This is a genomic window from Glutamicibacter sp., from assembly GCF_035257265.1.
GTDB lineage: Bacteria > Actinomycetota > Actinomycetes > Actinomycetales > Micrococcaceae > Glutamicibacter.
This window is the reverse complement of sequence record NZ_DATEXC010000038.1, coordinates 173,014-286,000: the sequence shown is the minus strand read 5'-3', so window position 1 is coordinate 286,000 and position 112,987 is coordinate 173,014. Positions and strand designations below refer to the sequence as shown.

The 112,987-nt window shown below is 55.9% G+C and carries 121 protein-coding genes, 4 tRNA genes and 1 riboswitch (1 of these 126 cut by a window edge); of the genes, 85 read left to right on the top strand and 40 right to left on the bottom strand.

The features are described from left to right. Positions 1-204: 204 nt before the first annotated feature. A complete protein-coding gene (locus VJ369_RS10155; RefSeq protein WP_324091947.1) occupies positions 205-597 on the bottom strand; it encodes a hypothetical protein in 393 nt (130 codons plus the stop codon). Between the two features lie 309 nt (positions 598-906). On the opposite strand from VJ369_RS10155, the gene VJ369_RS10150 reads away from it, so the two are divergent. Continuing rightward, a complete protein-coding gene (locus VJ369_RS10150) occupies positions 907-1,158 on the top strand; it encodes a GNAT family N-acetyltransferase (protein ID WP_324092101.1) in 252 nt (83 codons plus the stop codon). Positions 1,159-1,224: 66 nt separating this feature from the next. On the opposite strand, the gene VJ369_RS10145 is transcribed toward VJ369_RS10150, so the two are convergent. Further along, positions 1,225-1,869 (bottom strand): VOC family protein, encoded by a 645-nt coding sequence (locus VJ369_RS10145; protein WP_105678712.1) that lies wholly within the window; start codon positions 1,867-1,869, stop codon positions 1,225-1,227. A gap of 174 nt (positions 1,870-2,043) precedes the next feature. Next, a riboswitch (SAM riboswitch) is annotated at positions 2,044-2,159 on the top strand. A gap of 92 nt (positions 2,160-2,251) precedes the next feature. Between VJ369_RS10145 and VJ369_RS10140 the strand changes: the two genes are divergently transcribed. Both VJ369_RS10140 and metX read left to right on the top strand, forming a co-directional pair. After that, positions 2,252-3,595, top strand: coding sequence for a bifunctional o-acetylhomoserine/o-acetylserine sulfhydrylase (locus VJ369_RS10140; protein ID WP_324091946.1), 1,344 nt, complete (start codon positions 2,252-2,254; stop codon positions 3,593-3,595). Between the two features lie 2 nt (positions 3,596-3,597). Next, positions 3,598-4,743, top strand: coding sequence for a homoserine O-acetyltransferase MetX (gene metX / locus VJ369_RS10135; protein ID WP_324091945.1), 1,146 nt, complete (start codon positions 3,598-3,600; stop codon positions 4,741-4,743). A gap of 92 nt (positions 4,744-4,835) precedes the next feature. Here metX and VJ369_RS10130 read toward each other — a convergent pair whose 3' ends face one another. Both VJ369_RS10130 and VJ369_RS10125 read right to left on the bottom strand, forming a co-directional pair. After that, positions 4,836-5,705 (bottom strand): SGNH/GDSL hydrolase family protein, encoded by an 870-nt coding sequence (locus VJ369_RS10130; protein ID WP_324091944.1) that lies wholly within the window; start codon positions 5,703-5,705, stop codon positions 4,836-4,838. Positions 5,706-5,750: 45 nt separating this feature from the next. Beyond that, positions 5,751-6,125: an SHOCT domain-containing protein gene (locus tag VJ369_RS10125; protein WP_324091943.1), complete on the bottom strand. Its 375-nt coding sequence runs from the start codon at positions 6,123-6,125 to the stop codon at positions 5,751-5,753. 217 nt (positions 6,126-6,342) lie between these two features. On the opposite strand from VJ369_RS10125, the gene VJ369_RS10120 reads away from it, so the two are divergent. From VJ369_RS10120 to VJ369_RS10110, 3 genes are all read left to right on the top strand, one after another. Continuing rightward, complete coding sequence (locus VJ369_RS10120; protein WP_324091942.1) at positions 6,343-6,999, top strand: dienelactone hydrolase family protein; 657 nt, start codon at positions 6,343-6,345, stop codon at positions 6,997-6,999. A gap of 166 nt (positions 7,000-7,165) precedes the next feature. Beyond that, the gene (locus tag VJ369_RS10115; RefSeq protein WP_324091941.1) at positions 7,166-8,230 is read left to right on the top strand and encodes a hypothetical protein; all 1,065 of its coding nucleotides are present in this window, start codon (positions 7,166-7,168) and stop codon (positions 8,228-8,230) included. Beyond that, a complete protein-coding gene (locus VJ369_RS10110) occupies positions 8,227-8,577 on the top strand; it encodes a GntR family transcriptional regulator (protein ID WP_324091940.1) in 351 nt (116 codons plus the stop codon). The genes VJ369_RS10115 and VJ369_RS10110 overlap by 4 nt, the downstream gene beginning before the upstream one ends. 27 nt (positions 8,578-8,604) lie before the next feature. Here VJ369_RS10110 and VJ369_RS10105 read toward each other — a convergent pair whose 3' ends face one another. Further along, positions 8,605-8,832 carry an RNA-binding S4 domain-containing protein gene (locus VJ369_RS10105; RefSeq protein WP_105678708.1) on the bottom strand — a complete coding sequence of 76 codons (228 nt, stop codon included), beginning with the start codon at positions 8,830-8,832 and terminating at the stop codon, positions 8,605-8,607. Between the two features lie 201 nt (positions 8,833-9,033). On the opposite strand from VJ369_RS10105, the gene VJ369_RS10100 reads away from it, so the two are divergent. The 3 genes from VJ369_RS10100 to VJ369_RS10090 all read left to right on the top strand — a co-directional run bounded on the left by VJ369_RS10100 (position 9,034) and on the right by VJ369_RS10090 (position 12,433). Further along, positions 9,034-10,419: a glycine--tRNA ligase gene (locus tag VJ369_RS10100; protein ID WP_096256719.1), complete on the top strand. Its 1,386-nt coding sequence runs from the start codon at positions 9,034-9,036 to the stop codon at positions 10,417-10,419. A 5-nt stretch (positions 10,420-10,424) separates the two neighbouring features. Next, positions 10,425-11,351 (top strand): GNAT family N-acetyltransferase, encoded by a 927-nt coding sequence (locus VJ369_RS10095; RefSeq protein WP_324091939.1) that lies wholly within the window; start codon positions 10,425-10,427, stop codon positions 11,349-11,351. Positions 11,352-11,446: 95 nt separating this feature from the next. Further along, positions 11,447-12,433 carry a DMT family transporter gene (locus VJ369_RS10090; RefSeq protein ID WP_324091938.1) on the top strand — a complete coding sequence of 329 codons (987 nt, stop codon included), beginning with the start codon at positions 11,447-11,449 and terminating at the stop codon, positions 12,431-12,433. Positions 12,434-12,626: 193 nt separating this feature from the next. On the opposite strand, the gene VJ369_RS10085 is transcribed toward VJ369_RS10090, so the two are convergent. The 6 genes from VJ369_RS10085 to VJ369_RS10060 all read right to left on the bottom strand — a co-directional run bounded on the left by VJ369_RS10085 (position 12,627) and on the right by VJ369_RS10060 (position 19,305). Continuing rightward, entirely contained in the window at positions 12,627-13,616 is a 990-nt protein-coding gene (locus VJ369_RS10085) for an ABC transporter substrate-binding protein (RefSeq protein WP_324091937.1), read from the bottom strand. Positions 13,617-13,694: 78 nt separating this feature from the next. Continuing rightward, positions 13,695-14,480: an ABC transporter ATP-binding protein gene (locus VJ369_RS10080; protein WP_414652643.1), complete on the bottom strand. Its 786-nt coding sequence runs from the start codon at positions 14,478-14,480 to the stop codon at positions 13,695-13,697. Between the two features lie 98 nt (positions 14,481-14,578). Further along, entirely contained in the window at positions 14,579-15,661 is a 1,083-nt protein-coding gene (locus VJ369_RS10075; RefSeq protein ID WP_324091936.1) for a FecCD family ABC transporter permease, read from the bottom strand. Then, positions 15,658-16,803, bottom strand: coding sequence for an iron chelate uptake ABC transporter family permease subunit (locus VJ369_RS10070; protein WP_324091935.1), 1,146 nt, complete (start codon positions 16,801-16,803; stop codon positions 15,658-15,660). Before VJ369_RS10070 ends, VJ369_RS10075 begins: the two co-directional genes overlap by 4 nt. Positions 16,804-17,170: 367 nt before the next feature. Then, on the bottom strand, positions 17,171-18,835 hold the full coding sequence (locus VJ369_RS10065; protein WP_324091934.1) for a DUF5671 domain-containing protein: 1,665 nt from the start codon (positions 18,833-18,835) through the stop codon (positions 17,171-17,173). A gap of 2 nt (positions 18,836-18,837) precedes the next feature. Then, entirely contained in the window at positions 18,838-19,305 is a 468-nt protein-coding gene (locus tag VJ369_RS10060; RefSeq protein WP_324091933.1) for a hypothetical protein, read from the bottom strand. Positions 19,306-19,407: 102 nt separating this feature from the next. Here VJ369_RS10060 and dusB point away from each other — a divergent pair, with 102 nt between their 5' ends. From dusB to VJ369_RS10040, 4 genes are all read left to right on the top strand, one after another. Then, positions 19,408-20,604 (top strand): tRNA dihydrouridine synthase DusB, encoded by a 1,197-nt coding sequence (gene dusB, locus VJ369_RS10055; protein ID WP_324091932.1) that lies wholly within the window; start codon positions 19,408-19,410, stop codon positions 20,602-20,604. Between the two features lie 37 nt (positions 20,605-20,641). Further along, positions 20,642-21,925, top strand: coding sequence for a deoxyguanosinetriphosphate triphosphohydrolase (locus tag VJ369_RS10050; RefSeq protein ID WP_324091931.1), 1,284 nt, complete (start codon positions 20,642-20,644; stop codon positions 21,923-21,925). 68 nt (positions 21,926-21,993) lie between these two features. Next, positions 21,994-23,874 (top strand): DNA primase, encoded by a 1,881-nt coding sequence (dnaG, locus tag VJ369_RS10045; protein WP_324091930.1) that lies wholly within the window; start codon positions 21,994-21,996, stop codon positions 23,872-23,874. 54 nt (positions 23,875-23,928) lie between these two features. Next, positions 23,929-24,001, top strand: a tRNA-Asn gene (locus VJ369_RS10040). Between the two features lie 118 nt (positions 24,002-24,119). On the opposite strand, the gene VJ369_RS10035 is transcribed toward VJ369_RS10040, so the two are convergent. Both VJ369_RS10035 and VJ369_RS10030 read right to left on the bottom strand, forming a co-directional pair. Continuing rightward, positions 24,120-25,274 (bottom strand): IS1249 family transposase, encoded by a 1,155-nt coding sequence (locus VJ369_RS10035; RefSeq protein WP_324091929.1) that lies wholly within the window; start codon positions 25,272-25,274, stop codon positions 24,120-24,122. A 95-nt stretch (positions 25,275-25,369) separates the two neighbouring features. Further along, on the bottom strand, positions 25,370-26,218 hold the full coding sequence (locus VJ369_RS10030) for a hypothetical protein (protein ID WP_324091928.1): 849 nt from the start codon (positions 26,216-26,218) through the stop codon (positions 25,370-25,372). Positions 26,219-26,394: 176 nt separating this feature from the next. On the opposite strand from VJ369_RS10030, the gene VJ369_RS10025 reads away from it, so the two are divergent. Both VJ369_RS10025 and VJ369_RS10020 read left to right on the top strand, forming a co-directional pair. Further along, complete coding sequence (locus VJ369_RS10025) at positions 26,395-26,712, top strand: thioredoxin family protein (protein ID WP_324091927.1); 318 nt, start codon at positions 26,395-26,397, stop codon at positions 26,710-26,712. A 327-nt stretch (positions 26,713-27,039) separates the two neighbouring features. Beyond that, positions 27,040-27,849, top strand: coding sequence for a DUF4352 domain-containing protein (locus VJ369_RS10020; RefSeq protein ID WP_324091926.1), 810 nt, complete (start codon positions 27,040-27,042; stop codon positions 27,847-27,849). A 75-nt stretch (positions 27,850-27,924) separates the two neighbouring features. Here VJ369_RS10020 and VJ369_RS10015 read toward each other — a convergent pair whose 3' ends face one another. Together VJ369_RS10015 and VJ369_RS10010 are read right to left on the bottom strand one after the other, a co-directional pair. Continuing rightward, on the bottom strand, positions 27,925-28,479 hold the full coding sequence (locus VJ369_RS10015; protein ID WP_324091925.1) for a TetR/AcrR family transcriptional regulator: 555 nt from the start codon (positions 28,477-28,479) through the stop codon (positions 27,925-27,927). Continuing rightward, positions 28,476-30,389 (bottom strand): MFS transporter, encoded by a 1,914-nt coding sequence (locus VJ369_RS10010; protein WP_324091924.1) that lies wholly within the window; start codon positions 30,387-30,389, stop codon positions 28,476-28,478. Before VJ369_RS10010 ends, VJ369_RS10015 begins: the two co-directional genes overlap by 4 nt. A gap of 290 nt (positions 30,390-30,679) precedes the next feature. On the opposite strand from VJ369_RS10010, the gene VJ369_RS10005 reads away from it, so the two are divergent. Continuing rightward, positions 30,680-31,036, top strand: a complete 357-nt coding sequence (locus VJ369_RS10005; protein WP_324091923.1) for a hypothetical protein — start codon at positions 30,680-30,682, stop codon at positions 31,034-31,036. 70 nt (positions 31,037-31,106) lie between these two features. On the opposite strand, the gene VJ369_RS10000 is transcribed toward VJ369_RS10005, so the two are convergent. From VJ369_RS10000 to VJ369_RS09975, 6 genes are all read right to left on the bottom strand, one after another. Beyond that, the gene (locus tag VJ369_RS10000) at positions 31,107-31,544 is read right to left on the bottom strand and encodes a 6,7-dimethyl-8-ribityllumazine synthase (protein WP_324091922.1); all 438 of its coding nucleotides are present in this window, start codon (positions 31,542-31,544) and stop codon (positions 31,107-31,109) included. A gap of 150 nt (positions 31,545-31,694) precedes the next feature. Then, positions 31,695-32,717: an LLM class flavin-dependent oxidoreductase gene (locus tag VJ369_RS09995; protein ID WP_324091921.1), complete on the bottom strand. Its 1,023-nt coding sequence runs from the start codon at positions 32,715-32,717 to the stop codon at positions 31,695-31,697. 168 nt (positions 32,718-32,885) lie between these two features. Beyond that, positions 32,886-34,088, bottom strand: coding sequence for a biotin synthase BioB (bioB, locus tag VJ369_RS09990; protein ID WP_324092099.1), 1,203 nt, complete (start codon positions 34,086-34,088; stop codon positions 32,886-32,888). A gap of 169 nt (positions 34,089-34,257) precedes the next feature. After that, complete coding sequence (locus VJ369_RS09985; RefSeq protein ID WP_324091920.1) at positions 34,258-36,603, bottom strand: GNAT family N-acetyltransferase; 2,346 nt, start codon at positions 36,601-36,603, stop codon at positions 34,258-34,260. A 13-nt stretch (positions 36,604-36,616) separates the two neighbouring features. Further along, the gene (locus VJ369_RS09980) at positions 36,617-37,969 is read right to left on the bottom strand and encodes a lysine N(6)-hydroxylase/L-ornithine N(5)-oxygenase family protein (protein ID WP_324091919.1); all 1,353 of its coding nucleotides are present in this window, start codon (positions 37,967-37,969) and stop codon (positions 36,617-36,619) included. After that, the gene (locus tag VJ369_RS09975; protein WP_324091918.1) at positions 37,966-39,486 is read right to left on the bottom strand and encodes an aspartate aminotransferase family protein; all 1,521 of its coding nucleotides are present in this window, start codon (positions 39,484-39,486) and stop codon (positions 37,966-37,968) included. The genes VJ369_RS09980 and VJ369_RS09975 overlap by 4 nt, the downstream gene beginning before the upstream one ends. Positions 39,487-39,813: 327 nt before the next feature. On the opposite strand from VJ369_RS09975, the gene VJ369_RS09970 reads away from it, so the two are divergent. From VJ369_RS09970 to VJ369_RS09960, 3 genes are all read left to right on the top strand, one after another. Next, entirely contained in the window at positions 39,814-41,073 is a 1,260-nt protein-coding gene (locus VJ369_RS09970; protein ID WP_324091917.1) for an MFS transporter, read from the top strand. A 47-nt stretch (positions 41,074-41,120) separates the two neighbouring features. Next, positions 41,121-42,206: a glycosyltransferase family 1 protein gene (locus tag VJ369_RS09965; protein ID WP_324091916.1), complete on the top strand. Its 1,086-nt coding sequence runs from the start codon at positions 41,121-41,123 to the stop codon at positions 42,204-42,206. A gap of 82 nt (positions 42,207-42,288) precedes the next feature. Then, positions 42,289-42,361 (top strand) — tRNA-Asn (locus tag VJ369_RS09960). A gap of 53 nt (positions 42,362-42,414) precedes the next feature. Here the strand turns inward: VJ369_RS09960 and VJ369_RS09955 are convergent. Then, entirely contained in the window at positions 42,415-43,383 is a 969-nt protein-coding gene (locus VJ369_RS09955; RefSeq protein ID WP_324091915.1) for an isoprenylcysteine carboxylmethyltransferase family protein, read from the bottom strand. 225 nt (positions 43,384-43,608) lie between these two features. Here VJ369_RS09955 and VJ369_RS09950 point away from each other — a divergent pair. The 5 genes from VJ369_RS09950 to VJ369_RS09930 all read left to right on the top strand — a co-directional run bounded on the left by VJ369_RS09950 (position 43,609) and on the right by VJ369_RS09930 (position 47,468). Next, positions 43,609-43,681, top strand: a tRNA-Asn gene (locus tag VJ369_RS09950). Positions 43,682-44,213: 532 nt separating this feature from the next. Further along, positions 44,214-45,053: a phage holin family protein gene (locus VJ369_RS09945; protein ID WP_324091914.1), complete on the top strand. Its 840-nt coding sequence runs from the start codon at positions 44,214-44,216 to the stop codon at positions 45,051-45,053. Between the two features lie 92 nt (positions 45,054-45,145). Continuing rightward, positions 45,146-46,060, top strand: a complete 915-nt coding sequence (locus tag VJ369_RS09940; protein ID WP_324091913.1) for a DMT family transporter — start codon at positions 45,146-45,148, stop codon at positions 46,058-46,060. A gap of 53 nt (positions 46,061-46,113) precedes the next feature. Then, the gene (locus VJ369_RS09935; RefSeq protein WP_414652642.1) at positions 46,114-47,295 is read left to right on the top strand and encodes a glycosyltransferase; all 1,182 of its coding nucleotides are present in this window, start codon (positions 46,114-46,116) and stop codon (positions 47,293-47,295) included. Positions 47,296-47,394: 99 nt separating this feature from the next. Next, positions 47,395-47,468 (top strand) — tRNA-Ile (locus VJ369_RS09930). Positions 47,469-47,570: 102 nt separating this feature from the next. Here the strand turns inward: VJ369_RS09930 and VJ369_RS09925 are convergent. The 5 genes from VJ369_RS09925 to VJ369_RS09905 form a co-directional block, all read right to left on the bottom strand. Beyond that, positions 47,571-48,902, bottom strand: a complete 1,332-nt coding sequence (locus VJ369_RS09925; RefSeq protein WP_324091911.1) for a site-specific integrase — start codon at positions 48,900-48,902, stop codon at positions 47,571-47,573. 78 nt (positions 48,903-48,980) lie between these two features. Further along, a complete protein-coding gene (locus tag VJ369_RS09920; protein WP_324091910.1) occupies positions 48,981-49,382 on the bottom strand; it encodes an ImmA/IrrE family metallo-endopeptidase in 402 nt (133 codons plus the stop codon). 89 nt (positions 49,383-49,471) lie between these two features. Beyond that, the gene (locus tag VJ369_RS09915; protein WP_324091909.1) at positions 49,472-50,404 is read right to left on the bottom strand and encodes a hypothetical protein; all 933 of its coding nucleotides are present in this window, start codon (positions 50,402-50,404) and stop codon (positions 49,472-49,474) included. Continuing rightward, positions 50,388-50,951 carry a DUF6932 family protein gene (locus VJ369_RS09910; protein ID WP_324091908.1) on the bottom strand — a complete coding sequence of 188 codons (564 nt, stop codon included), beginning with the start codon at positions 50,949-50,951 and terminating at the stop codon, positions 50,388-50,390. Before VJ369_RS09910 ends, VJ369_RS09915 begins: the two co-directional genes overlap by 17 nt. Then, on the bottom strand, positions 50,948-51,475 hold the full coding sequence (locus tag VJ369_RS09905) for a hypothetical protein (protein WP_324091907.1): 528 nt from the start codon (positions 51,473-51,475) through the stop codon (positions 50,948-50,950). Before VJ369_RS09905 ends, VJ369_RS09910 begins: the two co-directional genes overlap by 4 nt. A gap of 354 nt (positions 51,476-51,829) precedes the next feature. On the opposite strand from VJ369_RS09905, the gene VJ369_RS19175 reads away from it, so the two are divergent. After that, positions 51,830-52,084 (top strand): helix-turn-helix domain-containing protein, encoded by a 255-nt coding sequence (locus VJ369_RS19175; RefSeq protein WP_414652641.1) that lies wholly within the window; start codon positions 51,830-51,832, stop codon positions 52,082-52,084. A gap of 401 nt (positions 52,085-52,485) precedes the next feature. Here the strand turns inward: VJ369_RS19175 and VJ369_RS09900 are convergent, their stop codons facing one another. Further along, on the bottom strand, positions 52,486-53,037 hold the full coding sequence (locus tag VJ369_RS09900; RefSeq protein ID WP_324091906.1) for a hypothetical protein: 552 nt from the start codon (positions 53,035-53,037) through the stop codon (positions 52,486-52,488). A 155-nt stretch (positions 53,038-53,192) separates the two neighbouring features. On the opposite strand from VJ369_RS09900, the gene VJ369_RS09895 reads away from it, so the two are divergent. From VJ369_RS09895 to VJ369_RS09725, 35 genes are all read left to right on the top strand, one after another. Further along, entirely contained in the window at positions 53,193-53,480 is a 288-nt protein-coding gene (locus VJ369_RS09895; RefSeq protein ID WP_324091905.1) for a helix-turn-helix domain-containing protein, read from the top strand. 31 nt (positions 53,481-53,511) lie between these two features. Further along, positions 53,512-53,826, top strand: a complete 315-nt coding sequence (locus VJ369_RS09890; protein ID WP_324091904.1) for a hypothetical protein — start codon at positions 53,512-53,514, stop codon at positions 53,824-53,826. Further along, the gene (locus tag VJ369_RS09885; RefSeq protein WP_324091903.1) at positions 53,823-54,032 is read left to right on the top strand and encodes a hypothetical protein; all 210 of its coding nucleotides are present in this window, start codon (positions 53,823-53,825) and stop codon (positions 54,030-54,032) included. The genes VJ369_RS09890 and VJ369_RS09885 overlap by 4 nt, the downstream gene beginning before the upstream one ends. A gap of 61 nt (positions 54,033-54,093) precedes the next feature. Further along, the gene (locus VJ369_RS09880) at positions 54,094-55,599 is read left to right on the top strand and encodes a ParB/RepB/Spo0J family partition protein (protein WP_324091902.1); all 1,506 of its coding nucleotides are present in this window, start codon (positions 54,094-54,096) and stop codon (positions 55,597-55,599) included. Then, complete coding sequence (locus tag VJ369_RS09875) at positions 55,596-56,057, top strand: hypothetical protein (protein WP_324091901.1); 462 nt, start codon at positions 55,596-55,598, stop codon at positions 56,055-56,057. The genes VJ369_RS09880 and VJ369_RS09875 overlap by 4 nt, the downstream gene beginning before the upstream one ends. A 17-nt stretch (positions 56,058-56,074) precedes the next feature. Continuing rightward, positions 56,075-56,398 (top strand): WhiB family transcriptional regulator, encoded by a 324-nt coding sequence (locus tag VJ369_RS09870; RefSeq protein ID WP_324091900.1) that lies wholly within the window; start codon positions 56,075-56,077, stop codon positions 56,396-56,398. Beyond that, on the top strand, positions 56,395-57,483 hold the full coding sequence (locus VJ369_RS09865; protein ID WP_324091899.1) for a DNA translocase FtsK: 1,089 nt from the start codon (positions 56,395-56,397) through the stop codon (positions 57,481-57,483). Before VJ369_RS09870 ends, VJ369_RS09865 begins: the two co-directional genes overlap by 4 nt. Before the next feature lie 55 nt (positions 57,484-57,538). Then, positions 57,539-57,985 (top strand): hypothetical protein, encoded by a 447-nt coding sequence (locus VJ369_RS09860; RefSeq protein ID WP_324091898.1) that lies wholly within the window; start codon positions 57,539-57,541, stop codon positions 57,983-57,985. Continuing rightward, on the top strand, positions 57,982-58,275 hold the full coding sequence (locus VJ369_RS09855) for a hypothetical protein (protein WP_324091897.1): 294 nt from the start codon (positions 57,982-57,984) through the stop codon (positions 58,273-58,275). The genes VJ369_RS09860 and VJ369_RS09855 overlap by 4 nt, the downstream gene beginning before the upstream one ends. After that, positions 58,272-58,502, top strand: a complete 231-nt coding sequence (locus VJ369_RS09850) for a hypothetical protein (protein ID WP_324091896.1) — start codon at positions 58,272-58,274, stop codon at positions 58,500-58,502. Before VJ369_RS09855 ends, VJ369_RS09850 begins: the two co-directional genes overlap by 4 nt. Continuing rightward, positions 58,495-58,746, top strand: a complete 252-nt coding sequence (locus tag VJ369_RS09845; protein ID WP_324091895.1) for a hypothetical protein — start codon at positions 58,495-58,497, stop codon at positions 58,744-58,746. The genes VJ369_RS09850 and VJ369_RS09845 overlap by 8 nt, the downstream gene beginning before the upstream one ends. After that, entirely contained in the window at positions 58,739-59,176 is a 438-nt protein-coding gene (locus tag VJ369_RS09840; RefSeq protein WP_324091894.1) for a hypothetical protein, read from the top strand. The genes VJ369_RS09845 and VJ369_RS09840 overlap by 8 nt, the downstream gene beginning before the upstream one ends. Further along, positions 59,173-59,463 (top strand): hypothetical protein, encoded by a 291-nt coding sequence (locus VJ369_RS09835; protein WP_324091893.1) that lies wholly within the window; start codon positions 59,173-59,175, stop codon positions 59,461-59,463. The genes VJ369_RS09840 and VJ369_RS09835 overlap by 4 nt, the downstream gene beginning before the upstream one ends. Before the next feature lie 183 nt (positions 59,464-59,646). Next, positions 59,647-60,897, top strand: coding sequence for a hypothetical protein (locus VJ369_RS09830; RefSeq protein ID WP_324091892.1), 1,251 nt, complete (start codon positions 59,647-59,649; stop codon positions 60,895-60,897). Continuing rightward, entirely contained in the window at positions 60,897-61,241 is a 345-nt protein-coding gene (locus VJ369_RS09825) for a VRR-NUC domain-containing protein (protein WP_324091891.1), read from the top strand. Before VJ369_RS09830 ends, VJ369_RS09825 begins: the two co-directional genes overlap by 1 nt. Continuing rightward, positions 61,228-61,992 (top strand): hypothetical protein, encoded by a 765-nt coding sequence (locus tag VJ369_RS09820; protein ID WP_324091890.1) that lies wholly within the window; start codon positions 61,228-61,230, stop codon positions 61,990-61,992. The genes VJ369_RS09825 and VJ369_RS09820 overlap by 14 nt, the downstream gene beginning before the upstream one ends. A gap of 639 nt (positions 61,993-62,631) precedes the next feature. Continuing rightward, positions 62,632-63,234 (top strand): P27 family phage terminase small subunit, encoded by a 603-nt coding sequence (locus tag VJ369_RS09815; RefSeq protein ID WP_324091889.1) that lies wholly within the window; start codon positions 62,632-62,634, stop codon positions 63,232-63,234. Between the two features lie 43 nt (positions 63,235-63,277). Then, positions 63,278-65,014: a terminase large subunit gene (locus tag VJ369_RS09810; protein ID WP_324091888.1), complete on the top strand. Its 1,737-nt coding sequence runs from the start codon at positions 63,278-63,280 to the stop codon at positions 65,012-65,014. Further along, positions 65,014-66,429 (top strand): phage portal protein, encoded by a 1,416-nt coding sequence (locus VJ369_RS09805; RefSeq protein ID WP_324091887.1) that lies wholly within the window; start codon positions 65,014-65,016, stop codon positions 66,427-66,429. Before VJ369_RS09810 ends, VJ369_RS09805 begins: the two co-directional genes overlap by 1 nt. Further along, positions 66,430-67,548: a hypothetical protein gene (locus VJ369_RS09800; RefSeq protein ID WP_324091886.1), complete on the top strand. Its 1,119-nt coding sequence runs from the start codon at positions 66,430-66,432 to the stop codon at positions 67,546-67,548. An 11-nt stretch (positions 67,549-67,559) separates the two neighbouring features. Continuing rightward, positions 67,560-68,300 (top strand): hypothetical protein, encoded by a 741-nt coding sequence (locus tag VJ369_RS09795; RefSeq protein ID WP_324091885.1) that lies wholly within the window; start codon positions 67,560-67,562, stop codon positions 68,298-68,300. Positions 68,301-68,317: 17 nt separating this feature from the next. After that, complete coding sequence (locus tag VJ369_RS09790; RefSeq protein WP_324091884.1) at positions 68,318-69,148, top strand: P22 phage major capsid protein family protein; 831 nt, start codon at positions 68,318-68,320, stop codon at positions 69,146-69,148. Further along, positions 69,148-69,594 (top strand): hypothetical protein, encoded by a 447-nt coding sequence (locus VJ369_RS09785; RefSeq protein ID WP_324091883.1) that lies wholly within the window; start codon positions 69,148-69,150, stop codon positions 69,592-69,594. Before VJ369_RS09790 ends, VJ369_RS09785 begins: the two co-directional genes overlap by 1 nt. A 12-nt stretch (positions 69,595-69,606) precedes the next feature. After that, positions 69,607-70,206 carry a hypothetical protein gene (locus tag VJ369_RS09780; RefSeq protein WP_324091882.1) on the top strand — a complete coding sequence of 200 codons (600 nt, stop codon included), beginning with the start codon at positions 69,607-69,609 and terminating at the stop codon, positions 70,204-70,206. 2 nt (positions 70,207-70,208) lie between these two features. Continuing rightward, entirely contained in the window at positions 70,209-70,601 is a 393-nt protein-coding gene (locus tag VJ369_RS09775) for a DUF6093 family protein (RefSeq protein WP_324092098.1), read from the top strand. After that, entirely contained in the window at positions 70,598-70,993 is a 396-nt protein-coding gene (locus tag VJ369_RS09770) for a hypothetical protein (protein WP_324091881.1), read from the top strand. Before VJ369_RS09775 ends, VJ369_RS09770 begins: the two co-directional genes overlap by 4 nt. Then, a complete protein-coding gene (locus VJ369_RS09765) occupies positions 70,990-71,415 on the top strand; it encodes a hypothetical protein (RefSeq protein WP_324091880.1) in 426 nt (141 codons plus the stop codon). The genes VJ369_RS09770 and VJ369_RS09765 overlap by 4 nt, the downstream gene beginning before the upstream one ends. Positions 71,416-71,432: 17 nt before the next feature. Continuing rightward, positions 71,433-71,615, top strand: a complete 183-nt coding sequence (locus VJ369_RS09760) for a hypothetical protein (RefSeq protein ID WP_324091879.1) — start codon at positions 71,433-71,435, stop codon at positions 71,613-71,615. Beyond that, positions 71,612-72,124: a hypothetical protein gene (locus VJ369_RS09755; RefSeq protein WP_324091878.1), complete on the top strand. Its 513-nt coding sequence runs from the start codon at positions 71,612-71,614 to the stop codon at positions 72,122-72,124. Before VJ369_RS09760 ends, VJ369_RS09755 begins: the two co-directional genes overlap by 4 nt. Positions 72,125-72,231: 107 nt before the next feature. Then, a complete protein-coding gene (locus VJ369_RS09750; protein ID WP_324091877.1) occupies positions 72,232-72,816 on the top strand; it encodes a hypothetical protein in 585 nt (194 codons plus the stop codon). Between the two features lie 41 nt (positions 72,817-72,857). After that, positions 72,858-73,148, top strand: a complete 291-nt coding sequence (locus tag VJ369_RS09745; RefSeq protein WP_324091876.1) for a hypothetical protein — start codon at positions 72,858-72,860, stop codon at positions 73,146-73,148. Positions 73,149-73,166: 18 nt separating this feature from the next. After that, on the top strand, positions 73,167-76,244 hold the full coding sequence (locus tag VJ369_RS09740; protein WP_324091875.1) for a phage tail tape measure protein: 3,078 nt from the start codon (positions 73,167-73,169) through the stop codon (positions 76,242-76,244). Positions 76,245-76,253: 9 nt separating this feature from the next. Further along, on the top strand, positions 76,254-77,003 hold the full coding sequence (locus VJ369_RS09735) for a hypothetical protein (protein ID WP_324091874.1): 750 nt from the start codon (positions 76,254-76,256) through the stop codon (positions 77,001-77,003). 9 nt (positions 77,004-77,012) lie between these two features. Then, on the top strand, positions 77,013-78,074 hold the full coding sequence (locus VJ369_RS09730) for a hypothetical protein (protein WP_324091873.1): 1,062 nt from the start codon (positions 77,013-77,015) through the stop codon (positions 78,072-78,074). Between the two features lie 8 nt (positions 78,075-78,082). Next, on the top strand, positions 78,083-78,973 hold the full coding sequence (locus VJ369_RS09725; protein ID WP_324091872.1) for a hypothetical protein: 891 nt from the start codon (positions 78,083-78,085) through the stop codon (positions 78,971-78,973). Here VJ369_RS09725 and VJ369_RS09720 read toward each other — a convergent pair. Beyond that, positions 78,970-79,371 carry a hypothetical protein gene (locus VJ369_RS09720; RefSeq protein ID WP_324091871.1) on the bottom strand — a complete coding sequence of 134 codons (402 nt, stop codon included), beginning with the start codon at positions 79,369-79,371 and terminating at the stop codon, positions 78,970-78,972. The two genes, VJ369_RS09725 and VJ369_RS09720, sit on opposite strands and share 4 nt — an antisense overlap. 30 nt (positions 79,372-79,401) lie before the next feature. Here VJ369_RS09720 and VJ369_RS09715 point away from each other — a divergent pair, with 30 nt between their 5' ends. Genes VJ369_RS09715 through VJ369_RS09700 form a run of 4 tightly spaced genes read left to right on the top strand, consistent with a single transcriptional unit; the run spans position 79,402 to position 82,672 of the window. After that, positions 79,402-79,611 carry a hypothetical protein gene (locus VJ369_RS09715; protein WP_324091870.1) on the top strand — a complete coding sequence of 70 codons (210 nt, stop codon included), beginning with the start codon at positions 79,402-79,404 and terminating at the stop codon, positions 79,609-79,611. Positions 79,612-79,642: 31 nt separating this feature from the next. Beyond that, the gene (locus VJ369_RS09710) at positions 79,643-80,146 is read left to right on the top strand and encodes a hypothetical protein (protein WP_324091869.1); all 504 of its coding nucleotides are present in this window, start codon (positions 79,643-79,645) and stop codon (positions 80,144-80,146) included. Between the two features lie 3 nt (positions 80,147-80,149). Further along, positions 80,150-82,480: a GDSL-type esterase/lipase family protein gene (locus tag VJ369_RS09705; RefSeq protein WP_324091868.1), complete on the top strand. Its 2,331-nt coding sequence runs from the start codon at positions 80,150-80,152 to the stop codon at positions 82,478-82,480. Between the two features lie 9 nt (positions 82,481-82,489). After that, positions 82,490-82,672, top strand: a complete 183-nt coding sequence (locus VJ369_RS09700) for a hypothetical protein (protein WP_324091867.1) — start codon at positions 82,490-82,492, stop codon at positions 82,670-82,672. Positions 82,673-82,745: 73 nt separating this feature from the next. Here the strand turns inward: VJ369_RS09700 and VJ369_RS09695 are convergent, their stop codons facing one another. Further along, a complete protein-coding gene (locus VJ369_RS09695) occupies positions 82,746-82,967 on the bottom strand; it encodes a hypothetical protein (protein ID WP_324091866.1) in 222 nt (73 codons plus the stop codon). Positions 82,968-83,180: 213 nt separating this feature from the next. Between VJ369_RS09695 and VJ369_RS09690 the strand changes: the two genes are divergently transcribed. From VJ369_RS09690 to VJ369_RS09675, 4 genes are all read left to right on the top strand, one after another. Next, positions 83,181-83,609, top strand: a complete 429-nt coding sequence (locus tag VJ369_RS09690; RefSeq protein WP_324091865.1) for a hypothetical protein — start codon at positions 83,181-83,183, stop codon at positions 83,607-83,609. A gap of 74 nt (positions 83,610-83,683) precedes the next feature. Further along, positions 83,684-83,818 carry a hypothetical protein gene (locus VJ369_RS09685; protein ID WP_324091864.1) on the top strand — a complete coding sequence of 45 codons (135 nt, stop codon included), beginning with the start codon at positions 83,684-83,686 and terminating at the stop codon, positions 83,816-83,818. 2 nt (positions 83,819-83,820) lie between these two features. Beyond that, positions 83,821-84,759: a hypothetical protein gene (locus VJ369_RS09680; protein WP_324091863.1), complete on the top strand. Its 939-nt coding sequence runs from the start codon at positions 83,821-83,823 to the stop codon at positions 84,757-84,759. A gap of 10 nt (positions 84,760-84,769) precedes the next feature. Beyond that, the gene (locus VJ369_RS09675; RefSeq protein WP_324091862.1) at positions 84,770-85,012 is read left to right on the top strand and encodes a hypothetical protein; all 243 of its coding nucleotides are present in this window, start codon (positions 84,770-84,772) and stop codon (positions 85,010-85,012) included. Between the two features lie 47 nt (positions 85,013-85,059). Here the strand turns inward: VJ369_RS09675 and VJ369_RS09670 are convergent, their stop codons facing one another. After that, positions 85,060-85,245 (bottom strand): hypothetical protein, encoded by a 186-nt coding sequence (locus tag VJ369_RS09670; protein ID WP_324091861.1) that lies wholly within the window; start codon positions 85,243-85,245, stop codon positions 85,060-85,062. Positions 85,246-85,314: 69 nt separating this feature from the next. On the opposite strand from VJ369_RS09670, the gene VJ369_RS09665 reads away from it, so the two are divergent. Continuing rightward, a complete protein-coding gene (locus VJ369_RS09665; RefSeq protein WP_324091860.1) occupies positions 85,315-86,304 on the top strand; it encodes a hypothetical protein in 990 nt (329 codons plus the stop codon). Positions 86,305-86,590: 286 nt separating this feature from the next. Here VJ369_RS09665 and VJ369_RS09660 read toward each other — a convergent pair whose 3' ends face one another. Next, positions 86,591-86,824 carry a hypothetical protein gene (locus VJ369_RS09660; protein WP_324091859.1) on the bottom strand — a complete coding sequence of 78 codons (234 nt, stop codon included), beginning with the start codon at positions 86,822-86,824 and terminating at the stop codon, positions 86,591-86,593. Between the two features lie 439 nt (positions 86,825-87,263). Further along, on the bottom strand, positions 87,264-87,785 hold the full coding sequence (locus tag VJ369_RS09655; RefSeq protein ID WP_324091858.1) for a M23 family metallopeptidase: 522 nt from the start codon (positions 87,783-87,785) through the stop codon (positions 87,264-87,266). A 407-nt stretch (positions 87,786-88,192) separates the two neighbouring features. Between VJ369_RS09655 and rpsB the strand changes: the two genes are divergently transcribed. The 6 genes from rpsB to VJ369_RS09625 all read left to right on the top strand — a co-directional run bounded on the left by rpsB (position 88,193) and on the right by VJ369_RS09625 (position 93,823). Further along, complete coding sequence (gene rpsB, locus VJ369_RS09650; RefSeq protein WP_324091857.1) at positions 88,193-89,047, top strand: 30S ribosomal protein S2; 855 nt, start codon at positions 88,193-88,195, stop codon at positions 89,045-89,047. Between the two features lie 142 nt (positions 89,048-89,189). Then, positions 89,190-90,026, top strand: a complete 837-nt coding sequence (gene tsf / locus VJ369_RS09645; RefSeq protein ID WP_324091856.1) for a translation elongation factor Ts — start codon at positions 89,190-89,192, stop codon at positions 90,024-90,026. A gap of 169 nt (positions 90,027-90,195) precedes the next feature. Then, a complete protein-coding gene (pyrH, locus tag VJ369_RS09640; RefSeq protein ID WP_105678687.1) occupies positions 90,196-90,918 on the top strand; it encodes a UMP kinase in 723 nt (240 codons plus the stop codon). A 114-nt stretch (positions 90,919-91,032) separates the two neighbouring features. Beyond that, positions 91,033-91,590, top strand: coding sequence for a ribosome recycling factor (frr, locus tag VJ369_RS09635; protein ID WP_096256744.1), 558 nt, complete (start codon positions 91,033-91,035; stop codon positions 91,588-91,590). Beyond that, positions 91,590-93,107 carry a phosphatidate cytidylyltransferase gene (locus VJ369_RS09630; protein WP_324091855.1) on the top strand — a complete coding sequence of 506 codons (1,518 nt, stop codon included), beginning with the start codon at positions 91,590-91,592 and terminating at the stop codon, positions 93,105-93,107. Before frr ends, VJ369_RS09630 begins: the two co-directional genes overlap by 1 nt. A gap of 143 nt (positions 93,108-93,250) precedes the next feature. After that, complete coding sequence (locus VJ369_RS09625; RefSeq protein WP_414652640.1) at positions 93,251-93,823, top strand: DivIVA domain-containing protein; 573 nt, start codon at positions 93,251-93,253, stop codon at positions 93,821-93,823. A gap of 4 nt (positions 93,824-93,827) precedes the next feature. On the opposite strand, the gene VJ369_RS09620 is transcribed toward VJ369_RS09625, so the two are convergent. The 5 genes from VJ369_RS09620 to VJ369_RS09600 form a co-directional block, all read right to left on the bottom strand. Continuing rightward, positions 93,828-94,322: a hypothetical protein gene (locus VJ369_RS09620; protein ID WP_324091854.1), complete on the bottom strand. Its 495-nt coding sequence runs from the start codon at positions 94,320-94,322 to the stop codon at positions 93,828-93,830. A gap of 648 nt (positions 94,323-94,970) precedes the next feature. Next, entirely contained in the window at positions 94,971-96,440 is a 1,470-nt protein-coding gene (locus tag VJ369_RS09615; RefSeq protein ID WP_324091853.1) for a cation acetate symporter, read from the bottom strand. Further along, positions 96,437-96,808 carry a hypothetical protein gene (locus VJ369_RS09610; RefSeq protein WP_324091852.1) on the bottom strand — a complete coding sequence of 124 codons (372 nt, stop codon included), beginning with the start codon at positions 96,806-96,808 and terminating at the stop codon, positions 96,437-96,439. The genes VJ369_RS09615 and VJ369_RS09610 overlap by 4 nt, the downstream gene beginning before the upstream one ends. Further along, positions 96,805-97,521, bottom strand: a complete 717-nt coding sequence (locus VJ369_RS09605; protein ID WP_096256749.1) for a LytR/AlgR family response regulator transcription factor — start codon at positions 97,519-97,521, stop codon at positions 96,805-96,807. The genes VJ369_RS09610 and VJ369_RS09605 overlap by 4 nt, the downstream gene beginning before the upstream one ends. Positions 97,522-97,541: 20 nt before the next feature. Beyond that, complete coding sequence (locus VJ369_RS09600; RefSeq protein WP_324091851.1) at positions 97,542-98,729, bottom strand: sensor histidine kinase; 1,188 nt, start codon at positions 98,727-98,729, stop codon at positions 97,542-97,544. 199 nt (positions 98,730-98,928) lie between these two features. Between VJ369_RS09600 and VJ369_RS09595 the strand changes: the two genes are divergently transcribed. Both VJ369_RS09595 and VJ369_RS09590 read left to right on the top strand, forming a co-directional pair. Then, positions 98,929-99,273: a DUF485 domain-containing protein gene (locus VJ369_RS09595; RefSeq protein WP_105678678.1), complete on the top strand. Its 345-nt coding sequence runs from the start codon at positions 98,929-98,931 to the stop codon at positions 99,271-99,273. Beyond that, on the top strand, positions 99,273-100,895 hold the full coding sequence (locus VJ369_RS09590) for a solute symporter family protein (RefSeq protein WP_324091850.1): 1,623 nt from the start codon (positions 99,273-99,275) through the stop codon (positions 100,893-100,895). The genes VJ369_RS09595 and VJ369_RS09590 overlap by 1 nt, the downstream gene beginning before the upstream one ends. A gap of 95 nt (positions 100,896-100,990) precedes the next feature. Here the strand turns inward: VJ369_RS09590 and VJ369_RS09585 are convergent, their stop codons facing one another. Both VJ369_RS09585 and VJ369_RS09580 read right to left on the bottom strand, forming a co-directional pair. Beyond that, complete coding sequence (locus VJ369_RS09585; RefSeq protein ID WP_324091849.1) at positions 100,991-102,034, bottom strand: LLM class flavin-dependent oxidoreductase; 1,044 nt, start codon at positions 102,032-102,034, stop codon at positions 100,991-100,993. Positions 102,035-102,299: 265 nt separating this feature from the next. Then, positions 102,300-102,788, bottom strand: coding sequence for an Lrp/AsnC family transcriptional regulator (locus tag VJ369_RS09580; RefSeq protein WP_324091848.1), 489 nt, complete (start codon positions 102,786-102,788; stop codon positions 102,300-102,302). 152 nt (positions 102,789-102,940) lie between these two features. Here VJ369_RS09580 and pdhA point away from each other — a divergent pair, with 152 nt between their 5' ends. The 8 genes from pdhA to VJ369_RS09540 form a co-directional block, all read left to right on the top strand. Further along, entirely contained in the window at positions 102,941-104,059 is a 1,119-nt protein-coding gene (pdhA, locus tag VJ369_RS09575; RefSeq protein WP_324091847.1) for a pyruvate dehydrogenase (acetyl-transferring) E1 component subunit alpha, read from the top strand. Further along, positions 104,056-105,057: an alpha-ketoacid dehydrogenase subunit beta gene (locus VJ369_RS09570; RefSeq protein ID WP_324091846.1), complete on the top strand. Its 1,002-nt coding sequence runs from the start codon at positions 104,056-104,058 to the stop codon at positions 105,055-105,057. The genes pdhA and VJ369_RS09570 overlap by 4 nt, the downstream gene beginning before the upstream one ends. Next, positions 105,057-106,385, top strand: coding sequence for a dihydrolipoamide acetyltransferase family protein (locus VJ369_RS09565; protein WP_324091845.1), 1,329 nt, complete (start codon positions 105,057-105,059; stop codon positions 106,383-106,385). The genes VJ369_RS09570 and VJ369_RS09565 overlap by 1 nt, the downstream gene beginning before the upstream one ends. 197 nt (positions 106,386-106,582) lie before the next feature. Then, the gene (locus tag VJ369_RS09560) at positions 106,583-108,223 is read left to right on the top strand and encodes an ABC transporter substrate-binding protein (protein ID WP_324091844.1); all 1,641 of its coding nucleotides are present in this window, start codon (positions 106,583-106,585) and stop codon (positions 108,221-108,223) included. A gap of 187 nt (positions 108,224-108,410) precedes the next feature. Beyond that, positions 108,411-109,337 carry an ABC transporter permease gene (locus VJ369_RS09555; protein ID WP_324091843.1) on the top strand — a complete coding sequence of 309 codons (927 nt, stop codon included), beginning with the start codon at positions 108,411-108,413 and terminating at the stop codon, positions 109,335-109,337. Then, on the top strand, positions 109,330-110,343 hold the full coding sequence (locus VJ369_RS09550; protein ID WP_324091842.1) for an ABC transporter permease: 1,014 nt from the start codon (positions 109,330-109,332) through the stop codon (positions 110,341-110,343). Before VJ369_RS09555 ends, VJ369_RS09550 begins: the two co-directional genes overlap by 8 nt. A gap of 2 nt (positions 110,344-110,345) precedes the next feature. Continuing rightward, positions 110,346-111,989, top strand: coding sequence for an ABC transporter ATP-binding protein (locus VJ369_RS09545; protein WP_324091841.1), 1,644 nt, complete (start codon positions 110,346-110,348; stop codon positions 111,987-111,989). A 432-nt stretch (positions 111,990-112,421) separates the two neighbouring features. After that, positions 112,422-112,987, top strand: partial view of an ABC transporter family substrate-binding protein gene (locus tag VJ369_RS09540; protein ID WP_324091840.1) — the start only. Its footprint extends 1,240 nt past the window's final position; 566 of the gene's 1,806 nt are visible here — the first part of the coding sequence; its start codon is at positions 112,422-112,424; its stop codon lies beyond the right edge, outside the window.

The window sequence follows — 112,987 nt, the reverse complement described above, 5'->3', positions numbered from 1 at the left end:
ATGGCTGATTAATCCGATCTCAAAACCATTGGACCTCAGAACGCAAAACGCACGCACCCTCTTCGAGGATTACCTAGTAGCATCGTCCTGCGCAAAGACATTGAAAACCCTCGCATGGAGCCGGTAAAAGTCGCCAGAAGGAGAGGAAACGGAGGGCGGACTATCCCATCAAGCCCATTGGAGAGATAATTGATATGGCTATTTTCACGAAGTTAATCCGCATCTGGAACACCCTGTCGGATGACCAGCTCCACCGCAAGATGGGCAATATCCTCCAGCGTCGATAGAGTTATTACTACTGCCTCCTCCAAGGAAAATCATCACAAGGCCGACGGGAGCAGCGAGAAGTAACAGTGCTAACACGAGGACAGGCACGCTAGTCCAGTTGTCTGCAAAGAACCTGAATATCCCCCGTACAGAGATAACTTCGGTAACGAACAGCATCACCATGGCGGCCAGTGACAGTACGCCTGTCCACCAGCGCCAGAACATGATCTTCAAAACGAAAATCCAGAAAAATAGCGACAGCCCGAAAACCACTATGGCGCCAAGAATAATCCCACCGATCAACAACACCGTCTGCGTTGTTTCGGACATTGCGAGGACTACTGCGATCGGCACGGCTACCTCCCCAAAGGCAGTTCAATGAGAGCCTAATCGTAAGCCTCAGAGGGGTGAACTCTCAATAGCCCTAAATATGGCCTAGTCTCGATCATTCGCGTCCTTCGTCGAAGTAAATACACATGCGACTTTGCCAGTGAGGGAACTCATCATCCATCTTTTTCAAACGCCAGGAAATCATTGTTCCATCGGCCCGTTATTGATGCTGTATGCGCAGTCAGACGACGGGCACGTGCTAAGCAGCATCCTTAGCTCTACGGTTTTGCGGGGCATCATGAGCAAAGACTGGTAGCTACTGCCATGGTTGGGTTTGATGGTCACCGGGGCTGGCTATATTACGTGGCGGTCCACCCCGACATGCAGGGCCAAGGCTTTGGGCAGCAGATCATCGAAGCTGCGTCGCGTTGGCTTGCTGAACAAGGTGCGCCCAAAGTGCAGCTCATGGTGCGGACCGAAAACACTGATGTGATCGGATTCTACGAGCGACTGGGCTGCGAAGCTCAAGATGTAGTGGTCCTGGGTAAGCGACTTGAGTAGTTGGAACGATAAAGGGCAGGCGAGGACGTTGCTGTCCGCACCTACCCTTTATTTTAACGTTCTTTGTTATAGCGTGACCAAACCATTGTCGGTTTCAAAGGTGACCGACAAGATGCCTGGAGTGCCGTTAGGTGCTTCGTATTCCATGCTCACTGCGCCAAGATTGACGTTCTCGGGCTGACCGAGCCAGTCCAGTACGCGGTCTCGGGAACCAGCGATAGTGATGCTTTGGATAGCACCTACAGGCTCTAGCGCCTTGGACGGGTGCAAATCCTCGGTGCCAGCGTCCCAACGCAGGAGGTAAGGGACCTGCGGGTCAGCGATCAGACCCTTGATTCCAACCTGCTGCCAGGTGAGTTCGCGGCCGTCTGGGAACTTTCGGTTTCCCGGAACGGATTTGCGCCCCAGCCGTTCTTCGGCACTGGAGAGGTCTTCAACAGACACACACCATCCCATCCAGCCGCCACCAAGCTCGGAGCGGGCTCGTACCGCCTGCCCAAACGGTGCTTTGTCGCTGGAAGGGTGGTTGAGAACTTCAACAACTTCTAGGTACTGGTTGTGCTTGAGCGGGAAAATTACATTCCGCGTTCCAAAACGCGGATGTACGCCCCCCTTGACGAATTCCAGGCCCAAAGTCTTGGAGATTCTTTCGGCGGTTGGCATGAGCCCATCGGGGCCACATGCGTAACTAACGTGATCTAGCCTCATCATGTGCCCCATCATGTCACTATGTGATCTCAGTCTCGACTTAGGTGACCCTAAGTGGTAATGGCGGGATCGAACAGTCTGCATAAAATTCTTCATTAAAGATCTATATGACCGATTGAGTCACGTTGAGCTATCTCATATTGCCAAATTCTTCGGCCATCGGGCAGACTTGAGTCAGGTCATGAGTCCCAGTAACAAGCCCCGGCTTACTGGGCGGCAACCCTCCACCGCGGTGGGGTGCCCCGGGTGAAGACCTGGCCCGCAGCACGATGTGTTGCGGACAAGCGCGGGTTACCCCCTTCGAAAGCGCCTCGACGAGGAACTTGCCGTCGATGTGTTTTTGAGTGGTGTACCCCCATAGTCGACAAGCTATATGGAGGAAACCATGAGTAATAACTGGTCTTTTGAAACACGTCAGATCCACGCTGGGCAGCAGCCAGATCCGGTGACCGGTGCACGTGCCCTGCCGATCTACCAGACGACTTCTTTTGTCTTCCCCAACGCAGAGAGCGCTGCAGCTCGATTCGCTCTGCAGGAACTGGCGCCGATTTACACCCGTATCGGTAATCCAACACAGGAAGCCGTTGAAAATCGGATCGCCGATCTAGAAGGCGGAATCGGTGCGTTGCTGCTTGCCTCCGGCCAAGCCGCCACGACCTTGGCCATCCTCAACCTCGCGCAGGCCGGCGATCACCTGGTGGCCAGCCCAAGCCTCTACGGTGGAACGCAGAACCTGCTCAAGCACACCCTGCGCAAACTTGGCATCGAGGTCAGCTTCGTTGCTGATCCAGATAACTTGGAGCAGTGGCGTGCAGCGGTCAAGCCAAATACCAAAGCCTTCTTTGGAGAAGTTGTCTCCAACCCACGCCAGGACATCTTGGACATCGAGGGGATCTCTGAGATAGCCCACGAGGTCGGTGTTCCGCTGCTCGTTGATAACACTTTGGCGACCCCATACCTGATTCGTCCCATCGAATGGGGTGCCGATATTGTGATCCACTCGGCCACCAAGTACCTAGGCGGACATGGCACAGCCATTGCTGGGGTCATCGTAGATTCGGGTAATTTCGACTTTGCCAAGGATCCAGAACGATTCCCGGACTTCAATACCCCGGATGAGTCTTACAACGGTTTGGTGTTCGCGCGGGACTTAGGCGTAGATGGAATTCTTGGCGCGAACCTCGCCTACATTCTGAAGGCGCGCGTGCAGTTGCTCCGTGACCTCGGCGCAGCGGTTGCGCCTTTCAACGCCTTCCTCATTGCGCAGGGCCTGGAGACATTGTCGCTGCGCATGGAGCGTCACGTGCAAAATGCCAAGGAAGTTGCCGCCTGGCTTGAAAGCCAACAGCAGGTTGAGAAGGTCGCCTACGCAGGTCTGCCTTCCTCGCCATGGTTTGAACGCGGGCAGAAGTATTCACCAAATGGTGTCGGAGCAATTATTGCCTTCGACATCGCCGGGGGCGCCGAAGCTGGCAAGGCTTTTGTGGATGCGTTAGAACTACATTCAAATGTGGCGAACCTCGGCGATGTTCGTTCGCTGGTGATCCACCCGGCGTCGACTACCCACGCACAATTGACCGAAGAGGAACGTCTGGCCGCCGGTGTGCGTCCGGGCCTGGTGCGGTTGAGTGTGGGACTTGAAAACATCAAGGATATTCTCGCTGATCTGCAACTTGGTTTTGCTGCTACCAAGCAGCTTTCTGGCCAGGAATTGCAGGAAACTCTTTAGGCATGGCATCCATAGTGACTACCGAAGAAACTCTGCCATCGCAGGAACTCACCGACGGACAAGACGGCATTTTGCGTCGCGCGTTCGTGGGGGAGTACACCTTCGAAACCGGTGGCTACCTACCGCAAATCGAGTTGGCCTACGAAACATGGGGTCAGCTTAACGCGCAGGGGAGTAACGCGGTGCTGGTGAAGCACGCGTTGACCGGTGATGCGCACGTATCGCGCGGAGATTCCCAGACCCCGGGCTGGTGGGAAGACTTTGTCGGCCCCGGGCTAACGGTTGATACCGACAAGTATTTTGTCGTAGCCATCAACATTATCGGTGGTTGCAATGGATCTACCGGACCTAGTTCGCTTGACGAGCAGGGCAATGCTTGGGGTTCACGCTTCCCCTTTGTCACCATCAAGGATTCGGTGCGCCTTGAAGCGCGCCTGGCTGCCCTGCTAGGTGTGCACACCTGGCATGCGGTCATCGGTGGTTCAATGGGTGGCGCGCGAGCTCTGGAGTGGGCAGTTGAATTCCCTGACCTCGTGAAGAACGTGGTGGTGATGGCATCAAGCGCACAAGCTACGGCAGAACAGATTGCTTTTGCTCAGGTGCAGACCGAGGCGATTCGGCTGGATCCTAACTTTGCGCAGGGCGATTACTACGCCAACGGTGTGCGTCCGGATGCCGGACTGGGCCTGGCACGACGCCTGGCACATATTACCTACCGTTCGGAGGCCGAGCTCGAAGCACGGTTTGCGCGTAATGCGCAGACCGGCGAGCAGCCGTTTGCCACAACGCACGGCCGGCGTGGCCGGTACCAGGTGGAAAGCTATCTGGATCACCAGGCGACCAAGCTGGTCCATCGTTTTGACGCGAATAGCTATCTGGTACTCACCGAGGCCCTGATGAGCCATGACGTGGCGCGTGGTTATGGGTCGCTTAGCGAGGCGTTGGCGCGGTTGGCTAAGGTGAATGTGGTGGTTGCCGCGGTCAACAGCGACCGGTTGTACTTCCCGGCGCAGTCTGAACAACTCGCCGCTTCGTTGCCGAAACCAAAACCGGTGCATTTCATTGATTCGCCGATTGGCCATGACGGTTTCCTGACGGAAGCCAAACAGCTTGGCCCGGTATTGACCGCCCTAGTCTTTGATGACTAAGGCTTAAAAACTACGCAGTCATATGCATTTGGGACATGGATTGTCGCACCAGTAATCGGTGCAGCAAGCCATGTCCCATTTGCTTTGCGTGTTTAGTCTTGTCCGGGAGCACTATCTCCAGCACCCAGCGAGACATTCGGCGGCTGCACGGTGAAGGGCGTGGGCAGCGGGCGCTTTGCGCTGATCCCGTCGCCGGAAGACTGGTGGCGAATTCTGCGCAGGATCCACGGGGCAAAATATTCGCGAGCCCATTGCAGGTCTTCAATGCGTGCTTCGCGCCAGCTTCTGGCTGCGTGTTCTAATTGCGCATCCATAACTTGTTCATGCGGAACGTTCAGTGCATCTAGCACCATCGCGGAGATCACTTGGTGTCCGGCGGGGGAGAAGTGCAAGCGGTCCGGATCCCACATTTGTGTTTGGCGTAGTTCGCTCAATGCCCAGAGATCTCCCACGACTGCGTCATGTCGCTGGGCAATGGCACGGACGTTTTCGTTGTAAATTGCGACCTTGCCGCGAATCCCGCCAAGTACCGGGGTGTCGCGAATGTCAGGTCCCGTGAGTAAGACGATGGTGGCCCCGGTAACGCGTAACTCACTGATGGCTCGATCTAGCTTTTCTGCGATTTTATCTGGGTCGCCACCGGGCCGGATAACATCGTTTCCGCCGGCGCAAATGCTGATCAGATCAGGTTTCAGGTTGATGGCCGGTTCGAGCTGCTCGGCTACGATTTGGTTGATCAAGCGCCCGCGAATGGCCAGATTTGCGTAAGCGAAATCGGCAACGGTGGTACTCAGTTGCTGTGCAACTCGGTCTGCCCAGCCGCGGTGTCTGCCGGGATTGTGGGGATCGGGGTCACCGATTCCTTCGGTAAACGAATCTCCCAGCGCAACGTAGCGCCGCCATGGATGATTTACTTCTTGGCGTGGGGTTTCCGGGCCGGAGATTGGATTTTCAGACACCATTACATTGTTACCAATCGGTAACTTGATGTCAATGGGCGAGGACAACTAGTCGCGCAGTGCCTGACTTCGTGCCTGCGTATATTCTTCGTGGGAAATGACTGCGCGTGCAAGCAGGTCGTCTAACTCGGATAGTTTCTGCTCCGTTGTTTTCTTCGGAGCGAGCGTCTGCGAGCGAGCCAGTCGGGTGGCCAAGTCTGTCTGCAGGGTGAACGGATCAAATCCCGCTTTTCTGGTTGCCCTGTAGTTTCGAACCGCGATGTAAATGATGAAACCAACAAAAAGGACAAAGAGCACGGCAAATATTCCCGTGAGTAGCGGAATGGCATTAAAGGCCGCGTCCACAAAATTCGAACCGCCCATTGGCTCTTCCCCGTTAAAGCCGAAATCCTGTAATTCATCAGAATCAATCAGCTGTGTCATTTCCATGTCGTCCATGAGTCCCGTAATTCTGCGAGTTGGTCCATGCTGGTCCCCAAGGCTTTTGGCCGCTGGTACCGCGTATTTGAATAATTGTCACTAGTCAAACATGTTTATGAACAGAATGTAAGATGATTTATGAACTTTACGAAATTGCAACAAAAGACTCTGTGACCCCGGATGAGGATTGAAACGCGCAGGACTCTGGTTGACTTGTTATGTGAACGAAAAAACTTGGAATCCTACTGTCATCTGGTCCCGGCCCGAAGCCGAACGCGCGGGAACACCGTTGCTTGTGCTCTTGCATGGTTATCTGTCCAATGAGGAAGACCTTATGGGACTAGCGCCCATGCTTCCTGAAGAATTCACTATCGTCTCGGTGCGTGCACCCCAAGCCCTGGGGCCGGGCTTCACCTGGTTCCCGCTGATGCAGGATCTGGACTACTCATTCAACGAAGTGAAGTCCGCGATCTCCGATCTGTGGAGCTGGCTTGAACCGTTGAGCAAGCAGCACTCCTCGGTGAGCCTGCTCGGGTTCTCCATGGGAATGGCCGTGGCCACTTCGTTGCTGCGTCATCAGCCGGAGGCGATCAAAACTGTCGTGGGGCTCTCCGGCTTCGCGGTTCCTGAAGAAGGAACCGGCTTCTTCGACGACGAAAAACTCCGCCAGCTGCGCAAGCCGCTTTTCTGGGGACGTGATCAGGAGGACCCGGTGATTACGGCGGAAAAAGTTGAGTACACCCATAGTTGGGCGACCACCGATGTTCATCTCACCAAGGTGCTCTACACAAATATGCTGCACTCGGTCAACGCGCAGGAGATGGCGCATGTTCGTGAATTCCTTACTGCGGTGGTGCTGGAGCCTTCCAAGGCTTAGGAGGATCTTAGCTCCGAGTGCGGCCCGAAGAGCCGGGCCGTAAGGCGGCCGGTACTTGCCTGGAACCCTTGTATCATTCTATTGACACAAGAGGGAACCCCTGCTTGTATTAGTTTACTGATACAAGCAGGGGTTCTTGAGCCTCTGCCCTTCCGAAGGAATGCAGATGAGCAATCTCGTACCCATCCTGGCAATTTTCGGATTTGGACTCGTTCTGAGCCTATTGATCCGCCGTGGCGTATTCGCTCAAAAGCGTGCCGACCTCGTTGCTCTCGCGCATCGGGGAACGAGGGAAGAAACAGAGATTGCCTCGAAAATATTGCGCACCATGCGCAGTCGAAACTTGGCCGCTATGGGAATGGCAATTCTCGGTGGAGCCCTGGCTCTATTCCTGAACCAGACTTTTCCGAAAGCCAATGGAATTCATCTTGTACTCCTGCCAGTCAGTGCGTGGGTGCTGGTCGTCTTACTCTTAATATGTTGGCCCATTCCACACGACCTTCTGGCGGCCAATGAAAACAACGATTCTCGGGTGAGCGCAGATCTCACCCCACGTTCGACAAGAATGTTCGGGCCGGTATGGGCAGTCCTCGCTCCAGCTGCACTGCTGGTTGCCAGCCTCGTCGGACTGGTGATTGCAGGCCTTGCATCGTCGCCGGACGAGCGAGGACGCTATCGAGAGCTACCTTTTCACGCGCTCAGCGGCGCGCAGGTGGATGCAAATATGATGGTCACCGAATCATTGGCAACAGAAGGAACTACGGGGCCATTTCCGGGATGGTACTACGGAGTTCCGCTGATGGCCTTACTGGTCCTTGGTGCTCTGCTCACGTTGTGGGCGCTGAACATCAATGCCCGGCGCCCGAGTCTTCGCAGCGTCGCCCTGCAAGGGTTCGATCACGCGGTACGCACGCACAACGGATATATCCTAAGTACCGGCTTTACGGCGGCGCTCTGTTTCCAGCTTCTTCCACCGGTTCTCATGGCTGCCGGAGCCATTTACAACTCCGGGTATAACGCGGTCTATGTTGTGGGCGAAATCTATACGGGGGAAAATCTCCCGCAGATGGCAACCGACCCGTGGCCTCTCGCGTTGGCGCTGTGCTTAGCGGGACTGGGTATTCTCGTACTGGTTGTCGGGGTGCTGCTTCTTGGGCAGCTGGCTGGCTGGATAGGTGCCAGCGTTAAGGCGGCCGAAACAAAAGTGCGCCAGGAAGGAACGGCTTCGTGATCACTCTTGAACCGGCTCATCCCAGCGGACCATCCGAACAAATCCGAGCGCAACTGGCTGCGATGATCCAAGGTGGGGAACTGGCCGCTGAGACTAAACTTCCCCCAGTGCGGCAATTAGCAGGTGACCTGCGGGTGGCGGTGGGCACCGTGGCCAAGGCATATAAGGAATTGGAAATTTCCGGGTTGGTGCGTACCGGACGCGCCAACGGAACCAGGGTGAATCCGGGACAAATGCTCACGAGCGGTTTGCTTTCGGAGACCCGGACGCTGGCGGACAATGCGCAGGCAATGGGGCTGAGTCTTGATGAACTGCAAAAACTTGTGGCGACAGCATGGAATTCCTAGCCGCCGCCACAAACTCTTCAGCGTTAATTATGCGGTTTCAACAACTACAGATTCGCCGCGCACGGAGATGGTGTCTCCATTGCGCATCTGGGCGCCACGACGAGTTTCGATCTTGCCGTTGACCAGCACCTGACCGTCTTCGATTAGCTGTTTGGCGTGAATTCCGTCTTCGGCTAAGGACGCCAGCTTCAGCAGCTGTCCTAGGCGAATGGATTCGTCACGGATCTGGATGGGGAATACCTCGGAATTTGCCATGCTTCCATCATCTCGCATCGAGCAGGGACTGTGAATGCTTTTCAGCCGCGCACCGGCTTTTGTGGCGGATCAAACACGGTACTGGCTGGGTTTGGCCACCCGTGAAGTGTGCGCCCCACGAGACAGACGCGATAGGCTTAAGCGGTATGTGTTTCCTACGGACCGCAACCAGCGGCCTCGTACTTTCCTTTGGAGTTGAAGATGGCGCCACAGTCCAAGCTTGATCAGGTTATTTCCCTCGCGAAACGTCGCGGATTCGTTTTTCAGGCTGGTGAAATTTACGGTGGTTCCCGTTCCGCATGGGATTACGGGCCCCTGGGCACCGAGCTGAAAGAAAACATCAAGCGCGAATGGTGGCAGTCCTTTGTGCGTGGGCGAGAGGACATGGTGGGACTGGACTCGTCCATCATCCTGCCTAAGGCAGTATGGGAAGCCTCCGGCCACGTGAAGACCTTCACCGATCCGCTCATTGAGTGCACCCAGTGCCACAAGCGTCACCGCGAAGATCACCTCATTGAGGCATTCGTTGCGAAGAAGGGCCGCGATCCAAAAGACGGCATGAGCGAAATCGCCTGCCCGGATTGTGGAACTAAAGGCCAGTTCACCGAGCCACAGCAGTTCTCCGGCCTGATGAAGACCTTCTTGGGTCCACTGGATACCGAGGCCGGTATGGCGTACATGCGTCCGGAAACCGCTCAGGGTATCTTTGTGAACTTCGCCAACGTGCTCAACGCGAGCCGCAAAAAGCCACCTTTTGGCATCGGACAGATCGGCAAGGCCTTCCGTAACGAAATTACGCCAGGTAACTTCATCTTCCGCACCCGCGAGTTTGAACAGATGGAAATTGAGTTCTTTACCGCACCAGAAGAAGCCGATGAATGGTTCAAGCACTGGGTGGATGCTTGCTGGGCTTGGTTCTTGGACCTCGGCCTGAACCCAGAAAACCTGCGCCAGTTTGATGTGCCGGAAGATGATCGTGCGCACTACTCTGCCGGCACCATCGACTTCGAGTACCGCTTTGGCTTCCAGGGTTCGGAATGGGGCGAGCTGATGGGCGTCGCCAACCGTACCGATTATGACCTGACTAGCCACAAGGATGCTTCGGGCACCGACCTGTCCTACTTCAACCAGGCCTCCGGCGAACGCTACGTACCATTTGTCATTGAGCCTTCCTTTGGGCTCACCCGTTCCATGATGGCTTTCCTGGTGGATGCGTACACCGAGGACGAGGCACCGAACACCAAGGGCGGCGTGGACAAGCGCACCGTGCTGAAGCTGGACCCGCGTTTGGCTCCGGTCAAGGCCGCTGTGTTGCCACTGTCGCGCAACGAATCGCTGTCGCCTAAGGCTAAGGACCTGGCAGCGGAACTGCGCAAGCGCTGGAATATCGACTTTGATGATGCCGGGGCTATCGGCCGTCGTTACCGCCGTCAGGATGAGATCGGTACTCCGTTCTGCATCACCGTGGACTTCGACACCCTCGAAGACCAGGCAGTGACCATCCGATCACGCGACACCATGGCGCAGGAACGCGTGGCCTTGGACCAGGTTACGACCTACCTATCCGAGCGTCTGAACGGAGCCTAGAGCGCATGAGCGACCTAGAGATCCGTCCCTGGCGTTCGGGCGATGACCTCGAACTGCTGCAGCTCTTTGGTGATCCGCTGTCCCCGCACGCCCATCAGGACCGCACGATGCTGCGTGAGAACAGCGATTCGCCGTTTTCACGCACGTTGGTGGCTACCAGTGAAACGGTAGCCATTGGTGCTGGCGTCATCTTTGCTTCCTCGTTGCACCCGCAGCGTTTGTGGCTTTATGTTGAGGTGGCTCCGGGCCAGCGTCGACAAGGTGTGGGCACTGCTTTGGTGGCACGTTTACGTGAACTGATTCCTGCGGGGCAGAGCACCGAGCTGAAGTCGCGTTACACGGTTACTGCCGGGGATCCGGCAGCCGCAGCACAGGGCTTCTGCAGCGCGCTGGGTTTGGGCGAGATTCAGGTTTCGCGTGATGTGATTGTTGAACCCGGTGCGCTGGCCGAACCGGTGTTTGACACCAATGACCGCGTGATCGAGGACATCGCCACCGGCAGCGTAGAGCTGACCAAACTGGTGATGGACTTCTACAACGCCACCCACCAGTGGGATCCGGCCAAGATGACCTTGGGCTCGGCACAGAAGATGCTGCTCGATGACCGCACCGGTGCCCAAGGGGCCATCGTGTTGCGTGACCGGCCACGTGTTGACGGCGGCAAGATCATGGCATTCGCGATTAGCTACATTCCGGCGCGCGAAGAGTCACCAACCGATGTGTTGGTGGGCTTCAACCCGGAATACAGCGATGATCAGGTTGCCGAGTCGATCCGTGACCTGGTGGCCATGCTGGTGTACCAATACCCGGTCAAGCTCGAAGTCGACTCCTCGATGTTTGTGCTCTCCTCCTTGGTTGATGCACTGGCAAGCGTGGAGCAGGCTACGGTCATTTCGACCACGCATATCCTGGCTAGCGACCACAGTAGCTAAGCCAATCAAAAACGGGACCAATTCATTTGAACTGGTCCCGTTTTTTGTTCTCCCGGCACAAAGTCTGTGTCACACATTTGAGAAAGACGTAAGTAGTGAATCAATCCGCAAGCCCGGCCTTGAGCCCAGGGACGAGACTGGCATATCTGATCATCGCGGTGGCTACCGGGTTGCTGATGCCAATTCAGAGCCGCGTTAATGGCGCCCTGGGAGTGCGATTAGCAGACCCTTTTGCCGCCGCGCTGGTCAGCTTTGTGGTGGGATTGGTGGCTCTAACGCTGATTCATCTGCTGCTGCCTGGTCCGCGTAGGGCCGCACAAACTATTCCGCGGGTGCTTAGGCAACGTCAGTTTCCCTGGTGGTATTTGGCTGCCGGCATGGTCGGTGCATTTGTGGTGGTCAGTCAGTCCACCGCGGTACCCATTGTGGGTGTGGCACTTTTTACGGTGAGCCTGGTGACCGGGCAAACCGTGGGTTCGATGATCGTTGACCGCCTCGGTTTTGGCCCAGCCGGTCCGCGGAAGATCAGTGCGCTTCGAATGATCGGCGCGCTGCTGACGGTGGTAGGCGTTGTCTGGGCGGTCAGTCCGCGCATTGTCACCGACGTTGAGCTGGGGACGTTACTGTTCCCAATGTTTTTCTCATTGATTGTGGGCGTGCTGATGGGCTACCAATCTGCGTCCAACGGAGTCCAAGCTCAGGCTTATGGACACCCGTTGACCGCCACACTCATGAACTTTGTGGTGGGCACGCTCATGCTGGCAATGATCATCCTGATTCGTTTACCCATAGCCTCCACCGAAGGTAGCTTCCCCACTCAGTGGTGGTACTACGTTGGTGGTCTGCTCGGGTGCGTGTTTATCGGTGTCTCAGCATTCATGGTCAGGCATTTGGGTGTGCTGTTTACCGGGCTGTGCATGATCTGCGGCCAGTTGCTCGGATCCCTGTTGCTTGATCTAGTAGTGCCCACCGCCGGTTCGCACATCAGCTTCGCCACCGTGGCCGGAACCGCGCTGACGCTGCTGGCAGTCGCGCTCGCCTCGGTGAGCGGTGGCGGAAGTGCCAAGTTACGCCGCCGCTAGGCGGCCTTTGGCTTCTCAGCTCGGATGAAGTTGGCCGAGTTTTCCGTTCTGGGGGCGAGAGGTTTTTACTTCTTCGATAATGTTTCGTTCCGGCTTGTGCCAGAAACCAGTGGCGATTCCGGAACGGTTCAGCACTGACTCGTTCGGGAACCGCCACTGTATTGATCTCCGCGTAAGTTCGGACCGCTGGCCGTTAGGAGTTCAGCGCCTTGGCATCTTGGAGGATATCGATCAGCTGATCAAACCATTGCACATAACTTCCGTAGGTATAAGGGCGTTTGTCATCCCATTCGACAACTTGTTGAGCTTTTACGGCTGGCAGTGAGGAGAATACCGGATGGTCTTTGACCTGTTCGGCGGTTCCGGAATAGCTCAGCACCACGTCTGCAGGATAATCACCGACCTTTTCCCAACTAAGCGAGGCCCAGGCGCTCTTGTCAGTGGGGCCGGAAATCTCGAATCCGAGGTCTTCTAGCAGGGCAAGCTGACCGATGGTTCTCTGGCCAACATACAGGTCGTCGTAACCGTTGAGTGCAATGATTCTCAGCCCGGGCTTTTGCTCCGCAATCTCACATAGCGTGTTAATCCGATCGGTGAACTCTTTTTTATCTTGAACGGCTGAGGCGGAATTGGTGTCTCCGCCAAGCGCCTTTGCCAGCTCTGCGTAGTCGTCAATGACCGCTTGGATGGGGCGTCCACTGGATTTGATGGGCAGGTATGGCGCAGTGGAAGTGGCTTCTGACTGCACTTTCTCATCCCACCACGTCCAACCCGTACCTTCGGCGTTGCCGTAGCCGATGATCACGTCGGGGTCCAAAGACAGCAGCTTCTCCAGATTAAATTCTGCGTCTTTGCCAATGATAGTCATCTGGCTGACGTCCGCGTTGCCTACCGATAGTCCGCCGTCCTCGGTCAAGCCGTATCCGAAGACCCCTGTTGGACGGACCCCGTAATCCCACAATGCGGCAGCAGAGTAGGAATCGACGACAACCGAATCCGGGGCCTGCTCCAGCGTGGTCGTCTTTTGATAGGAGGAGTCGGTAAATGACCAAGTCTCCTGCGAAGGTGTTGGCGACGGGTCGGCCTGTGCGGAGTTCACACTTTGCGCCCCGCAGCTAGTTAGGCCGCAGAGGGCCGCAAGGCCAAGGGCTGCGAGTAGCTTGACTCGGTTGGAACCAATCATGTTCGGTACTTCTTTCATTTGATGTGATGCGGTGTTTTTGAGACCGCTTGAAGTGCGGCTTGTTTTCCAGGCTGATGCTTATTCCCAGCTGCCGGAGTCGCCCAAGGGGATCACTAGGGGAGTGCGGGAAACGGGATCTTCGATGATCTTGCTGTGAAGCCCGAAGACTTCGTGAATGAGTTCTTCGGTAATAATCTCTCGCGGTGCACCGGCTGCCACGACGTTGCCCTCTTTCATGGCGATTAGATGGCTGGCGTAGCGACAGGCGTGGTTCAGATCGTGGAGTACCGCAACGACGGTGTGCCCGTTGCCGCGGTTGAGCTGCCGGCATAGCTCCATGATCTCTATTTGATGAGCGATATCCAGGTACGTGGTCGGCTCATCGAGAAGCAGCAGTGGAGTCTGCTGCGCGAGCACCATCGCAACCCAGACTCGTTGACGCTGCCCACCGGAAAGTTCATCGACGAGCCTGTGTGAGAGGGAACCGGTTTTGGTGGCCTGCAAGGCCTCCGAAACTGCCTGCTCATCGGCTGCTGACCACTGCGAGAGCAGTTTCTGATGCGGGTATCTGCCGCGCGCAACGAGATCTGCGACGGTGATTCCTTCCGGGGCAATCGAGGTTTGGGGTAGCAATCCCAATCGTTTGGCCACTTCTTTGGCGGCCAACCTGTGGATGGGTTTTCCATCCAGGATCACCTGTCCGGCAACTGGTTTGAGCAGACGCGAAAGCGCGCGCAGAAGCGTTGATTTTCCACAGGCATTTGGCCCAATGATGACGGTGAATGAACCATCGGGAATGTTCACGTCGAGTCCCCGAGAGACAATTCGCTGTTCGTATCCCAGAGTCAGATCGTGCCCATTCAACCGGGAAGTAGCTAAATCCTCATGATTCCCCGTGTTAAGGATGTGTTGGTGACTCTTTACATTCGGCAGATCAGCTTGTATCAATTCACTTGTCTTTCTCAATTTCGTTTCGCTTCCCGGAGCAATAGCCAGATCAAATAAATCCCACCAACGCTGACCGTGATGACACCAACCGGAAGTGGCGTATCAGGGATAGTCCGTTGGGCAATCACATCGCTGAGCAGCAGAAATACTGCGCCCAGAATGGCTGAAGAGCCCAGCTGCACACCCGCGCTGCGAGTTATCCGACGGGCAAGTTGAGGCGCTGCGAGAGCAATAAAAGAAATGGGTCCGGCCGCAGCCGTCGCGAGTGCGGTAAGCCCCACCCCGACAACCATCAGCAGCAGACGGCAGCGTTCAACCCTGATACCTAGGGCGTTGGCAGCGTCGTCTCCCAACTCCAGCATGTGCATTTTCGGAGCCATCATGGCGGCCGCAATAAAAAACACCATGGCTGCGAGCAGCGCAGGCTTTGCCTGTTCCCACCCGATGGCATTCAGCGAGCCCGCACCCCACACGGCGGCAGACATCGCTTCTTCCAGCTCGGAGCGAATAATTAGCCAAGAATTAAACGATGCAAGGAGCGCGCTAAACGCAATTCCGACGATGATTAATCGAAAGCCTTGTGACCCGCGGCGGTAGGCCAGCAAGTAAACCAGCGCCGCAGTGATGAGACCACCGGCTAAGGCTCCGGCAGCGATCTGAAAATACCCTCCGCCGGCCAGAAAAATAACTACCAGAGCGCCGGTGTATGCGCCGGTGTTAAAACCGATGATGTCAGGGCTTCCCAAAGGATTTCGAGTCAGCGATTGGAAAATGGCGCCGCTGGCACCCAAGGCTGCGCCGAGGGCTAGAGCCATGACGACCCGTGGCAGACGCCAAGCGAGCACCACTCGTTCGCTCGCTGCGGTACCACTGCCGAAGATCGTGTTCAGCAGTTCGGTGGCGGTGAAACTAATTTCACCTGTGGCCAAGGACCACAGTGCTAGCACCACGCCGACCACGGCAATCACGACGCCAGCAACCACGGTACGACGCTGCATGCGGATGGAATAGCGGCCCTTGGACGATGCAAGAATAATTTGGCCGGGACCGAAATTGACTCGTTGTACCGGATATTTGATGCTCGGTTCGATGCTCATAGCCCACTAACTTTCTTCCGCCGGACCAGCAAAATTAGTACTGGGGCACCGACAAACGCGGTTACGATGCCTACCTGCAATTCGCCCGGTGGAACCGCTATGCGGCCAATGACGTCCGCAAGCAACAGCAGAACCGGACCCAACGCCAGGCTGTAGATCACGATCCAACGCTGATCTGCACCGACGATCCAACGAGCGATATGCGGAATCATCAAACCAACAAAGCCAATGGGGCCGGCCGCGGCTGTAGCAGCGCCGCACAGCAGGGTAACGGCAACGATGACCGTTATTCGGGTACGTTGCACGTTGCTCCCCAGCGCCTGTGCCAGATCATCACCCAAGGAAATCGCGTTTAACGAACGGGTGCAGAAAAACGCCAGGCAGGTGCCGAGGAGAATAAATGGCAATACCACCAGAACCATCTCCAACGTCCGGTTATTTAATGTCCCAGCGCCCCAATATCTCATTCGGTCGAAGGCCTCTGGGTTGAGTAAGGTAATGCCGCTGGAGACACCGCCCAGTACCGCTCCAAGTGCGACTCCCGCAAGTGTCAGCTTAATCGGGGTAGCTCCTGCGCGGCCGCGGGAACTGATCAGATACACCAGCAGCGTGGAGATGATTGCTCCGCCAAATGAGAACCAAATGTAATCGGTGATATTCACGAGTCCGAAGACGGCAACGGCGATAACCACTGCGAATGCGGCTCCAGCGTTAACTCCAAGAATCCCGGGGTCGGCAAGGGGGTTGCGGGTCAGTGCCTGAATTAGAGCGCCTGCAACAGCCAGCGCCAATCCGGTCAAGAGTCCAATCAGAGTTCGAGGGACTCTCAAATCGTTGACTATGACCATATTTTCTGGCGTCCCGATGCCGCGAATGCTGTTGAAAACATCCACGGGGGCAATCCATTTGGCTCCGACTGCGAGCGACAGAACTACACAGAAGCTAAGGGCCAGCATCGCCACGACGAATCCAAGCATGCGCTTTGCATTGCTGGTGGCTAGGCCGGCATATTTTGGTTCTGGATCAGTTTCGGGGGCACTGAAAGGTTCCGAACGTGACGGATCGTCTATGGCGCTCAGTGGAGTTGGGCCTTCGTCTTGGCTCGTCAGAGGGCCACTGGAGATCTGCAGTTGAGTGCGCATCGAGCCTCATTTGGTAAGGTTATGCTCACCTATTTAGTGGCACAAAAGCACACGATATCATCTCTTTATTATTTTTATGTCACGATTACGGCCGTCAGACCAAGTCCTACGAATTTATTGGTCGGAATTTTACGGATGGTGTACACAGTCCCAGCAAGCGGCGTAGGGACGCCCGTACCAGAAATGTGCCCCACGATTCCTTGTTTTAGCGGCTTGTCCACCGTGTCAACTCTAGGAAAAGTCCGAAAATGCCAACACCTTCCTCGCGGGTGGAAAGGGAAAGGCCAGCTGGAGAAAACGAAACCCGCCATCGCAGCCTTATGAGGGCGATGGCGGGTGGTCGTCAGGAGAAAACCTTGATGAAATTTTATTCAGCTAGAACCGGCGGCGAGGCAAGGGAGATGAATTCAGTGTCGCCAGAGGTGCTAATCACTGCCATCAAACCGGAGGGTTCGGTAGTGAGCGATGTGGAGATCTCGGAAATCAACTCCAGTAATTTCTCTTTTTCAGGTGGCTGGCCGACCGCCGGAATCCAGTGAAGTTGTGTGGAATGCAATTTTAGAAGTTCATCCAGTAGTAGCTCGCAGCCATATGGCGAAACAATCATCAAGGTTTTTACTGGCGTTGGCGCCGCGGACACTGGAGGGATCGTCGGCGCTTCGGCAGCCATGCGTACGCGGTCCGCGCGCCACAGTACAAAGTGATATGCGGCCACGGCCGCGGTGGCTATCAGCCAGCCAAAAGGCGCCCGGATCACGTCGAGCAAGCTTCCCGAACCGGTGGTGACTAACAAGAATTCAAACACCCGATAAGCGATCACCAGCAGCGAAATCAATGCGACTACCGCGCTGACTCCGAAGAACAGCACCAGATAAATACGCCGGTTTGCGGGGTCTGACGCTCGCTGAGGGCGGAAGAAATATACCCATGCAGCGCCGCCGATAAGCAACAATCCAAGACCGTAGCGCAACACGCTGGTTGAACCGGCAGTCGCATAGCCGCCGCCGAGGCCCGCCAGAAGCGCATTGATCACCATGCCAAGCCCACTGGCCCCGATCGCAAGTGCTCCGCCACTGATCAGCTGGCGCGCAGCCTCGGCGACATGGGCAGGGCGCGATGCACTCTTTGCGTGGTGATAAAGCCAGGTCATAGAACCCACCAAGACCGCGGAAAGCAAGAGCGGTGCTTGGCTTTCGAGATCAGCGGCGGCACCGTCTGCTGCGCCAGGTAGGGGAAGGAGCAACCCGAGCAACACTGCGGCACTAAACAGGGTGATTACGCCAGGGATCGCAACACAAAGCAGAATAAATAGGAAATTTGTGAAGTCATCGACCATCCGGTGCACGCGGCGAACGATCCACTGCCACCACCACAACACGCCTGCGCCCACGGCCCATACCGCGGCGCTCAGAAGGCCAGGCAATGCCGAGGCCGGACCAATCAATGTTGGCTGCGGGGTAATGAGTTCAACTAAGGCTAACTGCAGCAGGGTCACCGCTGAGATAGCAAATAACACCAGGGCAAAAGCTGCCGCTAATGCTCCCGGAAGTGAGGGTATTTGTGTCGGCGCATATGTGGGGCTCTTGAGGATCCGGTATTGCCAGATGAAAATCAGGCCCCAGCCCAGCGCGGCCCCTAGCATTGGTTGCCAGTCGGTGGCCCGCGTCGGATCGATGAGCTCGGAGAATAAACGCAGCAAGGACACTGCGGACATAGCCAAGGCGATCAAGTAGACCGCCGCGGCCTGTATGGTCCAAATTGCCGAATCGGCAGGTTGCAACGTAGGCAGTTTATGTTTCAGCTGACCCCAAAGGAACCACACTAAAGGTCCTGCGATGAGCGTGAATGACAGGCCAACCGCTATTTCTGAAGACCCTGGATAGGTGGGGACAAAACCTCGAAGAGCCATCGTAATCAAGGTGGACAGTCCCGACCCAAGCACCATGAGCACAATGAATAGCAGTCCATGCAAGATGAGTTGGCGCAGGCTGGTGACGGCCGGATTCGACCGTGGGCTAGATAGTGTACTCATGATCAGTACCCGATCATTTCTTTGTCGGTGCAAAGATTAACTTGCCAAGGTGCTGTCTGGATTTTCCATTCGTCCGCGGATTTTCTCAGTTCGAAGGTTTCTGGGTAACTGCCGATCCCGAAGATTGAATCAAAGGCACCGGGGTTGTCCACAAAATTCACGGTAACCACCGCTTGATTACCAGTGATCACCGTACCGAGCAGGTCAACGTTGAGATCTTGGCTCTCGGCAGTGTACGCATCACAGAGCTGAGTCACCGCAGTATTCGCTACGTAGCCCTTGGCCTCTGCGATATCACCGTCGGCAATGGCCATGACATATCGCTGGATGACCCCCTGCGCGGTATTCGGTGGAAGTAATGGCGCGGTCGGCCGCATCGCAACCGAGATTAATGCGGCTATAACCAACGCCACACATAGCGCGCCGAGACCCGCCAAGACCCAGCGCACTAGTGAAAAATTACTTGTCATACCCTAATTTTGCCTTTTGCCTGATGAATAAACCAGCTGTGAAACGTACCGAATTGATAAAGATCTCACCCGCGATTTGCGCATATTTGAGATACTGGTTTAGTGACGATTCTTTCTCCCACCCAAACTAGTACGTCGACCGACGTTCCGACTCTCGAATTGCCTCCATTGCAATTGGGCAAGCACACCATTGAAACACCGGTGATCTTGGCTCCGATGGCAGGCATTACCAACCGGGCGTTCCGTCGACTGTGCCGTGAATACGGTGGTGGCGTGTATGTCACCGAAATGGTGACCGCGCGCGCTTTGGTAGAACGTAATACCGAATCGATGCGCATCATTTCCCACGATCCAGATGAAGACTTCCGATCCATCCAGATTTACGGGGTAGATCCGAATACCGTCCGTGCCGCAGTGCGCATGGTCATCGATGAAGACCGAGCAGATCACATTGACCTGAATTTCGGTTGTCCGGTGCCAAAGGTAACCCGTAAGGGAGGCGGAGCGGCGCTGCCGTGGAAAACGGACCTGTTCACCTCCATCATTGAGGCTGCAACCTCGGAGGCAGCCAAGGGCGAGGTGCCGCTGACCATCAAGATGCGCAAGGGTATCGACGATGATCACCTGACGTATATCGAGTCGGCCAAGATCGCTCGCGACCACGGCGCCGCCGCGGTGACCCTGCACGCGCGCACCTCGCGTCAGTACTATGCGGGCAAGGCTGATTGGGATTCCATCACCACCCTGCGTGAGGCCATGCCAGATATGCCTATCTTGGGCAATGGAGATATTTTTAGCGCCGAAGACGCGATTGAAATGGTCGAGCAGACCGGCGTAGACGGAGTGGTTATTGGCCGTGGCTGCCAGGGCCGTCCGTGGCTCTTTGGTGACCTGCAGGCAGCCTTCGAAGGCCGCGCCGATCGGTTCCGCCCTGGAGTGCGTGAGGTCGCCGATACCGTGTACCGCCATGGTGAGCTGCTGGCCGAATTCTTTGAAGATGAAGGCAAGGGGATGCGAGATATCCGCAAGCACATCGCCTGGTACTTCAAGGGTTACCCGGTGGGCGGCGACATTCGCTCACAGCTGGCCCAGGTGCCTTCCCTGGAACGACTGCGGGAACTACTGAATGAACTCGATCTCGATCTGGGATACCCGGGTACGGCCGCAGAAGGAACTCGGGGCCGCGCCGGAACGCCGAAGAAAACCCACCTGCCCGACGGATGGCTGTCCACCCGGGAGATGAGTGATGAGCACCGAGTGATGATTAAAGCCGCCGAGTTAGACATCTCCGGTGGATAAGTCAGCGAGTGGCTCAAAAGGTCACTAGACTCGTTATATGACCCAGATCAACGGATATACCGAAGCTGATCAGGAACGTTGGGTACCCGAGCCGGCTAAGAAGTCGTATCGCACCGCGTTCGCACGTGATCGCGCTCGGGTTTTGCACTCCTCGGCGCTACGCCGGCTGGGCGCCAAGACCCAAGTGGTCTCTCCGACGCTCAACGATTTTGTGCGCACCCGGCTGACTCACTCCTTGGAAGTAGCGCAGGTGGGACGCGAACTCGGAGCGGCCTTGGGCTGCGATCCAGACATCGTTGATACCGCCTGTCTTGCCCATGACCTGGGGCACCCGCCCTTCGGACATAACGGTGAAAAAGCATTAAATAAACTGGCCAAAGACATTGGCGGTTTTGAAGGCAACGCGCAGACTCTGCGTTTGCTGACCCGCTTGGAAACAAAAACTTTTCGGCACAACGGCCACTCGGCAGGATTAAATTTGTCACGGGCGGCCTTGGATGCGTCGTGTAAATACCCGTGGTTACGTGAAGAAGCCCCGCTGCGTAATGGGAAGCAGACCAAGAAGTTCGGTGTGTATACCGATGACCAACCGGTGTTTGACTGGTTGCGCAGCGGACCGGATTCGGTGGCTGGACGAGTTTGCATGGAAGGCCAAGTGATGGACTTGGCCGATGATATTTCTTATTCGGTCCACGACGTAGAAGATGCGATTGTCGGCGGACGTTTTCAGTTGCGTTGGCTGTTGGAATCCTCGGTGCGTGACCGTGCGTTGCAGGTGACCAAGGATTGGTACCTGCCCACCACGGATGAGGCGGATATCGATGCGGCGCTGGCACGGCTGGAAGCTTCGGCAGAGTGGGTTTCGCATGCCGATGGTTCGCGCCGGGCGCGGGCCGCGCTCAAAGACATGACCAGCCAATTTATTGGTCGGTTCTGCCAAGCAGCGATGGATGCCACGCGCAGCGAGTATGGGCAGGGAAACCTCACCCGTTACAACGCGCAGCTGATCGTCCCAGAGGAGACCGAACACGAGATTGCGGTGATGAAAGGGATTGCCGCAAACTTTGTGATGACTAAAGAAGAGCTTCAGCCGATGTATTTGGAACAACGGCAGATACTGACTGATCTCGTGGATCTATTGTCAGATAATGAAGATAAATACCTCGAACCGATCTTCGCGGCGGATTACAAGGATGCCGCGAATGAACAGGGACGCTTGCGTGTGGTCATCGATCAGGTAGCCTCACTGACCGACGCTTCGGCGTTGGAATGGCATGCGTCGCTGGTCAAGGGCGAAAGTTACGAACCAAAGCTTTTCTAGGCTGAGCTTCATGCACAGCCCGTGACGCGCTCGGTCAATGCCGAACGCAACTTCTTAGAATGGGAATCATGGCAGGGCTGATTAAACGAGAAGACATCGACGAGGTGCGTAACCGCATCGACCTCCGTGAGGTCGTCGAATCCTACGTCACGCTCAAATCTGCGGGCGTGGGTTCCTATAAAGGACTGTGCCCGTTCCACGACGAACGCAGTCCGTCCTTCCACATTCGTCCCCAGCTGGGAACCTTTCACTGCTTTGGCTGTGGTGAGTCGGGGGACGTATTCGCGTTCATTCAGAAGATGGATCATTCGTCTTTCTCCGAAACCGTCGAGTCGCTGGCGGCTCGTATCAACTACGAACTGCACTACGAAGACGGAGGCTCCGGGCCGCGCCGCGAAGACTACGGCAAGCGTCAGCGTCTGGTCGATGCGCACAAGGTGGCCGAGGAATTCTTCCAGACCCAGCTGGCCTCCGAAGAGGCTCAGAGCGCCCGTGACTTCCTGAGCGGGCGCGGTTTTGAACCCCAGGCTGCCGCGGACTTCTCCGTCGGATATGCACCTAAGGGTTGGGACGCATTGCTCAAGCACCTGCGTGCCCAGGGCTTCGTTGACGAGGAACTGAAACTAACGGGCATGTTCGCAGAAGGCAATCGCGGAATTTATGACCGTTTCCGTGGGCGTTTAGTGTGGCCCATCCGTGACCTGTCCGGAGCCACCATCGGCTTTGGCGCACGTAAACTATACGACGATGATCAGGGACCTAAATATCTGAACACCCCTGAAACACAGCTGTATAAGAAGTCTCAAGTCCTTTATGGTCTGGATCTGGCAAAGAAACAGATTTCCAAGACCAGACAGATCGTGGTGGTTGAAGGGTACACGGACGTGATGGCTTGCCATCTTGCGGGCATCACCACGGCGGTCGCTACCTGTGGCACGGCCTTTGGCACCGATCACATAAAAATTGCCAGAAGACTCTTGCAAGATGATGGCACCGGTGGTGAAGTCATTTTCACCTTTGACGGTGACGCCGCCGGACAGAAGGCAGCATTGCGTGCCTTCGACGAAGACCAGCGTTTTATCGCGCAGACCTATGTGTGCGTGGAGCCAAATGGCGCAGACCCCTGCGATCTGCGTTTGCATCGGGGTGATGAGGCGGTCCGCGAACTCATAGAACTTAAGCGCCCGCTCTTTGAATTTGCGATACGTGCTGAGCTGAAGAAGTTCAATCTGAACACCGTCGAGGGACGCGTGCAGGCCTTGCGGCAGACCGCGCCCATTGTTGCGCAAATTCGTGATTCATCGATCCGCCCGGCCTACGCGAGGGAACTCGCCGGCTGGTTGGGAATGAACAACGAAGACGTCAACCGCTCGGTAGCGGCTTCCATCAAACGCGCCCGGCTGCCCAAAAATACTCCACCAGATACACGAGGTAACCAGAGCGAGGGGCAAGCGCAACAAGCATCGGCTAACGCTTTTGAGCGCCCCGATAGCCGCGACCCGGTCATGCGATTAGAACGCCAGGCGCTGGAAGTCGTAATTCAGCAGCCACACCGGCTCAACGAAGAACAGTGGCAGGCTTTTTACGAGGCTCGTTTCATGGCACCAGTGCATGCAGCAGTGCATGACGGCATCGTGGCAGCCAGCGCTGCCGGAGCCTCTGCTTCCTCATGGGTTGAAGTCATTCGTGATGAGGTTCCCGAGCAGCTGCGTTCCTACGTCTCCGAGGTCGCGGTGACGAGCATTCCCGCATCGGATGAACACAACCTTGCGCGCTATTGCTCCGACATCATCAATGGCCTGATTGAGCTTCAAATCACACACCGCAAGGCGGAGCTTATTGGGCGCTTGCAGCGTGCCGAAATGGAGCCCGAGGGTGAGGAATACGCCCAGATCAACAGGGAACTAATGGAACTTGAAATGCGCCGACGCATACTGCGGGGCACCTAAGCATCTGGTTTTGGTTTTTAGTTGAGCTTCGGGTAAAGTTATATCTCGTTGCATTCCTCCATAGCTCAATTGGCAGAGCATTCGACTGTTAATCGAAGGGTTACTGGTTCAAGTCCAGTTGGAGGAGCTTACGAAGTCCCGATCCGCACTGCGGATCGGGACTTTTCACATCTGGAAGCGAGTATTGGATCCTGGATCCGGGTTAAGTCCCAAAATGTGTGTATGGAACTCAAGTCATAAAGATGTCATCTGTTCCCAGACCATCCTTTTTGGACTCCGTTACCGTCTTCCCAACTGAAATGCTGGCCATACAGTTCCGGCCCGAGGTCTTCTTCTACCACCGCTTTGGGAACCCGTTTCCTGGACCAGTGTTTCGGCTCGACGAAGCTCCACGGGTCTTTGGGATTCTCAGCTCGTTGATACAAATGCCAACTCACTAAGGCCATCGCATGCTTCGGTTTCAACCCTCGGTGCAGCCTTAAATGATCCTTGATGCCGGCGTTGATGCCGCCTTCCAACGGGCTGGTGGTGCGTGGAAGCTTTTCGTCTTTCGTAGCCATGCTCAAGTAGGTGAACAACTGCTTTTTCTTCAATAGACCGTGGATCAGCGAATCGGCCCGGCGTAGCCTCAGGTGCGTGTACCACCATGTCTGATTTGCGCTCACGTGCGAGGGCCTGTGGCCAATATTTTCTGTGGCGTAGGTGCGGGCTTTGAGTGTCTGCTCGTGCATGGCCCGCCATGCTAAGAACTGTTCTTCCCATTTTTGTGCTTGCGTCAGGTCAGTGATGTCCTTGAGCGCTTTGATCAGGGTAAGTAATTGCTGACCTGGGATGGTGCGTGGATTGCGGGTGAGGTGCTTATGGATGTTCTGGCGAATATGGAAGTGGCAGCGTTGAATTTTTGTCTCTGGCCACAATGATCTGATCACCGGTTCTAGTGAGCCGTGCCCATCGACGACGACGCGGTCTGGTGCGGGGATCCGTTGGAGCATGAGCGTCCAGGACGCGTACTTTTCGCGGTCGCAGAACTGCCAGTCGGTGATGTGTTCTCCGTTGTAGGCAGTGAGGGCGCAGAAGCCGTTGAAGTAGGTTCCGTCGAGCATCAGGTAGCGGTGTTTTTCGCCCGTAGCTTCGAGTCTGGGGCGCAGGTTCCAGCACCAGTTGGTGTTGCGGAAGAACGTGGAGCGGGCGGTGCCGGTTTCCTTGACTGAGAGCTTTCCGGTGGCCCATTGGTGGAAGGACTCGAACTGGGCTTTGGCGGTGATGTCTGGGCGGGATACTGTGCTGGACGCGCCGCAGTTTTTGCATCGCCATCGGGTGCGTCCAGCGCTGGTTTTCCCGTTTTTTACTTGTTTGTTTCCGCATACATCGCAGAGGGGTTGATTCGCAACTTTTGCCACGGTACATGCTTTCAAAGCATGTGTTGGTGGTGTTAGTCCTAGTGGTTAGTTGTTTTGAGGGGTTTCTGTACACACTTTTTGGCACTTAACCCGGATTAGCTGCCGAGTTTTTCTCGGAGCCTTGGAGCTTCCCACAGTCTGCGGGACTCCAAATACCAGAAGTAGCTAAACAGGCCGATTTCGTACCATTCGACAATAAATAACGCCTGGGCTATCGATAAAGCATTGAGCACAAACCAGCCTATGATGCCTAACGCCATCAGGATCAGCAGCACCGCATAATGTATCGGGCGTCCGCCGCTGGTATCTACCGTGCAGAGGTCTTCGCGTCCCAGATGGCTGGCAATCGCTACGCCCATGCTGAGGATCAGCAACAAGGCTGCGGCGTAATGAACTCCAGCAAAGTCCGTGCCTTCTATGCTTCGCCAAAACAGCAAGCCGATAAATGCAACGAGTGCCACGGTGCTCGATACGCTCAGAATCGTACTAAGTCTGCTCGTGTGTAAAGCGCGTGGAGTCCACTTTTTGGTTTTCCATTCAAGCCAGACAAACACCGCCGATACGACTAAGACCGCAACTACCGAGATCTGCACGGACCGAATGAGCTGAATTTGCGCAGATGAGCTTAATGCCGACAGCGTTTGGCCGAGTCTGGTCGGTACTAGCGCTACAAAGATTGCGTAGAATCCGGCGAGGTTCAGTGCGTAGTCTTCTAGCGGGGCGCCCTTATAGACCACCAGCAGAACTGCGGTGGAAACGAGCATCGCTACAAAGAGATCTCGGCTCGGACCCAAATAATAGGAACTAATCGAGTCTTCGACCTTCCCGTTTAGCAGACCATAAATCACGATGGCCACCATGAGCAGCAGTGGCACCACCAGCAGGGCCAGCCTGACATAGCGTAGAGTGTCTCGGCCATAGAGGATTTCGTCGGTGCTACTCATACCTGAATTCTGCAACAGACACCGCGTAGGCTCGGAATTGTTTGCAGCTCAGCGTGTCGTCGTGGCGATTGGGTGCGGCTATTGCGGTGTCAGGAATCAACTTCCAGCCCATCGGTGACGGCAGAGGGACTCAGTAACTAGTTATCCACCAAGGACTTTTCGAGGAAGATAAATCTTTGCGCATCCAATTGCTGGTCATTGAAGACTGTCCGAATTCCGCCGTGGCATCTAACCGCCTTGAGACAGCGCTCGAATTACTAGGAATTGGTGGAGTGCTGGTGGAGCATCGGGTGATGAAAACGTGCGCAGATGTGCGTGGCACCGAATTCGCCGGATCTCCGACGATTGCCGTCGATAGTCTAGACCTTTTCCCAGGTGCACCCACCGAAGAGCTATCCTGCCGTGTCTATTCGACCCCGCTTGGTCTGCAAGGTGCACCAACAATTGAACAATTGACCGCCGCATTCGCCTCCCGCGGACTGGGAAAGCGCTAGCGACGGTGGTGCTGTACGTTGCTTAACGCGGCTGGGCGCATTCCATAAAGTATTCACCGGCGGCAGCGTTGATGCCGACGCCACCAGCGCGGCTTCTCAACTCGTACGGCGTTGACTCCTGGCCCATATTGCCGTGGTCAGCGGGTAATTTCTTAGCGGCGCATCATCAAGCGTCTGGTCTTTTAAAGTACGCGTACGCTAAAGTGTCGGAGCTTGACCGTAACGTCATTGATGGATCAACCAAGATTCAAATCGTCTCACGACCATGGGGTAGTGAGCGGTTCACCTCAACGCTTTTCTCAGCGTTGCCATCACTTGAGGAAATTCATGACTGTTGGAACTCCATTGGAGCCCGCACCGCACTCGCCGGTCCCGCCCGCTAAATCCTCCGCAGGTAAAGGTCTAGGCATTGCTGCCCTGGTCATCGCTATCGTTGCTCTGACCCTGTGCTGGGTCCCGATTGTAAATAACTTTGCCGCGGTACTCGGTTTTGTCGCCCTCATCTTGGGCATTGTTTCACTGGTCATCGCCGCCAAGCGCCGCGGCAGCAAAGGACTGGGTATTGCTTCAAGCATGATCGCTATCGTGGCAATCATTCTGGTATTTGTTACACAAGCCGTGTACGTCAAGGCTATAGATGGTGTTTCAGCAGCCATTGAAGATGCTGCGGATGGTGAAGTCGCGGCCCCAGAGAAGGTTATCGAGCAGGCAGCGGATGAGGCCGCCGTGCTCAAGGTGGGCGAGGCAACAACGATTGGCGAATATTCTGTCAACGTGAGTGCGGTCAACCTGAAAGCTGACGCGGCAATCGCCAAGGCGAATCCGTATAACGACAAAGCTGAGGGACGCTACGTTCTGGTAGATCTTTCGGTGGTCTACAACGGGGACGAAGAGGGCGACGCGTGGATTGATCTGCAGCCAGAACTTGTGGGCGCCGATTCGCGTATCTATAGCACGACCACCTCCATGGCGATCCCTGCAAAGCCAGCCACGGACGTTCCGACCCTGACAAAAGGCGGCAAAGGCGTCTACCAGGTTGTCTTCGACGTGCCTGAAAAGGCACTGAACGACGCAAAGATTCGCGTCACCGAGAGCCTGTCATTTGATGATGCTTCAGGGCTTTGGGCCACCACGTAATCTAGCGCCATCTGCTCAAAAGCACGGGCCAGGCCACACGGACTTTTCGTGTGGCCTGGCCTATTTCTTTCTGTATTAGACTGCAGTAGCTGCTCTATCGATGTGGATCTGCACAGCGGATGCGTACTGCTCAACCACATCATCAGAATCAAATTCTTCGGCAGGGAAATATCCCAACACCCGGAGCCCTTCGGCCAACCCGAGCAGTTGACAGGCCACAGCGGAGGCATGACGACGGTCTTCAGTGGTATCCCCAATAATATGAGCGACCCCATTGAGGTACTTTTCACGCAACTCTTGTTGCGTGATTTTCGGGGTAGGGGATTGCCGGATCCGAGGAACTAACGTTTGCCACGGATCAATAACGTCATCCTCGCGGCGATTCAGGATCTGTTGCACCATGGCCCGGCCAAGTCTTTCGCGCGGGAGATCCAAATCCGCGAGTGGGACCGTGACCGTGCTAGCGACCGTATATAACTCCGCTTTGGAGCCAAAAAGCTTGATCACCAACGCGGGGGAGACTTCGGCGATTTCGGCGATCTCGCGCACGGTGACATCGTGGAATCCGCGTTCGCCAAAGAGTTCAGCGGCGGTTTTGCGAATTCGTGCCCGCCCGTTGTCCGTGCTCATGCGGGGAGCTCGATATCAACCCGTTCGGTTCGGGCACGCAAAATGACCTTGACTGACGCCGCTGTCTCGGTCTGCGGTGAAGCTGCCGTCAGCACATAGGTACCGACCGGAGGAAGATCCAAGGTGTATCCGCCTAGATCATCGGTGTGAGTCGCAGCAATGAAGTCACCGGCACCCGCACTGAGGCTTACCAGCGCACCGGCCACTGCGGTTTCACCGGAAGCTACCACGCCACTGAGCGAGAGCATATGGTGCAGTTCAATGTCATGTTCCGTGATGCCTTCGGAGAAGGTTACTAAATGGGAGCTGGGGACCCACCCTGCGGCGTTGGCGACCACTACGTAACGGCCAGGTCCAGGCAGTACCGCGCTAAATTGACCTTCATGGTCGGTACGAGCCCAGTCACCAGGTACTCCATCCTCGCGGACAAAAGTCACGATGGCTGGTTGTTGGGATCCGGGGCGGGTAGTCATTATGACCCGGCCATGAACCATGGTCTCTTCGACATTGATCTTAGTTTTAGGCGCTGGGCTGCTGCTAGGGATGAATAGCGCAATACCGATGCCGATGATTGCGGCCAACGCAGCGAGCCAGAAGGACAAGTGCATTGCGTTGAGCGACGGCAGGGGAACGCCGTTGTACTCAACGACCATCGTGGCAAGGATTAGTCCGGTCAAGGCGCTGGCTACTGTGGTGCCTAGCGAGCGGATCAGTGCGTTAACGCCGTTGGCGGAGGCAGTCTCGGTAATTGGCACCGCACTCATGATCAGTGTAGGCATCGCCGCGTAGGAGAACGCTACGCCAACGTTGACCAGTGTGGCTCCCACAATGATCTGCCACACTGCATCATCGAGGAAGACTCTGGCAATGTAGGTTAACGCCATGATGGCGCCACCAAAGATAATGGTGGGTTTGCCGCCCCAGCGGTTGAGCATGGCACCGGCCGCGCCGGAAAGCGCAACCATAGCCAGGCCTGAGGGCACCATGGCCAAACCTGCAACTAGTACCGAGAGGCCAAAGCCGTAACCCGTTTGTTCGGGAATCTGTAGCTGCTGAGTAGTGATGAGCATGTTAACGAACATCGCTACGCAGAGGAAAAATGAGGAGACGTTGGTCAGCAATACGGGACGTTTGACGGCTGTGCGCAGATCAATCATGGGTTGGTTGACCCGCAACTGCAATGGAATCCAGCCTGCAAGCAATGCGAGCGAAAGGGCAAAGAGACCCAGCGTGAGCGGGTTGGCCCATCCCCAGCTGGCACCCTTGGAAATTGCGAGCAATGCGGCGGTCAAAAGAACTGAAAGCACCAGTGCGCCGGCGATGTCGAAACGACCCGGTGTGGTGATCTTTGATTCTTTGACCAGTAGCAGCACGCCCACGAGGAAGACCAGCCCCAGTGCAGCAGAAACCCAGAACAGAGATTCCCAGCCATAAGCGTTATAAAGTAAGCCCGACATTGGCATGCCTAAGGCCGAACCGATGCCCAGGGTTGCACTCATCAGCGCCACGGCTGAGGCTACTTTTTCCTTGGGAAGTTCATCGCGCAGTACTGAGATTCCGACGGGTATCAGGGAGGAGGCAAATCCCTGCATTGCGCGGCCCGCGATCAGTGCGCCGAAACTTCCTCCAATTGCTGCCACCAGCGAGCCCGCGGTCATCACGGCCAGCGCCAGTATCAGCATCTTGCGTTTGCCGTACATGTCGGCCATGCGTGAGATGACCGGGGTGAAAATTGCGGCGCTGAGCAGTGTAGCGGTGACCAGCCACGATGAGTCTTCTGCGGAGACACCGAGGATCACCGGAAAATCCGGTAGCAGCGGAACAACAAGGGTTTGCTGGAGTGCCACGACCATTCCGCAGAGGGCCAGGACAGTGGTGGTAGCCCATGAAGGGACGGAACGAATCGGCACGGCAGTGGCCTAACAAAATAGCTGAATCACAAAAGGGTAAACACCTGTTCACCCATGGTTAGAACACACCGTTTCTACAGCTACTGTCAAGTAGGTTTTAGGCGTGCGCTCACTGATGGGAGCGGTGTCTGAACTTGTCAAGAACGCTTTAGCCTCAAACCATGCGTTGCATGCACGGTCGCAATTGGTAACAAGTTGCACCCGAGGACTTGCAGAATATTTGCTTTGCCGGTTCTTGGGTAGTCTGTCGGATTAGGGCAATTGGGCCCGGTCTCACTCAAGGAGGAGCGATGACTATTATCGATTGGGAAGCAGTTCCCGTCTCGGAGCCACCCGTTGGGGTAGTTGAGGTTCCGCATACGTCACTTGGATTCCATGCCATTGCCAGCATCTTGGAATTAGGTGTTCCAAGCGCGTTGTATCGCCGGCCACGAGAGAAATATTCTGAGCGCACCGATGGCGAAGCTTACTCATTGACCAACCCATACGCTGACTGCTGGTTCATCATGCCGCCGGCCTCGATGCCCACCGAAGGCTTCTGGCAAGCTCTGGGTGAAGCTGTTTTGATGCGAACGGCGGGGCCCGGTCCACTCAACCGCCGTCGCGGTATGTATGAGACCTTGAAGGTCTTGTATTCAAATAGCTAAAAGCAAAGAAGGTGGAGCAGCGCTTTGCAAGCGCGACTCCCCTTCTATATTTGTAAATTATCTGCTGGCGCTACTGATCTAACGCTGCGATGGCACGCACCGCGCGCGCAGCCTCTGCGCCCTTCTTGACGAAGTGCTCAAAGTAGAACGTCTGGTGCTCGTCATTTGAGTGGAAGTGATGTGGAGTCAGGCTCACCGAAAACGTTGGCACATTGGTGTCCAACTGAACTCGCATCAACCCGTCAACCACTGCCTGGGCAACAAAATCATGGCGATAAATGCCGCCGTCCACTACGAGTGCGGCAGCTACTACGGCATCGTATTTTTCGCTCTGGGCGAGGCGCTTTGCCTGAAGCGGAATTTCATAGGCCCCCGGTACGGTAACCACGTTCAACGTGTAGTCAGTGCCGGACTCGTCCATATCGGCTTTGAATCCGGCTAAAGCCTGGTCGACAATATCTGCATGCCAGCTCGCCTTGATAAATGCGACGTTGAGTTGCTTGCTCATATAATTCTCCCTAAGTCAGGTCTTTTGACAGCTAAATTTTGGCTCACTAATGACAGCTTAGTGTCCTGCGTCTCATTGGCTTAATGGCGTCGACAACCCACGTCATTATCGCCTGATCATTTCAGTCGCCGGACTGCAGTGTGCATTTGCTTAGCGCCAACCCAGTAGCGGAGCCACGTGTTTCAAGATCGATTCAATGACGTGTGCGTTATAGTCAACGCCAAGCTGATTAGGAACGGTGAGCAGCAACGTGTCTGCCGCGGCAATGGCCTCATCTTCGGCCAGCTTCTTTGCTAGTTCGTCGGGTTCTCCGGCGTAGGATTTGCCGAAGACCGCGCGAGTTTTCGCATCAATGTTGCCGACCTGGTCCGAACTGTATCGGTCACGCCCGAAGTATTGCCAGTCGCGTTCATCGGTGAGTGCAAAAATGCTGCGGCTCACCGAGACGCGTGGTTCGCGCTGATGGCCAGCTTCCTTCCACGCCTGACGGTACAGTTCAATCTGCTCAGCCTGCTGAACATGGAACGGCTTGCCGGATTCGTCGTCCTTGAGCGTAGAGCTTTGCAAATTCATACCAAGTTTCGCGGCCCACACGGCGGTGGAATTAGAGCCGGACCCCCACCAGATACGATCGCGTAAACCTTCCGAATGCGGTTCAACGCGAAGCAGTCCCGGGGGATTGGGGAACATTGGTTTCGGGCTAGGCTGGGCGAATCCCTCGCCAGAAAGCACCTCAAGGAGGCGTTCGGTATGGCGACGTCCCATATCTGCATCCGACTCGCCCTCACGAGGTTCAAAGCCGAAATGGCGCCAACCATCGACCACCTGCTCCGGTGAACCACGGCTGATGCCTAGCTGTAGGCGACGATTTGAGATGAGGTCTGCCGAGCCCGCGTCCTCGGCCATGTACAAGGGATTTTCGTAGCGCATATCGATCACACCGGTACCGATTTCAATGCGGCTAGTGCGTGCGCCAATGGCGGCGAGCAGCGGGAAAGGGGACGCATACTGCTGAGCGAAGTGATGCACTCGGAAATACGCGCCATCCGCTCCGAGTTCCTCAGCCGCGACCGAAAGATCTATGGCCTGCAGTAACGCGTCCGAGGCATTGCGAGTTCCTGACTGTGGGTGATCAGTCCAGTGTCCGAAGGACAGAAATCCGATGTTCTTCATACTTGACCCAACGAGTAGTTTCCGATCGTTATTCCTTGGGAGCCGGCGGGTGGTCCAGCTAGCAGCAGTGGCCCGCGGCGACCTTACAATGTGCCACCGAATCTGGTGCGGCCAAGAGCGGCCCGAACACGGCGATTTTACGGGTGAGCAGACCCTCTTACTTGACTGTCACGCGTTGGGAATTTCCGGCGTTCCGGCGCCGCGACGGCGCAGTACCGGCTCGGTCCTGCCAGCGCCGCAACCGGCGGCCGCACCGGAACAACAGGATCCTGCGCACTCGGTGGAACCGGCATTTCCGGCAACATTGTGCTGGCGGGAGTCATGGGCAGCGGCTTCGAATAGCGCCTGGGCGAGCTGTCCCGAATCCTGGTCTTCCTGCCCGAGCACCACAAATCCGGCATCCGCGATCATGGCTAGGTCGGTGCGGGCATCTTGCCCTTCGCTGGTCAGATAGTCGCCCAGGAAAATTGAGTTGGCTACCTCTAGGGCTGTGGCCTGCATCGAACGCAAGTGCATTTCCCTGCCGCCAGCAATACGCAGCTCCTTGTCCGGGCAAGCTAGGCGGACCAGCGCGAGGATGCGCAGGCAAGCGAGCGGACTGAGGTTCCACGTGCCTTCCAGGGGAGTCCCGTCAAAAGGCATAAGGAAGTTAACCGGGATTGAATCCGAGTTCAGGGCGCGCAGTGCGAAGACGGCCTCAATGAGCTGGTCGGTGCTTTCACCCATTCCGACAATCAGTCCGGAGCAGGGGGATAGTCCGGCGCTCTTGGCTTGCTCGACAGTATCCACGCGCTCCTGGTAACTGTGGGTGCTGCAGATCTGAGGGTAGAGGGATTCCGCGGTGTTCAGATTGTGGTTATAGGCATCGGCGCCGGCAGATTTGAGTTCTGCGGCCTGTCCGTCCTTCAAGATGCCGAGGCATGCGCAGACTTCGATCTGGGGATGGTCGGTTTTGAGCTGGTCGATCATGGTGGAGACACGAGCGACGTCCCGGTCCGTGGGGCCCTTGCCCGAGGCCACAAGGCAGACCCGCGAGGCGCCGCCTGCAATTCCAAGCCCCGCTTGACGGACCGCTTCCTCGGGTTTGAGCCAGGTGTATTTCAGTATTTCAGCTTGAGACCCCAGCCGCTGTGAGCAGTAGGTGCAATCCTCGGGACATAATCCGGATTTGAGGTTGACCAAGTAGTTCACCTTGACGGTATTGGCGAAGTGCTTGCGGCGCAGGCGTCCCGCCGCGGACACCAGCGTCAGCGTCTGCTCATCGGAGGTCGAGATGATCATATGGGCTTCGGCAAAGGTGAGCCGGTGTCCGGCGCTGATCCTTGAGACTAGGGCATACGGGTCAACCGGGATGCGCCTTGATGCGGTCATAATATCCATGGGAAATCTCCAATTGAACGGTGTTCAAGAATGTTTGAATTCACTGTACAGGGAATTCTTCAATCATTGAACACTGTTCAGAAATGAGTTTGCATGGTTGAGCGCACATACTCGCGTCGTTCGGCGCAACCCAAACGACGCGAGCATTCTCCTGCATCAGCTAAACCGCGGAAACTACCCGAACCAACGGGTTATCCAAATCACCGGCGTAGAGCAGGCCGCCGGATTGATCCGTGAGATCTAGCATCTGCTGATTATTGCGAAGCTGTAAACGGTTCAGACAAGACAGCGGGAAACTCGGGGCAAACAAGCCCAACTCATCAAAGTGCTGCGCGAACTGCGGATGCTGCGCCCGGTACTCCAACAAACGTTCCGCGACGATAGTCCAGAATTCCCCCTCTGCCAGCAGTTCCTCGGCATCCAGCAATGGAGCAAGGAAGCGGAAGAAGGAGTCGAAGACATCGGTGAATACCGACAACACCGGATCTCCGCCGGTGCGCACGCGACGGATTTCCTCTGGAAGCTCCACGCGATCGGATAAAATCGCAATCTCTTCTCCCAAGTCTTTAAGCAGGACCTTCTTGACTGCACCGTTTTCCAAAACCATAATCACGTTCTCGCCATGCGGCATGAAGACTAAGTCATAAGCGGCTAGGCAATGAACCAAGGGCACCAGATAGGCATCTAGATAGCCGGTCAACCAATCGGACGCTGCTAAGCCGCTGCGGCGGATTAGTGCTCCGGCGAAGGACTTCCCGGAGGAATCTACATGGAGCAGGCTGGCCATCGTGGCTAATTTTTCTTCAGATTTGAGCATGCTGATGGGCGACTCGCGCCATAGTGCCGCGAGCATCTTGCGCTGCGGTGCGGTGTTATTGGTAGCTGCTTCAAATTGTGGGTTTCGATAGCCCACCGCGGCGATTTCACGCAACAAGGCTACCGGTGCGGTGGAGAGTACCGGGTCATTGTCAAACAATTCACCCAGCCACTGGTTGATGGCGGGAGTGACCTTCATATATTCCGCGCTCAACCCACGCATGAAGCCCATATTAAGGATCGACATCGCCGTTTTGACGTAATGGCGGGTGGGGTCAGAAAGATTGAAGAAGGTGCGAATCGATTGCTGTGACTGATACTCGTCTTGGCTATAGCCAAGCCAGATCAATTGCTTGCGTGCAATGTCATTCACGAAAGTGATCGACAGGCGGTTTTCCCACTGCCAAGGGTGTACGGGCATGTAGATGTAGTCGCTCGGCGACAACCCGGTACCGAACAGTGCGTTCTCAAGAGTTTCATCGAGACGTTGGCGTTCCTCCGGGTTTAGCTGTGCAGCCAGTAGTGTCTCGTAATCAAGGGTGTCGATGGCATCAAATTGGGCACGCGATGTGTGTGCCGCGACCCACCCGAGCTGCAGTGCCGAACCCGTTTCCGGAGCGTAACGCAGGTAATCGCTGCGGCCTACACCCATGCGGCCATTGTTAGCCACAAAGCAGGGGTGGCCCTCGGTCATTGACGATTCCACAAGCTGGAAGGACTGGGCTGCGCTGCCCGGGAACTGGGCCAGCTGGGCCGAGGTATGGGTGGCGTGAGCCTGCTTGTAGCAGTGGCTGGACAAGGTGGATGAGAGTTCTTCGAGATAGACCGGCAGCTGAGCTTCGGAAAGCGTCAGCTCCTGGTGGAACACGGTGATGAAATCAAGGACATCAACCTCGGCTTCGTGCCATGAACCATTGACGAGCCGCTGATGCTGCAGTGATTCTGGAGCGACAAGCCAGTGATTGAGTTGGTAGCGTCCGGCAGTGAAGAGCAAGCGGTCTCCGTCTTTCTGCACGCGGTAGCGCCGCTCGCCGAGCTCGACCGGATCAAGGAGGCGTTCGTGGCAGAATTCTCCGAGGGCTTTGGCCAGCACGTGGCGATTGGCGGCCTCCCAGCGCTGGGGCGTCAGGAACGAGGAATCCAGGCTGCGGCCGGTGGCTTGTTCAAAATCATTTCGGGTACAGATGGAAAGCAACGCCTGCTTGATTGATCCGTCTGGCTCTGCCAGAGCTATCGGGCGGACCGGGCGGAATCCCACCCGGGCATTGAGTGCGTGGACAGCTTTATTGCGCAGGTCTGGTTCCACGATGATGCGTTCCACTCCGGGTCGGGTGAAGGCGTGGCGCACTGCTTGGGTGAGTGCCTCCACAGTGAAGCCCGGCCGCGGTTCGCTGGTTTGCGGCGCTAAGTAGTGCAAGCCACGATCTCCGCGAACGTAATTATAGGCTTTGGCCAATGCGGTGCTAGCCGGGTTATAAAGCTCCAGCAGGAATTTTTCGGTGCCGGTCTCATCAAGGCCCAACAATACTTGGTAGTCCGCCGTGGACAGCAGCTGACGGTATTCGGCTTTTATTTCTGTCGCGGTTGCGGTCGGCATACCCCAATATGCGGCATGTTCGGTCGCGATCCACGCGTGGAGCAACTCGGTATCTTCGGGCAGGCTGAGCTTACGGAAGGTGTAGTTAGTCATGGTGCTTCGTTCCTTAGTCGCGCGAGCTGGAAGTGGATACGTTCGGCAGACCGGTCAGTTCTGCCGCGCCAAATCGTTGGAAGGCGATACGTTCTTCGACCGGGTAGACCTCTCGGCCGGTGATTCGATTGATGATCACCGAATTTCGGTAGGCTCCCATACCAAGATCAGGGGCCGTGAATCCATGAGTATGCAGTTCCGCGTTTTGCACAAAAATATCCTCGGCGGCTCCGATGGAGTATTCACGGTCCACGTTGACCCGACCGTCGGCGAGGTAGGTCATTCGCTGGGTGATTCCACGGAGGAAGTCAGGGGTTCCGGAGCGGTAGCCGGTAGCCATCACCAAAGTATCGGCGCAGAACTCCAAGTTTTCTTCGGTACGTTCGTGGCGCAAACTCACGGACAGAGCCTCATCTGTCATGCCGATACCGGTTGCACTGCATCCGGTGCGCAGATGGACATTGGCCGCCTTGCTGATACTGCGCTGATAGAGCTCTTCATAGATTTCATCAATCAGATCCGCATTGATGCCCTTGTAGAGTCCCTTTTGTTCGGCGCCAAGTGCGTCGCGCTTTTCCACGGGCAGCGCATGAAAATGGTCGATATATTCCGGGGACGTCATTTCCAGGGTGAGTTTGGTGTACTCCAGCGGAAAGTAGCGCTCCGAACGGGTAGCCCAAATTAGATGGTCTTCTTCGGGCAAATTACGCAGCAGGTCCAAAAAAATCTCGGCTGCGCTCTGTCCGCTGCCCAGCACACAGGTAATCCGCGGGCGGGATGGCTGGTGGTCTGGAGCTAAGATTTCCTCGCGATGGAACATGTAATCACTTGAATGCATGACCTTGCCCGTCGCTTGGGCAGCTGCGTCAATAATCGTTGGAAGATAAGGTTGGTTCCCGGTGCCAAGGACTAGCTTGTCTGCACTGAAATGGGTCACCCCTTGAGCGGTGAGCACCGAAAGCTGGTAGGCGCCGTCTGTGTATTCGGCCGAAAGTACGCGATGTCCGAAGCGGACGCTAGGTATTAGGCGCGATGCCCAAGCAAGGTAGTTACTATATTCGTTGCGCAGGGCGTAGAAATTTTCGCGGATATAGAACGGGTAAATTCTTCCCTGTTCCTTCAGATAGTTCAGGAACGAAAATTTATTGGTGGGGTCTGCGAGAGTGACGAGGTCTGCCATGAACGGCACCTGTAGATGTGCACCCTCGAGCATCATGCCGGGATGCCAGACGAAATGGTCGCTGGCATCTAATACTGCAACGCTCAGCTCGTGGAGTGGATCGGTGAGGGCCGCAAAGCCGAGATTAAACGGTCCAGCGCCAATGGCAATGACGTCAAAGTGTTCTTGGGCTATTGCATGGGTCATGCGCGGGCTCCTTCTGCGCGTTCGAGTAGCAGGTCGTTGCCGACCCGGCAGATCGCGTCGAGTATCTCGGTCAGGTCTTCCAGAGTGGTGTTTGGATTCAACAAGGTCAGCTTGAGCATGCGTTCACCGCGGACGGTGGTTGCCGCGATCATTGCTTCACCGGTTTGGTAGAGCCGGTGACGAATCTGGTTTGTCAGCTCGTTGCGTTCGGCTTGGTTCAACTGGTTATGGGGAACCGTGAATCTGAAGACGAGGGTGCTTAGCTGTACCGGCGCTTCAAGGGTTAACTGTGGTCTCAGCGAAATTTCAGTCTCCAAACTTTCAGCTAGTTTAATGACCTGATCGAACATGGCACCTAGACGTTGCGCGCCAAGGGTGCGCAGCGTGACCCAAAGTTTCAGCGCATCAAATCTCCTGGTGGTCTGCAGTGATTTATCTACCTGGTTCGGAGTCTGTTGCGCGTGCGAGTGCGGATTGAGATATTCAGCGTAATGTGCGATTGATTCAAAAGAGTGTGTGTCTTTGACGAGCAGTGCGCTGGAGCCAATGGGCTGGAAGAAGGACTTATGAAAGTCCACAGTGACCGAGTCGGCCAGTTCAATATTGGCTAACCGCTGGCGGTGCACCGCGGAAAGCAGCAGTCCGCCACCATAAGCGGCATCGACATGGAACCAAGCGCCGGTTTCTTGAGCCAATGCTGCTAGCGGAGCAAGTGGGTCGATGGAACCGAAGTCGGTAGTACCTGCGGTGGCAGAGATGGCCATCGGGACCAAGCCGGCCTGTAGATCATTGGTGAGTTGTGTGCGAAGTGCGTCGACGTCCATGCGGTGCCACGCATCGGTGCCGATAGCTATCACGGCCTCATGCCCGAGACCCATCATCATCGCCGCGTTGGAGATGCTGAAGTGTGCATCCTGGGAGGTGTAGATACGCAAATTCTGCAGGCGATGCGGTAGCGAACCTGTCATCTTGGATACCGCGATATTGCGCGCAACGAGCATCGCTTGCAGATTGGACTGGGTTCCGCCGGAGGTGAAGATCCCATCGGCGGTGGTTTCGGAGAATCCGATGAGCCGTGTGGTCCAGTCGATCAGTCGGCGTTCAATCAGCGTTGCTCCGGCGCTCTGATCAAAGGTATCCATGGAGGTATTCAGGCTGGTGACAAATGCTTCGGCGGCGACTGCGGGAATGACGACCGGGCAATTCAAATGAGCGGCGTACTTCGGGTGATGGAAGTAGACGGCGTCACGGAGGTAAATTCTTGTCAGTTCATCAAACGAGTCGGTGTGGCTTCCCAACGGTGCGTCGAGGTCAATCTCTGACACCAGCTTCTGAAGGGCTTGTGGACTCGGTCCCGTGGTGGGAGACTCCACGGCCGCAAGTTGGTCGGTGACGCGCAACAAGGCTTCACGAGCTTCGGCTTCGTAGCGGTCCAAGGTATCTGAGCAAAGTAATGAGTTATCAAAAAGCTGTGACTCAGTCTGGGGGATGTGCAGGGTCTCAAGAGCGGTTCCCACGATACTCCTCGCATAGCGATCGATTATTTGGTTAGTCTTGCCTAACTGAAGACTATTAACATCACAAGTTAGTAATGTATTGCAACCCCAGCGTGTGGTTGACGGGTTGGCTGACCGCATTGGGATAATCCAAAAACACCGAGAATTCGGGTTAGATGGTTCAGTGTTCGATGGGCGAAATTTCAGAAAATTACTGAACGGACATAACCCAAAACAACTAGTGAACTAGCGGAAATCCTGTTCAGCTAGGAGTAAATGCGGTATCGTTGCCAACCGCGGGACAGATGAGCTTCGTAACACTTTTCACGAGCTGTGGTGAAATCTACTGTGCAAAGCGAACGTCGTTTCCTTTATTCGAATGCAGGTGATGCGGCCAGCCGTTCACTGACGGATTTCACTGTCGACCTCATATTTGTCACCACATTGGGCGCCAGCGCCTGGCAAATGGGGCTTCTGAACACCTTGGGCTCTTTCGCCTTCCTCGTGGCGACAATTCCCATTGGCTATTTGGTGGACCGTTATCGGCCATTGCGACTGTTGCGCATTGGACTGGCAGTGAAGGTCACGCTCACCGTTTGCCTCTTACTGCTGACCCTCACTGGCACGCTGAGTATCGGTTACGGATTTTTGCTGGTGACGCTACTGGGAATGTGCAATGTCGTAGCGGAAACCGCTCAAGTTTCCGCAGTTCCACAACTCAATGCGGTCTCCGGTGCCCAGCGAACCAGCTCTATCAGCGCGTTGATCGCCCGGCTGACGGCTGCGGATCAGTCATTGGCGATCATCGTTCCAGTGGCTGCAGGCACCGCATTTACTCTCCTCGGAGCCTCAGCACTCTTAACCGTGAGTGCAGTCTTGGCGCTGATCGCGCTGAGTTTGGCCTGTCTAGTCAAACTTCCTCGCCAAGACAGCCAGCGGAGGGAAGAAGCTGCGGAGCAGAACGCGCAGCGCGACACCCATTGGTGCTCCGTCCTGGCATACCTGCGTCATAACCGAGCGTTGGCCGCAGTAACTTTGGCGATGATGTGCTCAAATTTCGGTTTGGCCTTAGGCAGCGCGGTTGAAGCGCTATTCATCATCAACTACCTAGGCTTTGGATCCTTCGGCTTCGGTATCCTGGCTGGTCTTGGCGGTGCCGGGGGATTGCTCGGAGCTGCCCTAGCCACGCGGATCGCTGTTCGCTACAGCGCAGCCCAACTGACTACGCTCACCATGACGATCATGCTCGTGTTAGCCGCGATGGTATTTTTCGCGGCCTTTACCTCGTCCGCAGTTTCCATGACACTGCTTGCGGTGCAATCGGTATTGTGGGGCGTTGCCTTGATCATTTTTAACGTCGCGGTCACTGCGTGGGTTGCTGATATCACTCCCGAGTACCTGCTGGGCAGGGTTAGCAGCGCTCGCCGGTTGTTTACCTTTGGCGCGGTTCCGATAGGAAGTTTAGCCGGTGGCGCCATTGGTTCGGCGTTCGGGCTGCCGGCCGCGCTCGCGATATGGCCTCTATCCATTGCCGCAGGGCTCATCGGTTATTTGATTGTTAGACCCCGCACGGTGCAGCCTGAGGTAGCGCAAGTGCGCCGGCGGTAACCGATAGGCTTGGACTACCACGTCCTCAACAGAAGGCTAATACGCCCGTGAAACTCGTCATCGATGCCCGCTATACCCGGGTCACTCATCACGATGGAATTAGCCGTTACACCGCGGGACTCATTGAGGCGACGTCGAAGATTGCCGATGTAACGATGCTGATCAATGATATGCGACAGCTTGCACTCCTGCCAGAGGTGCCATACCTGAAAATATCTGGCCCGACCAGTGTCTTGGAACCGTTCGTTGCACTGCAGATTAATAAGTTGCAGCCAGATGTGGTTTTCTCCCCAATGCAGACCATGGGAACCCTGGGACGAAAATTTCCGCTAATCCTCACCCTGCATGATCTGATCTACTATGCGCACCCGAATGCGCCCAAATTCTTGCCTGCCCCGATCCGTTGGGGATGGTTCCTGTTTCATCAGGTCTACTTCCCGCAACGACTATTGCTGAACCGCGCGGACGCCGTCGCGACAGTGTCAAACACCACGGCCGAGCTCATGCGCGAGCATCGGTTGACTAAACGGCATATTGGCTTAGTTTCAAATGCCGCCTCGGGGCAAACTACTGTTCGTGAGCAGAATGGTGTCCCAGCCAAGACGTTGCTATATATGGGCTCGTTCATGGAATACAAAAATGTTGAGACCTTGATTCGGGCTATGAGCTTGCTTCCTGAATACCAGCTGCATTTGCTTAGTGGTATCAGCGTGGAGCGTCGCACTGAGTTGGAAGCAAAAGCCACTGATACTACCCAAATAATCTTCCACAACGGGGTCAGTGACGAACAGTATGCGAAGATGCTCGCCGAGTGCACCGCGCTGGTGACGCTTTCTCGCGAAGAAGGCTACGGCCTTCCACTGGTTGAAGCAATGAGCATGGGAACACCCGTGGTCGTCACCGACATGCCCATTTTCAGAGAAGTAGCTCAGGATGCGGCGCTTTACGCGGATCCCGATAGTGTCCAGTCCTTCGCGGACCGAGTGCACCAACTCTCAGAACCAGAAGAATGGCGGAAGCACTCGGAGCGGGCACTGCGCCGTGCCTCGCACTACTCGTGGGAAACCTCTGCGCAGCAGTTGATTGAGCTGGCACAGTTTGCCATCAACAACTCAGCGAAGACTGAAAGCTAGCCTTCAAGCATTACCTGGAGTCGCACCTAAGCGTGGATTTCAAAACGTGACTTGGCTAGTGCTAAGGTTGTTCTCGTAGCATTCCTCCATAGCTCAATTGGCAGAGCATTCGACTGTTAATCGAAGGGTTACTGGTTCAAGTCCAGTTGGAGGAGCCGGAGAATCACCCTGTTGTCAGCTTTTCAAGCTGACAACAGGGTGTTTTCGTTTATCCTCGTTTTGAGGTATTCCGGAACTTTGGCAACCAGCAAGAGACCTCGGTGCTGTATCGAGTGAAACTTTCACCAAACTTCTGCTGCAGGTCTTTTTCCTCTAGTGGGCGCACAATCAGATTCCAAATGATTGAACCGCTCAAGGAATAGAGGATTACAAGCCATGAACTTGCAATCAGTCCTATGCTGACTCCCTGTACGATGCCTGCAACCGCCATTGGATTACGAACATACCGGTAAGGGCCTCGAATCACTAGGTACTGTGGCATGGCCGAGGGCAGGGGAGTGCCCTGTCCCAATTTGGCCATTGTGGTTGCCGACCAAACGCCCAGTGTGCTGGCAAGTAGGAGTGCGACGTATCCGGTCAAGCGGATCCAGTCAGCAAACCTCACGTGCATCGCGAACCGGAATTCAGCAAAGATTATGAGCGTAGGAAAGAGCGCAAGAAACACGAACCAAAAACAAAGCAACTGGGCGAAGGTCTGGCGTATATGGACCCGAGTTCGTTTGGCTCGTGCAGTTTTGAAGCGAAAGGGGCCAGACACAAACCACTGCGAGGGAAACCGCCCGAACCACAGAACCAGACCGGCTGCTGAGGAAGCGAAGCTCGCTGCCAGCATGATCAGGGCGCCCCAGCCGGCGTTGGTGGTTATCAGTGCGTAGGAAAGCATTAACCCTGTCATGAGCCAGGTCCACGGTATCGCCACCCACAATGCCGCACGTATATTGCAGGCAATTAACAGTGAGGCGAGAGCAAACAAAGGGATGTCGAACCATGCCAGTATGACCGGCGGCAGATTGCCAAGTGTCAACATGGTGATGGTCGGGCTTGCGAAAACCGAGAACCACCATAACAGTCCGCCAACTCCCTGAACCGCGAAATACGTTCTGGCGAGTATCAACTGATTATTGCGTGGCGAGTGTGATTCGTTTGTAGCTGAGGAGTTCACTAGTCTGTTCGACATGGAGACAAGCCTAGATCAACTACGGGTGGTGCAACTTCCAGACCTATAAGCTCGCTTCGTCCTATGTCACGCATCACTTGATGGAATGCTTTGGTGCTGCGGAACCCCAACGTTGAAATTCGCTGTCGAACCCCTTGGATGTCGGCGCTATTTACGTCTTCAAGCGCGGAAGTTGGTCGATTTGAAAACCCATCTTGGCCAGTGCTAAGGTATTACACGTTGCATTCCTCCATAGCTCAATTGGCAGAGCATTCGACTGTTAATCGAAGGGTTACTGGTTCAAGTCCAGTTGGAGGAGCTCTCGTAGAACCCCAGCCGTTTCGAACGGTTGGGGTTTTATTTTTCTTAACGCTGCGGCGTAATTCATGGTTCAGCTGCTTAGGGTTTTCCCGCAAAACATCAGGGGAAACCCGGATATTATTGCTCATATCGATTTGGCTAGGATATTTATTAGCTGGTCACCAGTTTCAGCGCACGTGGGTTCGGAGAGATTCGCTGTCTAGTTGGAAACAATTGATGGAAATAGTACTTATAATTTCGGTCATCCAGCGCTATGAAGGCAATGATCAGGTGAATTTCTGTCTTCGATACAACACGTTTAGTCTGCAGAGTAGCCATGAACAGCGTATGAACAATAAAGAGCACGTATTGATTGGGTCGCTTCCTATAAGCTCAAGTGAATAGACGATAGACTTTCAAATCGTTAACACTTACACCCGTGGCATGAGATCGAGCTGTGGGGTTTACGCCTGAAGACTGATACGTAGACGGTAACCGGAGTGCTAGCTTGGAAACACCGGTTGCCGAGCGATCGAGAATATGGAGAAACCATGTCTGAAGCTGAATCGACGCCAGCAGATGAAAGCCTGAAGTCAAGCGTGAAGAGTGCCAAGGCGCAAATTGATGGACTCAAAGAGCTTGTCCCGCAGCAGCTGACGGACGAGCTGAAACTGGGCACTACCCTGCTCAAGAAAAAAGGCATCAGCCTGGGCATGGCCGCGGGCTTGGGCGCTGGCGCGCTCATCGTTGTTTTGCTTTTCGTGATTGCGGTAGTCGTCACTCTGGTGAATGTTCTAGAGATTTGGTTCCTTGGTTGGGCCGCAGGATTGATAGTTGCCGGGTTCTTCCTGATCGTGGCAGCAATTCTGGCGCTCGTGATGTACCTGAAGTTCAAGAAGGCATTGCCGCTGACTCCTGACGCAGCGATTCGAGGCATCCGCCACGATATTGGTGTGCTCAAGGACGGTAGCAACTTTGACGTCAGCACATTGGACGAGCCTATGCGTAAGAAGGACGAGGAAGACAAGGCCGCGAAGGATAAGAAAAAGGAACCTAAACCTCCTGCTCCAAGCGCGGATGAACTGATTCTTCGTACCAAGCGTCGTCGACGTCAGATTCAGGCACTGCGTGACAATTTGGGCCAGAGTGTTCTGGGTCCCAAAGCAAAATTGGATAAAGCACGTCATTTTGCCGAAAACGCGGGAGATTCAGTGACCAACGCTGCAGCTAAGGCACGTAGCTTCGTCACACCTTCTGCGAATACCGGAGAAAATAGCGAGGCCGGTCGCGCAGGCCAAGAACGGGCAGAAAAAGCTAAGCCTTTTGCGATCATCGCTGCATCGGCGGCTGCGCTTGTTGCAATTATTCGCAAGTTGATCAAGCGTTCCTAGGTTCCTGAACCGATGAGGTGACGCGCAGACTTCACGCCACTGGGCGGCATGACCTCTCGGACAATAAAAGAACTCTTGGGAAAGGCACTGACATGGTTTGGATCGCTATTACAGCGGCACTATGCGGTGCCTTTTGCCTTGCCTTCGGAGCCCAATTTCAATCGAGTGCGGTAAGGAAAGCTTCGGGCGGGTTAGAACTCACCCTGAAAAACCTGGGGAAACTGGCGGGCAACAGACGTTGGATGAGCGGGTTGCTCTTGCTGGGTCTGGGTATGGTGCTGAACGTATTTGCTCTGGCAAGCGCCCCCTTGACCGTGGTGCAACCCATCGGGGCTATTGCCCTGGTGGTAACCACCGTGGTGAATTCGCGAGAACACAAGCTCACCATGAACCGGCCGACGGTGTTGGCAATTATTAGTTGCATGGTCGGTTCGGCCGCATTCGTTCTGATGGCTATCAACGTCACCGGCGAGCAGCACCTTGTAAATAATGCCGAGGCATTACTTATCGAGATGATTCTGGCCGTCGTGGTTGTGGTCTTCGGAATTCTTGTGCTTCTCTTCCGGCACAAGCTGGGAGCCTTCTTTTATATCGTCGGGGCGGGCGTACTTTTCGGGTTTGTTGCGGTACTCGTGCGCACTATCGCGATTGCGATATTGAATTTCCAAGTACAAGATTGGAAGTCGCTACCGTGGGTTGCACTGGCCGCAGTGGTAGTGGCAGGTTTGCTCGGATCATATTTTGTACAGACGGCTTATTCGAAGGGGCCACCAGATTTGGTGATCGCCGGACTGACCGTGATCGATCCGATGGTCGGCATTGCCATCGGCATCACTATTCTTGGAGAGCTTCGCCCAGATGTTCCTGCGGTGTTGGCGATCTCGATGGTGGTAGCCGCCGTGCTGGCCATCATTGGCGTGGTGGCTCTATCTCGTCACCACCCGGATGTTCTAGAACGCAAAGCCAAAGCAAGACATTCACAAAAAATGTCTCATAAAGATGCATAAAAGCAGTAGATAATCTTTCACACGACAATATGTTGAACGAACAAGGACAATACGTGGCCGAGGAAAAACCGCTGACGATAGTCATCGCCGCCGATACTTACCTGCCTGATATTAATGGTGCTGCAATGTTCTGCTACCGATTGGCTAGTGCCATGAAAGAACGCGGACACCGAGTGCACGTGTTGGCAGTACGCGGAGAAAAAGGAAAGACCTACACAGAGGTTCGCCCCGAAGCGATTGTCCATCGGCTGCAATCACATGGGGTACCAACCCACGAGTATTTCCGTATTGCATTTCCTTGGGAAGTTAATTCACAGATCAACAAGATCTTGGCAGACATCAAACCCGACGTCGTGCACGCGCAGAGCCACTACATGATTGGGCAGCAGACCTTGGCCTACGCACGTAAGCATGGAGTTCGAGCTGTGGCGACAAACCATTTTATGCCAGAGAATCTTGACCCGTTCTTACCCTTTCCTAAATGGTTTAAGAAGATCGTTGCCCGCAACTCATGGAGAGATATGGGGAAGATCTTTGGAAGAGCAGATGCGGTGACTACTCCCACTCCGTTGGCTGCAAAAGCCATGAAGGAGCATGCGGGGTTGACCAAAGTGCTGCCTCTATCCAACGGAATTGAAGTTGGCAACTATGAGTTGGGCACTGAGGAAAAGATTGTTCGTAACGAAACACCAACCATACTTTTTGTTGGTCGACTAGCTGTCGAGAAGAACGTGAACGAACTCATCGAGGCCCTGGCATTGATGGAGCAGGTGCCTGATGCGATTCTCGAAGTTGTTGGCGGTGGCGAGCAACGGCCACTGTTGGAGAAGATTGCCAACGAAAAAGGCGTGCGTGATCGTGTGCAATTCCTTGGGCATGTTAGCGAGGAGGAGCTTCGCGAGGCCTATCTGCGCTGTGATGTCTTCTGCCAACCAGGGACCGCTGAGTTGCAGTCCTTGGTGACCCTCGAAGCGCTTTCAGCTTCGAAGCCCGTGATCCTAGCCAACGCGATGGCGTTGCCTCACCTTGTCGACGTCGGCGTGAACGGTTATATGTTTGAACCGGGTAACCGAGAAGATTTGGCGCAGAAGCTGGACAAGGTGTTGAGTCTCGAACCTCTGGAACGTGAGCGCCTAGGAGCTGCGGGGCACCGAAAGGTCATGAACCATGCGCAGGAGAAAACGATGAACTCCTTCGAAGCGCTATATCGTGGGCAGAGCGTCACGACGCATTAGCGCTTGGCGACGCCCCAAGGACCTCGAATCGAGATTTCGGCTGGTCATGCCCTAGAATATTTCGAGTGTGGTTACTGCTTCGGCGGTAATTCTCATAGTGGGGCGTTAGCTCAGTTGGTTAGAGCAGGGAACTCATAATTCCTTGGTCGTCGGTTCAAGTCCGACACGCCCTACGGTATGAATTCGCCCGGTGACTTGTGAAAACAAGTTACCGGGCGATTCTTTATTTAAGCCAGACCAACGGTTTTGACCACAATTTGACCACAATTTTTGTTTCAGGCCCCGAAAGATCCGCGCTTCTTGAATCGGTCCTGAAGGGAAATCACATTGCTTGGTGGCACCGGTTCCGGGGTGGTCCAGTGATCGGTGAGCCTGTCAGCCACATCCTGGTGCATCTCGTCGAGTACGTGTTGATATCGCTGGAGCATGGAGATCTGCGACCAGCCAAGGATCTCCATAACCACTCGCTGATCCACACCCAGGAGAAGCATGGTGGTGGCCGCTGTGTGCCGGCCGTCGTGGGGTCGCCCTACCGGAACCTTTGCATCCTCGAGAAGCGATCGCCACGCGAGCCAGTCCGCCTTCGGATAGATCGGCAAACCGCGTTGCCGGCAGAAGACCAGATCCCGCTCAACCCCGTCTTGGTCAACCCAAGGACTCCACGGCGCATGCTCGCGAATGGTTCGCTGAGTCTCTGAGTGGCGCAGGAGCGACTTCCGCAAGGGGGAGGGCATAGTTACACGCCGAACACCCGCTGAGCTCTTAGGCGGGCCTGTGAAGTAACCGCCGCTATGACGCATCGGGCAGTGCCGTCCGAACTTCCGGCCGCACTTCGTATCGCTCGGATCGTCCGCATTGCAGCCATGCTCCCACGGAAGCACAAACAGCTCCCTCTCTATCCGGATCTTTCCCGCCTTGAAATCAATATCAGACCAAGTGAGCCCTAGCGCCTCACCCTGCCGCGGACCAAGCATGAGATTCAACAGCCACCGCGCTTCATCGTCACGCTCCTCCGCTGCCGAAATCATTCGCCGCACTTCATCCGTCGAATACACTTGCGGTTCGAACGCAGCAGGAACAGGAGCATCCAGCATCAGCAACGGATTCTTACCCAGCAGTCCACGCTTCACAGCAATATTCAGCGCTCGCCGGAGAATTGCATGCAGTCCGGAGATGCTGGATTCCGAAAGCGACGCCTCGCGCATGGTGGCGTAGATGGTTTCGAAGTCTGTAGGGGTGAGCTTGTCCAGGCGCTTGCCTGCTAGCCGGTGTGGCCGGATATGGTTGTTGATCCTGTTTCGATAAGTCTTGCGCGATTGTGGGCTCTTAGCTGTGGCAGGAGCTACGTTGGTCAGCCAGTAGTCAAGCCATTCAATCAGCCGAGGTTTCAGTCCAATAGTGACGTCTCCGGCGTGAACTTCACGCAGAGCTTTTTGGAGTTTGCGTGTGCATTCGGCCTTGGTCTTACCGTAGGCCGAACTTCGTATTGGTTGGCCGCTGGGTTTGTATCCGACGATGTAGTTAGCTTGCCAGCGCCCGTCCTTTCGGATGCGGGGCTCGGAACCTTCTTGGTTGCCTCGCTTGGCCCTGGGCTCTGGGGTATCCATGAGTTTCCCTCCTTGGGGAAAGTGTGCGCGCCAAATAGACCCCTTGACGCGGTGGGATTACGGATTGTGGATAAGTGGTTAGGCGATGTGCTCACCTGGTGGCCAGAGCGCTTGGATCTGCTGGCCGTCCAAGGTGGCGAACCGGTCAAGGAGTACTTCCTCGGTGACGCCGAGTTCCTCTGCTATTTCAATAGGGCAGCGGGACCAGCCCGCGACCTTCTGTAATGCCTCGAAGCTGATCAAGAATCGAGCGACCTCTAGGCAGACTTGCCGTTCAACGGCTGGTGTCTGGCACGTAGTGTGCCCGTGCTTGATGTGTATTGCTTCGTGTGCCAAGAAGCAGTGCTGCTCGGCGGTCGTCAGCGCTGGGTCAATCCAGATCCGACGACCGTCCGACGCGGCTACTACTTCTGGGTGTGGTCTAGTCCAAATAATTGCTACGTGCGCGAGTGAGCGCAGCATGCCCCATACATTCTGCATAGTTCGAACATATGTTCGAACTATGGTGTGAAGTTAATGTGACAACGTGACGGTTCAAACTGTCGGGGCAATGGGATAAGTAAAATAACTCAGTCTTGCAATGCCCTCAGGCTGGTAACTCTAAAGTCGCGTTTAGCTTTGGATCCTGCCCCTTCGCTTTGCGTCATCATGGCGTTGGCCTCGACTAGGGACCCAGCGGGGAAGCTGGATCGACTAATTCTTTCCGTCAGGTCAGCCAAATCAAGAGTAATTTTTCCAAACTCATCCGATACCAGCGACCATTTATTGCTAATTGATACCGTATGCAAGCGCCCAGTTAGCGTAACTGGGACTTCGTCAAGTCGGTTCAATGCGATAAAGTCACGCAGCATCTGCGATTTCAAGGTAGGCACGGACCAGTGCAAGGCGGGAGCTAAAGGCTGTTGCCACTTAAGTTCCATGTCGAAATAATGGTCCCCAACGATCGTCACGAAAGAGCGCAATGCCTTTGCTGCTTGCGGGCCGAGGTCTTCAAGTTGCGTAACGAGAGTTTCCCGATCTTCGAATGATTCACTTGGAGAAAAGACCTGGTTCAAGGCATCAAATGAACGATCGACCAACAGCTCGTTATTTTTATCGAATAATTCGCCGTTTGGGCGTAACTCGTCGGCTGGCGTAGAGGCTGCAACGAGATTGAAAATGATAGAGCCGGGAGCAGGAGAGCCATCTAGACGGAGTCGAGTCTGTTGTTCAGCAATTTTTGAAATAGATGCCTTCGCACCATGCAGAGCCGAGCCGAATGCAGTTATTACCTTTTGGAACGCGATGCCCACGGCGAAGGCCTGCGCTGCATCAGCCTGATGTCCATCAACACCGGGCCCAGCGAGACGCAGGAAGCCTCGGCTATGTTTGGTGCGCGCCAATCGGTTGTGGCCTTGATGTGTTTCGATGCTGTATCGGGAAAGATCCTGGGCGCTATCGAATACCGGCAAGTCTTCGAAATTCAGAGATGCCCATATTGCATCATCAGGAGTCATACCCATCCAGAATCACCTCCAAGTAACCTCGTTTTGGGATCGCGCTGTCTTCGGTCAATTCAGCAAGCTTATCGACGGCATATCGCTGTAGAAAATCATCCCAATAGCCACGAGATTTTAGATACGGCCCCTGTGAGGGGTCTTCCATGTCCAATTCACTGTGCGGAAACCAGTCAACTACGTGACTGTCGACTCGGATACCTCGATCAAATAGCCAACCATCCTCAGCAAATCCGGCAATACGCCGCTTCCCGAAATCATCAAGAGTCGAATACTTGTTCTGATTCAGAATATACACCGCATCGATGTCATTTGGCTCTGGTTTATTCGTCACAAATGATCCACCAATCCAGACGGCCGCAATTGGCAAGGAGTCTCTGAGCATGGCAGTTGCCTTGACGAAATGGTCCCAAATCTGTTGACGCCGATCATTACCGCAATAAATCGTGCCAGGACCATATTGATTCTCGAAATCATTAAAGGTTAAACGGGATCGGCCCGGGGGTGACAGGAGCAACGGGCTATCTAGTGTGAGTAGAGATGGTTCAGTCATCCTTCATCCCTCGGGCCTTGTTTATCTGCGTAGCGCTCGTCGGTTTGTTCGTCGAGCTGTTCCCGTACGGTCTTCACCTTTGGGTGTGCTGCTAAAGATTCAATAGGTGGCGCCGGGTACTCCAGAGCTTCGGCACCATGGAATTCAATGATGCTGCCCTCAGGCTCGGTCTTCTGTCCCTGGCTAGCGTCACTCGTGGGCGCCACTGCTCGGAGTGGCTTAGGTGGGTTGGGGTCCTGGTTGTCGTGTTGTCCATTGGTTCCGCTTTCCTTGTCGCGCATCGCGTCGATCACGGATAGGAGTATCCGTTGATCGCGATCGCTCACTTCACTAGAAGTGCGAACGAACTCAGCTAGAGCCGGCTGCTCCTTGCCTGCGCTTGAGTCAATCCCCATAGAAGCTAGTACCGCATCAGCTACCTGAGCCTCAGAAACTTTGAGGACCTGGGCGAGCATCTTGATCGTCTCGCCTTTCATGCTTGAAACCGGCTCATCCTTCAGCCGGCCAAAGTTTGAATGGCTCATTTTGAATCCCAAGCTATCTGCTCGCGAGGATAAGGCCCTCAGCGACCAGCTGTTGCGGTCCATGACTTCTTGGAGCAATTCCCCAAGTGGGTGGATTTCGTTCACGAAGCAACCTTGGACTAGGAGTGGACGGAAATTCAAACATCGCGGACACCGGGTGTAACGGCATGCTGGACACTAGAAATTTACCATTTATATCCGTTCGATGCCCCGTTCTACGTGGATACCGGGAAAAAGTCGGCTTGCAGGGTGGACACTAGAGAAATTATCAAGTAACGTTTTACTGGACACGACGTAACGAGAGGCGGTACAGTGAACATTGTCAAACACCCCCGAGCAATTGGAGGTCTCTGGATGGAACTCCGAGACAGAAAGATGCTCCAGCGACTCATGATCGTTCAGGAAGTTTCCAACCGCGGCTTAGCAAAGGCGGCGGGCTGGAAGTCTCATAGCTATATGAATCGGCTAGTAAGCGGAGAAGTGAAGACCCTGGAGCCTGAGCCAGCCTTGCGAATAGCAAAATTCCTCGGCGTCGGAGTTGAAGATCTTTTTTTGACTCATGTGTCAGATTTTGCTGAACACGATGTGGAGCGAAAGAGGACAGCATGACCGATCCATCAGCGCTCGCCGGTCAGGCATGCGACGCATGGAACGAAGAAATGGAAAAGGAGGTGGCGTGATGGGTTGGTTCAAGAGTTCCGATGAGCCTGAGGGCGACGTTGTGGAGACTCTGGAAATTCCTGAGGTTGAAAATATCCCAGCCAGAGATTTGGCACAGAGTCACGTCGGTGGAGGCATCGAGTTATTTGGTGCCTTCGAGAAACTGGTCAAGGTGGAATCCGAATCGAACAGTGTGTTGGTCACCGTGGAGCGAGAAGAATTCCGAGGGCTTGAAAGATGGGGAGTTTCGCAGATGTGCTGGCGAGTTGGTCCGCTTCAGGTGGTTAGGGTTCGGCCGCCAGGAGCAGATGAAGTCTCGAAGCGGAGGTCGAGATGAACTGTCTAGTTGGTTACTTCCGAGTTTCCTTGATCTGTTTGGAGAGTTCTTCTCGGACTAGCTTGAGTTCGTTGAAGTCGATGCGGCCACGTCGCACCCATGCGGACAGCATGCTTGGCAGGACGGCAACGCCGGGTGTGCCTGCGATTCGGATCGTTTCGAGAATGAGTTCGAAGGTCTCTGAAAGTTCCTTGCTTTCGGTTGATCGTTTCGAAAAGTCTGTGGCTAGGTTCCTGGATTGCAGGACGAACCGATTCCAGATGGAGTGCATTTGTGTTCGGGCTTCAACTTCATGTGTCGCCGAGGCAATGCGATCTCGGCCTTTAGCTGCTTGCTCGTCGTATTTGTCTTGCTTCTCGTATGCGTCGAGGTTGATTGCTTTGCGGAACTCTGAGATGCCAGCGAGCAGTTCGGTAGTGGTTTGTAGCCGCAGGCCTTTGATGGATTCGCTTCGTCCGTGTATCACTTTTAGCCATTCGTTGAGGATGGGCAGCCCGATACCAATGGCGCCGCCGATGATCAGGCCCATGGCGCTGGGCGTAAAGACTTCTCGCCAGTATTCCAAGTTTCCTCCGTTGGTAGGTGGTTCGTGTAGGGGTACTCGAATCCTATCGGCGGAGGGTCTAAGCCTCGTATTTCGGGGAAATAAGAAGCACCCAGCAGTTACAGCTGCTGGGTGCGATGAAACCAAATCAAACGGTAAGCAAGGAAGTGATTTCAATGTCTAGTGTAGTCAGTTTTCCCAACGCTCGCAGAGGCGAGCAGGTGATTGATGTGGAGCCGGGTCTACCGATGGAGATGCGGCCGGTCCGCATGCTGTTCACGGTGGCCGAAACGGCCGAGTTGCTGTCGATCGGGCTCACCTCTGTGTACGACCTGATCAACAATGGCGATCTGCCGAAGGTCATGGTGGGTACTCGTGGCAAGACCACGCGGATCGCGGCCACCGATATCCAGGCATACATCGACAATCAGCGAGAAGTGGTGGCTAGCTCGTGGGCGATCTGATCCTGAGCTTCAACACCAAGGATGGCAGAAGATGAGCAAGGTGAAAGGCCGGGTCAGCGTGTACCCGATGAAGAAGCTACTGCCTTCGGCAGTCATCGATGTCGAGTGGCAACGGTATCCGAAGTCTGACCGACCTAAGGTCGCTGCCGAAGCGGTGCTCAGAATGATGCGCCCGGTGTATCCGATCGCAAAGGTCGTTGTCGACAAGGGCAACCTTCGGGACTTGGGCGAGGGCGGCCGTGGCCTTTTGAACGTGAATGGCCAGGATCTCGCGTACTTCACTGCTGTGGAGGTCCCGGCTCCGGTGCCAGCTGCTTCGCTGTTCGACGGTGGTGACGTCAGATGAGCGCCGAGCAGATTCTGCGGATGGCTTCGCGTCGTATGTGGCGGTTCTGGTCACCGATGGTCGGGTTCCTGCTGGTTTTCTGCGGACTTACCGCACAGCTGAGCAACGGTGTTTCGGGACTTGCTGCCCTGGTCGCTTTGATGCTCGTCATTACCGCGTGTGGTGACTGGTTCATCTCAGAGCGTGCAGCTTATAACGCTGCATAACAGCGAATAACACCAAACTCGTTTCACTCTAAATACTTTCCCCTGAGAGGGGCATATTTCCATGGCTAAATTCGATGCCACACTGCAAGTTTTGGCTTTGTCCTCGGTGCACCAGCACCCCGATAACATCCGTGACGATTTGGGCGATCTGACACAGCTCGCCTCGGAGATCAAATCAATGGGTGTGATGAGCCCGTTGCTGGTGTATCCGCATCCTGACCGTGCTGGTGACTTCGTGGTGCAGGACGGTAACCGCAGAAGATCCGCCGCAGCGGAAGCTGGACTGACCGAGGTGCCGTGTGTAGTACTGCCGGCACCGACGGCGGAGCGTGGTCCTCGTGCTGATATCGAGACAATGCTGACCACCGGTCGCAACCACAGACCATTGTCTGAACATGAAGTGTCCAAGGGTATCCAGGGCTTGCTGGATCTTGGCATGGATATCACCACTGTGGGTAAGAAGTTCAAGATGTCCCGCAAGGAGGTGCAGGCCCGCGCCAAGGTTGCTCAGAAGAATGACGGGGTGTCCAAGGCTTACTCTGCAGGCCGCCTGCGTTTGGACGCTGTGCAGCGTTTGCAGGAGCTCGAAGATCAGTCTGATAATCCACAGCTCTACGAACGCACCGTGGAGAAGATCGAGTCCATGGCCAACGGTGCCAGCATCGATACGGTGGAACGCGTCATTGCGGAAACTGAGTCTTCCCTGCGCCGTGATGCCAGAAGATTGGATCTGCAGGCGTTGAAAGCTGTCGAGGGTGACTACGACATTTCGTACAGTAATGCCTGGGCGCAGGTTGAGGACGAGCTGACAGATGCTGAGCACGTCGAAGCTGGCCATAAGTACAGGTTCCATTACAGCGATCCGGAACCGCAGTGGTTCGTCAAGGAGAAGAAAGCCAAGCTTGAGCTGACTGAGGCTGAGAAGCAGGACAAACAGACCCAAGCGAAGTTGAACGGCATGCTGTCGATCGTTGCCCGGACTCGCATGGCTTTCATTATTGATGCGGTGCAGAACAAGAAGGCTGACGAGGATTTCGCTAAGCAGGTCCTGGTCGAGCAGATCATATTCGCTTCGAAGTACGACGATACTCCGCAGATGTTGTTGGGCAAGCTCGTCAGCAACGAATACCCGAATGAACAGGACTTCGCTACGCGGGAGTCCTGGCGTGCAAACGTGGGCAAGTTCTTATCTCGGTGGCCGCTGTCTAAGTTGGCCTTGGTCTTGAAATTGGTCAGTTCCAGCAATACCGAGGAAAGGCTCGCGAAGCTCAAAGGGTTCGAGCGCAGTTCGTCCGAGCGTGACGGATTCTATGGTGGTTGGAATGGCGTCCGTGAGTACTACCAGCTGCTCACTGGTCAGCTCGGCTACACGCTTGATCTCGATGAGGTTGAAGCGATGCAGTACTCCGCGAAGGTTGAGCCGAGTCGTAACCGTGAATTCGATCTGGTGCCAGTGCCGGACGAGGTGACAGCGACGTGCCAGGAATGCTCGCAGGAAGTCGTTGCCGATTCCGAGTGGGCTGGATTCTGCGTGAACTGCATCGAAGATGCAGAGGATTCAGAATGAGCGCCGTTGCATTAGTTCGGTCTGGCTTGGAAGCCAATTTTGCAGTGCTGGATGAGGTAGGACAGTTTTCACTCACCCTTCACCAGACTGGCGAGCGTGCCCGGTCGATGGGTGCTCATCCTTCAACGATGGGGACTGCGCCGGTTACTCGGTTGGTGGATCTGCCGAACGCCTACAGAAGATTCGAGAGCACGCCTGACGACGCGGAGTGGCCGCGTGCCACGGTTCGCCCGACTGCTGGCCTGAACGCGGGTGAGCTGATCTGGTCCGCGAAGATCTGGGTTGGCCCTGGTAAGGAAGCCCGAGTAAACGGTGTCTGGGTTACCAGAGCTAGTACTAGCCAGGAGGAAGTGTTCTGGTGGGCGCAGAAGACCGTGAAGGAGTTCCGTGAGATGGCGGTTTTTCACCGCACCGGCGCTCTGGGATCGCATCAGCGAAGGTGGGCGCCGGAATGGTAGAGCGAGGCTGGCGAAGCATGACCAAGCAGTCCGAGGGCAAGGCTTCGGAGTCGAAGCATTGGATGGATGAAGCGAAATGCAAGGGCTGGGACTTCAAAAAGAATGGTGACCCGTTCTTCCCGGTCTCCGCAGATGAAAAAGCCGCAGCTGAGGCCATAGCAATTTGCGCTGGCTGCCCGGTAATGGATGCCTGCCAGGACTACTCCATGGGTAAAGACATCACTCGGAACCACGGCGTATTCGGGGGAACCATCCCGAAGGTGCGTATCAGCCACGAACGTCGCGCCAGCCGTATGAGAAGACAAGCCAAAGAAGCACAAGGTCAGGAGGGATCGTCATGAGATTGACAATCAACACCGCAGATCTAAGACATGCTCTGGTGTCGGTGCAGCCGCACGTGCACAACGACTCATCGACTGGGTTGGACGTTATCCACTTCATGGCTGATGACGGCCACGTGTATGTCCAGGCAACCAACACCGCCTCGGCCGCACTGGCAATCGTGAGCGTCTGGGAGTCCGAAGGGCTCACCGGAGATCCGGAAGAAGACTCTTTCGACCTTGACCCAACGGTAGTCAAGGAGCTGCTCTCGGTATTCAAGGCGTCGAAGAATCAGCCGGAGGATGAGATCGGCGATTCGTTGCAGATCCACGTGACGGGTAAGGAGCTGACCTTCACCGATATCTCTGGCCTGTTCCCGGGTAAAACGTACATCGTCCCGAATGGCAATACCTCGGAGATGTTCCCGAACTTGCCACGTCTCTTCCTTGAAGCGGTAGACGCTGAGAAGCGGGTGCCAGCTCGCATCATGGCCAATGGGAAGCTTCTGCAGTTGTTCGCTCACGCATCGGCTTCCTATAAGGAGCCGTTGGCGATTGAACCAACGAACTTGAAGACTCGCATGCTGATCACTTGTGGTGAGTCGTTCATTGGGATGCTGATGCCGATCAAAGCGGAGGAAGGCTCCGAGCTAGATACCAAGCTCAAGGACGCTGCCCGGGGTTGGTCTGCCAGGTTACCGGCGTTGGCTTATGCGCTGCGGGGTCGTGGCAGTGGCCGGCCGGATGCTGAGTCGGCCATCGTCTCAGGTGTCAAGGACTTCGTGGCCAAGTTTGTGGAGGACAACGGGAGCAACGTCGTCAACATCGGCTCTGGGAGCACCACGCTGGAAGTCACGCCGCTGCCGTCCGAAGATCGAAAGCTCATGGCCGAGGCGATCGAGCTGATCGTCACCAGCCAATTCGCGTCCAGCTCGATGCTGCAGCGCAAACTCCGTATCGGCTTCGCCAGAGCATCCAGACTCTTGGACGAGCTAGAACTTCTAGGCATCGTCGGCCCCGCAGACGGTAGCAAAGCCAGAGGAGTACTCGTGCCGGCCACCGACCTCGACAGGGTACTAGCCCTCGCTGACGTCTCCGATGACTAGCCAAAACCTTGTTAATCCTAAAACAACCCCACCACCTTGTAGGAGGAAAACCAGCATGAGCATCTTCGAAACTTCGGCAGACTGCCGGGAAATGAAACATCGGACCTGCTACGGCCGGGCTTGGGACGATGCCACGGATTCCGAGGGGGAGTGCCAGTGCAACTGCCACCTGCCTGACGAAGCCCCGGAGGAAGCGCCAGCGGACACGATCCGCGTCACCGTGTACTCCAAGCCTTCCGGCTGCAATCAGTGCATCAATACCGGGAGAGCTATGGACCGCATGGAGATCCCGTTTACGAAGATCCTCGTCCGGGACGAAGAGAAAACGCTCATCGATGAGCTCAAGCGCGAAGCCGCAGCTCTGAACGTGCCGGCCGAGATGCCGTGCGTCGTGGTCTATGACGCGTCCACCGATGACACCGACACCTGGTTCGGTTACCAGCCGGACAAGATCCGCGAACTCAAAGGCAAGATCACCAACTCACGAAAGGCATCATCATGAGCACCGAAACAATCACCGTCCAAACCATGGGCGAAGACGGCGCCCAGTGGCTAGTCACCGGCACCACCGACGCTCACAGCGCAGACGAGGCCGTACGCCAGCACGTCGAACACGAGTCCGGCGAAACCATCGAAGCCCTGCTAGACGCGGACGAGCTAGTGGAGTTCGCGTTCCAGCACCGCACGGATTGGGCATGGGTCCCGATGACGTATGACGCCTCGTACCTTATCCACGGTGAGGACAGTGTGTCTCGGCTCCAATTCGCCGGGTACCTGGTGAGTGCAGCATGAGCACGGTCATTGAAGCCCGTCGGCTGAATAACACCGACCTGGGCAAAACGATCAGCTTCCCTGAAACCGTAGGCACTCTGTGCTGCGTCATCCACGGCTATTTCGACCCCAAGACGAAAACCTTCGACAGCAGGTATGTCTCCGTCATCGTAGACAGCGAAAACCACGCCCTCGAACCCAGCGACAAGATCACCATCATCGGAAGGACAAAAACACCCAATGACTGAACAAACGCCAGAGATTGACACTCTCGAATTTGAAATCACCGCAACGGCAGCGAACGGCATTCAGATACCAATGACCGTTGCTATCGGATACCCGAAAGACTACGGCTTCTATGCGGTCAAGGCAGTGGAAGAAATTTCGAGCATGTCGTACCAGCTTTACCAGAAGATGATCGACCGCTCGGACATTTCCACACTCCAAGCGCTTATGAACCTCCAAAACGAATCAGGTGAAACCGATGACTGATCAGCCCACACGGGAGAATGTTGAATCTGAAACCGATCTTTCCTCTGACTTGCAACGAACAGTAGTGGGTTCTGTACCGGGTGTAGGCAACATGGGGGTGTCAACAACCAGTACAGCACCCCTAAACCAGGACGCGCTTGAAGCTGGCGCGAAAGCACTGCTCGCGGTGCAACAGCCCGAAGTTTCGGCAGACTACGCATGGAATGTGCAGTTTGAGGATGGACGCGACGAACTTCGGAACGAAGCCCGGGCCGCCGTGTCTGCTTACCTCGGCGCTCTTTCTTTCGAACGCTCTAACCTAATGAGCGGCCCGAGAATCTCAACCGATGACTTGCGGAAACTCAGGGGAATCGTTGAGTCCGGAACGCCGCTTGCTCGCAATACTGTCCTTCGATTGATCGAGCAAGCGTTCATGGAGGCCACCAATTGAGCCAGCCAGTACCGGAGCCAGTCAAGCGCTCGCCGGAATTCGACGGTCCACCGCAGAAGCTTCACGGCCTCCGCGACATGGAACCGACCCGCATGGGCGACGTGACCAGCTTCCACCGCGGACTCCACGTCAACATGCGACTGCCGAACCGCCCGGACTGTTACGGACGAATCACCGGCGTGGAACACGATGACCTGGTCACCGAGATCCGCGTCCGTTGGAACGGCGAATACGACAAACGCCGAGGCGACCCAGAACAAATCATCCGCATCGAGATGACGCCATGAGAATGATCGTCATTGCCCTCACCGCAACAGACTCAAAGATCCGCGTCTGCCGAGGCCCAGACCGATGGCACACCATCCAACACCAGAAAAGCATCTGCGTAGCCAAAGAATACAAATGGGCGCTCGCCGTGGCTCGGGCCGTGGCGCAGCAGACGAGTAAGCATCCGGAAGAAGCGAGTAGCAATGTCTTGGTTGAAAGTGTCGGACGTTTCAGCCGAGCATCCGGTGTTCATGCGAGTACTGGAGCTGGACTGGGCTGATGACCGGCTGCTGAATGAACTGTGGGGCTGGGTGGCGAAGTGTGCGACTCGGTCAGCGGCGTTTGACCGCGACTACATCGTGGAGGTCGGCACCGCTAAGAGCCTTTCCGGCCTCAGTCGGTACAAGGAGCTGCTCGCAGCAGCGTTGTACTGCGGGCTATTCGAGGAGAAGGAGTTTGACGACGACAAGGGCATTAGGCGCGCTGGTCTCAAGCTCGTGGAAGAGGCAGATCTCTTCCACATGATTCTCAAGTCGGAAAAGGAGCGGAACAAGAACAGGGAAGCAGATAATCGCAAGCCTGAGCGTTCCGGTCCAGTACGTAAGCGTGACGGTGACGAGTGCCGCTGGTGTGGCGTCATCGTGCGATTCAGCAATGGTGCAGGTGGAGATCAGAAGTCAGCTCGCGTGGGAACCATCGACCATCTAGATCCACGCGATCTCGATGATTCGGATCCAACCCCCGCTGAGCGCCTGATCGTCGCTTGCAGGACGTGCAACTCATCTAGAAAGGACGGTGCAACCTGGGACAAACCACTACGGCCAGCCCCGGAAGAGCCTTACTACAGCAAGACGACAGCCGAGTGGCTGCTCGATAAATGCGGTACACGCGTGAAGGCATCAGAGAAACGCAGAGAACTATTCGATCCCAAGCCAGTCCTGGCTACTGAGGGTACGACGGCCAGCATGCCCGAATGGGCACGCCCGGCTAGCGATGACGCAACGGACACCTCCGGCGCATCCAGCATCGTCCCGGCAGCTACGGCAACAGGCAAGGTAGAGCGACATGAGGCAACGGATACTCCGGCCCATGAGAAGCCAAGATCCCATTCGGATCTGGCCTCGTTCCCTGCAGTCCACGATGACGAGCCCGTTGAGACTCCCACACCAGGTGAGACACCGGCAGCCACTACCCAGGCAATGGACACTTCCGGCCAGCAAGTGCAGCACTCGTCGCCGAAACCGCCTCCACGCGATCAACCGCAAATCAAAAATAAATCAACAGATCATCAATTGAAGATCAACGACGACGAGGGTGGCGGATCTGGATATGCCGGGTCGGGTCGGGAAGGGTCTGGTCGGGAAGCTCGTTCTCCTGTACCTGTGCCTGCTAAGCCTGTGGATCCTGCTAAGCCTCGCTCTAGACGTAGAAGACCTCGTAGGAGAAAGAACTAATGAATATCAAGCATCCTGCTTTGCTCTGGTCTGAGTCTGAGTTTCAGTCTCATGTGATCACGTTGGCGAAGCAGTACGGGTTCAAGCAGATTTACCACACGGCAGATTCGCGCCGGTCTAATCCTGGCTTCCCTGATTTGGTCATGGTGAACCCACGGACTCGGCGGACATTGTTTGTGGAGTTGAAAGCGCAGAGCGGTCGGGTGTCTCCGGATCAAGAGGTGTGGCTCGATGCGTTGCGAGTGGCTGGTCAGACTGCAATGGTGTGGCGCCCGTCGGATTGGATTGCAGGTCTTGTCATGAGCACGTTGTCGGGAATGGAGATGAGTCGTGCCAGAGCATAAGAACTCACCTGGTTGTGGGTGCTGGGGTTGTCAGTCGATTGCCCGTGAGGGTTCCGGAGTGTGCGTGGTGCATCTGGTGGCTGAGCAGGATCAGGTTCCACCGCCGTCAGCGTCGGGGCTGAATGTCTGCGTTAGCTGTGATGATCGGATGCGTGCTGATCTGCTGTTGATTGCTGATCGGTGGGAAGAAGCTCAGGACGCGTTGCATCCTAGTTCCGGTGGTGGTGACAGTGAGCGTCATGCCGGCCGGGTCGAGGCACCGCTGCCGTTGGATGTCTCGGTGTCTGATGCGTTGCGGATCGTGCGTGATGATGTGTGGTCTGTGGCCCTGCGCCTGGTCGATGATCATGATGGGTTGGTGTTGCCGGCTGATCAGACTACGCCGAGCTTGGCGGAGTGGATGGCTAAGTGGCAGCTGATCAAGATTGCTGGGTCCGCGGATAAGGCGTGGAGTCGTGAGGCTTACTGGTTGGTTGCTTCGGCTGCTGATCAGATTACGGCGGTGACTCATGGTGTGGAGACGCGGGTGGAGATGCCGGACATGGTGTGCAAGCACAAGACCCACGTGGGTATGAAGACCACGGTGTGTGGTGCTCAGCTGATGTTGGCCGAGCGGCCTGATGGTGTGCGCACGGTGCGGTGCAATGAGGACGTGTCGCATGCTGTTCCGTGGGATATCTGGTCGCAGGCTTTGAGGGCGAGCAGGCCTCAGCGAAGGGGTGCTCGATTGCCACGTGTGGGTCGGGTTTGACGGACTTGACATAGTCGCGTAAATTTACTGATTGAATGGCCTTACTGGCTCAAACGATAGCCCCGAATCACTCAGTGGTTCGGGGCTTCGTCGTACCCAGATGCAATGAGGTGACAACGAATGCCAACAGCGCCGAGGAAACCATGCACTCAGCCTGGTTGCACTGAGCTTGTTCAAGCGTTCGGTACTCGTGGTCGGTGTGCTGATCATCAGCAGAAGGCCGAAGAGCATCGTGGTTCATCTCGCTGGCGTGGGTACACAGGTCGAGGACACCGCCGGTTCCGTGAGGAAGTACTCGCGAAGCATCCGATCTGTGTGCTGTGTATGAAGAGACCATCTCGAGAAGCCGACCACTGGCCGACCTCCCGAAAGGGATTGATATCCAAGGGCTTGAACCCTGACGATCCTAAATACGGTCGAGGTCTTTGCTCTCCATGCCACAAGTCTGAGACCGCAGTAAACCAGCCCGGAGGTTGGAATACACCGCAGTGACACACCCCGTAACCCTTGACATGTCGGGCATCGATGCCCCTCAAAGGGGGTGGGGGTGACCCCCTTCCTGCCTTTGCAGATAGCCGCCGGGCAGACGAACTCGTAGTCCCGCAGGTTAGAGCTTTTTGATCAGGGGGTGTCTCGAAAATGCCTGGTCCAATGCCGAAACCGGCGCTTTCAGTGGTGCGCGAGGGCAACCCGGGGCACCGTCCAGAGCAAGAATCGGTGGTGTTGCCGCCGGCGGAGTTCGAAGAGCCGGACTGGTCTCGTGAACTGCCCGAGGCGCAGGCTCCGAAGAAGCCCAAGGAGCCTGAGCGTGAAGATGATGAGTCCATCGAGCACTTCCAACAGCGCATCTACCGATATGAGAAGCAGATGGTCTCGTATCAACTCAAGCGCCAGGCGATCAACGGCACCAGGTTCGTAAAGCGTCGGGCAAAGGAAGAGTGGGACCGCGTAGTTCCAGTGCTTGGAAAGAGCGTGGGACTCGGCGCCGTGGACTTCTCCCTGGTCGTGGACATGTGCATCTGCGTCGCTCGTCTGGAGTGGACGGAGCATGAGCTGTCTCGCGAGGGACTTATCACGATGGGCCAGCGGGGACCGGGTAAGAACCCGCACACCACGATTGCCGGCCAGTACCGGACGCAGCTCAAGACCTACGTCCGTGAGCTTGGCTTGTCTCCTGCCGCACGTACCGGACTCCCCGGCCGTGAGGACACGTCTGACGAGGATGATCCATTCGATAATTAGTCGCTTGGGAGGGTGATCTCGCCTCTGATTGTGGGGGTGGCAGATGATCGACGTTGATTTTGACCGTTTGCCGGTTCCATATGATGCGCTGATCGAGCTGGGCGTCACGCATGAGCAGATCATCGAGGCGCTCAAGCGTGAACCGCTCACAGTCGCTAACCAAGCTGACCAGATGCCGGGCGCATGGTTTGACGTAGGACGGGCGCGCAAGGCGCTTCGGGCACTCGGCTCCTTCCGGCACACGAAAGGCCGCTGGGCAGGCGTGCGCATGCGTTTGGGCGAAGGGCTGGACTCATGGCAGGTTGTCTGGGTGCTCGCCCCGGTGTTCGGATGGGTTTACCACGATGAAGAGATTGACCGCGTTGTCCGAGTAATCCGCTCGGTGTGGGTGGAGATTCCGCGTAAGAACGGAAAATCGACCTTCGCCGCGGGGTTCTCCGGCATCCTGCTCCTAGCCGATGGCGAGGCAGGCGCCGAGGTTTACAACGCTGCCGGCTCCAAAGACCAGGCACGTCGAGTGTTCGATGATTCCAAGGCCATGCTCTTGTCCTCACCGGCCGCGCGTAAGCGTATTGAGCCGTTGACCGACGTGGTGCGTGTGCCGAAGACTCTGGGCATCCTGCGGGTTCTGTCCCGAGTCGCTGAAACAGCCCACGGGCTCAACGTGTCCGGCGCTTCCATTGACGAGATCCACACCCTGCGCAACCAGGGCAAGCTGATCGAAGCGATCGAAACCGGCACAGGCGCCCGAGACCAACCGCTGATCCTGTTCATCACCACCGCCGACGAAGCCGAAGACGGCACCCCGTACGACGAGAAACACACCTACACTCACAACATCGCCAACGGAATCATTCATGATCCGCGCTTCTACGGCGTGATCTGGGCGGCCGATGAAAAAGACGACCCTTACGCGGAAAAGACTTGGTACAAAGCCAACCCCGGCCTAGGCAAGTCACCAACCCTCGCGTACATGCGAGACCAAGCCACCAAGGCCCAAGGCTCACCCGCAGCGCTGAAAACGTTCCTGCAGCTCGGATTGAATCTGCGCTCGCCGGGTTCGGCTCGGTGGGTGGACTTGAATAAGTGGGATCCGTTGGCTGGCGCGAAGCGTACACCGTTGCGTGGACGGCGTGCATGGGGCGGTTTGGACTTGTCTGCGACCAGTGACTTCACTGCGTGGACGGTGTGGGCTCAGTCGAATCGACCGGGCCTGCAACTGGATCTGTTCACGAGGTTCTGGGTGCCTGAAGAGCGCATAGAGGACTTGGAAAAGCAGTTGCTGATTCCGCTACGCGATTGGGTTGATCGTGGCTACGTGACGGCCTCAGAGGGCGATGTGATCGATTACAGCGCGGTGAAGTCAGCCGTGATTGGCGATTGCAAGCATTTCGATATGCAGCGCGTTTCCTATGACCGGATGTTTGCTGGCCAACTTGTCCAGGAACTCGACCGAGACCTGAACGGCATCGACGTGGTGCCGGTGGCTCAGACCTTCTACGGGCTGTCTCCTGCGTCCAAGGAAATGGAACGCATGTGGAAAGCCAAGGAGATGCGCCATGACGGCAACCCGGTGATGCGGTGGATGGCTTCCCGCGTGGAAGTGAAGACCGATGACGCTGACAATATTCGTCCGGTGAAACCTAACCGGCGTACGTCAACGGCTCGTATTGATGGGTTTCAGGCGGCGGTGACGGGCTTGGACGGCATTGTTCGTACGTCGCTAGAAGAGAAGACCAAGACGGTAGCAACCGGCACGAGTACCCGAAGGAGGGCCTGATGGATTTGTCCCTCGAAGACGTGCAGAAGCGCGTTGAACTGTTAGCGCGGGAGCTGGACTCACGAGCTGCGGGTATCGAAACCCATGTGGACCGGTACCAGGGCAAGGCAGCGACCTTGCGTTGGGCTTCGAAAAAGTTTGACGAGTACTTCCGCACTCAGTTCGCTGGGTTTGGTGATAACTGGTGCATGCCGGTTGTTGATGCTGCTGCAGAGCGTATGACCATCCTTGGTATTCGTTCTTATGACGAGACTGCCGGAGTGGACAAGGTGCTGCAACGTGACTGGCTCGGTAGCAACTCGGATTCAGGTAGTGCCGAGGCGTTCGTGATGTTCATGGCTGCCGGCCGTTCATTCTCACTGGTGCACCCTGCATCGAGTCCGGACGCGGCACCGATGGTCACCTGGGAGCACCCGCAGTCAGCGATCGTTGATACTGACCCGATTACCGGTATTGACCGTGCTGGTCTGGTCATGTGGCAAGATGACCAGTTCGATTTCGCAACGTACTACACGGCGGACTCCGTAGTGAAGTTCAAGCGTTCCAACGGCCGGCAACGCTTCGAGTCCGAGGAACGCATGTCACCAACCGGTGGCTGGGTGCTTCGCGACGAAGAGAACCCGATCGAGCGCCACAGCCTGGGCGAGGTACCGCTCACCGAGATCCGGAACAAGACGCTGCTCAGTGATGATCCTATGTCGGACATCGCCGGAGTCGCTGCCCTGCAAGACGCAGTGAACCTTATCTGGGCGTACCTCATGAACGCTCTCGACCAAGCGACTATGCCAGCCCGGGTAGCCGTGAACGCGGACGTTCCAAAGGTGCCAATCCTCGACAACGACGGACAGGTAGTTGGTTACCAGGACGTTGAATTAGACGAGCTGATCAAAGAGAAGATCATCTTCCTTCCCGGGCAAGACGCACGGATCGAAGAGTGGACCGCTTCAAACCTCGAAGTGTTCTCCAAGGTCATCTCTCAGATCGTGGAGCATATCGCGGCACAGACTCGCACACCACCGCATTACCTGGTGGCGAAGATGATCAACACCGCGGCCGAGTCGCTGAACATCGCCGAGGCCGGCCTGGTTTCCAAGGTCAAGGAACGCATCCTCTACTCCACTAAGGGTATGAAGAAAACTTTCCGGCTAATGGCGGCCGCTCGCGGATCCAGCCAAGAACGTATCCAATCGCTTCGCGCCGGCACACTGATCTGGGACAACATCCAGTACCGTTCCGAAGCTCAGATGGCCGATGTGGCGGTGAAGCTGAAAGCCTCCGGGTTCCCTCAGCAGTACATCACCGAGAAGCTGGTCACCGATCCTGTCGAAGTGGCCAGAGTAATGGCCATGGTCAAGAAAGAACGCCAAATGGACCCGTTCATAGCAGCCGAAGAACGGATGCGTCAGGGGGTCTAAGTGGCTCAGACGATCATCGAGGCAGCGGCAGCCCACTACGCGTACGGCAAGCAGGTTCAAACCAGAGCACTGCGAGACATTACACGTATGTGGGTAACCGTCGATCGAAACAACATCATCGATTCGTGGACAGCAAAAGCCGGGGCCGCAGCGATGCTCGTGGCTCAAGCCCAGCAAGCTACCGCGGAAGACTCCATCGAGTACTCCGCGGCAGTGATGGAAGCCGAAGAAATCGACCCACCCCAGCACCAGATACTGGCTGCGGGATTCGCCGGGATCGCCTACCCGCTCGGAGACAGGCAACGCCAACCGATCGGGCTTAGAGAATCGATAGCTTCACCGGCTTACAAAGCCCTGCGAGCAATCAAAACCGGATACACCACCGACCGGGCCATGGGCATCGGACTAGACAACCTGCTCCTACGCTCACAAATGCAAATCTCAGACGCAGCACGGCAGGCCGAGGGCGTGGCCATGACGGCCGCGCCAGTACGCATGCACTACGTCCGCATGCTCAACCCACCTTCCTGCAGCCGGTGCGCAATCCTCGCAGGAAAAACCTACCGAGCCCAAGAAGCCTTCCGCAGACACCCCGGATGCGACTGCCGGCACATACCCATGACCGAGGCGCTCGCCGGTGACATGACCACAGATCCTTATCAGTACTTCAATTCGTTGAGTGCGCAGGATCAGGATAAGTACTTCAAACCTTCGGACGCTCAGGCGATCCGTGACGGCGCGGATATCTTCCAGGTCGTCAATGCTCGCTCGGGAACCTATACGTCCGAGGGCGGGGCGCTGGCGACCTATTACGGCACCACGAAGCGTGGCTACTGGGGTGGCACGGAATCGCTGGCCAACAAAGTTTCGGGTGATCGGTACCGGCGTGCTGTCAGGGTGCGTCTGATGCCTGAGGAAATTTACAAACGTGCCAAAGGCAACCGTGAGCAAGCGCTCCGGATGCTGGAGGACTACGGATACGTCACCGGTCTGGGCCAAGATCCAGACGGTGTTGTCCGTGGGCCCGGCGTCGGCTACCTCGGTGGCCGTAAGCCGAGCTACTCACTCGATCCCGCAACGGGGTCGTGGAACGCCGCTTCGCGCAATGCGAACGACTGAAAGGAAACACCATGGCCATCAAGACCATCCACGGAATCGATTTGACCGCTCCCGGCGGCATCGAGGCTTTGTTTGCCTTCCACTACAACATCTTCGGTGATGCGGTAATGATGGCGGCGAACTCGGAAGACGAAGAAGACGAGGACGAAGACGAAGACGAGTCGGATGATTCTGACTCGGATGTCGGCTCCGACGATTCTGACTCGGATGAGGACGAAGACGACAAAGATCCCGATGGTGCTGATGCCCTCGGCGATAAAGGCAAGAATGCTCTTCGCATCATGAAGGACAAGCTCAAGGCGTCGAAGAAGGCTGAGCGCGAGGCTAAGGCTGAGCTGCAGCGTTCTAAGTCGTCTGTCGGCAAGTCCGAGGAAGATCAGGAAGCCGAGCGTAAGCGTGAAGAGCGCGATGCGGCAGTTCTACAGAAAGCCAACGAGCGAGTACTTCGCTCGGATATCAAGGCCGCGGCGGCAGGCAAGCTGCAGAACCCGGCCTTGGCGATACGTCTTTTGGACCTCTCAGATTTTGAGCCGGACGAAGACGGAGTTTACGACGAGGACGAGATTGCTCAGGCGATTGATGACCTTATCGAAACAGATCCATACCTCGCCGCGCAAAGCGGTAAGAGTACCCAGTTTGATTCGGCTCGCGGCAAGCGCAAGACGACGAAGAAATACACCAAGAAAGACCTTGAATCGATGAGCCCGGCAGACATTGCCAAGGCTTATGACGACGGCAAGGTCGCACTCTAACCCGAAAGGAACTTGCAATGGCTATCACCAATGCAATCCCTGAGATCTGGTCAGCAAAGATCCTGACCCAGTTCCAGGAACGCGCAATCTTCGCCGGACTTGCTAATCGCGAGTACGAAGGCGAAGCGAAGACCGGTAGCGTCGTGCACATTACCGGCATCAGCCCAATCGTCATCAAGGACTACAAAGCTGCTGGTCGTTTGACCAGCCCTGATGAAGTCACCGATACCGGCATTGATCTGCCGATCGACAATGAAAAGTCGTTTGACTTCTTCGTTGATGACATCGACATGGCACAGGCCAAGCCGCAGTTGATGAACGCCTACACCAAGTCGGCTGCTGATGGTCTGGTGACCGATGCAGATAAGACTCTGGCTGCACTGTTGATCGCTCAGGGCACCCCGGTTACTCCGCTCGCTCCGGCGACTGATGGCGTTTCGGCTTGGAACGTGATCCGCGATCTGAAGAAGGCAATGGCGAAGGCCCTGGTCCCAGCTTCGGAACGCGTGATTGTGTTCAATGCCGAGTTCGCGGCCCTGCTTGACGAGAACGATTCGAAGCTGATGAAGGCTAATGAATCGGCTTCGACTGCTGGTCTGCGAGACGCGTCGTACGGAAAGCTTCTTTCCTTCGATTCGTACAGCTCGGAGAACCTGCCGGTTGTGGACCTTCCGCAGATTGTGGGCTTCCACAAGTCCGCGCTGGCCTACGCATCGACGATCAACAAGACCGAGGCTATGCGTTCACAGAACAAGTTCGCTGACCGCCTGCGTGGTCTGCACGTGTACGGCGCGAAGAACTTGCGTCCGGACGCTGTGTACCACTGGACCGGGGCGGTGACTCCATAGTGAGCCCGTACATCGGTAAATCCAAGGTGCAGCTGACTAATCTCGGCGAGCACGTTGCGTCTTCACTGCTGGCCAACGGAACGCTGGTTGAATACCCTGATGACGCATCTGCAGAGCAGATCGAAGCGATCTGGGAACGCAAGTTTGGCGAGCAGGCCAAGGAAGCCGAGCCCAAGGCAGTAGTCGCTAAGTCTGCCGATCCGTTGGAGAAGCCTCGCGGCAACGCTTCGCGTGATGACTGGGTTGCCTACGCGGTGTCTCAGGGCACTTCGGAGGACGACTTGGCCGGTTTGAAGCAGGGCGAGATTCGAGCTCTCTTCGAACAGGATTCAGATGAAGCTGCGGAGAACGCCAAGGCTGATGCTGAAGCCGAGGCGGAGGCCAATGCCGCCGCGGAAGCAGCCGAAGCCGAGAAGCAGAACCTGTCCGGTTCCGACGACAAGTAGGAGGTGAACTCGTTGGGTCTCATTACAATTGCTGATCTGCAAACCTATCCACTCCCCGCGGAGGTGGACTGGGACGCGCCGATCGTGGCAGTACTGATCGAATCGGCTTCGGCTGAGGTGATCGACGCAGCGGGTTCACCCATCGTTTCCAAGCGCAGCACGGTCGAGCTTCCTGCCGGCCGTGCTCGCATCCTGCGGTTGCCCGGTCTGCCGGTGACAGAGATCCACGCGGTCTCCGTTGACGGTGTGCCAGTGACCGGGTGGAAACGCATCAACGCGGGACTGTACCGGGCCACTGGATGGTCCGAGGCAGGGCTAGAGATTGTGACCGTGGAATACACGCATGGTCTACCTGTCCTGCCTGCGGATCTGAAAGACCTGGTCTGTCGGATGGTCATCGGGGGTCTGCTGTCCGCACTGGACGGTGAAGGTGACGGGTTCACATTGGACAACGGGCGCCTATCCTCGGTAAAGATCGACGACTACGCGGAAGCGTATGCCACCGGCGACACCGTCGATGCAATCACAGAAATGTCCCTCCCTCAGCGCGCACGAGACCGGATCGCAAAGCGCTTCGGGAACTACGGTGCGAAGGTGGTGGGCAGCCTGTGAGCATGCAGCGCCGGGCAGTCTCCGCAACGCGTCGTGGCCGGGAACGAGCCAAGATGCTGATGATCGCCACGTGCACGATCAAACGTCCCACCGGTAGCGGATTCGACCCGGCACTCGGGCACGAAGTCGCGACCTTCGACACGATTTACACCGGCCGATGCGGATACGACGTGGACGCCACCCAGCCCACCGAACTACTCGTAGCGGCCGCGAACTACACGATCACCAACGCACTGGCGAAACTTCCCATAGGCACCGGCGCAATGCCAGGCGACCTATTGGAGATCACCAGCGCACAGCTCGAACTACCCCGCATAGGTACCAAGGCCGAACTCGTAGAGCTCGCCGAAGGCACCCACCGCACAGCCGAACGATGGAGGGCGGTGTCAATGTGAGCTTGGACGACTCGCAATTACGCCAATTCAGCCAGGACCTCGGACTTGTGCCTGGACGGCTCATCCCCGAAGTCAAAGCAGTACTCAAAAAAGGTGCAGTCAACATCAAAGACGCCATGCAGAAAGACTTGCGGGCGTCTTCCTCGTTTAAGCACGCTGCGAGATCGGTGGACTTCGAAGAACTCGGCTCAGCCGCATTCGGACAATCCCACTACGCAGTAGAGATCGGACCCAACAAATCCCGGCACCCCGCTGCCGGACTCGCAGGATTCGCCTACTTCGGCGGCGCGCAAGGCGGCGGCGGAACAGTCCGCGACCCAGCCGAAGCGCTCGCCGATGAAGCACCAGCAGTCGAAGAGTACATGGCGAAGATCTGGGAGGGCCTGCTATGAGCCTCGAAGTATTCGAAGCAGTCAAAGCACTACTCCCACCGACCACTCGCGTGCACCTCTTCGAAGCCAAACTATCCAGCCCACCAGCGCTCGCCGATTTCCCTTATGTCGTGTTGCATGGCGGTTTTGGTACGGCGGTTTCTGGTGAGCGTGATAACCGGTCTTCGGATGATGTGCCGGATCAGGTGGCGTATTTGATCCGGTGCACGGTCGTGGCTACGACCGAAGATGGTTTGAATCATCTGGTGGGTGTGGCTAGGGCTGCGTTGAATCGTCAGCGTCCGGTGGTGCCTGGGTGGAGTTTTTCGAAGCTTCGTCAGGTCGAGGTGTTGACGGCTGAGCCGGATAACCGTATTTCGATTGACACTCTGAACCCCCTGTATGCCGTGGACGAATACCCGTTCATGGCTTATCGGGCCTAAAGGAAAGGACACAAACGATGGGTAAGCCAGGTTTTGTGGAAGCTCGCCCTAAAGGGGGCGGGGATGTCCGGCTGGTGCCGGTGCATTATTTGACCAATGAGGCGTTCGGCTTTGTCGAAGTCGCTTCAATCCGAAATACCGGGAAGAAGGCTGTTCGCCGGCCTGATTCCGGTGATGCAGGACAGGAGGACAGCAAGTGAAGACTTCTGCAGACGGCAAGAAGAAGTGGGCGCTCTCGCTGACTAAGCCGGCCGGTGTGATTCCGACGGCGACCGAGCTGAACGCGATGATCGATCCTTCCTGCGTGATCCTCGATTCGGACGTGACCTGGTCACCGGCCGCGTCCGATCGGTTCAATGAGAAAACCTCTTGCCAGAAGGGCAACGCTCAGGCGCTCGGTGCGTCCAACTTTGAAACGGCATTGACGCTCATCCGTGAGTGGCTGGCTTCTGGCACCGGTGCAGATGTGGCCGGTTTGGATGCGGCGTATCAGGCGGTCATGGTCAAGGACACCACGGTGTGGGTGTACCTGCGTGAGACCGATAAGGACTCTACTGAGCCGTGGGAGGCCGGGGATGAGATCTTCCTCGGTGGCGAAGTAAAGACCGATTCACCGACCCGTCCGGGTAACGACGGAAACATCAAGCGTCGCGTGGAGTTCCTGGCTCAGAACATGATCAGTGAAGTCCTCGTGCCGGCAGGCGTCTAACCCCATGTAGATGCCGTCCCCCTAATGGTCCGGTCACGCGCGAGGGCTCCCGCGTGGCCGGACTTTTCTAACCCCTTTTTCGGAGCCCGATCAGATTGGAGCCCACCATGACCGAGCAGAATCCAGAAACTTTTGACCTAGACGCGTGGCTGCAGGATGCACGTCTGCCCGAGGATTCGGAGACCGTGTACAAGCGTGGCGACCTCGTAGCGCAGATCAATCACCTGGCGCGCCAGATCCGCGTGGAAACCGACGCGCAGTCCAGTGAGATGACCAGCTGGGGCAACCCTGCGCTGAGCAAGCTCATCAAGGACCGCGAGAAGCTGATGGATGCTTTCGCCGCGTCGGAGATGACGTTCTATCTGCGGGCAATCCCGCGCGAGAAGATCACCGAAATCGCATCGCAATACTTGACCAATGAGGCGGACTCCCGCGAGGAGCGACTCACGAAGCAGGTGCACTTGAATCGTGCGTTGCTCGTCGAGTCGATCGTTTCGGTGGAGTCCCCGCGGTTGGAGAAGCGCGATATCAAGATGACCGTCCCGCTGGTGGCCACGTTGGAAGCAAAGATTGGTGTGGCTCAGCTGACCAAGCTGTTGCAGAAACGGCAGCAGGTGCAGAACGAGCTACCGGCTCCGGACGCAGATTTTTTGCCCAGTGCCTCTGGTGGCAGCCAAGACTCCACCCAGTAGTACAGGTTCTTCGCACAGCCCGAACCGCCCAGAAACCGCCGATGCACTGGTTCGCCAGGGCTCGCGGTGACTGGACGGACAAGGACTACCTGCTGACGCTCGCCCTCACCATCTACGAGGACGGCTTGTGCTCTTGCGGTCACCCAGTAGTCATTGCTCACCATAAGGACAATGACGGCTGGTACACGGCGCACAAGAAGGTCTGTAACTCGTGTGCTGCTCGTGAGCGCTCCACTAAGGGCATCGGCAAGGAAGCATACACCCCGGCTCTGGGGGAGCGCGTATCGACCACGTACGACCGGCCGGCAGATAAGCCGCTCCGGAACCTCTGACGACTCTAAGGAGGCACCGTGAGCGAACGCAGAATAGCCCTCATTCTTGAGGCTAAGGTCCAGAACTTCCTGAACGGTTGGAAGAACGCGACCCGCGCTAACGAGGAATTCGAGCAGTCCACGAAGAACGCGGACAAAGCCACTAAGGAGGCTTCGAAGTCCGCCGAGGAGCGCGCTCAGAAGATCAAGGTCGTTGCTGAGGCGGACCAGCGTGCTGCGAAGGCCGCTGGTCTGCTGTATTCCGCTAATGGTCAGCTGGTGAACTCCAACGGGAAAGTGGTTTCTTCCGCTCAGGCGGCAGCCCATGGAGTGGATGCGTTCTCCGAAGCGGTGTACCTGGCTAACCAGGAAGCTCAGGAATCGGCAGCCAAGACCGCCGCAGCAGTTGAGAAGCAGAAGCAGGCGTACCAGACGCTAGCCCCTGCTGTGACTATTGCAGGTGGTGCGCTCACCCTTGCTTTCGGCAAGATGATCACCACTTACGCGGACTTCGACAAGTCCATGTCTGAGGTGCAGGCAGCAACCCATGAGACCACTGGAAACATGAACCTACTGCGTGAGGCAGCAGTGGGAGCCGGTGCTGACACCGCGTTCAGTGCTTCCGAAGCCGCCGGCGGCATCAAGGAACTGGCTAAAGCTGGCGTTGATACCCAGGCGATCTTGAACGGTGGACTATCCGGAGCGCTCAACCTAGCCGCCACAGACAACATCGAGGTGGCCAAGGCCGCAGAGATCGCCGCCTCGGCCATGACGCAGTTCAAGCTCTCCGGCGAAGCAGTACCGCACATCGCGGATCTGCTCGCTGCAGGTGCCGGTAAGGCCCAGGGCGGTGTCGAAGACCTCGGCATGGCTCTAAACCAGTCAGGTCTCGTTGCCAAATCAGTAGGCCTCACCATTGAAGAAGCTACCGGCACGCTGACGGCGTTCGCCGCGGCCGGCCTGACCGGTTCCGACTCAGGCACGAGCTTCAAGACCATGCTTCAATCCCTCAACCCGAACTCCAAGCAAGCAGCCGAGCTGATGGACGAGCTGAACATCAGCGCATACGACGCAAACGGCAGCTTCATCGGAATGTCCGAATACGCCGGAGTACTCCAAGGCGCACTCAAGAATATGTCCGACGAGCAACGTAACGCCGCGCTCAAAACCATGTTCGGATCAGACGCAGTCCGTGCCGCCAACGTCCTCTACGAAGAAGGCGCCGCAGGGATCCAGAAATGGGAAGACGCAGTCAACGATGCAGGCTACGCCGCAGAGACCGCAGCGCTCATGCAGAACAACCTGGCTGGCGACGTGGAGAAGCTCGGCGGAGCCTTCGATACCGTGTTCCTGCAATCAGGTGGCACCGCCAACGACGCCCTGCGTGAACTAGTCCAGTCCGCAGAAAGCTTCGTAGACATGGTCGGCAAGATCCCTGCGCCAGTCCTGAACATTGGTGCAATCGTCGGCGGTCTTGCTGGTGGCGCAGCACTCCTCGGTGGCGGACTCATCACCGCTCTGCCACGCATCCGGGAAACCCGCGACGCACTACGCGACCTCGCACCGGAAGGCTCCCGAGCCGACCGATCACTACGCAAAGTCTCCGGAGGGATGAAAGACCTCGCCAAGGGTGGAGCCGTAGCCGGCACGATCCTCGGAGTCGGTGTCGCACTAGGCAAGATCGCCGAAATGAACTACACCGGCAACATCATCGAAGGTACCGGCCACATAGCCGTCGCACTCCAAGACATCATCAACAAGGGACCACAAGCAGCAGGCGCCCTCGATGCAGCATTCAGCGGCAAAGACGGAGGCGAACTAACCACATCTATCGGCAGCATGGACGATGCAATCCAGCAACTATTCGCCGACGACCCCGGAACCAAATTCGACAACTGGGGACAATCCGTCGTCAACTCCCTCACCGGAATCAAAGGCTCCAAGCAAATCGCCGAAGAAGCCTTCGGAGGAATCGACACGGAACTAGCAAACCTGCTCAGCTCCGGCAACGCAGACGGCGCCGCACAAGCCTTCTCCGAAATACAGCAGAAACTCAAAGATTCCGGAGTCTCCGCAGAAGAAGCCGCCTATCTGTTCCCCGCCTACTCCGACGCACTCAGCCGAGTCGAAGCAGAATCATCAGGCGCAGCCGAAGGAACCGGCGCAGTCGAAGAAGCCCTCGACGACGTAGCAGTAGCCGCAGACGGCGCAGTCAAGGACATGGAAGCATTCCTCGACATCCTCTTCCAAGCAGGCGTCATCACCCGCGACGAACGAGCAGCCCTCCGCGAATACGAATCAACAATCGACGACATCACCGACTCAATCAAAACCAACGGAACATCACTCGACGAAACCACCGCCAAAGGCCGCGCCAACCAAGCAGCCTACGACGCACTCGCAGCCAGCGGAGAAGCCTACGTCCGCGCGCTCGCCGATGGTGGCGCCAGTGAGGCTGAGTTGCAGTCCGCGATGACTTCGACGTATGACGCGTTGATCGTCGCTGCTGGCCAGTTTGGGATTACCGGTGATGCCGCGGACAAGATGGCTCGTGAGGTCATGGGCATTCCGGAGGACGTGAAGGTCGAGACGTGGATGTCGGATGAGGCGCGGAAGGAAGCGGAGAAGACCAAGGCCGCTGCAGATGCGCTCGATGGAACGACGGCTCACGTGTGGATTACTACTCATGAGAAGTCGATCTATTCGGAGTCTCATGTTTCGAACGGTCGTGGTGGCAATGGTGGCCAGACGAAGGCTACCGGCGGTGCGATCTACGGCCCTGGTACGGGTACGAGTGACGATGTGCCGATCATGGCGTCCAACGGTGAGCACATGCTCACAGCACGCGACGTTGAGCTGATGGGTGGCCAGCAATCGGTCTATCGCTTCCGGTCTCAGCTTCATTCATCGCCTGTCCGTGGTTATGCCAACGGTGGTGCGATCGGCACGCCTAGTGCGCAGGTAATGATGATGGCTCAGACCAGTTCTGGTCCTGCTGCCGGGGCACGTCCGATAGAGATCAACGCTCCGGTTCATGGGGCGACGGATGCGTCACGCGTGGCCCGCGAAGTGGTGGACGAGATCAAGTTCTGGCTCAGTTCTGAACTTCGAGGATAGGAAGGCCAGATGGAAGGGCTAATCAAGCTTGGCACTCAGATACTCAACGGGTTGACGCATGCTCACGACTGGAAGACATTCACCCTCGATGGGTGGTGGGATACGCCTGAGATGAAAGACAACCGGGAGGACGTGCCCCACGGACACGGCGGGTATGCTCTCCCGGAGTTCTACGGCGAACGGCAAGTCACTATCAGTGGCCGGGTGATTTCGAAGTCCCACGAGCACCAGCATGAGGCGATCAATGCGCTGCGTGGAGTGATCCTTCCTGGTGAAGTGAAAACGATGCAGGTATTGGGGCATGGCCCTGATCAGTGGGCGAAGGTCATGCTTGATCGGAAGATTCGGGCCGTTCCAGAAACCGACACGTACACATCGTTTCAGATTAGTTTGCGTTCTCCTGATCCGCGGATCTTCGGTGCTAGCAGGGTTGTTCCGGCTGGTGCTGGTGTGGCCACGATGGTGGAGAACCGCGGGTCTGCTCCGGCGTGGCCGAAGATCGTCGTGCCAGGGCCCATTGAATTAGGTGGCTACACGATTACCGGCCCGAACGGTGAGAAGTACACAGTCACCGCGTCACCGGGCGGCAACGTGCACTTTGTGGATATGTGGGATGGCCTGCTGCGTGTCAGCGGGTCCATGGCCTCCGGCGCGGGTCTTGTTGGTGACGCGCAGACATTCACGATTCCTCCTGGTGGGAAGGTGCCGGTCACCTTGTCTAAGGGTGGTCGGATCGAACTGTATGACACCTATATGTAAGGAGTACTCGTGGCTTGGCGTGTGTGGAGTGTTGATACCCGGACGGGGTTGAAGCAGTCAGTGATCCCGGTAAGCGGGTTTACGTGGACTTGTGCTCTCAACGGCGGATCGGGTGGCACTGCGTCGGCGGTGCTGAATGCAGAAACGTCGAAGGGGTTGGACTGGTGGGGGCTGCTTAACGTGGTGCGCCGGACGCTGGTCATTGAGTGGGAGAAGGCGCCGGTGTATGCGGGGGTGATCTGGTCGTGGGATTACGACTACGACACGAAACGCCTCACGGTGAATCATGCGGACCTGTGGTCGCTGCTAGCGAAGCGGATGCTGTTCACTACATACACAGACCTGATGAAGAAGAAACTCACTGTCGCTTCGGCGTCCTTGTGGGACATGGTGCGCGGGGTCATCGAAGCTGGCACAGCTGGCGCGTACTCCTTGCCGATCTTCATGCAGGGAACTACGGGCGGTACCCGTTCACGCACCTGGTACGGGTACGAGCTGCCGATGGTAGCCGACGAGCTCGAAACACTCATGAACACCGAGGGCGGCCCGGATATTGCGATGGTGCCCCGCTGGTCTGAGAATGAGAGATCTTTGGAGTGGCTGATCTATGACGGCATTGAGGTTGGCGGGCTGATCCCGGTGAACCTCTCTGCAAATCAGAAGATGCTCCACGGGGTAAAAATCAAGCGTGACGCGAACGAAGTCGCCACGGTAGTCATCGGCACGGGTGAGGGTTCGGAGCAGGATCTTGATTATCAGGTGGCGTCGATTGGTGGGTCACCGTACCCGCACCTGGTCAAGGCGATGTCTTTTCCGAAGGAGAAGGACGGGAACATGTTGTACGACCGGACATGGGCAGAAACTGATGTTGCGTCAGGTCCGGTAGAGCAGTGGTCAGCGAACATGAATGCGTCGGACGCTTTCAAAGTGACGATGGTGAAACTGGGCCGCCCGTTCCGCATGTACTCGCATGGTGATCCGCTGATTGCCGATGGCCAGCATGATTTCAGGGTCGTTCAGTTCTCCGGGGATTTGTCGGAGACCGTGAAGCTCGAACTCCAAGAACTGTAGGAGGCAGCGTGGCGAAGCTGAGAAATCTTGCTCGGAGTAATTTGAAAGATATTCCGAAGAAGATTCGTGAGCAGCAGTACGCAACACCTCTGAACGGGTCGGCTATCGGCCGTAAGGGCCTACGTGTCTACGACGGCGGCTGGATCCGCATTGAAAACGGTGGTTTGCAGGTCACCGGCACCGCGATTATTTCGGGTGTGCTTGATGTTACCGGCACAACGAACTTATCCGGTGAGACGAACATTTCCGGGCCATTGGACGTTACCGGTGCGACCACCATTTCGGGAAGCTTAGACGTTACCGGGCCAACGAACCTGGACGGGTTGCTGACGATCAACGGTGACACGACGATCACCGGGCTGCTTGATGTTACCGGCGATACGACAATCACCGGACTACTCGACATCGAGGGTGACACCACGATCTCCGGAACGCTCGATATAACGGGTAACACAACTGTTGCTTCGGACTTTGAAATCATTTCAGGTGGCTTATTCAAGTCCGGTGTTACGACGATCGAACCTACTGGTAAGGCTACGTTCGGCAGCTTTGTAATTGACCCATCCTCGAACAAGCTGATTGAGGCTCCGGGTGGTTGGCTCTTCACGAATGGTCCGGGAAGCATCGGGTTGGCGGATTCTGGCAGTTCATCAGTCAGCCTGAACAGTTCAGCCGCAATCCTCGACTATAAGGCGATCTCAACTGTGGTAGCTGGAGTTTCAGGGATTTCGCTCAACGCTGCTACAACCAGTGTTTCTGGCAACTTGAATCTGACTGGTTGGTTGTCCGTTGCGAGTAGCATCGTCAATTTTCAGAACCTCAGCACTACGTCGAACGCGCCAAACCTTTACCGCGATCCATCGTCGGGACGACTTTACGCGTCGACGTGGACACCCTAGCTAGCGGATTCGAGCCTTTCACAATAAGCATCTGGAGCGATTGCATCAAGGTTCTTATTCAGATCCTGTGTCGCCGACACATCGAACGGTTCTCCTGCTTCGCAGAATTCATGAAGTGCGTCAATTACCTGGTCGGGATTCGGAGTTTCTGCGCCGTGAACTTGGGCTCGCAGCTCAGCGAAGTCAGCAAACTGGTTTTCAACGAATTCAACTTTCTCGGCTGGAACTTCATGGGCTTCGACTCCTGGTGGCAGATCAGTTGGGGTCGGCCCGCTAACTGGCTCCGGGCTGGCGGTCACAGTAGCTGTGGCTGTCGGCTCCCCGCTCGGTTCCCCGGCTGAACAACCCACGAGAGCGACAGCGGATACAGCAAGTAAGGCAATAAGTTTTGGGCGCATACCACACACATTAATCTAAGGAGCCGACAAATGGCAGTAGATGACAAGCGAAAAATCGTAGAACTGGAAGCGCAGGTTGCAGCGTATCGGACGCAGGACATAGCCAAGGGTGTTGTGATCGGAAATCTTCGTCGGTGGCTCTCAGACAGTCAGTTCCAATTGGCTGAGGCATTAGCGAACTCGCATCTGAAAGACCAGCTATTCCAAGAACTACAGAACACTGAGGGCTCCACCGAATAGGTGGGGTCCTCAACTATTTAGGGGGGCGCACATGGCGACAGCCACCATCACTGGCAGCTTGCGGACTTTCGGCGGGGCCAACTTCAACTACCTGGACCCGTTAATCATCTTCCGGCCGTCCAGTGCACATCTTGGCCCGTCGAGTATCTTCTCCGGACCCGATGTTCGGGTCACGCCAGAATCTGATTCGTCGTTCATCGCCACGCTTGAACGCACAGACACGATGCTCACCGCTGGTGCGCATTACAAAGTCATTATCGAGTGGCGCAACCCCGGCATCACCGGAAGCACAGGACCCGGAGTGGCACAGCACGACACCGGCTGGCAGATAGAAGTCCTAGCTGGTGGCGGGCCTATCGGTGACAACGCCCGACCTCCGCGTCCGAACTTCCAGATGGTCATCGTTTCACCAACCCCACCGTCGATCTTCTTCGGTGCCGGAGCTCAGTGGCTGCAAGCTGACCCCAACGACATGAATAACCCTTTGAATCCAGCGAACACCGGGATTTATCACCAGCTCCGATGGGAGGACTAAGCAATGCCATTGAAATGGGTAGAACTCGCAGTACTCAAAGGCCCGAAGGGCGATGCCGGTACTTGGTACCAGCGCACCGTTGGAACCTCAGACACCATGGACACGCTCACGAACGGGTCCTACTCAGTGAGTAGCGGAGCTATCGCTCTGGGTCTCGGATTGCCAGCGGTTCTAGGTTCACTAGAAATACTCACCTGGGGAGTGAATGCAGGAACAGCGACCTATCTGACGCGGTCGGTAACACCGGAACTTTGGACGAACTCCAAGCTGTCCAGCGGTTGGGCAGGGTGGCGCAGACTTGCGGATCTGTGGTTCACCGAAGACACACTCACAGTCTCGGACAACCTTTCCCAGCTTCCATCCGGCATACGGACGATCTGGTCAGGTAGCGTCGCCCTAGCTCTCGGCCTTCCTACATCTAGCATGTACACGATTACCACCGAACGTTGGGGTAACGGCACATCGGGTATCCAAACTGCTAAATCTCGTGGCACCACCACGGTCCAGGTGCTACGCAGGCAACTACTCTCAGGCGGATGGACTGCTTGGAAGAATATTAGCCCCTGGTTCGACACCACCGCGTTAACATCTTCTGAGCATCTTGACACGCTTACTAGCGGTATTCGTACCTGCTGGTCAGGGACGACCGCAACCGCAATTGGCTCCCCTGTTGCGGTGATGTTTGATGTTGAGACTGTCCTGTGGGGCACGGGGGCAGGGCGACAGCGTCTCATTACACGCGACTTTGACGACCCACGAGAGTACATCCGCCACTTGTTCTCAGCAGGGTGGGGCCCGTTCAAGCGTGTCGATGCGGGCGCGTCGAGTGGTGGCATCGGCGGTGGAGGGCTTGTTCCTGCATCACCGACCAGCATGAAGCGTTCCGCCATGTCCTTGACGGTTGGATACGGTGGAGCGATTACGACGGGGCAAGGTTACGCCCGAACGCTTGCCCATATCCCAGCAGGATCGGTAAGGGCTCGTGTGGTCATCAAGAATTGGAGTCCACGCTCCAACGGGCCTGATTCGCCAGCCGTAGCACTATCAAAAATCAGTATTGGTGCACGTACCGGAACTACCGGGCAGTCGGCAGCCTGGACAGAACTGGCAGCTTCGGGCACCACCGGAGAAAACGGGTTTACCTCTAATTGGGTCAACCTGTCGCCTGCAATGATCGGCAATGACTGCCTGATATCTTACGGCTGGCAGTCATCCGGCGATGTGCAAATGTGCTTGGGCTACGGGTACACCGGACCCATAGCTGCAGATGCAACAACCGGCACAGCGGTCGCCGTGAATCGCATCCCCATGTACGCGTACATTGAACTCGAAACCCTGCCTACCGTGCCTACGCTGGCTAGCTTCACCGACAGTATCGGTGTTGGTGTTAGCGCGACATATGAGCTTTATGATTCATGGCTGGATCAGTACTGCCGGCCACGCGGCATCGTTCCGATGCACTGGGGTAGCTCTGGCGAGTCCGGGATGTCTTGGGAAAGCCCGGATTCGAAAAAGTGGACGCTATACGGCACGGAAATCAACCAGGTAGATGGCGTGATCTACGGGATGGGATCGAACCAGCTGTCCCAAGCGGTGACTCCCACTTTGCAGGAGATGATTGATACAGCTACTAAGTGTGTGGAGAACTTGCGGAAGCATGTTTCGCCAAACGTTTACGGTGCAACGATCATTCCTCGAACGAACGTCACTGGTGATTTTGAGACTCGTCGCCGGGAATTCAATGCGTGGATGAAAGCAAGTCCACTGTTCACAGACGTTTTCGACATGTCCGCCGCAGTGTCTAACGATGATGAAACGCTTCGCCCAGAGTTCGATGCTGACGGTATCCACCTGAACACGGCCGGTTATGCGGCGATGGCTGCAACGATCACCAGGCTAGTCGTAACCCGTGGGATCACTGTTGTTGAAACCGCTGGCCGGGTGTTCAAGGTTTGGGACTACTTGAATCAGCGCGAGCAACTGGTCTATGGCGATACTGGCCTTAGGCAGGTGACGCTTAGTGTGGCTGGAACTGGGTTACTGCGACGTGAAGGACGCGATGTCACGCTGTATCTCCGTGATGTTGTTACGCCCACCGGGTCGGAAACGATTTACACCCTGCCCGCAGGCTTCACGCCGGACTATTCGCCGCAGCATGGATTCATCGGACGGACTGGTAGTCGTGCACTGGCGGCGTTCTCCGTCAGTGGCGCATCAGTAACGCAGAACGGCACTCAAACGACCGCCATGTACGTGCAGATCAAGTTCACGACTAACGACCCGTGGCCTACTAGCCTGCCGGGCTCAGCAGTCGGTGTAATCCCACACCAGTAAGGAGTTGTTATGGACCTGAAAACGCTGACCAGCGAAGAGCTATCGGATCATCTGAACGAGGTACTAGCGGAGCAGGAGAGACGCAAAGCGCTAGCTGAGATCCCGGCGCAAATTGAAGAACTCACCGCGAAGTATGTTGCCGGTGGCGGGAATGCAGAAGACCTGCAACCAGAGCCAGTAGTCACCGAATAACGAGGCGCTCACAGGGGGCGCATTTTTTATGCCACCTGTGAGCGCTTCATGCTGGCGTGATTGCGGCGCTGGCCTATTTTTCTGTGGTGCCGTCAGATACATCTGAATTTTCTACGGTGCTTCCTGGCGAATCAAAGACTCCAATACCGACTCCATTGGACCAACCGCGGACAACCGAATTAGTCACGTGGTTGTCACTGCCGCCGATTATTCCTATGCCTACGCCTTTGGGGAAGATCTTGGCAACGCCCACTTCAAATCCGCTGGCGTCCGGCGGTTCAATTTCGTTGGTCAACGGATTACCCTTTCGAAAAAACCGTGTCCATATCGGAACAAGTAAACAGTTATAAGTTACGAAGAGACCCACTGCTGTAGCCAAGAAAAAATACCATGGCCAATCCACGAGCGAAGCTACAGCGAGCCCGATGAGCGCGCTGATCGTTGCTTCAACAGCTGTCTTGATCCCTGTCTTCATGGATCAAATCCTATCGCTCTTACAGGAGGACTCATGCCTGAATGGCTTACCGAAGCCGTCATCATCCAGGGAATCATAACCGTGGGGGCGATCCTCGGTGCAGGCATCCCAGCCTATTTCATATTCAAATCGAAGCTTGCCGAGATCGGCAAGGATGCCAAAGAAGCTCGCGTGCAGGTGAAGAACTCGCACTCAACGAACCTGCGTGAAGAGCAAGACGAACGACACATAGCGACCATGGACCTGCTCAAAGAACTCGGCCGGGACGTGCGGGGACTTCGTGAAGAAAACTACGAAACCCGCAAGGACATTGGCATGCTTCATGCGGAGGACCGGGCAGGCCGGCGCGAGACACAGAAGTTACGCCAGGAATTCTCCGAGCATACGAAGCAGACCGAGAACTGGACTCCGATGCTGACGGATCTACACAAGCAGTACTCCACGAAACCACCCACCGAATAACCCAAACCCAATCCCAAGCCCTGAACCAACCCGGTCAGGGCTTTTCTTATGCCCGAAACCGAAAGGAACGCATCATGTCTGACCGTAACCCGATGGAAGCCATCGACCAGGACAACTACGAAGACCCGAACCCCGAGGAAGTCACCGACCCTAAACACCCGGACTACTGCGAACCCGCAGCAGGAATCAAGCCGATTGGAGAGAAGTAACCATGGCCATTCACAACGGATACGTAGGCGCGAAAACTTGCACCACTGACCCACGCTCCGGTGCGAAGGGTGCCATGGCGTGGTTCCTCGCAGCCTACAAGAATATGGGTGCTCAGAACTCCGGTATCTTCAATTGCCGTCCAGTCCGCGGTTCCACCCGCACTAACTCTTTGCATGGCGAGTGGCGCGCTGTGGACTTCGGACTCAAGTGGGCTTCGGACATTCCGAAGTACCAGGAGTTCGCCGAACAGCTCCGCCTGAACTCGAAAGAGCTCGGCATCCAGTGCATCATCTTCAACCGGAAGATCTTTTCCGGTGGGTACAAGAACAAGGGCTGGTATACCTACACCGGCGTGAACCCACACACCGACCACCTCCACGTGGAACTCACCTGGGCTGCCGCCGGTCGCAGCATAGAGGACACCGTGGCGCTGTGGGAAAAGGAGCTGCGTGGCAAGATCACTGGCAAGCCGGTACCAGTGAAGTCGCGTCCGAAGGTCGCCGACCAGTCGCCGGACAACGTTCCGGACGGTTCGACGAACTTCCCGGACAACTACGCCAACCTGAAGGTCAACGGGAACTTCCTGTCATGGGAGATCGGCGCGTTGCAGATCCTTCTCGAGAACGTCGTGGACGGGAAGAACGGACGCTGGGACGGCAAATTCGAGAAGCTGACCATCACGGACACGATGACGCTCATGCAGCGCAACGGGTACTACCTCAAGACCCCGTTCGCCGCCAAGGGCGTTGCCAAGGGTGTGCCACTCAAGAAGGACGGCAAGGCCGTCTACTGGTTCTGGGTCGAATTCCAGCGCATGCTGGCCGACGATCTGGGCCACCGCGGCAAGGTCTACTACGACACCCGCAAGTGGCTCCTTGACGGCAAGCCCGAAAAGGAAACCGGCAAGGCCATCCAACGATGGCTGAACGACAACAACTAGGAGGCCCACCATGGGTAAGTACGAAGCACAAGGTTCCGGTCTGAGCGACCCGGCAACCCGCAAGAAGCTCTACACCGTGGCCATCGTGGTGGCCGCGGTCATCGTTGCCACGTTGGTGACGCTGCGGATCATTACTCTCGATGATGTGCAGAGTTTCATCACGCTCACCGTCTCGGTTGTGGGTATCCTCGGTGGCGTGGTCGGTTTAGTCGCCGCCGCCCTGGCACGAGCCAACGTAGACCCACCGAAGTAAAACGAAAAATGCTCCCCACCTTTTGAGGTGGGGAGCATTTTTCGTATTTAAGCTGGTAGTTCCGTGTTCCAGATGATCGTGACCAGATCACGAAGGCTGATATCCGCCCAGGAGTACGTTGAGTATTCCTCGTCAGCTAGGAATGAGACCGTGTCCTCCGCGTTAAAGCGGCATCCCGTGGCGCGTTCGATCGAGTCTAGAACGTTTTCAAACGGAACATCACGTGTGGACATATTGCAAGTTTAATCCACAAGCACATAACAATCGAGGATAAAAGGGAGTTCGCACGTATTCTCTACCTCATGATCCAATTGCCTGACGACATAGTGCACAAGATCCAATGGTGCGAGGAGCTTCTAGAAGACATTAGCGAGATGATCTACGAGTTCGGTATATCCGAACCAAATGCTGTCGAGGCATTCGCGGATCCAGAATTGAACTCAGCGAGGCCAAAAGATGGGTTAACCATCTGGCAGCTCAGGACGATTTCCAGTAAAGAACCTCCTGTGAAATTGTCATTGCTCGTGGGGGACTTTATACAGAATCTGCGAAGCTCGTTGGACTATCTTGCACGCGCATTGGTGGTTACGACTGGAGGGACACCCGTCGACAAAGGGGCTGGAACGAGCTACCCGGTCATAATGAAGAACCCTAGGAAGACAATCTCAATAACCGGGTGTGACGATGAACTGGTTTCATCATTGCTCGAAGGAACTCAGCCTTATCAGATCGAAGAACCCTTGGTCCACCCGTTAGCCAGATTGAACTACTTAGCCAACGAGTATAAACATCGTGAGCTACGAATCTCAGTGGGTCTCGCAGGTTACCCCTCGTACTTCGCATTGACTGACAGGTCCTGTAAGCCTTACAAAGGTGTAGCTATTGCTAATATGCGGTTCATGGGTGATAACGATGTGTTGGACCCACTAATGTATCCATTCAGTACGGGAGTTATTCCTGAGGCAATTGGCGAGTTCAAACCGTTGTTGACGCTCGACACGACCTATACGCCAATCTTGGATGTGTGGGAAGAGCTGAACTTTTATCTAGCTGTCGTGCGCCACGAAATAATCCCGTTGTTCAGTGGCTTCTTCGAGGGTCCATGGCCAGAGGAAGTGCAGCATGCGACGCTTCCAAATCCGTTTTATCAGGATAGGGTACCGTCTGCGGAGATCTTGATTAGGGGCATAACTTCGTTTTATCGGAAAAATTTCGGAGAATTCGGCGAGTCCGAGGTAAAAATTATGCCAATGTATAAGGGTCTGAACACGGAAGAAATCCGAGGTTGGTGAATGATGGGTGGCGTGGGAGGATTCGAACTTCCGAGCCACCACGATCGTGCCAGCTAGCATCTGTCCAGTACGCGTACCGGTGCTGCAGGTTTGTCCGCTTCCTGCAAACACGCCACCCCGGGCGCATGTCCCGGTACGAACCAGTATGGCATTTTCTGACATAAATTAACACTCGATGGGATAGATCAACATAGATCACTACTAGGTGGAATGAGTGACCCGCTGGTGAGATAGAACCGCCCCATCCTCATTGCGAGGGTGGGGCGGTTTTCTGTGTTTCTAGGTATTATCGGTTTTTGAGTTCGTTTTCCAGTTCGTTGATGCGACCCTCTAGACGCATAATTGCAAGGTAGGCAGCCCCTGTAATTTCCTCTAGAGCTTGAGCAGCGTGTACACCAGATAACCTGGGTTCTTCTTTAGACTTGGAATTGAAATCCAAGAACGGTTGTTTAGTCCGCTCCACAAATTCTTTGGCAAAGGGAGTATCGCCATAAATTGGCGTGCCAGGTGAATCAGGCATGATGACCTTCCTATCGGGTAAGTGCGCCAGAGCTGGCGAAGATGTCTCCGATAGTAGTCGCAGAGGTGAGATGGAACTAGAGATAAATGAATTGAGTCGCTATAGGTAGTAGCACTCAGAGACCATTCACCTTCATGACTGGCGGTGCTTCTCGAAGCTGAAAAGTGACCACAATTGGTACCACAATTTTCCCGAATACTGTCGGAAAATCTGGTTTGCTCCAGTGCCGTAAACCGCGAGATCATGCGGATTCGGATAGCCTCGGGACTGCTCGGAAACAGATGCTAGCAACTCATAATTCCTTGGTCGTCGGTTCAAGTCCGACACGCCCTACGGTATGAATACGTCGGGTCACTTGTATGAACAGGTGACCCGGCGTATTTCTTTTTCACCCTCCGGCTGGCGAAACTACCATAATTTGACCATGAACTCCGCCTATTCAGCCATTAAGCGGAAGTAAGATCGAGGGGCGTAAATCTTCGATGAGAAGCGCCGGGTCGATATATTCTCCATCTAACCGGACGCCCCAGTGAATGCAGCGATTTGAACAATGCGCACCTCTCGACACGGTTCCGAGCTTGGCTCCGGATTCCACCCAGCTACCAACCGAGAGCTCGCTGGTCACCGGTTCCAAACTGGTCTTAAACCCATATCCGTGGTCAATCACCACCACGGGGCGGTCAACGACCACACCCCGGAAAGTAACACGTCCACGATTCGGTGCCACGACTTGGTTACCTTCCGACGCCGCCAGATCCACTCCACGATGACCGGCCGACCACTGCTCGGCCGGCTTATCAAAAGCCTTGAGGATCTTCGGCTCTCCGGCTAGCGGCCAGCGCCACTGAGCTGCGGCCGCTGGCTGCGCATAGTTTTGCGGGGTTTCTGCGCGGGCACCCAATGGGGCCAAGGCCAGTATCAGCAGTGTCGGGAGCAACAATAAAAGTCGTGTGGGTTTCATAAGTTCAGCCTGTGGCAACCGGGCACGGAATTTTGGGGATTGACCGCAAGCTGTGGGTAACTTCGGTGGTCTAGTTTTAGGCGCTAGATCACCATGGATCACGGTCTCTGGCGTGAAGACGGTGTAGTACACTTGAAACTGCAGTTTCTTGTCAGAGGTGTGTCCAAAATTGGTTCTCCTCCCAAGAGATTGACTTCGCGTGCGAGGTTCCACTTCTTCTTTGAGGAAGTGGTCATACGTTCCAGTGGTCCGAGAGAATCGGTGGACGTAGGCAGGCTGTTAAGCAGCCAGGATCGCGCACTAGGGCGGATATTCAAAATGAAGATCTGCGTACAACCCAAACAACTAAGAGCAGTTACCGCGGACGCGCACGCGTCCGGTCCGCCACTGCTGAGAGGAGTTGCGACATGCCAGTCGTAACCATGCGAGAGCTGCTAGACAGCGGCGTCCACTTCGGCCACCAGACCCGTCGTTGGAACCCAAAGATGAAGCGCTTCATTTTCACCGAGCGCAACGGCATCTACATCATTGACCTGCAGCAGTCGCTGTCGTTCATCGACCGCGCTTACGAGTTCGTCAAGCAGACCGTTGCCCACGGTGGCACCGTACTGTTCGTCGGTACCAAGAAGCAGGCTCAGGAATCGATCGCCGAGCAGGCTAACCGCGTTGGCCAGCCTTACGTGAACCAGCGTTGGCTCGGCGGTATGCTGACCAACTTCCAGACCGTCTCCAAGCGCGTTCAGCGCATGAAAGAACTGGAAGAGATCAACTTCGAGGACGTTGCCGGTTCGGGCCACACCAAGAAGGAACTTCTGCTGCTCAAGCGCGAGCTGACCAAGCTGCAGAACAACCTCGGTGGTATCCGCAACCTGACCCGCACCCCTTCGGCTATCTGGATCGTTGACACCAAGAAGGAACACTTGGCTATCGACGAAGCTCGCAAGCTGGGCATCCCAGTTGTTGCCATCTTGGACACCAACTGCGATCCAGACGAAGTAACCTACCCAATCCCAGGCAACGACGACGCAATCCGCTCCGTCAACCTGTTGACCCGCGTTGTTGCAGACGCTGTTGCTGAAGGCCTCATCGCCAAGAACAACAAGGCAACTGGCAAGACCGAGGGTGCTGCAGAGCCAATGGCTGAGTGGGAGCGCGAGCTTCTCGAAGGCGAAAAGGCCAAGGCAAAGACTGAGGCTCCTGCCGAAGCTGCAACCGAAGCACCAGCCGAGGCTGCTGCTGAAGAGGCTCCAGAAGCCAAGTAGTCATCTGACTATCTCTTAGAGTTTGCTTCCGCGCGCTAGCGTGGGTGGAAGGATACTCAAAAAGTCTCGTGGGACGGGTTGGTTATCCGACCCGTCCCACGAGCGACATAAACTTGAAACCTCCTAGTGAACGGGGATGCACGTGGCAAACTACACCGCTGCTGATATCAAGGCTCTGCGCGAACGTACCGGCGCAGGCATGATGGACGTGAAGAAGGCTCTCGACGAGGCTGACGGCAATGCCGAGAAGGCCATCGAGATCATCCGCGTCAAGGGTCTGAAGGGCGCTACCAAGCGCGAAGGCCGTTCGACCGCAGAAGGCCTCGTTGCCGCTAAGGTCGATGGCACCGTTGGTGTCATGGTCGAGATCAACTGCGAGACCGACTTCGTCGCCAAGAACGAGAAGTTCATCGAGCTGGCAAATAAGGTTCTGGATGCCGCTGTGGCTTCCGGTGCGGCAGATGCCGAAGCACTGCTGGCCCACGAGCTTGACGGCAAGCCTGTTTCTGAGATCGTTATCGAAGAGGGCGCAATCCTCGGCGAGAAGATCGTTGTTCGCCGTGTCGCCCGCATTGAGGGTGCAAAGGTTGCAGCTTACCTGCACAAGACCAGCAAGGACCTGCCAGCACAGGTTGGCGTTCTGATGGCTGTTGACGCTGACAGCGAAGCTGCAGCAACCGTTGCACACGACGTTGCAGTACACACCGCAGCAATGTCGCCAATCTACCTGTCCCGTGAAGAAGTTCCTGCGGACAAGGTTGCAGACGAGCGTCGCATCGCTGATGAGACCGCACGCGCAGAGGGCAAGCCAGAAGCTGCCCTGACCAAGATCGTTGAAGGCCGTTTGACCGGCTTCTTCAAGGAAATCGTATTGGTTGACCAGGCATTCGCTAAGGACGCAAAGAAGTCCGTAGCCAAGGTCTTCGAAGAAGCTGGCACCAAGCCAGTTGCCTTCGCACGTTTCCGTGTTGGTGCCTAAGGGTTCAGCCACACAGTAAGCGACAGCCGCCGTTGACCGGCGGCTAACCAAGTCAAGGGAGGTGAGCCACCGAGCATACTCGGTGACTCCCTCCCTTTTCTTGAGCCCGGATGGCAAGATAGTTTTGAGATCCGGAAATAGAATTCTCAACCCCCAGGAGATAGATTCCATGCCAACCAGTCCAGAGACTAAACGACGCCGCGTCCTGCTAAAGCTTTCCGGAGAGGTCTTCGGCGGAGGTAACGTCGGTGTTGACCCGACCACTGTGCGCGGCATTGCAGAACAGATTGCAGCGACCGTTGGCGAAGTAGAAGTAGCCATCGTAGTAGGCGGCGGAAACTTCTTCCGTGGCGCCGAGCTGTCAGCCGCTGGTATGGATCGCTCCCGCGCGGACTACATGGGCATGCTTGGCACCGTCATGAACTGCCTGGCGCTGCAGGACTTCTTGGAACAGTGCGGAGTCGAAACCCGTGTCCAGTCCGCCATTGCCATGGCTCAGGTAGCGGAGAACTACATTCCACGTCGTGCCATCCGCCACATGGAAAAAGACCGCGTGGTTATCTTCGGCGCCGGCGCCGGCCTGCCATATTTCTCCACCGATACCGTGGCCGCTCAGCGTGCCCTCGAAGTTGACGCTGACGAGGTGCTGATGGCCAAGAGCGGCGTAGATGGTGTCTACACCGCGGACCCGAAGAAGGATCCAAGCGCCAAGAAGCTGGACACACTGACCTACTCCGAGGCGCTGCAGCGCGACATCCGCGTGATGGACCAGACCGCCATGACCATGTGCCAGGACAATGCCTTGAACATGCTGGTCTTCGGCATGGAAGGCGAAGGAAATGTGGCCAGTGCCATTCGCGGCGAGCGTATTGGCACCACCGTCACCCCATAAGGGTGTTCGTGACATAGGATTGAATTAGATGTAGTTGTTCTGCGCTACTAAGATCGCCCGTACTGCGGAGGTCTGGGAACGTAGAACACAAGGTAAAAGTACTGAGGAGTACCGGTGATTGACGAAACGTTGGCGGAAGCCGCCGAAAAGATGGACCGCACCATTGAAGCCGCCAAGGAGGACTTCGCGACGATCCGTACCGGTCGCGCCCACCCAGGCATGTATTCCAAGGTCATGGTGGACTACTACGGTTCCCCAACCCCACTCATGCAGTTGGCATCCTTCGCTGTGCCTGAAGCACGCACCATCACCATCAGCCCATTTGATATCTCCGCAATGCGAGCTATCGAAAAGGCCTTGGGTGACCCAGAGGTCGGTGCTAACCCATCGAGCGATGGCAAGATGATTCGCGTGACGCTTCCGGTACTGACCGAGGAACGCCGTAAAGAATACGTCAAGCTGGCTCGCTCCAAGGGTGAGGACGCCAAGGTTGCGGTGCGCAGCCACCGTCGCAAGGCCAAGGACAGCATCGACAAGTTCGTCAAGGATGGCGAAATTGGCGAAGATGACGGTAGCCGCGCTGAAAAGGAACTCGACGCACTGACCAAGTCACACGTTGATTCGGTCGATGAGATTCTGAAGAAAAAAGAAGCAGAGCTGCTGGAAGTCTAATGCCAGGCTCGACAGACAACACTGAGGGCAACGCTTCGGCGGTGCCCTCAGTGGCATCCGGCGAAAACCAGCCCATGACTCGGCGCGAAGCCCGCGCACAGCGCGAAGCCGCCGAACGCGGAAATTCCCGCACCTCGAAACTTAAGCGTGCATTGTCGGGGGATAAGGCCGAGAGCGTGAAGCCGCAGGCTTCATCGCCGAGCACCTCCGAGACTGTGCCGCCTCAAACTCCTGAGGCGACCCCAAAAAGTATCGAACCTCAGGCAGAAGCCAAGGTGAAGATCCCGGTAGCGGAAAAGCCTAAGCCGAAAGATCACGCCGAACCAAAGCCGGTCCCGGTGATCCGTCCGGATAACGTGAAGGCACCGGTTGATACGCCAGGTACATCCAAGCCGGAACAAAAGACGCAGCAGCCAGTAACGCCGGTAGCAAAGCCGCAGCCGGTTCAGGCTCCAAAGCCGGCAAGCGATGCGGCCAAATCAAAGGCAAAGGGAAAGGCCGAGGCGAAAGCACAGCTACTTGTCCCGGTACCGGACACCGAACGGTCCGTTGAAAAAACTCAGACTTCAAACTCTCCGGCAGAAGCTATACCGGAGCCGCCACACTCGGAGAGCAAAGACTTAGCCGAAACTGGTCAGGCAGAACCAGAAGAAGCCGAGATTCCAGCCGAATTGCTCATCGGCGGACCGCCGAAGAAATCGCGGGCTGGACGTAACCTGCCAGCTGCCATCGGCGTAGGCTTAGGCATGCTCGGCCTGGCCATGGTGGGACTCTTTTGGGTGCCTGCGCTGCTGGTCGCACTCATCGTGGTTTTGGCAGGCATCGGTTCGTGGGAAGTCGCTCGTGCGACAACTTACGCGAAAACCGAGGTGCAGCAGTTCCCGCTATATCTGGCGTCGGTGCTCCTTCCAGTAAGCGCGATCCTCGGGGGACTAGATGCCTTGAGCTTTGCCTACTTAGGCAGCTTGGTTCTTGCGTTGGTCTTCCGAATTTTGGATGGGCTCAAGGGCGCTGTGGCCTCGGTGATGAGCAGTGTCTTCATTATCAGTTGGGTGCCATTACTACTCAGTTTCGCCTTGCTGGTGATGCGCGGGGATAACGGAAACCTTCTGATCACCACGATTTTGTTGCTTGTGGTCAGCAACGACACCTTTGGCTACGCGGTAGGTGTGCTCTTCGGTAAACACCCCATGGCTCCAAAGATTTCTCCCAAGAAGTCATGGGAGGGGTTTGCCGGATCCATGGTTGGTTCCATGGTCATAGGCGCGCTGGCCGCGAACTACTGGCTGGACATGCCTTGGTGGTCTGGTGTCATTCTCGCCTGTTTCACCACCATCGCAGCGACAACTGGCGACTTCGCGGAGTCAATGGTTAAGCGTGAGCTAGGGATCAAGGATATGAGTAACCTGTTGCCGGGACACGGTGGCATCATGGATCGACTCGATTCGCTGCTCTTCGCTATACCGTTGGCCTACCTTGTCTCGCACTTCTTGGAGTGGAGCGTCGCAGTCTTCTAAACCCGAGTGGTGTGGACCCGCACACGGATCTGCACCATTCGGTGTGCCTATGGCACCAAAATATTACACAACACATAAGATTGAAGGGTGCCGCATTATCGCGGTACGCCTGATGACTTTTCGTCTAGAACTAAGGAATAGTCGTGTCGCAGCAACAAGATGCTCCGTTCTCCCGGGTCCCGGAAAAGGACTTCGGCTACAACGTTAAGCAGGTTGATGCGTTTCTGAGCCGGGCGCGTGCCACCTTCAACGGCGGCGGAAACGATGATGCCGTGGTCACTAGCCACCTCATCCGTCGTACTACCTTTGCCCCGCAAAAGGGTGGCTATCAGGCCCGTGAAGTTGATGGCGCATTGGACCGTCTCGAAGACGTCTTTGCTAAACGCGAGCGTGATGACCTGATTGCCCATCAGGGTGAAGAGGTGTGGCTGCAGCAAGTGGGCCGCCTCGCAGCGATCCTACGCGGACGTTTGCACCGTTCTAAGGGGGAGCGTTTCCGCCGCCCGTCCCGAACTAACGCAGCGAGCTACAACATCGAGGACGTTGACCGCCTATGCGATCAGCTCATCGATTACTTCGAGCGTGACGTGCCTATGGCAGTCGACTCCGTACGCCGTGTGGAGTTCCGTTCTGCAGTGGGTACAGAAGGTTATGAGGAGTCGCAGGTGGATGCCTTCCTGGACCGTGTGGTCGAGCTGATGGCCTCAATAGACTAAATTTTCACGCACTAAATCCGTCGCGACCGCTAGGGAACAGATTTTCCCTAGCGGTCGCGATGTTGTCTAAGCGTTTAGTCTTGGTCTTCAGATTTTCTATGGTTCCGTTTTTATCTTCTGAAGCGAAGTAGGAGTTTTTAGTTCGTTCCCCAACTCGTGCTCTGACTTCCACGATGTCCTCTGCGAAGTGCTCCTTAGTCATGGCTTTGAACTCGGCAAACTTCGCGTCGGTCTCTTGCTGAGTTTCACCTGCCTGCCAGGGCTTCAGCAAGAAGAATAAACCCATGTTCACCGCCGCATGGATAATTCCAAACACCATTGCGGCGACTGAATTGCCCCATGCGATGAAGGCAAATACGGTGCCGGTCAGAAGATAGGCGATCAATGGCATTACGCTATAACCCCAGCCGCCAGGTTCATTGAGTCTTCCTCGAATCACAAAGGGTCGTTCAATGCCGACAGCGAGAAGTTCTCCTAGGAGCAGAGTCGCAACGAGCACACCTATGCTTGCGCCCAAGCTGACGGTCACGTAGTCACTGAATAGGGTGGATACTCACAAAAGCAGCGCAACAACCAGCAGTTTCAGTGTTCCGGTGAACAAATGGCCGCTGAATGTGTGGATCAGTTGGGGCGGAGTCCATGAAGGGTTATTGACCGGATGGGCTGCGGGCATAAGTGCTCCTCCCAAAGAGTCGGTAGAATTTCAGGCTTGAGTTGAGGATCCCTATGAATTGGATGTGCTGATAGATAGCCCTCAAAACGGGGTCGTAGTGTGCCCCTAAATCTCGTCCGCTTCGAGTTTTGCCTTGCTCCGCTGTATCCGCCGGTCAACGAGCCACCCAGTTCCAACGAACAGTACCGAAGCAACTGAGTTCGTGATGGATATATACAGCGAAGGATCAGCGGTGGAGTCCCAAATATAGGGGCTCGCAAAGGCAACGGTGATCATCAAAAAAATTCCGATACAAACGTACATCTTCATCCTCCCTCTGTCAGCCGAGACGTGAGCAATGCTCAAAATAAATTCTTACATCTCAACTTCGGCATGTGGATTACGCAAACTTTCATTAGATGAACTGATCATTTGAGGCTAACAGCCTCAGTGAAATCAGTAAATCGTCCTTAAGCACTAGGGGCGGAACGATGCCTACTTGTAGCTGCGTTCTGGCACGTGCAGTAAGGCCATGACGCGGTCGACGTTCGTGGGAATCTTGCGTATGGACCTTTTGGATACCAAGATCATCACTACAAAGGCCAGCGGGACGCTCCACGCAGCCGGCTGGCGGAGCATCAACACCCAGAACGAGTCGTTGTTGGGCATCATGCTTGAACCGAGCAGAGCGAGCCCGCAGCTCGCAGCTCCAGCCAGCATGCCGGCAATGGCACCGCGTGCAGTAAGCGAACGCCACCAGATGCCCAGCAGTAGTAGAGGGCAGATCGTTGACGCCGTAAACGCGAAGACATTGCCAATAGCACCGGCTAGTGCCAACGAGCTGGTTAGCAGGGCAACGACGACCGGAATTGCGGTGGCAAGTACCGTGGAGATCCTAAAACCGCGCACGGTGCCATTAAAGAACTCCTGTGAAAGTGCTCCGGCCAAAGAGACTGCCAACCCGGAGGTGGTGGATAAGAACGCGGCAAACGCGCCGCCGACTACTACCGCGGTCAACAGATCTGCAAGGATCCCGTCAAAGACACTTTGCGGTAAGAGCAAGATGGTGGCATCCGCGTTAGATGCCGAAAGATCTTTGGTGTAGAGAATTCCCAACACGCCCAAGGTGGTCGGCAACAGGTAAAAAACCGAGAGCAGACAGAGCACAATCGCCGTGGTGGTGCGTGCGGCGTGTCCCGTCGGGTTCGTGTAAAAGCGCACCAGAACGTGCGGTAGTCCTAGTGTGCCAAAGAGCAGAGCGAGAATGATCGAGATGGTTTCATACAGGCTCATTGAACTGATCGATTCCAATTGCCCGGCAACTGCCGCGGCTCGCTCAGGGACCGAATACTCGGGCAAGACTTGGAAGAGTACAAAAAGTGTGGGGATCACCAAGGCGGCAAGTTTGAACCAGTATTGGAATGCCTGCACGAACGTCACCGAACGCATGCCACCGGATACCACCGTCAGACACACCACCGCGGCGACAATAAGAGGTCCAATCCAGCCAGGTAGTCCGGTGGCAATGGATAAAGTCAACGCCGCCCCATGCATTTGCGGGACGATATATAACCAACAGATGATCACCACCAGGTAGGTGGTGATTTTGCGTAGCATGATCGAGTCTTCGAAGCGGATCTGGGCGAAGTCCGGAATCGTATAAGCCTGCGACCGGCGCAACGGAGCCGCAACAAATAACAAGAGCATCAAATATCCGGCCGTGTAGCCAATCGGGAACCACAGCCCCGATTGCCCGCTGAGCACAATGAGCCCGGCGACGCCCAGAAAAGAGGCGGCCGAGAGGTACTCACCACCGATGGCAGACGCATTCCACCAAGGACGCACGGTTCGCGATGCAACATAAAAGTCACTGGTGGTGCGAGATAGCCGAAGCCCATAGAAGGCGATCAGCATGGTGGTCAAGCTGACAAGAACCAGAGCCAGCACGGAAAACAGGTTAGTCATCGAGAGATACTCCGGTAGCGTCGTTCGTTACGTGCTGCTGTCCGGTTATAAAGCATGCCGGCAATGATGATCAAAGGGTAAATACCTACACCCAAAATCCACCAAGGCAGTGGAATATTAAAGAGCATGATCTGCGAGACCACCGGCCAAAAAGCCAAGATCGCGGAGATTCCCACCAGCATGATCAGCAACCCAGCAGCTACGGCCACCGCGAGCCGCAGCTGGGAACGGATTAGCTGACGTACATAAAAGTTTTCGGCACTCTGCTCAGGCCGCGTAGCGGGGATGTTTAGGCTTGCATCCTGCGGAGCCTGTACCCGCACGCGTTGCGGACGTTGCTGGGCAAAGCGACCTAATGGTTCGCTCACAATGGGCGAACCCGGTTTGCAGCCAAGCGTTCGCGAAGGTAGGGCAACGCACGGCGCGAAATCGGCAGTTCAACGCCGTTGACCACTACCGCAGCCTTACCGGTTTGCAACCGCACCGTCTCGATCTTGTCCATGGAAACCAAATAAGAGCGGTGAATACGCACGTAACCTGACTCTGCCCACTGCTGTTCCAGATCGTTGAGCGGTACACGAATCAGATAGCTGGACTCGCGGGTGTGCAGCCGGGCGTAATCACCTTGAGCCTGAACAAAACCGATTTCGTCACGCGGTATGAGCTTGGTGATGCCACCTTGATCAACGGTGATCATTTCCGGCTTTGCCGGTTCGTCCTCAACCAATTCGCAGATGCGGCGGACCGATTCGGCAAGTCGCTGCGGACGGATGGGTTTCAGCACGTAGTCGATAGCCGCCAGCTCGAAGGCCTCTAAGGCTTGGTCTTCGTCTGCGGTGACAAATACGATCAATGGCGGATGAGTGAATCGGGAGATAACTCTGGCAATATCCAGTCCGGACAGTGCTGGCATGTGGATGTCCAAGAACAGGGCATCTACATCGTTTTCTTCTAAGGCTTTGAGTGCCGCGGCGCCGGAAGTTGCTCGGTGGATTTTTCCGATTCGCGAGTCTTGTCCGAGCAGGAAAGAAATTTCTTCTACCGCTGGAAGTTCATCATCGGCAACGACCACATTAATCATGCCTAAAACTCTACCGTTGCTTAGGGCATTACGTCCGGTTCTAAGGTCTGCGGGGGACGGAACTTCGGTATTCTCATGGTGATCAGCGTTCCCTCGTCCGGCGCCGTATCGATAATCAGACCATTGGCGTTGCCATAGAGCTGACGTAACCTGACATCCACGTTACGCAGGCCCACATGCATATTGACGGTAGTTCCCGCCAAAACAGAGGCTAGCTGCTCGGGATCCATGCCCGCCCCGTCGTCTTCCACACTGATCACCGCGTGTAGTCCGTCCTCGGTGGCGGTAATCGAGATTCTCCCGCCATCGGGGCGTGCCTCCAATCCGTGGTGGACGGCATTTTCCACTAATGGCTGGAGGCAGAGGAAAGGAATCTGGGTGGTAAGTACTTCGGGAGCGATTTGCAAGGAGACCTTGATGCGGTCCCCAAAACGTGCCTTTTCCAATAGTAGATACCGGTCTATTGCCTCCAGCTCCTCGGCCAACGTAGTGAATTCACCACGCCGGCGGAACGAATACCGGGTGAAGTCGGCAAATTCAATCACTAGCTCGCGTGCCCTGGCCGGATCGGTGTTGATAAATGAGGCGATTGCATTCAGCGAGTTGTAGATGAAGTGGGGGGAGATCTGCGCACGGAGGGCGCGCATCTGTGCCTCGAGCAGCTTCGCTTTTGACTCATCGAGTTCTGCGGTGGTGACCTGGGCAGAAACAAAAACGGCTACCTCCGATACGGCGCGCACGAAGCTTGCTCCGGCGCGTTCGGACAACGCAGTGACGGTGCCTACCGCTTGTCCGCCGGCCAATATCGGCGCGGCCACAAGATCAAAGCCGGGGGTGCGGTGAACTTGCGTTTTCTGACTAGTTATTGCGGAGAAGCCGATAGCCTGCGCGCGCTCTTCAAGCCCGGGCGTAAAGTCAATTGCCGAGTCGGTAGCGAGGATCTGCTGGGAATCACTAATCACAAATGCTGAGCAGCCCAGAAGTTTTCGCAACGCCTTGGCACTTTTTGCGGATCCTTCTTCGGTGAGACCGCGTCCTAGGTGCGGCACCGCTACCGACATATGGTGCAGGGCCTGGAAAGTAGCCTCTTCGGCGTAGGTGCCCAGATCCTTAGTTGATCGGGAAATCTTAAAACCCAGGTAGCCAACAATGGCGATGCCAACAATCACGATAGTGACGATGAGGGTGATCTGCAGCGCGGAAGACATATGCCCATCCTAAAGCCACCCAATACCGCTAACCGTTCGTCGTTAGGCAACCTGCCGTTGGGCGCAAGAATTTACCCGTTAGGCCACGTACGTTACGCAACCCCTAGTGAGCTGAACATAAATAGCCAATAGTGAACTTAGTCACAACGCACACATGTGCATCATCACTAATTTTGCAACTCGCTCAAGGAGGGCACCAATGAGTGCTGAACCGCAACCCGATGTCTCAGAGGACATTGATTTTGTGGCGGAAAGGAATTCGGAAGAATTCCAGGAACTGCGCAAGACTCACCGCAGCTTCGTTTTCCCCATGGCAATCTTCTTTCTCGTCTGGTACTTCGCCTATGTCCTGCTAGCCGACTACTTCCATGACTTCATGTCCATCAAGGTTTTCGGCAACGTCAACTTAGGTATCCTTCTTGGCCTGTTGCAGTTTGTCTCGACCTTCGTCATTACCGCTTTGTACGTGCAGTTCTCCAATAAAAAGCTTGATCCCAAGGCAACGAAGATTCGTAAGCGCCTTGAAAAAGAGGGCGTGAACTAATGAATTCTTCGCTGATCCTGGCCCAAGCGGCCGAGGCTACCCAAGTGGGTAACCCGATAGTTAACATTGCGATTTTCGCAGCCTTTGTGGGCATCACCCTGGTGATCGTGCTCAAGGCAAGTAAGAACAACAAGACCGCGGCGGATTATTATGCCGGTGGCCGTTCCTTCACCGGGACCCAAAACGGTACCGCCATCGCCGGTGACTACCTCTCGGCAGCTTCCTTCCTGGGTATTGTCGGCGCGATCGCGATCAACGGTTACGACGGATTCCTTTACTCCATTGGCTTCCTCGTCGCCTGGCTTGTCGCACTGCTGCTGGTCGCTGAACTACTGCGCAACACCGGCAAGTTCACCATGGCCGATGTGCTTTCCTTCCGCCTCAAGCAGCGTCCGGTACGCATTGCAGCGGCAATCTCCACTCTTGCAGTTTGTGTGTTCTACCTGCTAGCACAGATGGCCGGCGCCGGTGCGCTGGTCTCGCTGCTGCTGGGTATCGACGAGAAGCTTGGCCAGTCCTTGGTCATCGTCATCGTCGGTGCACTGATGATCATGTATGTATTGATTGGCGGTATGAAGGGCACTACCTGGGTACAGATCATCAAGGCCTGCCTGTTGATCGCAGGTGCTTTGGTTATGACCATCTGGACCTTGGCAATGTTCGACTTCAATTTCTCAGCTCTGCTGGGCAAGGCAGCCGAAGTTGCTGGTAATCCAGAAATTCTGAATCCAGGAATGCAATACGGCAAGTCCGAAACGTCCAAGCTTGACTTCATCTCGCTGGCGCTGGCTCTGGTCCTTGGTACCGCTGGTCTGCCACACGTACTGATGCGCTTCTACACGGTTCCCACCGCGAAGGAAGCCCGAAAGTCGGTAGTTTGGGCGATTTGGCTGATTGGTGCCTTCTACCTGTTCACCCTGGTTCTTGGTTTCGGTGCCGGTGCGTTGATTGGCCCAGACAAGATCAAGGCCGCTCCAGGCGGCGTGAATTCAGCTGCACCGTTGCTGGCTTATGAACTGGGTGGCACGCTGCTACTGGGTCTAATTTCGGCAGTCGCATTCGCAACCATCCTTGCGGTGGTCGCTGGCCTGACGATTACCGCGGCAGCATCCTTCGCCCATGACGTTTACGCCTCGGTAATCGCCAAGGACAAGACGACCCCTGAAAAGGAAATGAAGGTCGCCCGCCGCACGGTGATTGTGATCGGTATCTTCGCTATCGCCGGTGGTATCGGCGCTCAGGGACAGAACGTTGCTTTCTTGGTTGCGCTGGCCTTCGCTGTCGCAGCATCTGCCAACTTGCCAACGATTCTGTACTCGCTGTTCTGGAGTGGCTTCAAGACCCGCGGCGCAGTCTGGTCCATGTACGGCGGTTTGGGTTCGGCAATCTTGCTGATCATCTTCTCCCCGGTATTCTCCGGATCGGCTACCGCGATGGTCCCAGGCATTGATATCTCGATCTTCCCGCTGGCTAACCCCGGCATTGTGTCCATCCCATTGGCCTTCATCCTTGGCTGGTTGGGTTCGATTACCGATCCAGGTACCGAAGACATCACCAAGCAGGCAGAAATGGAAGTTCGTTCGCTGACCGGTGTGGGTGCCGAGAAGGCGGTTGATCACTAGACGATCAAGAATCTCATTTGCAAGTAATCAACCGGCGGTGGCCGGGACTGTCGTCAAGACCGGTCCCGGCCACCGCTTTGTGCTGTGGAGAAAAATTACTTTTGAGCCAACAACCATTGAACCCGTGGTTTAACCTCGGTGGCCAGCAAGGTGATGGATTCTAAGAGGTGTTCTTGCGGTAAGCCACCAATGTCGGTCTGCAAGAAGTGGCGCATATGTCCGAGGTAGCTGTGCAAATGCACGATACGTTCGGCTACCTCATCGGGGGACCCGACATAGTAGGCCCCCGGGGATTCAGCCTGGGCATCATAGGCTCGTTTATCCGGCGCTGGCCAGCCCCGTAGTCTGCCCATTTCCACGTTCAAGTTGTACCAACCCGGGTAGAAACGATCTAGAGCTTCTTGTTTTGTGGGTGCGACAAGTCCCAGGGCAGCGACGGAAATCTTCAGGTCTTGTGCATTGCGTCCGGCCGCGGCACCAGACTTGCGGTAGAGCTCAGCGAGCGGTGCAAACCGGTGAGGAGCCCCACCGATAATTCCGTAGGAGATGGGGAGCGCTAATTGACCGGCACGAGCAGAAGACGCCGCGTTTCCACCGGTGGCTAGCCAAATGGGTAGCTTCCCTTGGACAGGGCGAGGTACCACTGCGAGGTCGGTCAACGCGGGGCGTTTACTGCCAGACCACGTGACATGTTCATTCGGTGAATTGTTGATGTTCATGAGCAGATCAAGCTTCTGCGCGTAGAGCTCGTCATACTCTTGGAGGTCATATCCAAAGAGCGGAAAGGTCTCGACCGAAGAACCGCGTCCGGCGGTAATTTCCACTCGTCCGCCACCGGAGATGATATCTGCCGTGGCGAACTGTTGGTATACGCGCACCGGGTCATCGGTACTGATAATACTGGCTGCACTTCCCAAGATGATCTGCTTAGTTGCCGCCGCCGCGGCGCTGATCAGTGCTCCAGGAGAAGAGGCTGGCATTGTCGTGGTGTGGTGCTCACCAATGCCGAAGTAATCCAGTCCGCTTTGGTCAGCCATCTTGATCGCTTCGAAAAGGTTGGTGATGGCCTGGGCTGTTGAACCTAATGATCCGTCAGCGTTTCGTTGGGTATCACCGAAACTGTAAGTGCCGATTTCCATAAGTGTGTCGTCCTTAATTACTTGCCGAAGAGGTCATTAGATTGAGGCTCTTGAGTCTACGAGTAACACCACACTGTACAGAGCGGTTGAAGGAACTCGGAAGCAAAGTACGTCAGAAGGAAGCAGAACTGGTGGATGGTCTGAATGCAGAGCGGGCCGCGCAATTAGCGCATCTGATCTCGGCGCTTTCGAAAAGTATTCCGCGGGACCAACCTGGGGTGAATCCTTGTGAAGGAATAGATGCGCTGAGGTAAATAGTAACTATTTAGCTACGCCTACCCTCCAAATCTTGAGCTAGCGAAAGCTCAATGAGTTTAGTGGTGCGATAAGGAACTAGTTCAGCCATTGATAGGGCCGAATCGGCACGGTTGACTCCTTCGATGTTCAGCAGCAATCCATGCACGCGGAAAAGCTCCTCGGCATTTGCGGCGGCTGCGCGCACTAAGATATCGGCCGAACCGGTTAGCCCATGGGCTTCTAAAACTTCGGGGATCTGCTCCAACTTCTTGGCAATCTCCTCCAAATGACGTTGATCTACGTGCAGTTCAATAAAGGACAACAAGCCAAAGCCCAAAGCCGTCGGTGGGATTCGCCGATCTATGGGGGACAGGACATCGGTCTCTAGGCGATTGAGCCTTGACTGCACAGTATTTCTACCCAAGCCAAGCGCTGTTGCCAGCGACGAAGCGGTTCTGCGGGTGAGCTTTGACAGCGAGAGCAGAATTCGGCGATCTGTGGTGTCTAAAGGTTGCATAATGCGCACATTAGCACCCAGTCAAAGGTCAGGATAGTGCGTTTTGCTTTATTTCCTTTCTTGCCATTGTGCAACTTGCGCCATGTGAGTAGCATCACAGGTAAGTGGTCGCGCTGAATTAGCCGTCCACCACTGACTACGCGAGAGTAAGGATGCCGATCGTGTCCACCCAGCACATCGACGTAGCCGCCGGATGCCTACCCACGCACCAGCTGCTCAACGTCTCTGGAGAACGAACTCCAGACGAAGAACTTGACCACCATCTGACCGGGCTCAGCGAACAAGACCTGGCAGATTTCCTCCGGGACATGGTTGTCCTGCGTCGCTTAGATAATGAAGCCACGGCGCTGCAACGCCAAGGACAGTTGGGCCTCTGGGCGCCATTACTTGGCCAAGAAGCTGCCCAAATTGGTTCAATCCGCGCCACCGAAGATACCGACTTCATTTTCCCTTCTTACCGTGAGCACGGAGTCGCCTGGGCCCGAGGCGTTAAAGCCGAAGATCTGCTCAGCGTTTGGCGCGGTGCCACCGCCAGTGGTTGGGACCCGCATGAGGTAAATATTGCTTGCCAGCAGATTGTCATTGGATCCCAGGCGCTGCACGCCGCCGGGTATGGCATGGGCATCAAATTTGATGGTGGTAAAGAAGTTGCTGTGGCCTACTTTGGCGACGGGGCGACCAGCCAAGGTGACGTCAATGAAGCGCTGGTCTTTGCCGCCAGTTATCAGGCGCCGGTAATGTTCTTCTGCCAGAACAACCAGTGGGCCATCTCCGAACCGGTTGGCTTGCAAAGTCGCACGCAGATCGCTGACCGTGCCAGTGGATTCGGAGTCAAAACCTGGCGGGTAGATGGCAACGACGTACTCGCGGTTTATGCAGCCACTAAAGCCGCACTGGCGCATGCTCGACATGGACTGGGTCCAACCTTTATCGAGGCAGTGACCTACCGGATGGGTTCGCATACCACCGCCGATGATCCCGCTCGTTACCGAAAAGATGAGCAGGTCGAACAGTGGCGTGCCAAGGATCCTATTGATCGATTGGTCAACCACCTGACGGTGCTCGGCGCAGATGTGCAGTCCTACCAGCAGCGAGCCCAGAATGCTGCGGACAAACTGGCTGCCGAACTCCGCGAGGCAATCACCACGATGCCAGATCCCGAACCTCATGAACTCTTTGATCATGTATATGCCGAAGAGCATGAACCAAGCCGCAGGGAGCGGGACACCTACCTGCAGTACCTGACAAACTTCCAGGATGGTGGACTATGAGCGTTTCAATGATGAAGGCGCTGAACCAGTCCTTGCGTGATGCATTGACCGAAGATGAAAAGGTCATCCTGCTCGGGGAAGACATTGGCACCCTCGGCGGCGTATTCCGTATTACCGACGGGCTGAAAGCCGAATTTGGAGAACATCGAGTGGTTGACACGCCACTGGCCGAATCCGGGATCGTCGGCAGCGCCATCGGTTTGGCCTACCGCGGTTATCGTCCGGTGGTGGAGATCCAATTCGATGGATTCACTTACCCGGCCTTTGATCAGCTGGTTTCACAGCTGGCAAAGATGCACTTCCGTTCTCGGGGCCGGGTGAAAATGCCGGTGACCGTGCGTATTCCATATGGTGGCGGAATCGGCTCACCGGAGCACCACTCGGAATCACCGGAAGCCTATTTCTCCCACACGGCAGGATTGCGGGTTTTTGCGCCATCCAGTGTGGAAGATGCCTACGTGATGTTGCGTCAGGCGATTGCTTGCGATGATCCGGTGATCTTCTTTGAACCAAAACGTCGCTATCACGAAAAAGCAGAAATTGAACTCAAGACCCCGGAGCAGACCGGTTCGCCTAAGGCAAAGGTGCTTCATCAAGGACAGGACGTCACCGTGGTGGGATATGGCCCCACCGTTTATACCCTCAATGATGCGGTGCTGGCGGCCGAAGATGAAGGCGTGAGCCTAGAAGTTATTGACCTGCGCTGTCTGGACCCATTGGATATGGACACCATAGCCGAATCAGTCAAGCACACCGGAAAACTTGTAGTGGTCCACGAAGCGAGCAGGACTTCGGGAATTGGAGCGGAAATTTGCGCTCAAATCACCGAGACCTGTTTTGACTACCTAGAGCATGCACCATTGCGTGTGACTGGATTTGATATTCCATATCCGCCTTCACGACTCGAATCCCATCATTTGCCAGACCTGGACAAAGTGATGCATGCCGTAGATACGGTCATGCGCCGCAACGAGACACACGCCGGAGGTGCCAAGTGATGGCTCCCAATACTTTTAAGTTGCCAGACCTCGGTGAGGGACTAACCGAGTCCGAAGTTTTGAACTGGAAAATTCAGGTTGGCGAGCATGTCACGCTGAACCAGATCATCGCCGAAGTCGAAACGGCGAAGGCTGTCGTTGAACTCCCATCACCGTTTGCTGGAATTGTGCAGAAATTGCATGCTTCCGCCGGTGAAGTAGTACCCGTGGGTGGACCACTGGTGACCTTTGGAGATGAGGCTCCCGGTGCGGACAGCGTTACACCAGACGCAGATCAGGATGGCAGCCGGACTCCGACACTCGTCGGCTATGGTGCACCAGCAGCCAGTGGAAAGCGCCCGTCACGTCGATCGCGACCGGTTCGCAATGAACCCCTCGTACAGGAACCGCCGGCAACCACGAATCAGGGCACAGCGCAACAGGCGAAGCCAACAGATACAGGCGCTCGCCGGACCGTTACGCGCAGTACCCCGCCGGTGCGCAAGCTCGCCCGGGATCATGGCATCGAAATTTCATCTGTCGCAGGTACTGGTGCCGATGGAGCGGTGTTGCGTAGCGATATCGAAGCCTTGATTGGAGAGCCGGAGCAGACTGCGCAGCAGCCTGTCGCAGCTACCGCAGTTCTGGCGGGGGACCGCCGGGTGAAAATCAGCGCGGTACGTCGCGCCACGGCGAAGGCCATGGTGGAATCGGCGTTCACCGCTCCACACGCCACCGAATTTCTCACGGTGGATCTGACTGAGTCAATGAAGCTTGTCGAAAAGTTGCGCAAGCACCCCTTGATGAAAGATGTGAAGCTCAACATCACGACCTTGACTTCATTGATCGTGACACGCTTACTGGGCACCTACCGTGCGCTGAACTCGCGGTGGGACGAAGCCAACGCAGAGATTATCGAGTTCGGCTCGGTGCACTTGGGTATGGCTGTGGCCAGCGATCGTGGCTTGTTAGTTCCGGTTGTCAAGGATGCGCAATCAAAGTCCCTGCGAGATCTAGCCGAAGAGCTAACGCAGATCATTGAATTAGGCCGGGCTGGAAAGCTAACGCCTGCTCAGTTGAGCGGTGGAACGTTCTCGATTACGAACGTTGGAGTATTCGGCGTGGATGCCGGTACCCCAATTCTGCCTCCGGGGCAGTCCGGAATTCTTGCCCTTGGACAGGTCAAGCGCCGTCCGTGGGAGTTTGAGGATCAAGTGGCCTTGCGTCACACCTCGACGTTGGCGCTGTCCTTTGACCATCGGGTTGTCGATGGCAAGGAAGCTAGCGAGTTCCTCGCTGGTGTCGGCGCAGTGCTGGAGGACCCTGGAATGATGAATATTTTTATTTGATTCCATGGGGTCTTCATGTCGTGAAAATTAAAATATCTGGTTGATCAGATCGACCTCAAGTACTACTTTCATATTTATTCATTGGTTGTTTCGCAATATTTGATGTAATCTCGTTCACTACGTGCTATAGCTCACCTTTGAGGCGCACGGCATCTGTGAATTGCAGAAGCAGCAACGAACTTTTGAGGAGAAGAAAGATGCGATACTCGCACGCATCGAAGGCGCTGGTTTTGTCAGCTGCCTTGGCATTGACCCTAACTGCCTGTGGCGGAGGGACTCCGGAGGAATCTGCCAACGGCGGTTCCGAGGGGGATGCCACTAAGGTCATCACCGCAAACACCACCGAACCACAGAACGGCCTCCTGCCGGCAAACACCAACGAGGTTGGTGGCGGCCGCGTGATGGACCTGATCTTCACCGGGCTGGTCAGCTATGACGCCAAGGGCAAGCCTGTTAATGAGATCGCGGAATCGATTGAAACAACCGATTCCCAGAACTACACCATCAAGCTGGCTCCAGGTCACACCTTCTCCGACGGTTCCCCAGTCACCGCTGCTTCCTTCGTGGATGCCTGGAACTTCGGTGCAGCCGCTAAGAATGCACAGCTGAACTCCTACTTCTTCGAATCCATCAAGGGATATAAAGAAGTCAGCGCTGAGAAAGCGGAGACCGAGGAGATGGAAGGGTTGAAGATTGTCGATGACAATACCTTCACCGTTGAACTGAGCCAGCCGGAGTCTGACTTCCCGCTGCGTCTTGGTTACACCGCCTTCATGCCTCTTCCAGAAGCAGCCTTCAAGGATCCCAAGGCATACGGCGAAGCACCTGTCAGCAATGGCCCATACAAGTTGACCGAGTGGAACCACGACGTCAACCTGAAGCTTGAAGTTAACGAGTCCTACGAAGGACCACGTAAGGCTGCCAATGGCGGTATCGACTTCAAGGTTTACCAGTCAACGGAGTCCGCATACCAGGACGTCATGGCTGGCAACTTGGACGTACTGGACCAGATCCCACCATCAGCACTGGCCAACTACCAGTCCGATCTGGGTGACCGTTCGGTCAACGCTCCATATGCAGGTAACGCAACCATCACCATCTCCGGCTACTTGGATCACTTCAAGCAGGGTGAAGAAGGTAACCTGCGCCGTGCAGCGATCTCACGCTCCATTGACCGCCAGCAGATCATCGACAAGGTGTACTTCGGCGGCAAGGTCAAGGCCGAAGAATTCACTGCACCTGTGCTTGAGGGCTACAACGCCGATATCCCGGGCAGCGAAGTTCTTGACTTCGACGCCGATGAGGCGAAGAAACTCTGGGACGAAGCCAACGCCATCGAGGCGTGGGGTGACTCGGAAGAGTTCTCCATCGGTTACAACGTTGATGGCGCCGGTAACAAGGAATTCGTTGAAGCCGTAGCTAACCAGGTCAAGAACACCTTGGGTATCAATGCTGTAGCTAAGCCTTACACCTCCTTCAAGGCGTTGCGCGATGACGTCACCAAGAAGAAGATGACCGGCGCACACCGCTCCGGTTGGCAGGCAGACTACCCATCGATGTACAACTTCCTCGGCGCTCTTTACGGCACCGGAGCGGGTTCCAACGATGGCGATTACTCGAACAAGGAATTCGACGACAAGCTCAAGGAAGGTCTCGCCGCAACCGATCCAACCGAGGGCGCAAAGATCTTCAACGAGTCGCAGGAAATCCTCTTCAAGGACCTGCCAGCTATCCCACTGTGGTACCAAGCAGTCCAAGGCGGTTGGAGCGAGAATGTTTCAAACGTCGAGTTCGGCTGGAACGGTGTTCCGATCTACAACGCCATCACCGGCAAATAGATTCACTAGCTAAGTCGCCTAGTCAGGTTCGACTCAGTTGAAATCGTCTCAGGGAGACCCAGCAACATCAGGGTCTCCCTTTGGCGTGTCAGTCCTCCCTCTCTATCTGAACGTCTGGTTTATGCCGACGGAAAGAGGAAATAAAAATGGCCACGTGCCTTGCAACGTCTCGAGGTGAGACGCACTCATGCTAGCTTTTACGCTCAAGCGATTCTTGCAGTTGATTCCGGTGTTTATCGGTGCCACGCTGCTCGTATACTTCTTGGTCTTCGCGACCCCCGGAGACCCAATCTCCGCACTTTCCGGCGGTAAGCCAATGACGCCGGCCGTCGAATCCGCGCTACGTGCCCAGTACAATCTCGACCAGCCATTCTGGGTTCAATATGGGTTGTACCTGAAGAACTTAGTTACGCTGGACTTGGGTATGTCCTTCTCGGGGCAGGAAGTCCGTGACCTCTTGGCCCGTGCATTCCCAGTTACCGCACGGCTGGCAGTGATGGCGTTGGCCATCGAAGCGGTCTTCGGCATTTTCTTCGGTGTCATCGCTGGCATGCGCAAAGGCAAGGCCTTTGACTCCACCGTGCTGATCCTTTCGCTGATTGTGATCGCAATTCCTACCTTCGTGCTGGGCTTTGTGCTGCAGTTTGTCGTCGGAGTTAAGCTCGAATGGGCCAAACCTACGGTCTCCGGCGGAGCAACGTGGAGCGAGCTCATTCTTCCCGCGGTGGTTCTTGGCCTGGTCTCCTTCGCCTATGTCCTGCGTCTGACCCGTACCTCGATTATCGAGAACAAACAGGCGGACTATGTACGCACCGCAACAGCCAAGGGACTCAGCCGCGGACGTGTTATTAACGTACACATCCTGCGAAATTCGCTGATCCCAGTGGTGACCTTCCTGGGTGCCGACTTGGGATCGCTCATGGGTGGAGCGATCGTGACCGAGGGTATCTTCAACGTTCCCGGAGTCGGAAACCTGCTGTACCGCGCAATCCTCAAGGGTGAAACCCCCACGGTTGTCGCGGTTGTCGGTGTGCTCGTGATCGTTTTCGTGCTCGCCAACCTCATCGTAGACATGCTTTACGCTCTGCTTGACCCAAGGATCCGATATGCCTGAGAACCAGAATCCAAATCCTGAGGCCGGATTGCCTATCAGCAAGAACCGTGCCGGAAAAGTTTCTAAATACCCCATCCCGCACTTCGTAGCGCCACTAGACGAGACCCCGTTACAGGGTGTCGATGCGGTCAAGGAAACTGGTAAGCCACTATCCATGTGGGCAGAAGCCTGGCGTTCGCTTCGCAAACGGCCGCTTTTCATCATCTCGGCGCTATTGATCATTCTGGTGATCGCTATTGCGGCGATTCCAGGGTTGTTCTCATCGGTTGATCCAACCTCCTGCTACTTGGAATTTTCTAATGAAGGACCAAGCGCCGGCCACCCGATGGGTTATAACTTCCAAGGTTGCGACGTCTACGCGCGTGCCATCCACGGAACACGCGCCTCTCTCATGGTGGGTATTTTCACCACACTCTTTGTGGTTCTGCTCGGGGGCACCATCGGCGCTCTCGCCGGATTCTACGGTGGCTGGTTGGATACTATCCTCGCGCGTCTAGGTGATATCTTCTTTGCACTTCCCATGGTGCTTGGAGCCATCATCGTGATGCAGCTTCCCGCCTTCCGCGACAATAAGAGCGTATGGACAGTTATTATCACGCTCTCCATTTTCGGCTGGCCGCAGGTCGCTCGAATTACCCGTGGTGCGGTGCTCGAAGCGCGCGATGCGGACTTCGTTAAAGCCTCACGTGCTTTGGGACTGTCTCGTGGCAAATCATTGCTCAAGCACGTGATCCCGAATGCTATGGCACCGGTGATTGTGGTAGCTACCGTAAACCTTGGCGTGTACATTGTCGCCGAGGCGACGCTGTCATTCCTTGGTCTTGGTCTTCCCTTTGAGGTGATGAGCTGGGGTAACGATATCTCGTCGGCTCAATCGCAGCTACGTAATAACCCGATGATGCTGATGTGGCCTGCGTTGTTCTTGTCCGTCACCGTCTTGAGCTTCATCATGCTCGGCGATGCAGTGCGTGATGCACTGGATCCTAAGTCTCGAAAGGGGAACTAACTGTGGTGCAGAATTCAAACCCCAAGCCCCTGCTAGAAATCAAAGACTTGGCTATCACCTTCAGCACTCCCGATGGCCCTGTCAACGCCGTGCGCAACGCCAACTTGACGGTGATGCCCGGCGAGACCGTGGCCATCGTGGGGGAGTCCGGCTCGGGCAAATCCACCACCGCACTGGCGGCCATTGGCCTGCTTCCAAGCAACGGCGAAGTCTCAGCTGGGCAGATTCTTTTTGATGGCGAGGATATTTCCAAGGCCAGCGAAAAGCGGTTTGTTGAGTTGCGCGGTAACCACATCGGCATGGTCCCGCAGGACCCGATGAGCAACTTGAACCCGGTGTGGAAAATTGGTTTCCAGGTCAAAGAGACTCTGAAAGCCAATGGACTGGCTGGAAGCAATCCCAAGCAGCGCGTTGCGCAGGTCTTGGCGGATGCTGGTCTGCCTGATCCGGAAACTCGGATGAATCAGTACCCGCACGAGTTCTCTGGCGGTATGCGGCAGCGTGCGCTGATTGCTATCGGTTTGGCCTGTCGTCCACGTCTGTTGATCGCAGATGAGCCCACCAGCGCGTTGGACGTGACGGTGCAGCAACAGATCCTGGATCACTTGGACACCATGACCAGCGAACTGGGTACCGCTGTCCTGCTGATCACCCACGATTTGGGCTTGGCAGCAGAACGCGCTGAGAAGGTCATTGTGATGTACAAGGGACAGGTTGTTGAATCTGGTCCAGCGTTGGAACTGCTGCGCAATCCGCAGCACCCCTACACTAAGCGACTGATCAACTCTGCGCCGTCATTGGCCGCGCAGCGTGGTGATAAGCATGAGATGGCAGTGGATGAAGTAGTGGCGGAAAAGTCCGAACCACTGTTGAAGGTCTCAAATTTGACGAAGGTCTTCGACATCCGTAAGGGCTTCGGACGCAAGGATAAGTTCACCGCTGTGGACAAGGTATCCTTCGAGATTCCCAAGGGCACGACGACCGCAGTGGTCGGTGAGTCCGGTTCGGGCAAGTCGACTATTGCCCAGATGGTGCTGAACCTGCTGGATGCAACTTCTGGAGACATCGTTTTCGACGGGCAAGCTATCGGCAAGCTCAGCGAACGCGAATTGTTTAAGTACCGTCGCCGTGTGCAACCTATCTTCCAGGATCCTTATGGTTCCTTGGATCCGATGTACTCGATTTACCGCACCATCGAGGAGCCACTGCGCATCCACGGTATCGGTAATCAGGCGTCGCGGGAGAAGAAGGTCAAGGAACTGCTGGATCAGGTGTCCATGCCGGCCTCGACTATGCACCGATTCCCGAACGAGCTCTCTGGCGGTCAGCGGCAGCGTATTGCCATCGCGCGTGCGTTGGCCCTGCAGCCTGAAATGATCGTCTGCGACGAGGCAGTCTCGGCGTTGGACGTGTTGGTTCAAGCTCAGGTGCTGGAGCTGCTTGATGAACTTCAGCGTGAACTGGGACTAACCTACCTGTTCATCACCCACGACTTGGCTGTGGTGCGCCAGATCGCAGACAACGTCTGTGTGATGGAGCATGGGCAGCTTGTTGAGCAGGGGACGGTGGATGAGATTTTCGATAATGCGAAGAGCGATTACACCCGAAACCTGCTGGCGGCCATCCCCGGTGCCAGCTTAATTTAAATATTCCACGGCTTTTTGCCGCCAGCTCAGGGCAGTGATTTCTTCATAGAGTCACTGCCCTGAGTTCGTTAAAAAGAGACTTATTCAAGAAATGTTTCAGTTTTTTCAGATCTGAAATAAATGTTGCAAAAACGTTATAAACGAGTTTGGCAGACGAAGTGGCCAATCACCGCTTCTGATTGAAAAAACCCAATGTGAAAGAAATCCTTGAAATCTCGGGGGATGTGAGCCGGGTCGCTAAACTCACCGGTAACAAGCGGATTGTGACTCGAAAGTTTTGGAAGAGCTCCGTAGAGATATGAAGCGCATCTTTCTATATCCAAGATGGCAAAAGCCGGTTAGTCTATTGCTCAATGGTTCCATCATGTGATGTGTTCCACAGTGGACCGCATGGTTCAGAACTCGTATCGTTCATATTCTCAAGGAGGCGAAATGCGATTCCAACGTGTTTCGAAGGCAGTAGTAGTAGGTGCTGCAATGGCTTTGGCCCTGTCGGCATGTGCACCAGGCGGCAGTGGCACCGATCCGAAGGCTTCGGAGTCGGGCAACACCAGCGGGAACGGTTCAGCTGAAGTAACCAACAGTGGTCTCGCAGACCTCGGTGACATCACCACCAAGGATGACACCATTGCAGTCTCGGTGGGCGCACCAGAATTCATCAGCTACAACGGATTCACCCCGAACACTTACTCAACCTATAACTCCGCAATCACGGACCGCATGTTCGCAGGCTTCACCTACACCGGCACCGATGGAGCCCTGTATCCGAATGAAGACCTCGGTTCTTACGAGAAAATTAGCGACGATCCCCTGACCGTGAAGTACACCATCAACGAAAACGCTAAGTGGTCAGATGGTACGCCTATCACGGTGGCCGACTCGGTCTTGGCCTGGGGTGTACAGAACTTGAACCTCAACGAGGGTTCCAAGGAAAAGCCACTTTTCAACTCGGTCTCCGTTGACCTAGGCGACACCGTGCCAAAGGGCCCACAGGGCGA

Excerpts from the sequence above, each read along its gene's own strand:
- VJ369_RS09795 (WP_324091885.1), top strand. The coding sequence starts at position 67,560 with ATGGCCATCAAGACCATCCACGGAATCGATTTGACCGCTCCCGGCGGC.
- VJ369_RS09980 (WP_324091919.1), bottom strand. The coding sequence starts at position 37,969 with ATGACCCATGCAATAGCCCAAGAACACTTTGACGTCATTGCCATTGGC.
- VJ369_RS09580 (WP_324091848.1), bottom strand. The coding sequence starts at position 102,788 with ATGCAACCTTTAGACACCACAGATCGCCGAATTCTGCTCTCGCTGTCA.
- VJ369_RS09565 (WP_324091845.1), top strand. The coding sequence starts at position 105,057 with ATGGCTCCCAATACTTTTAAGTTGCCAGACCTCGGTGAGGGACTAACC.
- VJ369_RS09700 (WP_324091867.1), top strand. The coding sequence starts at position 82,490 with ATGGACCTGAAAACGCTGACCAGCGAAGAGCTATCGGATCATCTGAAC.
- VJ369_RS09855 (WP_324091897.1), top strand. The coding sequence starts at position 57,982 with ATGAGCACCGAAACAATCACCGTCCAAACCATGGGCGAAGACGGCGCC.
- VJ369_RS10145 (WP_105678712.1), bottom strand. The coding sequence starts at position 1,869 with ATGATGAGGCTAGATCACGTTAGTTACGCATGTGGCCCCGATGGGCTC.
- VJ369_RS09955 (WP_324091915.1), bottom strand. The coding sequence starts at position 43,383 with ATGTCGAACAGACTAGTGAACTCCTCAGCTACAAACGAATCACACTCG.
- VJ369_RS09915 (WP_324091909.1), bottom strand. The coding sequence starts at position 50,404 with ATGGGTATGACTCCTGATGATGCAATATGGGCATCTCTGAATTTCGAA.
- VJ369_RS09720 (WP_324091871.1), bottom strand. The coding sequence starts at position 79,371 with ATGCGCCCAAAACTTATTGCCTTACTTGCTGTATCCGCTGTCGCTCTC.
- VJ369_RS09750 (WP_324091877.1), top strand. The coding sequence starts at position 72,232 with ATGACCGAGCAGAATCCAGAAACTTTTGACCTAGACGCGTGGCTGCAG.
- VJ369_RS09655 (WP_324091858.1), bottom strand. The coding sequence starts at position 87,785 with ATGAAACCCACACGACTTTTATTGTTGCTCCCGACACTGCTGATACTG.
- VJ369_RS09845 (WP_324091895.1), top strand. The coding sequence starts at position 58,495 with ATGACTGAACAAACGCCAGAGATTGACACTCTCGAATTTGAAATCACC.
- VJ369_RS09940 (WP_324091913.1), top strand. The coding sequence starts at position 45,146 with ATGGTTTGGATCGCTATTACAGCGGCACTATGCGGTGCCTTTTGCCTT.
- VJ369_RS10100 (WP_096256719.1), top strand. The coding sequence starts at position 9,034 with ATGGCGCCACAGTCCAAGCTTGATCAGGTTATTTCCCTCGCGAAACGT.
- bioB (WP_324092099.1), bottom strand. The coding sequence starts at position 34,088 with ATGACCGCATCAAGGCGCATCCCGGTTGACCCGTATGCCCTAGTCTCA.
- VJ369_RS09705 (WP_324091868.1), top strand. The coding sequence starts at position 80,150 with ATGCCATTGAAATGGGTAGAACTCGCAGTACTCAAAGGCCCGAAGGGC.
- VJ369_RS09860 (WP_324091898.1), top strand. The coding sequence starts at position 57,539 with ATGAGCATCTTCGAAACTTCGGCAGACTGCCGGGAAATGAAACATCGG.
- VJ369_RS10140 (WP_324091946.1), top strand. The coding sequence starts at position 2,252 with ATGAGTAATAACTGGTCTTTTGAAACACGTCAGATCCACGCTGGGCAG.
- VJ369_RS09765 (WP_324091880.1), top strand. The coding sequence starts at position 70,990 with ATGAGCCTCGAAGTATTCGAAGCAGTCAAAGCACTACTCCCACCGACC.
- VJ369_RS19175 (WP_414652641.1), top strand. The coding sequence starts at position 51,830 with ATGGAACTCCGAGACAGAAAGATGCTCCAGCGACTCATGATCGTTCAG.
- VJ369_RS09920 (WP_324091910.1), bottom strand. The coding sequence starts at position 49,382 with ATGCAGAATGTATGGGGCATGCTGCGCTCACTCGCGCACGTAGCAATT.
- VJ369_RS10115 (WP_324091941.1), top strand. The coding sequence starts at position 7,166 with ATGAGCAATCTCGTACCCATCCTGGCAATTTTCGGATTTGGACTCGTT.
- VJ369_RS09875 (WP_324091901.1), top strand. The coding sequence starts at position 55,596 with ATGAGCGCCGTTGCATTAGTTCGGTCTGGCTTGGAAGCCAATTTTGCA.
- VJ369_RS10050 (WP_324091931.1), top strand. The coding sequence starts at position 20,642 with ATGACCCAGATCAACGGATATACCGAAGCTGATCAGGAACGTTGGGTA.
- VJ369_RS09865 (WP_324091899.1), top strand. The coding sequence starts at position 56,395 with ATGAGATTGACAATCAACACCGCAGATCTAAGACATGCTCTGGTGTCG.
- VJ369_RS09890 (WP_324091904.1), top strand. The coding sequence starts at position 53,512 with ATGAGCAAGGTGAAAGGCCGGGTCAGCGTGTACCCGATGAAGAAGCTA.
- VJ369_RS10105 (WP_105678708.1), bottom strand. The coding sequence starts at position 8,832 with ATGGCAAATTCCGAGGTATTCCCCATCCAGATCCGTGACGAATCCATT.
- VJ369_RS09560 (WP_324091844.1), top strand. The coding sequence starts at position 106,583 with ATGCGATACTCGCACGCATCGAAGGCGCTGGTTTTGTCAGCTGCCTTG.
- VJ369_RS09840 (WP_324091894.1), top strand. The coding sequence starts at position 58,739 with ATGACTGATCAGCCCACACGGGAGAATGTTGAATCTGAAACCGATCTT.
- VJ369_RS09670 (WP_324091861.1), bottom strand. The coding sequence starts at position 85,245 with ATGTCCACACGTGATGTTCCGTTTGAAAACGTTCTAGACTCGATCGAA.
- metX (WP_324091945.1), top strand. The coding sequence starts at position 3,598 with ATGGCATCCATAGTGACTACCGAAGAAACTCTGCCATCGCAGGAACTC.
- VJ369_RS10155 (WP_324091947.1), bottom strand. The coding sequence starts at position 597 with ATGTCCGAAACAACGCAGACGGTGTTGTTGATCGGTGGGATTATTCTT.
- VJ369_RS10125 (WP_324091943.1), bottom strand. The coding sequence starts at position 6,125 with ATGACACAGCTGATTGATTCTGATGAATTACAGGATTTCGGCTTTAAC.
- VJ369_RS09675 (WP_324091862.1), top strand. The coding sequence starts at position 84,770 with ATGGGTAAGTACGAAGCACAAGGTTCCGGTCTGAGCGACCCGGCAACC.
- VJ369_RS09910 (WP_324091908.1), bottom strand. The coding sequence starts at position 50,951 with ATGACTGAACCATCTCTACTCACACTAGATAGCCCGTTGCTCCTGTCA.
- VJ369_RS10015 (WP_324091925.1), bottom strand. The coding sequence starts at position 28,479 with ATGAGCACGGACAACGGGCGGGCACGAATTCGCAAAACCGCCGCTGAA.
- VJ369_RS09745 (WP_324091876.1), top strand. The coding sequence starts at position 72,858 with ATGCACTGGTTCGCCAGGGCTCGCGGTGACTGGACGGACAAGGACTAC.
- VJ369_RS09815 (WP_324091889.1), top strand. The coding sequence starts at position 62,632 with ATGCCTGGTCCAATGCCGAAACCGGCGCTTTCAGTGGTGCGCGAGGGC.
- VJ369_RS09870 (WP_324091900.1), top strand. The coding sequence starts at position 56,075 with ATGACCAAGCAGTCCGAGGGCAAGGCTTCGGAGTCGAAGCATTGGATG.
- VJ369_RS09825 (WP_324091891.1), top strand. The coding sequence starts at position 60,897 with ATGAATATCAAGCATCCTGCTTTGCTCTGGTCTGAGTCTGAGTTTCAG.
- VJ369_RS10075 (WP_324091936.1), bottom strand. The coding sequence starts at position 15,661 with ATGAGCATCGAACCGAGCATCAAATATCCGGTACAACGAGTCAATTTC.
- VJ369_RS09570 (WP_324091846.1), top strand. The coding sequence starts at position 104,056 with ATGAGCGTTTCAATGATGAAGGCGCTGAACCAGTCCTTGCGTGATGCA.
- VJ369_RS09600 (WP_324091851.1), bottom strand. The coding sequence starts at position 98,729 with ATGTCTTCCGCGCTGCAGATCACCCTCATCGTCACTATCGTGATTGTT.
- VJ369_RS09945 (WP_324091914.1), top strand. The coding sequence starts at position 44,214 with ATGTCTGAAGCTGAATCGACGCCAGCAGATGAAAGCCTGAAGTCAAGC.
- VJ369_RS09685 (WP_324091864.1), top strand. The coding sequence starts at position 83,684 with ATGTCTGACCGTAACCCGATGGAAGCCATCGACCAGGACAACTACGAA.
- VJ369_RS09995 (WP_324091921.1), bottom strand. The coding sequence starts at position 32,717 with ATGAAGAACATCGGATTTCTGTCCTTCGGACACTGGACTGATCACCCA.
- VJ369_RS09905 (WP_324091907.1), bottom strand. The coding sequence starts at position 51,475 with ATGAGCCATTCAAACTTTGGCCGGCTGAAGGATGAGCCGGTTTCAAGC.
- VJ369_RS10060 (WP_324091933.1), bottom strand. The coding sequence starts at position 19,305 with ATGACAAGTAATTTTTCACTAGTGCGCTGGGTCTTGGCGGGTCTCGGC.
- VJ369_RS09665 (WP_324091860.1), top strand. The coding sequence starts at position 85,315 with ATGATCCAATTGCCTGACGACATAGTGCACAAGATCCAATGGTGCGAG.
- VJ369_RS09850 (WP_324091896.1), top strand. The coding sequence starts at position 58,272 with ATGAGCACGGTCATTGAAGCCCGTCGGCTGAATAACACCGACCTGGGC.
- VJ369_RS10065 (WP_324091934.1), bottom strand. The coding sequence starts at position 18,835 with ATGAGTACACTATCTAGCCCACGGTCGAATCCGGCCGTCACCAGCCTG.
- VJ369_RS09590 (WP_324091850.1), top strand. The coding sequence starts at position 99,273 with ATGAATTCTTCGCTGATCCTGGCCCAAGCGGCCGAGGCTACCCAAGTG.
- VJ369_RS09585 (WP_324091849.1), bottom strand. The coding sequence starts at position 102,034 with ATGGAAATCGGCACTTACAGTTTCGGTGATACCCAACGAAACGCTGAC.
- VJ369_RS09715 (WP_324091870.1), top strand. The coding sequence starts at position 79,402 with ATGGCAGTAGATGACAAGCGAAAAATCGTAGAACTGGAAGCGCAGGTT.
- VJ369_RS10020 (WP_324091926.1), top strand. The coding sequence starts at position 27,040 with ATGACTGTTGGAACTCCATTGGAGCCCGCACCGCACTCGCCGGTCCCG.
- VJ369_RS09660 (WP_324091859.1), bottom strand. The coding sequence starts at position 86,824 with ATGCCTGATTCACCTGGCACGCCAATTTATGGCGATACTCCCTTTGCC.
- VJ369_RS09605 (WP_096256749.1), bottom strand. The coding sequence starts at position 97,521 with ATGATTAATGTGGTCGTTGCCGATGATGAACTTCCAGCGGTAGAAGAA.
- pyrH (WP_105678687.1), top strand. The coding sequence starts at position 90,196 with ATGCCAACCAGTCCAGAGACTAAACGACGCCGCGTCCTGCTAAAGCTT.
- VJ369_RS09615 (WP_324091853.1), bottom strand. The coding sequence starts at position 96,440 with ATGACTAACCTGTTTTCCGTGCTGGCTCTGGTTCTTGTCAGCTTGACC.
- VJ369_RS09555 (WP_324091843.1), top strand. The coding sequence starts at position 108,411 with ATGCTAGCTTTTACGCTCAAGCGATTCTTGCAGTTGATTCCGGTGTTT.
- VJ369_RS09985 (WP_324091920.1), bottom strand. The coding sequence starts at position 36,603 with ATGACTAACTACACCTTCCGTAAGCTCAGCCTGCCCGAAGATACCGAG.
- VJ369_RS10030 (WP_324091928.1), bottom strand. The coding sequence starts at position 26,218 with ATGAGTAGCACCGACGAAATCCTCTATGGCCGAGACACTCTACGCTAT.
- VJ369_RS09760 (WP_324091879.1), top strand. The coding sequence starts at position 71,433 with ATGGGTAAGCCAGGTTTTGTGGAAGCTCGCCCTAAAGGGGGCGGGGAT.
- dnaG (WP_324091930.1), top strand. The coding sequence starts at position 21,994 with ATGGCAGGGCTGATTAAACGAGAAGACATCGACGAGGTGCGTAACCGC.
- VJ369_RS09680 (WP_324091863.1), top strand. The coding sequence starts at position 83,821 with ATGGCCATTCACAACGGATACGTAGGCGCGAAAACTTGCACCACTGAC.
- VJ369_RS09895 (WP_324091905.1), top strand. The coding sequence starts at position 53,193 with ATGTCTAGTGTAGTCAGTTTTCCCAACGCTCGCAGAGGCGAGCAGGTG.
- rpsB (WP_324091857.1), top strand. The coding sequence starts at position 88,193 with ATGCCAGTCGTAACCATGCGAGAGCTGCTAGACAGCGGCGTCCACTTC.
- VJ369_RS10095 (WP_324091939.1), top strand. The coding sequence starts at position 10,425 with ATGAGCGACCTAGAGATCCGTCCCTGGCGTTCGGGCGATGACCTCGAA.
- VJ369_RS09805 (WP_324091887.1), top strand. The coding sequence starts at position 65,014 with ATGGATTTGTCCCTCGAAGACGTGCAGAAGCGCGTTGAACTGTTAGCG.
- VJ369_RS09630 (WP_324091855.1), top strand. The coding sequence starts at position 91,590 with ATGCCAGGCTCGACAGACAACACTGAGGGCAACGCTTCGGCGGTGCCC.
- VJ369_RS09885 (WP_324091903.1), top strand. The coding sequence starts at position 53,823 with ATGAGCGCCGAGCAGATTCTGCGGATGGCTTCGCGTCGTATGTGGCGG.
- VJ369_RS10000 (WP_324091922.1), bottom strand. The coding sequence starts at position 31,544 with ATGAGCAAGCAACTCAACGTCGCATTTATCAAGGCGAGCTGGCATGCA.
- VJ369_RS09735 (WP_324091874.1), top strand. The coding sequence starts at position 76,254 with ATGGAAGGGCTAATCAAGCTTGGCACTCAGATACTCAACGGGTTGACG.
- VJ369_RS09830 (WP_324091892.1), top strand. The coding sequence starts at position 59,647 with ATGTCTTGGTTGAAAGTGTCGGACGTTTCAGCCGAGCATCCGGTGTTC.
- VJ369_RS10005 (WP_324091923.1), top strand. The coding sequence starts at position 30,680 with ATGACTATTATCGATTGGGAAGCAGTTCCCGTCTCGGAGCCACCCGTT.
- VJ369_RS10130 (WP_324091944.1), bottom strand. The coding sequence starts at position 5,705 with ATGGTGTCTGAAAATCCAATCTCCGGCCCGGAAACCCCACGCCAAGAA.
- VJ369_RS09690 (WP_324091865.1), top strand. The coding sequence starts at position 83,181 with ATGCCTGAATGGCTTACCGAAGCCGTCATCATCCAGGGAATCATAACC.
- VJ369_RS09710 (WP_324091869.1), top strand. The coding sequence starts at position 79,643 with ATGGCGACAGCCACCATCACTGGCAGCTTGCGGACTTTCGGCGGGGCC.
- VJ369_RS09550 (WP_324091842.1), top strand. The coding sequence starts at position 109,330 with ATGCCTGAGAACCAGAATCCAAATCCTGAGGCCGGATTGCCTATCAGC.
- VJ369_RS10070 (WP_324091935.1), bottom strand. The coding sequence starts at position 16,803 with ATGCGCACTCAACTGCAGATCTCCAGTGGCCCTCTGACGAGCCAAGAC.
- VJ369_RS09925 (WP_324091911.1), bottom strand. The coding sequence starts at position 48,902 with ATGGATACCCCAGAGCCCAGGGCCAAGCGAGGCAACCAAGAAGGTTCC.
- VJ369_RS09810 (WP_324091888.1), top strand. The coding sequence starts at position 63,278 with ATGATCGACGTTGATTTTGACCGTTTGCCGGTTCCATATGATGCGCTG.
- VJ369_RS09775 (WP_324092098.1), top strand. The coding sequence starts at position 70,209 with ATGCAGCGCCGGGCAGTCTCCGCAACGCGTCGTGGCCGGGAACGAGCC.
- VJ369_RS09595 (WP_105678678.1), top strand. The coding sequence starts at position 98,929 with ATGAGTGCTGAACCGCAACCCGATGTCTCAGAGGACATTGATTTTGTG.
- pdhA (WP_324091847.1), top strand. The coding sequence starts at position 102,941 with ATGCCGATCGTGTCCACCCAGCACATCGACGTAGCCGCCGGATGCCTA.
- VJ369_RS10085 (WP_324091937.1), bottom strand. The coding sequence starts at position 13,616 with ATGATTGGTTCCAACCGAGTCAAGCTACTCGCAGCCCTTGGCCTTGCG.
- VJ369_RS09790 (WP_324091884.1), top strand. The coding sequence starts at position 68,318 with ATGGCTATCACCAATGCAATCCCTGAGATCTGGTCAGCAAAGATCCTG.
- VJ369_RS09880 (WP_324091902.1), top strand. The coding sequence starts at position 54,094 with ATGGCTAAATTCGATGCCACACTGCAAGTTTTGGCTTTGTCCTCGGTG.